At 68.3% G+C, this 111188-nt stretch carries 117 protein-coding genes and 1 tRNA gene (1 of these 118 running past the window's edge); 89 read left to right on the top strand and 29 right to left on the bottom strand.

From position 1 onward, the window contains the following. A protein-coding gene (locus tag RS84_RS02850) for an NtaA/DmoA family FMN-dependent monooxygenase (RefSeq protein ID WP_045256253.1) crosses the window boundary here: on the top strand, positions 1–57 show its final stretch. 1284 nt of this gene lie to the left of the window's left edge; the window shows 57 of its 1341 coding nt (coding positions 1285–1341); the start codon falls outside the window, past its left edge; its stop codon occupies positions 55–57. Between the two features lie 28 nt (positions 58–85). Here the strand turns inward: RS84_RS02850 and RS84_RS02845 are convergent, their stop codons facing one another. Genes RS84_RS02845 through RS84_RS02830 form a run of 4 tightly spaced genes read right to left on the bottom strand, consistent with a single transcriptional unit; the run spans position 86 to position 2495 of the window. Beyond that, positions 86–874 (bottom strand): SRPBCC domain-containing protein, encoded by a 789-nt coding sequence (locus tag RS84_RS02845; RefSeq protein WP_045256252.1) that lies wholly within the window; start codon positions 872–874, stop codon positions 86–88. Then, complete coding sequence (locus RS84_RS02840; RefSeq protein ID WP_045256251.1) at positions 871–1338, bottom strand: SRPBCC family protein; 468 nt, start codon at positions 1336–1338, stop codon at positions 871–873. Before RS84_RS02840 ends, RS84_RS02845 begins: the two co-directional genes overlap by 4 nt. A 57-nt stretch (positions 1339–1395) precedes the next feature. After that, on the bottom strand, positions 1396–2037 hold the full coding sequence (locus RS84_RS02835) for a DsbA family protein (protein ID WP_045256250.1): 642 nt from the start codon (positions 2035–2037) through the stop codon (positions 1396–1398). Positions 2038–2090: 53 nt separating this feature from the next. Next, positions 2091–2495 (bottom strand): hypothetical protein, encoded by a 405-nt coding sequence (locus RS84_RS02830; protein WP_045256249.1) that lies wholly within the window; start codon positions 2493–2495, stop codon positions 2091–2093. Between the two features lie 58 nt (positions 2496–2553). Here RS84_RS02830 and RS84_RS02825 point away from each other — a divergent pair, with 58 nt between their 5' ends. Genes RS84_RS02825 through RS84_RS02815 form a run of 3 tightly spaced genes read left to right on the top strand, consistent with a single transcriptional unit; the run spans position 2554 to position 5412 of the window. Beyond that, entirely contained in the window at positions 2554–2892 is a 339-nt protein-coding gene (locus RS84_RS02825) for a PLDc N-terminal domain-containing protein (protein ID WP_045256248.1), read from the top strand. Then, entirely contained in the window at positions 2889–4553 is a 1665-nt protein-coding gene (gene menD, locus RS84_RS02820) for a 2-succinyl-5-enolpyruvyl-6-hydroxy-3-cyclohexene-1-carboxylic-acid synthase (RefSeq protein WP_045256247.1), read from the top strand. The genes RS84_RS02825 and menD overlap by 4 nt, the downstream gene beginning before the upstream one ends. A 16-nt stretch (positions 4554–4569) precedes the next feature. Further along, positions 4570–5412, top strand: coding sequence for a polyphosphate kinase 2 family protein (locus RS84_RS02815; RefSeq protein ID WP_045256246.1), 843 nt, complete (start codon positions 4570–4572; stop codon positions 5410–5412). Between the two features lie 64 nt (positions 5413–5476). Here the strand turns inward: RS84_RS02815 and RS84_RS02810 are convergent, their stop codons facing one another. Continuing rightward, entirely contained in the window at positions 5477–6727 is a 1251-nt protein-coding gene (locus RS84_RS02810) for an isochorismate synthase MenF (protein WP_045256245.1), read from the bottom strand. A gap of 177 nt (positions 6728–6904) precedes the next feature. Here RS84_RS02810 and RS84_RS02805 point away from each other — a divergent pair, with 177 nt between their 5' ends. Genes RS84_RS02805 through RS84_RS02785 form a run of 5 tightly spaced genes read left to right on the top strand, consistent with a single transcriptional unit; the run spans position 6905 to position 11785 of the window. Continuing rightward, positions 6905–7495: a hypothetical protein gene (locus RS84_RS02805; protein WP_045256244.1), complete on the top strand. Its 591-nt coding sequence runs from the start codon at positions 6905–6907 to the stop codon at positions 7493–7495. Positions 7496–7504: 9 nt separating this feature from the next. Next, a complete protein-coding gene (locus tag RS84_RS02800) occupies positions 7505–8224 on the top strand; it encodes a ubiquinone/menaquinone biosynthesis methyltransferase (RefSeq protein WP_045256243.1) in 720 nt (239 codons plus the stop codon). A 23-nt stretch (positions 8225–8247) separates the two neighbouring features. Continuing rightward, positions 8248–9309: a polyprenyl synthetase family protein gene (locus RS84_RS02795; protein WP_045256242.1), complete on the top strand. Its 1062-nt coding sequence runs from the start codon at positions 8248–8250 to the stop codon at positions 9307–9309. 44 nt (positions 9310–9353) lie between these two features. Further along, a complete protein-coding gene (locus tag RS84_RS02790) occupies positions 9354–10742 on the top strand; it encodes an FAD-dependent oxidoreductase (RefSeq protein WP_045256241.1) in 1389 nt (462 codons plus the stop codon). Between the two features lie 29 nt (positions 10743–10771). Then, positions 10772–11785 (top strand): alpha/beta hydrolase, encoded by a 1014-nt coding sequence (locus RS84_RS02785; RefSeq protein ID WP_045256240.1) that lies wholly within the window; start codon positions 10772–10774, stop codon positions 11783–11785. Here the strand turns inward: RS84_RS02785 and RS84_RS02780 are convergent. Then, the gene (locus RS84_RS02780; RefSeq protein ID WP_235281365.1) at positions 11776–12408 is read right to left on the bottom strand and encodes a GntR family transcriptional regulator; all 633 of its coding nucleotides are present in this window, start codon (positions 12406–12408) and stop codon (positions 11776–11778) included. The two genes, RS84_RS02785 and RS84_RS02780, sit on opposite strands and share 10 nt — an antisense overlap. A 423-nt stretch (positions 12409–12831) precedes the next feature. Next, positions 12832–13320, bottom strand: coding sequence for a YajQ family cyclic di-GMP-binding protein (locus RS84_RS02775; protein WP_045256239.1), 489 nt, complete (start codon positions 13318–13320; stop codon positions 12832–12834). Between the two features lie 188 nt (positions 13321–13508). Between RS84_RS02775 and RS84_RS02770 the strand changes: the two genes are divergently transcribed. The 3 genes from RS84_RS02770 (at position 13509) to RS84_RS02760 (ending at position 17306) form a co-directional block, all read left to right on the top strand. Then, positions 13509–14723 carry a maltose ABC transporter substrate-binding protein gene (locus tag RS84_RS02770; RefSeq protein ID WP_045256238.1) on the top strand — a complete coding sequence of 405 codons (1215 nt, stop codon included), beginning with the start codon at positions 13509–13511 and terminating at the stop codon, positions 14721–14723. A 70-nt stretch (positions 14724–14793) separates the two neighbouring features. Then, the gene (locus RS84_RS02765) at positions 14794–16398 is read left to right on the top strand and encodes an ABC transporter permease subunit (RefSeq protein WP_045256237.1); all 1605 of its coding nucleotides are present in this window, start codon (positions 14794–14796) and stop codon (positions 16396–16398) included. Then, complete coding sequence (locus tag RS84_RS02760) at positions 16398–17306, top strand: sugar ABC transporter permease (protein WP_045256236.1); 909 nt, start codon at positions 16398–16400, stop codon at positions 17304–17306. The genes RS84_RS02765 and RS84_RS02760 overlap by 1 nt, the downstream gene beginning before the upstream one ends. Before the next feature lie 12 nt (positions 17307–17318). On the opposite strand, the gene RS84_RS02755 is transcribed toward RS84_RS02760, so the two are convergent. Further along, on the bottom strand, positions 17319–18530 hold the full coding sequence (locus RS84_RS02755) for an ROK family transcriptional regulator (protein ID WP_052676183.1): 1212 nt from the start codon (positions 18528–18530) through the stop codon (positions 17319–17321). Positions 18531–18704: 174 nt separating this feature from the next. Here RS84_RS02755 and RS84_RS18850 point away from each other — a divergent pair, with 174 nt between their 5' ends. The 9 genes from RS84_RS18850 to RS84_RS02710 all read left to right on the top strand — a co-directional run bounded on the left by RS84_RS18850 (position 18705) and on the right by RS84_RS02710 (position 28067). Beyond that, on the top strand, positions 18705–21305 hold the full coding sequence (locus RS84_RS18850) for a chitosanase (RefSeq protein WP_082062002.1): 2601 nt from the start codon (positions 18705–18707) through the stop codon (positions 21303–21305). A gap of 4 nt (positions 21306–21309) precedes the next feature. Next, positions 21310–22593, top strand: a complete 1284-nt coding sequence (locus RS84_RS02740; RefSeq protein ID WP_045256235.1) for an MFS transporter — start codon at positions 21310–21312, stop codon at positions 22591–22593. Beyond that, positions 22590–23558 carry a TolB family protein gene (locus RS84_RS02735; protein ID WP_045256234.1) on the top strand — a complete coding sequence of 323 codons (969 nt, stop codon included), beginning with the start codon at positions 22590–22592 and terminating at the stop codon, positions 23556–23558. Before RS84_RS02740 ends, RS84_RS02735 begins: the two co-directional genes overlap by 4 nt. A gap of 56 nt (positions 23559–23614) precedes the next feature. Continuing rightward, positions 23615–23767, top strand: coding sequence for a hypothetical protein (locus RS84_RS19405; protein WP_192627761.1), 153 nt, complete (start codon positions 23615–23617; stop codon positions 23765–23767). A gap of 158 nt (positions 23768–23925) precedes the next feature. After that, complete coding sequence (locus tag RS84_RS02730; protein ID WP_045256233.1) at positions 23926–24936, top strand: ABC transporter; 1011 nt, start codon at positions 23926–23928, stop codon at positions 24934–24936. 8 nt (positions 24937–24944) lie between these two features. Continuing rightward, positions 24945–25436 carry a hypothetical protein gene (locus RS84_RS02725; protein WP_045256232.1) on the top strand — a complete coding sequence of 164 codons (492 nt, stop codon included), beginning with the start codon at positions 24945–24947 and terminating at the stop codon, positions 25434–25436. 47 nt (positions 25437–25483) lie between these two features. Further along, positions 25484–26131 carry a hypothetical protein gene (locus RS84_RS02720; RefSeq protein ID WP_045256231.1) on the top strand — a complete coding sequence of 216 codons (648 nt, stop codon included), beginning with the start codon at positions 25484–25486 and terminating at the stop codon, positions 26129–26131. Positions 26132–26238: 107 nt separating this feature from the next. Further along, positions 26239–27234 (top strand): daunorubicin resistance protein DrrA family ABC transporter ATP-binding protein, encoded by a 996-nt coding sequence (locus tag RS84_RS02715; protein WP_045256230.1) that lies wholly within the window; start codon positions 26239–26241, stop codon positions 27232–27234. Further along, positions 27231–28067: an ABC transporter permease gene (locus RS84_RS02710; protein WP_045256229.1), complete on the top strand. Its 837-nt coding sequence runs from the start codon at positions 27231–27233 to the stop codon at positions 28065–28067. Before RS84_RS02715 ends, RS84_RS02710 begins: the two co-directional genes overlap by 4 nt. 94 nt (positions 28068–28161) lie before the next feature. On the opposite strand, the gene RS84_RS02705 is transcribed toward RS84_RS02710, so the two are convergent. Then, a complete protein-coding gene (locus RS84_RS02705) occupies positions 28162–31350 on the bottom strand; it encodes an ATP-binding protein (protein WP_052676182.1) in 3189 nt (1062 codons plus the stop codon). A gap of 234 nt (positions 31351–31584) precedes the next feature. Here RS84_RS02705 and RS84_RS02700 point away from each other — a divergent pair, with 234 nt between their 5' ends. The 38 genes from RS84_RS02700 (at position 31585) to rplQ (ending at position 58749) form a co-directional block, all read left to right on the top strand. Next, positions 31585–32061, top strand: coding sequence for a DUF2975 domain-containing protein (locus tag RS84_RS02700; RefSeq protein WP_045256228.1), 477 nt, complete (start codon positions 31585–31587; stop codon positions 32059–32061). After that, the gene (locus tag RS84_RS02695; protein ID WP_045256227.1) at positions 32061–32279 is read left to right on the top strand and encodes a helix-turn-helix domain-containing protein; all 219 of its coding nucleotides are present in this window, start codon (positions 32061–32063) and stop codon (positions 32277–32279) included. The genes RS84_RS02700 and RS84_RS02695 overlap by 1 nt, the downstream gene beginning before the upstream one ends. Then, positions 32279–35995 (top strand): SCO7613 C-terminal domain-containing membrane protein, encoded by a 3717-nt coding sequence (locus RS84_RS02690; protein ID WP_045256226.1) that lies wholly within the window; start codon positions 32279–32281, stop codon positions 35993–35995. The genes RS84_RS02695 and RS84_RS02690 overlap by 1 nt, the downstream gene beginning before the upstream one ends. 199 nt (positions 35996–36194) lie before the next feature. Beyond that, the gene (gene rpsL, locus RS84_RS02685) at positions 36195–36563 is read left to right on the top strand and encodes a 30S ribosomal protein S12 (RefSeq protein ID WP_013584051.1); all 369 of its coding nucleotides are present in this window, start codon (positions 36195–36197) and stop codon (positions 36561–36563) included. 5 nt (positions 36564–36568) lie between these two features. After that, complete coding sequence (rpsG, locus tag RS84_RS02680; RefSeq protein WP_045256225.1) at positions 36569–37042, top strand: 30S ribosomal protein S7; 474 nt, start codon at positions 36569–36571, stop codon at positions 37040–37042. 84 nt (positions 37043–37126) lie between these two features. Beyond that, positions 37127–39241, top strand: coding sequence for an elongation factor G (gene fusA / locus RS84_RS02675; RefSeq protein WP_045256224.1), 2115 nt, complete (start codon positions 37127–37129; stop codon positions 39239–39241). A 147-nt stretch (positions 39242–39388) separates the two neighbouring features. Next, positions 39389–40582, top strand: a complete 1194-nt coding sequence (tuf, locus tag RS84_RS02670) for an elongation factor Tu (protein ID WP_045256223.1) — start codon at positions 39389–39391, stop codon at positions 40580–40582. A 154-nt stretch (positions 40583–40736) separates the two neighbouring features. Further along, complete coding sequence (locus RS84_RS02665; protein WP_045256222.1) at positions 40737–40949, top strand: hypothetical protein; 213 nt, start codon at positions 40737–40739, stop codon at positions 40947–40949. A gap of 861 nt (positions 40950–41810) precedes the next feature. Further along, complete coding sequence (gene rpsJ / locus RS84_RS02660) at positions 41811–42119, top strand: 30S ribosomal protein S10 (protein WP_017201594.1); 309 nt, start codon at positions 41811–41813, stop codon at positions 42117–42119. Between the two features lie 8 nt (positions 42120–42127). Next, on the top strand, positions 42128–42787 hold the full coding sequence (gene rplC, locus RS84_RS02655) for a 50S ribosomal protein L3 (RefSeq protein ID WP_045256221.1): 660 nt from the start codon (positions 42128–42130) through the stop codon (positions 42785–42787). A 2-nt stretch (positions 42788–42789) separates the two neighbouring features. Next, positions 42790–43452, top strand: a complete 663-nt coding sequence (rplD, locus tag RS84_RS02650) for a 50S ribosomal protein L4 (RefSeq protein ID WP_045256220.1) — start codon at positions 42790–42792, stop codon at positions 43450–43452. Then, positions 43449–43772: a 50S ribosomal protein L23 gene (rplW, locus tag RS84_RS02645; protein ID WP_045256219.1), complete on the top strand. Its 324-nt coding sequence runs from the start codon at positions 43449–43451 to the stop codon at positions 43770–43772. The genes rplD and rplW overlap by 4 nt, the downstream gene beginning before the upstream one ends. 20 nt (positions 43773–43792) lie before the next feature. After that, positions 43793–44632: a 50S ribosomal protein L2 gene (gene rplB / locus RS84_RS02640; protein ID WP_045256218.1), complete on the top strand. Its 840-nt coding sequence runs from the start codon at positions 43793–43795 to the stop codon at positions 44630–44632. A 12-nt stretch (positions 44633–44644) separates the two neighbouring features. Next, complete coding sequence (gene rpsS, locus RS84_RS02635) at positions 44645–44926, top strand: 30S ribosomal protein S19 (protein ID WP_045249922.1); 282 nt, start codon at positions 44645–44647, stop codon at positions 44924–44926. Further along, on the top strand, positions 44926–45324 hold the full coding sequence (gene rplV, locus RS84_RS02630) for a 50S ribosomal protein L22 (RefSeq protein WP_045256217.1): 399 nt from the start codon (positions 44926–44928) through the stop codon (positions 45322–45324). Before rpsS ends, rplV begins: the two co-directional genes overlap by 1 nt. After that, entirely contained in the window at positions 45324–46079 is a 756-nt protein-coding gene (rpsC, locus tag RS84_RS02625; RefSeq protein WP_045256216.1) for a 30S ribosomal protein S3, read from the top strand. The genes rplV and rpsC overlap by 1 nt, the downstream gene beginning before the upstream one ends. Then, positions 46079–46498 (top strand): 50S ribosomal protein L16, encoded by a 420-nt coding sequence (rplP, locus tag RS84_RS02620; RefSeq protein WP_045256215.1) that lies wholly within the window; start codon positions 46079–46081, stop codon positions 46496–46498. The genes rpsC and rplP overlap by 1 nt, the downstream gene beginning before the upstream one ends. Continuing rightward, on the top strand, positions 46498–46815 hold the full coding sequence (rpmC, locus tag RS84_RS19540; protein WP_045256214.1) for a 50S ribosomal protein L29: 318 nt from the start codon (positions 46498–46500) through the stop codon (positions 46813–46815). Before rplP ends, rpmC begins: the two co-directional genes overlap by 1 nt. Then, positions 46815–47132 carry a 30S ribosomal protein S17 gene (rpsQ, locus tag RS84_RS02610; protein ID WP_045256213.1) on the top strand — a complete coding sequence of 106 codons (318 nt, stop codon included), beginning with the start codon at positions 46815–46817 and terminating at the stop codon, positions 47130–47132. The genes rpmC and rpsQ overlap by 1 nt, the downstream gene beginning before the upstream one ends. Beyond that, positions 47129–47497 carry a 50S ribosomal protein L14 gene (gene rplN, locus RS84_RS02605; protein ID WP_025102399.1) on the top strand — a complete coding sequence of 123 codons (369 nt, stop codon included), beginning with the start codon at positions 47129–47131 and terminating at the stop codon, positions 47495–47497. The genes rpsQ and rplN overlap by 4 nt, the downstream gene beginning before the upstream one ends. 2 nt (positions 47498–47499) lie before the next feature. Next, positions 47500–47859 carry a 50S ribosomal protein L24 gene (rplX, locus tag RS84_RS02600; protein WP_045256212.1) on the top strand — a complete coding sequence of 120 codons (360 nt, stop codon included), beginning with the start codon at positions 47500–47502 and terminating at the stop codon, positions 47857–47859. Next, a complete protein-coding gene (gene rplE, locus RS84_RS02595) occupies positions 47859–48449 on the top strand; it encodes a 50S ribosomal protein L5 (RefSeq protein WP_045256211.1) in 591 nt (196 codons plus the stop codon). Before rplX ends, rplE begins: the two co-directional genes overlap by 1 nt. 141 nt (positions 48450–48590) lie before the next feature. Next, positions 48591–48989 (top strand): 30S ribosomal protein S8, encoded by a 399-nt coding sequence (rpsH, locus tag RS84_RS02590; protein WP_045256210.1) that lies wholly within the window; start codon positions 48591–48593, stop codon positions 48987–48989. Between the two features lie 6 nt (positions 48990–48995). After that, positions 48996–49532: a 50S ribosomal protein L6 gene (rplF, locus tag RS84_RS02585; RefSeq protein ID WP_045256209.1), complete on the top strand. Its 537-nt coding sequence runs from the start codon at positions 48996–48998 to the stop codon at positions 49530–49532. A 2-nt stretch (positions 49533–49534) separates the two neighbouring features. Beyond that, entirely contained in the window at positions 49535–49894 is a 360-nt protein-coding gene (rplR, locus tag RS84_RS02580; RefSeq protein ID WP_045256208.1) for a 50S ribosomal protein L18, read from the top strand. Positions 49895–49914: 20 nt separating this feature from the next. Beyond that, positions 49915–50589 carry a 30S ribosomal protein S5 gene (rpsE, locus tag RS84_RS02575; RefSeq protein ID WP_268748601.1) on the top strand — a complete coding sequence of 225 codons (675 nt, stop codon included), beginning with the start codon at positions 49915–49917 and terminating at the stop codon, positions 50587–50589. Further along, a complete protein-coding gene (gene rpmD / locus RS84_RS02570; protein ID WP_045256206.1) occupies positions 50589–50774 on the top strand; it encodes a 50S ribosomal protein L30 in 186 nt (61 codons plus the stop codon). The genes rpsE and rpmD overlap by 1 nt, the downstream gene beginning before the upstream one ends. Next, the gene (gene rplO / locus RS84_RS02565) at positions 50774–51391 is read left to right on the top strand and encodes a 50S ribosomal protein L15 (protein WP_082062001.1); all 618 of its coding nucleotides are present in this window, start codon (positions 50774–50776) and stop codon (positions 51389–51391) included. The genes rpmD and rplO overlap by 1 nt, the downstream gene beginning before the upstream one ends. Before the next feature lie 102 nt (positions 51392–51493). Further along, positions 51494–52816: a preprotein translocase subunit SecY gene (gene secY / locus RS84_RS02560; protein WP_045256205.1), complete on the top strand. Its 1323-nt coding sequence runs from the start codon at positions 51494–51496 to the stop codon at positions 52814–52816. After that, positions 52813–53409 carry an adenylate kinase gene (locus RS84_RS02555; protein WP_045256204.1) on the top strand — a complete coding sequence of 199 codons (597 nt, stop codon included), beginning with the start codon at positions 52813–52815 and terminating at the stop codon, positions 53407–53409. Before secY ends, RS84_RS02555 begins: the two co-directional genes overlap by 4 nt. Position 53410: 1 nt before the next feature. After that, positions 53411–54259, top strand: a complete 849-nt coding sequence (gene map, locus RS84_RS02550) for a type I methionyl aminopeptidase (RefSeq protein WP_045256203.1) — start codon at positions 53411–53413, stop codon at positions 54257–54259. A gap of 502 nt (positions 54260–54761) precedes the next feature. Further along, complete coding sequence (locus RS84_RS02545) at positions 54762–55472, top strand: DsbA family protein (protein ID WP_045256202.1); 711 nt, start codon at positions 54762–54764, stop codon at positions 55470–55472. Between the two features lie 163 nt (positions 55473–55635). Further along, the gene (infA, locus tag RS84_RS02540) at positions 55636–55857 is read left to right on the top strand and encodes a translation initiation factor IF-1 (protein ID WP_005050493.1); all 222 of its coding nucleotides are present in this window, start codon (positions 55636–55638) and stop codon (positions 55855–55857) included. Positions 55858–55923: 66 nt separating this feature from the next. After that, the gene (rpmJ, locus tag RS84_RS02535) at positions 55924–56040 is read left to right on the top strand and encodes a 50S ribosomal protein L36 (RefSeq protein WP_005050492.1); all 117 of its coding nucleotides are present in this window, start codon (positions 55924–55926) and stop codon (positions 56038–56040) included. A gap of 161 nt (positions 56041–56201) precedes the next feature. Further along, positions 56202–56576: a 30S ribosomal protein S13 gene (rpsM, locus tag RS84_RS02530; protein ID WP_045256201.1), complete on the top strand. Its 375-nt coding sequence runs from the start codon at positions 56202–56204 to the stop codon at positions 56574–56576. 32 nt (positions 56577–56608) lie between these two features. Then, positions 56609–57007, top strand: a complete 399-nt coding sequence (gene rpsK, locus RS84_RS02525) for a 30S ribosomal protein S11 (RefSeq protein ID WP_017829189.1) — start codon at positions 56609–56611, stop codon at positions 57005–57007. A 157-nt stretch (positions 57008–57164) separates the two neighbouring features. Then, positions 57165–58154 carry a DNA-directed RNA polymerase subunit alpha gene (locus tag RS84_RS02520; RefSeq protein ID WP_045256200.1) on the top strand — a complete coding sequence of 330 codons (990 nt, stop codon included), beginning with the start codon at positions 57165–57167 and terminating at the stop codon, positions 58152–58154. A gap of 34 nt (positions 58155–58188) precedes the next feature. Beyond that, positions 58189–58749: a 50S ribosomal protein L17 gene (gene rplQ, locus RS84_RS02515; protein WP_045256199.1), complete on the top strand. Its 561-nt coding sequence runs from the start codon at positions 58189–58191 to the stop codon at positions 58747–58749. Between the two features lie 69 nt (positions 58750–58818). Here rplQ and RS84_RS02510 read toward each other — a convergent pair whose 3' ends face one another. Next, the gene (locus tag RS84_RS02510) at positions 58819–60393 is read right to left on the bottom strand and encodes an AMP-binding protein (RefSeq protein ID WP_045256198.1); all 1575 of its coding nucleotides are present in this window, start codon (positions 60391–60393) and stop codon (positions 58819–58821) included. 165 nt (positions 60394–60558) lie between these two features. Here RS84_RS02510 and RS84_RS02505 point away from each other — a divergent pair, with 165 nt between their 5' ends. The 5 genes from RS84_RS02505 (at position 60559) to RS84_RS02485 (ending at position 63918) form a co-directional block, all read left to right on the top strand. Beyond that, entirely contained in the window at positions 60559–61377 is an 819-nt protein-coding gene (locus RS84_RS02505) for a sulfite exporter TauE/SafE family protein (RefSeq protein WP_045256197.1), read from the top strand. A 9-nt stretch (positions 61378–61386) separates the two neighbouring features. Next, a complete protein-coding gene (locus RS84_RS02500; RefSeq protein ID WP_045256196.1) occupies positions 61387–61842 on the top strand; it encodes an FAS1-like dehydratase domain-containing protein in 456 nt (151 codons plus the stop codon). After that, positions 61842–62240 (top strand): MaoC/PaaZ C-terminal domain-containing protein, encoded by a 399-nt coding sequence (locus tag RS84_RS02495; RefSeq protein ID WP_045256195.1) that lies wholly within the window; start codon positions 61842–61844, stop codon positions 62238–62240. The genes RS84_RS02500 and RS84_RS02495 overlap by 1 nt, the downstream gene beginning before the upstream one ends. Further along, on the top strand, positions 62240–63379 hold the full coding sequence (locus RS84_RS02490; RefSeq protein WP_045256194.1) for a UDP-N-acetylmuramate dehydrogenase: 1140 nt from the start codon (positions 62240–62242) through the stop codon (positions 63377–63379). Before RS84_RS02495 ends, RS84_RS02490 begins: the two co-directional genes overlap by 1 nt. Positions 63380–63516: 137 nt before the next feature. After that, entirely contained in the window at positions 63517–63918 is a 402-nt protein-coding gene (locus RS84_RS02485; RefSeq protein WP_045256193.1) for a VOC family protein, read from the top strand. Positions 63919–64042: 124 nt separating this feature from the next. Here the strand turns inward: RS84_RS02485 and RS84_RS02480 are convergent, their stop codons facing one another. From RS84_RS02480 to ald, 5 genes are all read right to left on the bottom strand, one after another. Then, positions 64043–65245, bottom strand: coding sequence for a pyridoxal phosphate-dependent aminotransferase (locus RS84_RS02480; protein WP_045256192.1), 1203 nt, complete (start codon positions 65243–65245; stop codon positions 64043–64045). A 10-nt stretch (positions 65246–65255) separates the two neighbouring features. After that, complete coding sequence (locus RS84_RS02475; RefSeq protein WP_045256191.1) at positions 65256–67340, bottom strand: molybdopterin oxidoreductase family protein; 2085 nt, start codon at positions 67338–67340, stop codon at positions 65256–65258. Next, on the bottom strand, positions 67337–68884 hold the full coding sequence (locus tag RS84_RS02470) for an FAD-dependent oxidoreductase (RefSeq protein ID WP_235281364.1): 1548 nt from the start codon (positions 68882–68884) through the stop codon (positions 67337–67339). Before RS84_RS02470 ends, RS84_RS02475 begins: the two co-directional genes overlap by 4 nt. A gap of 9 nt (positions 68885–68893) precedes the next feature. Then, positions 68894–70288, bottom strand: coding sequence for an MFS transporter (locus RS84_RS02465; protein WP_045256190.1), 1395 nt, complete (start codon positions 70286–70288; stop codon positions 68894–68896). Positions 70289–70450: 162 nt separating this feature from the next. Beyond that, positions 70451–71542: an alanine dehydrogenase gene (gene ald, locus RS84_RS02460; protein WP_045256189.1), complete on the bottom strand. Its 1092-nt coding sequence runs from the start codon at positions 71540–71542 to the stop codon at positions 70451–70453. A gap of 111 nt (positions 71543–71653) precedes the next feature. On the opposite strand from ald, the gene RS84_RS02455 reads away from it, so the two are divergent. Continuing rightward, positions 71654–72163, top strand: coding sequence for an Lrp/AsnC family transcriptional regulator (locus RS84_RS02455; RefSeq protein ID WP_045256188.1), 510 nt, complete (start codon positions 71654–71656; stop codon positions 72161–72163). A gap of 118 nt (positions 72164–72281) precedes the next feature. Here the strand turns inward: RS84_RS02455 and RS84_RS02450 are convergent, their stop codons facing one another. From RS84_RS02450 to aceB, 3 genes are all read right to left on the bottom strand, one after another. After that, on the bottom strand, positions 72282–72713 hold the full coding sequence (locus tag RS84_RS02450; protein ID WP_045256187.1) for a hypothetical protein: 432 nt from the start codon (positions 72711–72713) through the stop codon (positions 72282–72284). 129 nt (positions 72714–72842) lie between these two features. Continuing rightward, positions 72843–74438, bottom strand: coding sequence for an isocitrate lyase (locus RS84_RS02445; protein ID WP_045256186.1), 1596 nt, complete (start codon positions 74436–74438; stop codon positions 72843–72845). A 28-nt stretch (positions 74439–74466) separates the two neighbouring features. Beyond that, positions 74467–76113 (bottom strand): malate synthase A, encoded by a 1647-nt coding sequence (aceB, locus tag RS84_RS02440; RefSeq protein WP_045256185.1) that lies wholly within the window; start codon positions 76111–76113, stop codon positions 74467–74469. A 140-nt stretch (positions 76114–76253) separates the two neighbouring features. Here aceB and RS84_RS02435 point away from each other — a divergent pair, with 140 nt between their 5' ends. Continuing rightward, positions 76254–77705 (top strand): helix-turn-helix domain-containing protein, encoded by a 1452-nt coding sequence (locus tag RS84_RS02435; RefSeq protein ID WP_045256184.1) that lies wholly within the window; start codon positions 76254–76256, stop codon positions 77703–77705. Between the two features lie 6 nt (positions 77706–77711). On the opposite strand, the gene RS84_RS02430 is transcribed toward RS84_RS02435, so the two are convergent. After that, positions 77712–78269 (bottom strand): TetR/AcrR family transcriptional regulator, encoded by a 558-nt coding sequence (locus tag RS84_RS02430; protein ID WP_045256183.1) that lies wholly within the window; start codon positions 78267–78269, stop codon positions 77712–77714. Between the two features lie 55 nt (positions 78270–78324). Between RS84_RS02430 and RS84_RS02425 the strand changes: the two genes are divergently transcribed. After that, positions 78325–79029 carry an MBL fold metallo-hydrolase gene (locus RS84_RS02425; RefSeq protein ID WP_045256182.1) on the top strand — a complete coding sequence of 235 codons (705 nt, stop codon included), beginning with the start codon at positions 78325–78327 and terminating at the stop codon, positions 79027–79029. A 29-nt stretch (positions 79030–79058) separates the two neighbouring features. Here RS84_RS02425 and RS84_RS02420 read toward each other — a convergent pair whose 3' ends face one another. Then, positions 79059–80570, bottom strand: a complete 1512-nt coding sequence (locus RS84_RS02420) for a PucR family transcriptional regulator (protein WP_045256397.1) — start codon at positions 80568–80570, stop codon at positions 79059–79061. A gap of 141 nt (positions 80571–80711) precedes the next feature. On the opposite strand from RS84_RS02420, the gene gabT reads away from it, so the two are divergent. The 6 genes from gabT to RS84_RS02390 all read left to right on the top strand — a co-directional run bounded on the left by gabT (position 80712) and on the right by RS84_RS02390 (position 88860). Beyond that, positions 80712–82073: a 4-aminobutyrate--2-oxoglutarate transaminase gene (gene gabT / locus RS84_RS02415; protein ID WP_045256181.1), complete on the top strand. Its 1362-nt coding sequence runs from the start codon at positions 80712–80714 to the stop codon at positions 82071–82073. 89 nt (positions 82074–82162) lie between these two features. Beyond that, positions 82163–83527: a flavin monoamine oxidase family protein gene (locus RS84_RS02410; RefSeq protein WP_045256180.1), complete on the top strand. Its 1365-nt coding sequence runs from the start codon at positions 82163–82165 to the stop codon at positions 83525–83527. Beyond that, positions 83527–84411 carry a universal stress protein gene (locus tag RS84_RS02405; RefSeq protein ID WP_045256179.1) on the top strand — a complete coding sequence of 295 codons (885 nt, stop codon included), beginning with the start codon at positions 83527–83529 and terminating at the stop codon, positions 84409–84411. Before RS84_RS02410 ends, RS84_RS02405 begins: the two co-directional genes overlap by 1 nt. Next, positions 84411–85937 carry an APC family permease gene (locus tag RS84_RS02400; protein ID WP_045256178.1) on the top strand — a complete coding sequence of 509 codons (1527 nt, stop codon included), beginning with the start codon at positions 84411–84413 and terminating at the stop codon, positions 85935–85937. The genes RS84_RS02405 and RS84_RS02400 overlap by 1 nt, the downstream gene beginning before the upstream one ends. 30 nt (positions 85938–85967) lie before the next feature. Beyond that, the gene (locus RS84_RS02395) at positions 85968–87434 is read left to right on the top strand and encodes an NAD-dependent succinate-semialdehyde dehydrogenase (RefSeq protein WP_045256177.1); all 1467 of its coding nucleotides are present in this window, start codon (positions 85968–85970) and stop codon (positions 87432–87434) included. 64 nt (positions 87435–87498) lie between these two features. Beyond that, a complete protein-coding gene (locus tag RS84_RS02390) occupies positions 87499–88860 on the top strand; it encodes an NAD-dependent succinate-semialdehyde dehydrogenase (RefSeq protein ID WP_045256176.1) in 1362 nt (453 codons plus the stop codon). Between the two features lie 68 nt (positions 88861–88928). Here the strand turns inward: RS84_RS02390 and RS84_RS02385 are convergent, their stop codons facing one another. Both RS84_RS02385 and RS84_RS02380 read right to left on the bottom strand, forming a co-directional pair. Continuing rightward, entirely contained in the window at positions 88929–91727 is a 2799-nt protein-coding gene (locus RS84_RS02385; protein WP_045256175.1) for a hypothetical protein, read from the bottom strand. A gap of 9 nt (positions 91728–91736) precedes the next feature. Further along, a complete protein-coding gene (locus RS84_RS02380; RefSeq protein ID WP_045256174.1) occupies positions 91737–93551 on the bottom strand; it encodes an HSP90 family protein in 1815 nt (604 codons plus the stop codon). Positions 93552–93745: 194 nt separating this feature from the next. Here RS84_RS02380 and RS84_RS02375 point away from each other — a divergent pair. The 3 genes from RS84_RS02375 (at position 93746) to nusG (ending at position 95209) form a co-directional block, all read left to right on the top strand. Further along, positions 93746–93818 (top strand) — tRNA-Trp (locus tag RS84_RS02375). Positions 93819–93858: 40 nt separating this feature from the next. Continuing rightward, entirely contained in the window at positions 93859–94134 is a 276-nt protein-coding gene (gene secE, locus RS84_RS02370) for a preprotein translocase subunit SecE (RefSeq protein ID WP_045256173.1), read from the top strand. Positions 94135–94174: 40 nt separating this feature from the next. Continuing rightward, positions 94175–95209, top strand: coding sequence for a transcription termination/antitermination protein NusG (nusG, locus tag RS84_RS02365; RefSeq protein ID WP_045256172.1), 1035 nt, complete (start codon positions 94175–94177; stop codon positions 95207–95209). 65 nt (positions 95210–95274) lie between these two features. Here nusG and RS84_RS02360 read toward each other — a convergent pair whose 3' ends face one another. Further along, positions 95275–95673: a VOC family protein gene (locus tag RS84_RS02360; protein WP_045256171.1), complete on the bottom strand. Its 399-nt coding sequence runs from the start codon at positions 95671–95673 to the stop codon at positions 95275–95277. A gap of 81 nt (positions 95674–95754) precedes the next feature. Between RS84_RS02360 and RS84_RS02355 the strand changes: the two genes are divergently transcribed. The 6 genes from RS84_RS02355 to RS84_RS02330 all read left to right on the top strand — a co-directional run bounded on the left by RS84_RS02355 (position 95755) and on the right by RS84_RS02330 (position 100488). Next, positions 95755–96750: a helix-turn-helix transcriptional regulator gene (locus RS84_RS02355; RefSeq protein ID WP_200891954.1), complete on the top strand. Its 996-nt coding sequence runs from the start codon at positions 95755–95757 to the stop codon at positions 96748–96750. Positions 96751–96920: 170 nt separating this feature from the next. Then, the gene (gene rplK / locus RS84_RS02350; RefSeq protein ID WP_045256170.1) at positions 96921–97352 is read left to right on the top strand and encodes a 50S ribosomal protein L11; all 432 of its coding nucleotides are present in this window, start codon (positions 96921–96923) and stop codon (positions 97350–97352) included. Between the two features lie 11 nt (positions 97353–97363). Next, the gene (gene rplA / locus RS84_RS02345) at positions 97364–98053 is read left to right on the top strand and encodes a 50S ribosomal protein L1 (RefSeq protein ID WP_045256169.1); all 690 of its coding nucleotides are present in this window, start codon (positions 97364–97366) and stop codon (positions 98051–98053) included. Positions 98054–98219: 166 nt separating this feature from the next. After that, positions 98220–99047: an amino acid ABC transporter substrate-binding protein gene (locus tag RS84_RS02340; RefSeq protein WP_045256168.1), complete on the top strand. Its 828-nt coding sequence runs from the start codon at positions 98220–98222 to the stop codon at positions 99045–99047. Between the two features lie 9 nt (positions 99048–99056). After that, a complete protein-coding gene (locus RS84_RS02335) occupies positions 99057–99719 on the top strand; it encodes an amino acid ABC transporter permease (RefSeq protein ID WP_045256167.1) in 663 nt (220 codons plus the stop codon). Further along, positions 99706–100488: an amino acid ABC transporter ATP-binding protein gene (locus RS84_RS02330; RefSeq protein WP_045256166.1), complete on the top strand. Its 783-nt coding sequence runs from the start codon at positions 99706–99708 to the stop codon at positions 100486–100488. Before RS84_RS02335 ends, RS84_RS02330 begins: the two co-directional genes overlap by 14 nt. A gap of 6 nt (positions 100489–100494) precedes the next feature. Here the strand turns inward: RS84_RS02330 and RS84_RS02325 are convergent, their stop codons facing one another. After that, on the bottom strand, positions 100495–101148 hold the full coding sequence (locus RS84_RS02325) for a LysE/ArgO family amino acid transporter (RefSeq protein WP_045256165.1): 654 nt from the start codon (positions 101146–101148) through the stop codon (positions 100495–100497). A gap of 70 nt (positions 101149–101218) precedes the next feature. Here RS84_RS02325 and RS84_RS02320 point away from each other — a divergent pair, with 70 nt between their 5' ends. Then, positions 101219–102088 carry a LysR family transcriptional regulator ArgP gene (locus tag RS84_RS02320; protein WP_045256164.1) on the top strand — a complete coding sequence of 290 codons (870 nt, stop codon included), beginning with the start codon at positions 101219–101221 and terminating at the stop codon, positions 102086–102088. Between the two features lie 12 nt (positions 102089–102100). Here the strand turns inward: RS84_RS02320 and RS84_RS02315 are convergent, their stop codons facing one another. The 4 genes from RS84_RS02315 to RS84_RS02300 are packed head-to-tail and all read right to left on the bottom strand — an operon-like array spanning position 102101 to position 105898. Continuing rightward, positions 102101–103837 (bottom strand): choice-of-anchor G family protein, encoded by a 1737-nt coding sequence (locus RS84_RS02315; protein WP_045256163.1) that lies wholly within the window; start codon positions 103835–103837, stop codon positions 102101–102103. Further along, positions 103834–104589, bottom strand: a complete 756-nt coding sequence (locus tag RS84_RS02310) for a hypothetical protein (RefSeq protein WP_152641735.1) — start codon at positions 104587–104589, stop codon at positions 103834–103836. The genes RS84_RS02315 and RS84_RS02310 overlap by 4 nt, the downstream gene beginning before the upstream one ends. Before the next feature lie 2 nt (positions 104590–104591). After that, entirely contained in the window at positions 104592–105167 is a 576-nt protein-coding gene (locus RS84_RS02305; protein ID WP_052676181.1) for a S26 family signal peptidase, read from the bottom strand. Positions 105168–105178: 11 nt separating this feature from the next. Continuing rightward, positions 105179–105898, bottom strand: a complete 720-nt coding sequence (locus RS84_RS02300; RefSeq protein ID WP_045256161.1) for a hypothetical protein — start codon at positions 105896–105898, stop codon at positions 105179–105181. 267 nt (positions 105899–106165) lie between these two features. Between RS84_RS02300 and RS84_RS02295 the strand changes: the two genes are divergently transcribed. From RS84_RS02295 to RS84_RS02275, 5 genes are read left to right on the top strand one after another with little or no spacing between them, the layout of a single operon-like run. Continuing rightward, positions 106166–106768 carry a SipW-dependent-type signal peptide-containing protein gene (locus RS84_RS02295; RefSeq protein WP_045256160.1) on the top strand — a complete coding sequence of 201 codons (603 nt, stop codon included), beginning with the start codon at positions 106166–106168 and terminating at the stop codon, positions 106766–106768. A gap of 7 nt (positions 106769–106775) precedes the next feature. After that, complete coding sequence (locus tag RS84_RS02290; RefSeq protein ID WP_045256159.1) at positions 106776–107408, top strand: SipW-dependent-type signal peptide-containing protein; 633 nt, start codon at positions 106776–106778, stop codon at positions 107406–107408. A 13-nt stretch (positions 107409–107421) separates the two neighbouring features. Then, on the top strand, positions 107422–108000 hold the full coding sequence (locus RS84_RS02285; protein WP_045256158.1) for a signal peptidase I: 579 nt from the start codon (positions 107422–107424) through the stop codon (positions 107998–108000). After that, positions 107997–108623: a hypothetical protein gene (locus tag RS84_RS02280; RefSeq protein WP_152641734.1), complete on the top strand. Its 627-nt coding sequence runs from the start codon at positions 107997–107999 to the stop codon at positions 108621–108623. Before RS84_RS02285 ends, RS84_RS02280 begins: the two co-directional genes overlap by 4 nt. Next, a complete protein-coding gene (locus RS84_RS02275) occupies positions 108620–109117 on the top strand; it encodes a hypothetical protein (protein ID WP_045256156.1) in 498 nt (165 codons plus the stop codon). The genes RS84_RS02280 and RS84_RS02275 overlap by 4 nt, the downstream gene beginning before the upstream one ends. Positions 109118–109122: 5 nt before the next feature. Here RS84_RS02275 and RS84_RS02270 read toward each other — a convergent pair whose 3' ends face one another. After that, positions 109123–109803 carry a YqaJ viral recombinase family protein gene (locus RS84_RS02270; RefSeq protein ID WP_045256155.1) on the bottom strand — a complete coding sequence of 227 codons (681 nt, stop codon included), beginning with the start codon at positions 109801–109803 and terminating at the stop codon, positions 109123–109125. 293 nt (positions 109804–110096) lie between these two features. On the opposite strand from RS84_RS02270, the gene RS84_RS02265 reads away from it, so the two are divergent. Next, positions 110097–111080 carry a hypothetical protein gene (locus RS84_RS02265; protein ID WP_052676179.1) on the top strand — a complete coding sequence of 328 codons (984 nt, stop codon included), beginning with the start codon at positions 110097–110099 and terminating at the stop codon, positions 111078–111080. The last annotated feature ends 108 nt before the right edge of the window (positions 111081–111188 follow it).

Here is a 111188-nt window from a genome sequence, read left to right as displayed (position 1 = left end):
GAAGGTGCGACACTGCGCGAGACGCTCGGCGTCGCCGGCGAGCCTGTCGCCGTCTGACGGGCGACAGGCGCACGCGGGGCCGGGATCAGGATGCCGTGATCTCGGCCTCGAGCGCGTCGAGCAGCTGCGTCCACCCGGGCTCCAACCCCGCGACCGCGGGTGCGGCTGCGTCCTGCACCTCGGAGACCTCGATCTCCAGGACGAGGACGGTGGCCGGCCCTTCTTGGCGGAGGGTGACGGTGTGCCGGGCATGGAAGAGCGGGGCGCCGTCCTCGCCGAGCGGAGCGAGCTCGAAGACCAGCCGCTCGGGGGCGTCGGCCACCAGCATCCGTCCGGCCGAGCTGTAGCGTGTCTCGCCCTCGCGAAGGACAAGCCTGATGTCCGAGCAGGCCTCGGGGGAGAGCTCGAAGGCGTCGACCGTGAAGTGGCGGGGCGCCCACCATCCCGCGGCGAGGACGGGGTCGGTCCAGGCCTTCCAGACCTCATCGGCGGATGCGGCGATCGTGCGCGAGAACACCATCGGCGGCCGCTCGTCGTGCGCGGTGCGCGCTTCTTCCTCGCGGATCGCGGCGGCGTAGCTGTCGAGCACCGCATCATCGGCCGAGGGAGCGGCGAGGCCTGCGAAGTGCGCGGCGAGACGCGTCATCATGTCTCGGTCGATGCCGGCGATGCGTCGTCGGCCGAGCTTGTGCACGCGGATCACGCCCGCGGTCTCCAGCGCCTGGATGTGCTTCGTCGTCTGCGGCTGCAGGGCGCCGATCGCGGCCTGCACCTCGGAGACGGTGCAGGCGCGATCGGCGAGGAGCTCGAGAATCCGGAATCGCGTGGGCTCGGCGATCACGGCGAGAGCTCGCTGGATGCCGGGCTCGGTCATTCTGCCGCGACCAGTGCCGCGAGGTTGTCGAGTTCGTTGGTGCGCCCCTGCGTCAGGCGCTCCGTCCAGACCTCGTCGTGCAGCGGCTCGATGTGCATCACGATGCGCGTTCCCTCGCCTTCGGGGCTGAGCTCGACCACAGTGAGGTGCTCGTACGTCTCGTGGTCCGGAACGAAGTCGATCACCGAACGGTAGGAGAGCCGGGAAGGCTCCTCCACATCGACGAAGAACTTGCGGGACTCAGTGGCGAGCGGCATGCCGTACTGCTCCATGAAGGCGATCTGCTCGGGGGCGACGGCGGTCATGGTGTACACGAGCTCGCCGCCCGGGCGCAGGTCGAGGCGGGTGACGTCGGTGCGGAATCCCTCGGGAGCCCACCAGGCGGAGATCCCCTGCGGGGTGGTCCACAGCTCCCAGACGCGCGAGGGAGATGCGGCAACGGTGCGTTCGATGATGTTGTCCATGCGGATCACGATACATTCGTCTAAACGAATGTGTCAAGGGTTCTTCCGTACGCCTGATCAGCGCCGAAGGGCCTTGTCGATCGCGCTCTCCAGGTCGCCCCATGCGGTGAGCTCGAGCAGCTCGCCGTCGATGAAGAACGAGGGCGTGCTCCGCACGCCGAGGGCCTCTCCATCCGCCTTGTCCGAGAGGATGCGATCGAGCGTCGCGGGATCGGCGATCGCCTCGTCGTAGGCCGCCATGTCGAGGCCGAGGCCGACGGCGAGCTCGCGGAACACCGCGGGCGTCTCCGTCTGCTGGCCCGCCCACTGCTGCTGGGTCTCGAAGAGCGTGCGGTACATGTCTTCGAAGCGGTCCTGCTGCGCGGCCGCCTCCGCGGCCAGCGCCGCCTGCGTGGAGTTGATGTGCCCTGGTAGCGGGAAGTAGCGCACGACATAGGTGATGTCGCCGGCGTGCTTCTCGCGCAGGTCCTCGACGATCGGGAAGAACCGCACGCACGACGGGCACTCGAAGTCGAGGAACTCGACGACGGTGACGCCATCCGCTCCCGCGTCATCGAGGACGTGCGAGTCGGGGCGGACCGTCTCGCCGCCTCCCGCGGGCTTCTGGGCCTGTTGATTCATCGCGTAGGCGATGGCGGCGATGGCGAGCAGGACGACGACGGCGATGCTGATGATGACAGCTTTGAACGAGGTCTTCATGGGGTCTCCAGACACAGGGGTGATCGATTCGGGGCAGCGCGGAGCGCCCGGAATCAGGTCCGTGAGACGGAGAGCTGCGTGAGAGTGAGGGGCTGCAGGAGCGTCGCGGGCCCGGCACGGGGAGGAGCGGATGCCGTGGCGACGCGTCCGAGACGGAACATCGTCAGGGAGCGGAGCATCCGCCGCGCGGTCAGCACCAGGAGGAAGACGAGGAGAGCGCAGGCGCCGACGATTCCGAGGTCGGCGGCCGCGACGTCGTCGACCGCGGTGACCTCCTGATGACCGGAGACCGAGCTCGCCGAGACGCCCGACGCCACGCAGAGAGCAGGGCCCGTGCGGCTCTCGCCGTGCGAGTCCGACCATGCGCCGACGAGAAGCAGCATCGCGAGGCCGAGCGCGATGGCGATCCTGACGATCAGCATCCGCTCGCTCCGGTGCGCGATCTGCGGGCGAGGCATGGTCCGCGCAGTCTAACAACGCAGGCCCTCGTCGTCACGACGCGCTTACACTGAAAGGGTGGCGAGACTGTTGATCGTCGGCGGTTTCCTGGCCGCCGTCTTCTGGGTGTACAGCATCGTCGACTGCGCCGTGCAGCCGGCGACGCGGCACCGTGGCGTGCCCAAGGGCGTGTGGATCGCGATCGTCATCATCGTCCCGGTGGTCGGCGGGATCCTCTGGTTCACGATCGGGCGCCGGCGCGCCGATGACCAGGACGCGCGGCCCTACGCGCCCGACGACGACCCCGCGTTCCTGCGGAGCATCAACAAGAAGGAGCAGGACGCCCGCATCGCCGAGCTCGAGGCCGAACTCGCCCGTCTCGAAGACGAGGGCGACGCCCCGGACACGCGTCCGTGACGGCCTCTCCGGCATCGGATGCCGCGGCATCCCTGATCGCAGACCTCATCGCGCACGGCGTGCGCGATCTGGTGCTCTCTCCCGGTTCTCGCTCTCAGGCCCTCGCGCTCGCAGCTGTGCACTTCCACGGACGCGGCCTGCTCCGCGTGCACGTGCGCATCGACGAGCGCGTCGCCGGATTCACCGCGCTCGGGCTCTCGCGCGAGACGGGAGTGCCGACCGCGATCGTCTGCACCTCGGGAACCGCCGTGGCCAATCTGCTCCCCGCCGTCATGGAGGCCTTCCACGCCGGTGTCCCGCTCCTGCTCCTCACAGCCGACCGTCCTCCCGAGCTTCGCGGCATCGCGGCCAACCAGGCCACGATCCAGCCCGGAGTGTTCGGCCCGTTCGCGCGGCTCTCGCTCGACGCACCCGTGCCTGGTGACGGGGGATGGTCGGATCTCGCGGCCCGCGCCGTCGCGGTGGCGTGCGGAGCGGATGCCGAGCACGGCCTCCCGGGCATCGCCGGCCCCGTGCACCTGAACCTGCCGTCGCGTGAGCCGCTGTCGGGAGAGGTGCCGGTCGTCGAGGTCACGCCGGGCGCCTCGCCTGCCCCGCTCGCGGCGCCCGCCACGGTGCTCGAGCAGGGGCCGCGCACGGTCGTGATCGCCGGAGCCGACGCCGGCCCCGGCGCCGAGGAGATCGCGCACCAGGGTTCCTGGCCGCTGATCGCGGAGATCGTGAGCGGCGCGCGGTTCGGGCGCCGGCTCGTGCACGGCTACCGGTCCCTGCTGAACGACCCCGGCTTCGGCGGGCGCATCGAACGAGCCGTGGTGCTCGGGCACCCGACCCTCAGCCGCGAGGTCGCCCGCCTGCTCTCCCGCCGCGACGTCGAGGTGATCGCCGTGCGGAGGGGGGGAGAAGAGCTGAACCTGAACGGGCGCACCGCGCCCGCGGCATCCGTCTCCGTCGCACAGGGAGAGGCGGATCGCGAGTGGCTCGGCGAGTGGATGACGGCATCCGCGTCGCTCGCGATCGATCTCAGCGAGCAGGCGCCGGATGCCGATGGCCTCGCCTCGACGGACTTCGCCGCTCGTCGCGACGCCGTGCAGGTCGAGCTCGAGGCGGTGCGCCGACCGCTGGATCGCGAACTCCTCGTCGACGCCGTATGGCGGGCGACCTGGCCGCACGACCGTCTCGTGTTCGGGTCGTCGCGGCTCGTTCGCGTCGCCGACTCCGTGCTCGGCGGCAAGAAGGTGCCGGTGCATGCGAACCGCGGCCTCGCGGGCATCGACGGGACGATCGCGACCGCGACCGGGATCGCGGCGGCCTCGCAGGCCGATGGCGCGCAGGGGGTCACGCGGGTGCTGCTCGGAGACCTGGCCTTCCTGCACGACGTCGGCGCGCTGCTCCTGCCGCCCGACGAAGCCGAGCCGCGGCTGCAGGTGATCGTGGGCAACGACGGCGGCGGCACGATATTCGACGGGCTGGAGGTTGCGGCATCCGCCCCCGCCGCCGACCTGGATCGAGCCTTCTACACCCCGCACGGTATGCGCTTCGAGCAGCTCGCGCTCGCCTACGGCTGGACGTACCAGCGCGTGACGACCAGAGCCGCGCTCGATCAGGTGCTCACCACGCCCGTTACCGGACGACAGCTGATCGAGGTGCCGTTGCCGCGCTGACTGGCATGATGTGTGCATGAACGCACACGCCTGGACACGCGAGCTGCAGGTCGGAGACGGATTCCGCCTCGCCGACGTCGACCCCGGAAGCAAGCCCGGGTTCTCCGGGGGCAAGGCCGAGGGCGCCCGCGCGCTCGCGGCGGGGCTCGACGATCTCAACGAGCTGCAGGAGCGGCTGTTCGCCGAGAGCCGCGCGGGCGTCGCGAAGGACGCGGTGCTGCTCGTGCTGCAGGCGATGGACTCGGCCGGCAAGGGCGGCATCGTGCGGCACGTCGTCGGCGGCGTCGACCCGCAGGGCGTCTCGCTCACGGCGTTCAAGGCTCCGACCGACGAGGAGCGCGCGCACGACTTCCTGTGGCGGGTCGAGAAGCGGCTGCCGGAGCCGGGATTCATCGGAGTGTTCGACCGCTCGCACTACGAGGACGTGCTGATCGGTCGCGTGCGGGGGCTCGCGACGCCCGAGGAGATCGAGCGCCGATACGCGGCGATCAACGAGTTCGAGGCGGATGCCGCCGCATCCGGCATCCGGATCGTCAAGGTCATGCTGCACATCTCGCGCGAGGAGCAGAAGGAGCGGCTCATGGAGCGGCTCGATCGGCCCGACAAGCACTGGAAGTACAACCCCGGCGACGTGGACGAGCGGATGCTGTGGGACGAGTACATGGCCGCATACCAGACGGTGTTCGAGCGCACGTCGACCGAGGTGGCGCCGTGGCACGTGGTTCCCGCGAACGCGAAGTGGTACGCCCGGCTCGCCGTGCAGGAGCTGCTCCTCGCCGCTCTCGAGGACATCGATCCGCAGTGGCCGAAGGCCGACTTCGACGTGGAGGCTGAGAAGAAGCGCCTCGCCGCGAGCTGAGCCGCGCCTCGGGATCGCCTCCGGTCGCCCCGCGAGGGAGCACAGTGCCCGAGACTCGGCGGCTTCAGGCGAGAGCGTCGACGAGCGGGCGGAACTTCACCCGTGTCTCCAGCAGCTCCGACTCGGGATCGGACCCCGCGACGATTCCTGCTCCGGCATACGCCGTCACCGCGATCTCGCCTGCGCCCCCCGTGAACTGCGCGCAGCGCAGCGCGATCGCCCATTCGCCGTTGCCCGCGGCGTCGACCCAGCCGACCGGCCCGGCATAGCGGCCGCGGTCGAAGGGCTCGAGCTGCCGGATCGCCGCGATCGCCGCGACGGTCGGCGTGCCTGCGACGGCCGCGGTGGGGTGCAGCGCCCCCACGAGATCGAGCGACGACTCGCCCTCTGCCAGTTCGCCCTCGACGTCGGTCGCGAGATGGAACAGGTTCGGCAGCTTCAGCAGGAACGGCTGCTCGCTCGCGGCGAGCACCCGCGTGTGCGGACGCAGCGAGGCGAGCACGCTCTGCACGGCGTACTCGTGCTCGTCGAGATCCTTCGTGCTCGACGCCAGATGCGCCGACGCGGCGGTGTCCGCGTCGGCATCCGCCCCTCGCCCTATCGTGCCTGCGAGCACGCGGGCGGTCACCGTGCGGTTCTGCACCGTCACCAGCGTCTCGGGGCTCGCCCCGATGAGCCCGTCGACTGCGAACGCCCAGGTGTCGGGGTAGCCGGTCGAGAGCGCGCGAACCAGCCGGCGCAGGTCCGACCCCGCAGGGATGCTGCCGGTGAGGTCGCGCGCGAGCACGACCTTGCTGAGCTCGCCGTCCGCGATGCGGGCGAGGGCGCCGCGCACCGAGTCCTGATAGCCCTGCGGGCTCTGCGCGCCCGGGCCTACGGTGCCCGCCCAGTGCGGGCCGTACGTCTTGGCGGCCGGGGCGGTCGAAGGCGCGGAATCGGCAGTGCGGATGCGGGTCAGCCAGCTGCGTCCGCGGTGGCGCCCGATGACCGCGGAGGGGACGAGGAGCACGCTGTCGGCGATCGAGTGCTCATCGAAGGCGAGCGCGCCGAATCCGACCAGGCCGGTGCCGGGAAGCCCCAGCGGATCATCGATGTCGGCATCCTGAGCGAGCTGCCGCCAGGCGGAGGCGATGATGGCCGAGCGTGCTGCGTCCGTGCCGGCCGGAACACGGATGGCGGTCACGATCCGGTCGCCTGCCGCGACGATCCCGTCGCCGCGGCGCAGCCAGGCGAGGGGCTGATCGGGGTCGGCGTACGCCAGAAGATCTTCGACCGGGTCGATCTCGCGGGTCTCCACGACCAGCTTCGTGCTCACCCCTCCAGCCTACCTTCGGCGTGAGTTCGGGATTCCGTTGCGACCTCCGGATTCGCTCGCGAAACCCCCGCCCCTGCACGCGGATGTCATGCGGTACTCCCGACCTCACGCGAGATTCCCGATCTCGCCCAGGGCGACGGCGGATGGCGGTTGCGGGCGCAGGCATACGCTGAGGGCATGAGCGATGCACGTCCTGCGCCCGGCACCGAGATGATCACGCAGTGGAGCAAGTGGGACGGCTCTGCGCACTGGCGGCACGAGTGCGTGTACCTGGGCGCCGACGAATGGGGCGACTGGATCGGCCAGCCCGTCGGCTGGCACAGCGCGCGTCCCGGTCGGGAGTACACGACCTGGAGCCCGAACGTGACCCTGATCCCCGCGGACCGGCAGGACTACGCGCTCACGGTGAACCGCGACCACCCCAAGGGCATGCGCATCTACATCGACCTGGGGTGGGAGGTGCGCTGGTCCGACGATCCGCTGCTCGCGGTCGGGATCGATATGGACCTCGACGTGGTCCGGGTCGTGGGGGAGCGCGGCACCTGGGTCGACGACCGCGACGAGTGGGCCGAGCACAGCGCAGAATTCGGCTATCCGTCCGAGATCATGACGCACCTCGAAGCGCTGGCGCTCGAGCTCGAGCAGCAGGTGCGTGCGCAGCATCCGCCCTTCGATGACGCCACCGCCGACGTCTGGCTCGACCGGCTCGCGGCGCTCGGCCTCGATCGGCCCGCCGAGCCCGGCGGAGTCCACAGCGAGCCCGCCTAGACTTCACTCATGACCCCGAACGAGCCCAATCGCGCAGATCTCGGCAAGGACCCCGCCCGCGTCAGCGGCATGTTCGATCAGGTCGCCGCAGGCTACGACCGCACGAACACGGCGATGACCGTCGGCAACGACGCGCTCTGGCGCGCCGCCACCACCCGAGCGGTCGCCCCTAAGCCGGGGGAGCGCATCCTCGATCTCGGCGCGGGCACCGCCTCGTCGTCGGCGTCCCTCGCTCGCAGCGGCGCCGAGGTCGTCGCCGCCGACTTCTCGCCCGGCATGCTCGCAGAGGGCAAGCGCCGCCACGGGGGCATGCGCAACCTGTCATTCGTCGAAGCGGATGCCACGAGCCTCCCCTTCGGCGACGCGGAGTTCGACGCCGTCACGATGTCGTACGCGCTGCGCAACGTGAACGATCCGAAGAAGGCGCTGCGGGAGCTCTTCCGCGTCACCAAGCCCGGCGGCCGCCTTGTGATCAACGAGTTCTCCACGCCCCCGGGGAAGCTGTTCCGCGGCGCCTACCGGTTCTACAACGCGCAGGTGCTGCCGCGGGTCGCCCGGGTGGCCGGCACGAACGGCGACGCCTACGACTACCTGAACGAGTCGATCAGAGACTGGCCCGACCAGCGCGCCCTGTCGTCGTGGATCCGCGAGGCGGGCTGGACGGACGTCGCGTACCGCAATCTGTCCTTCGGAATCGTCGCCCTGCACCGGGCCCGCAAGCCCCAGTGATCGCACCCAGGTAGGCTGGATCCGTGACTTCGAGCCCCATCGCCCCGGGTTCGCGACTGGCGAGCCGTCTCGGCTTCAGCGACCGCATCTTCATCGGTCCTGCCGCCCGTCGTGTCGCCCGCTCCATCGAAGACGGTCTCGAGCTCGTGGAGACGGGTCTCGCCGAAGATGTGCGCGTCGCCGATCCGCTCGCCGACGTGACCAGCCGGTACCTCTACGAGGCCGGTGGCAAGCGCATCCGCCCCGTGCTCACTCTGCTCGCCGCCCAGCTCGGCGAGGGCAACACCGATGCCGTGATCGACATCGCCAAGGCGCTGGAGATCACCCACCTCGGCTCGCTGTACCACGACGACGTCATGGACGGCGCCGACCGCCGCCGCGGTGTTCCCGCGGCGCAGACGGTGTGGGGCAACAACATCGCGATCCTCACGGGCGACATCCTGTTCTCCCGGGCCAGCCAGCTCATGGCCCGCCACGGCGACCGTGCCATCCGCCTGCAGGCCGACACCTTCGAGCGGCTCGTGCTCGGCCAGATGCACGAGACGCTGGGTGCGCAGCCCGGCGACGATGCGATCGAGTTCTACATCCAGGTGCTCGCCGACAAGACCGGCTCCCTCATCGCCGCCGCGACGCAGGCCGGCGTGATCTTCTCGCACGCGCCCAGCGAGTACGAGGAGCCGATGCGGGTCTACGGCGAGAAGATCGGCGTCGCGTTCCAGCTGCTCGACGACGTGATCGACCTCTCCGCCAAGCCGGAGGACACCGGCAAGGTGCCTGGCACCGATCTCCGCGCCGGTGTTCCGACCATGCCGTACCTGCTGCTGAAGGCCGAGAGCGACACGGCATCCGCCGATCTGGCCGCGCGCATCGACGAGGGCGTCTCCCGCATCGCCGAGGGCGCCGACCCCTCGATCCTCGACGGGCCGCTCACGGAGCTGCGCGACCACGCCTCCACGCAGAAGACCCTCGAGCTCGCGCTCACCTGGACCCGCGACGCGATCGACGCGCTCGCGCCGCTGCCCAAGGGCACCGTGCGCGAGGCTCTCACCCGCTTCGCCGAGTCGCTCGCCGAGCGCTCCCGCTGACCCCATGCCGCCGCGCACACGCGCAGCGTGAGGAAAGGACCCTCATGACCAAGCTCAGACTCGCCATCGTCGGTGCAGGCCCCGCCGGCATCTACGCCGCCGACATCCTGCTCAAGGCCGAGCGCAAGTTCGACGTCTCGATCGATCTGTTCGAGCAGCTGCCCGCTCCCTACGGTCTGGTCCGCTACGGCGTCGCCCCCGATCACCCCCGCATCAAGGGCATCATCACGGCGCTTCGCGACGTGCTCGACCGCGGCGACATCCGCCTGTTCGGCAACGTCCGCTTCGGCGAGGACATCACGCTCGAGGATCTCAAGAAGCACTACAACGCGGTGATCTTCGCCACCGGCGCGATCCGCGACACCGCCCTCGACATCCCCGGCGTCGACGCCGTGGCCTCCTACGGGGCGGCGGACTACGTCAGCTGGTTCGACGGTCATCCCGACGTGCCGCGCGAGTGGCCGCTCGACGCGGAGTCGGTCGGAGTGCTGGGCAACGGAAACGTCGCGCTCGACGTGGCTCGCATGCTCGCGAAGCACGCCGAGGACCTGCTCGTCACCGAGGTGCCGGAGAACGTGTACGAGGGTCTCAAGGCGAGCCGGGTGACCGATGTGCACGTGTTCGGCCGCCGCGGGCCCGCGCAGGTGAAGTTCACCCCGCTCGAGCTGCGCGAGCTCGGAGAGCTGCGCGATGTCGACATGGTCGTCTACGACGAGGACTTCGACTACGACGAGGCGTCGAAGGATGCCGTGGCCAGCAACAAGCAGGTCATGGTCATCGACCGCGTGCTGCAGTCGTGGCGCAAGCGCGATTCCGTCAACAACGCGGGCGGCACCGCATCCCGTCGCCTGCACCTGCACTTCTGGGCGCGTCCGGTCGAGGTCCGCAAGGATGAGGACGGCCGCGTCGCGGCTCTCGTGTACGAGCGCACCCAGCCCGACGGGCAGGGCGGAGCGATCGGCACCGGCGAGCTGCGCGAGGTGCCGATGCAGGCCCTGTACCGCGCGATCGGGTACTTCGGCTCGCCGCTTCCCGGCGTGCCCTTCGACAAGAAGCACGGCGTCATCCCGAACCGCGAGGGCCAGGTGCTCGCGAAGGACTCGAACCAGCGCGTGCCCGGCATCTATGCGACCGGCTGGATCAAGCGCGGACCGGTCGGCCTGATCGGCCACACCAAGTCCGACGCGATGGAGACCGTGCGTCACATCATCAACGACCAGGGCTCCTGGTGGCAGCCCGAGGATCCCTCAGAGGACTCGATCCCCGCTCTGCTCGAGGAGCGCGGCGTGAAGTGGACCGACCTCGAGGGCTGGCACCGGCTCGACGAGCACGAGATCGCGCTCGGCGCGCCGCAGGAGCGCGCCCGCGTCAAGGTCGTGCCGCGCGAGGAGATGGTGCGGGTCTCCCGCGGCGAACGAACTCTGGGTTCCTGAGCCCGTCGAAGGACGGCTAGCCTGGCCGCATGCCTGAGTGGATCCCCGACGTCCTCGGCGACGAGTTCTCGCAGCTGACGCTCGAACTGGCAGAGGACCACGAGGGGCCGGTCGTGGCGACCCTGGTGAGAGCGCTGCCGGCCAAAACGGGGTGGTGGGAGCGGCTTCGGAGCCAGCGCCGCCTGCTCGATGACGTCGACGTCCTCTACGTGCACGGCTGGTCGGACTACTTCTTCCAGAAGCGCCTGGCCCGGTTCTGGACGGCGCGCGGCGCGCGGTTCTTCGCTCTCGATCTGCGCAAGTACGGGCGCAGCCTGAGAGAGGGCCAGACACCTGGATACATCACCGACCTCACCGCCTACGATGAGGACATCGAGGCCGCGCTCGAGGCCATGGGGCGCGGTGCGGAAGGCACGGCATCCGCTCGTCGCCTGGTGCTGCTCGGACACTCGACCGGAGGACTCACGCTGAGCCTGTGGGCGTCGCGTCATCCGGGCGCGGCGGATGCCGTCATCCTGAACAGCCCGTGGCTGGAATTCCAGGTGGCGTCGGTGAGGCCACTGATCACGCCGGTCGCCGGGCTGCAGGCGCGGCTGCGTCCGCTCGAGGCCGCCCCGCAGGTCGATCTGGGCTACTACACGCGTGCGCAGCAGGAGGTCGCTGATCCCTCCGATCCGATGGAGGTGAATCCGCTCTGGCGACCGGCGCAGACGATGGCCGTGTACGCCGGCTGGTTCCACGCGATCCTCGCCGGGCACGCCAAGGTCGCCGCCGGCCTATCGATCCCGGCGCCCGTGTGCGTGCTGCTGTCGGCCCGCTCAGCGACGCCCACCCGCTGGTCCGCCGATCTCACCTCCGCCGACACCGTGCTCGTCGTCGACGACATCGCGAAGGCCGCGTTGAAGCTCGGCCCGAGCGTCACGGTCGAGCGGATCGATGGAGCGCTGCACGACGTGTTCCTCTCGCGACATGACGCCCGCGAGGAGGCCTACGCGCGGATGGACCGCTGGGTGCGCGGCTGGGCTGTGACCGCTCAGACGTAGTGCATCGCCCTGGCGAGCTGTTCCGCGCGATCGCCGTCGCCGTCGAGAACGGCGTCGCGGAAGTCGCGATAGATCTGGTGCATCCGCTCGCGGTCGTCTTCCGGGATCACCCAGTCCCGCAGGTTGCGGAACAGGCTGACGCCGGCATCTTGTATCAGCGCCCGCTGCTGCGTGTTGTCGCAGTGCTCGCTGAGATATGAGAACACCGCCCACCGCGTGCGGGAGATCTCCGGCCCTTCCTGCGCCGTGAGCATCTGCTCGGCGAGCTCCGCCAGACGAGCGCGCTCGGCGTCGCCGATGCGGGCCAGGCCCATGCGCGTCGTGACGCCGGCCTGATATCCGGCGAACTCCAGCGTCTGCGCGATGATCGCCGGCGTGACGGCGGTGACCTCGGTGTACCTGCTCGGGTACATCGTCACCATGCCCAGCCGCTCAAGTCGCTGCAGAGCCTCGCGGACCGGCGTCCTCGACACGTGCAGCTCATCGGCGACCTCGACGTCGCGGATGCGCTGCCCCGGCGCGAGAGTGCCGTCGATGATCCGCGACGCGATGTGCGTGAAGACCTCCTCGGCGAGCAGCTGCTTCGTCTCGCCCTGCCCGGATCCCAGTCCTTTTCTCATCATGGATCGCCCCCAGTTGCATGTCCATATCCGGGCTCCCCAAAAAATGCCCGGATGGCAACTACATCACGAAGTGCGCTGTATTGCCAAACACGGTGCGGGACGGAGATTTCCCAGATCGTTCGTAATAAATGTTTCCGTGGCCGGCGAGCGTAGGGGGCGCCCACCGGCCACGGTCGATGCATTGCACGGAGCTGTCGGGCCGGCCCGGTCCCCACAGGGCATGTGCCGCGATCGCGATCGCGGCGCTGGGCCGACAGCGCATCATGCACGGATTACATCGCCGTCGCTCCGGATGCGACACCTCCAGTCTCGACGAAGAAAGCCCGTATATCGATATGTGATTTCCGGGTAAACGACAGCGGCCGGGTGCCGGGGCTCTCCCGTGGCATCCGGCCGCTCGTGTCCAACGAGGGGGGGGTGGCTCTACCGGTAATTGATGAACTGCAGGTCGATGTCGAGATCGCTGCCCTTGAGCAGCGCGATCACTGCCTGCAGGTCGTCGCGGCTCTTGGACTGCACGCGCAGTTCGTCGCCTTGGATCTGGCTCTTCACGCCCTTGGGGCCCTCGTCGCGGATGATCTTGCCGATCTTCTTCGCATTCTCCGAGGAGATGCCGTCCTTGAGGGTCGAGACGATGCGGTACTCCTTGCCGCTGGCGAAGGGCTCGCCCGACTCGAGGCTCTTGAGGGAGATGCCGCGCTTGATCAGCTTGGTCTGGAAGACGTCGAGCACGGCCTTGGCGCGCTCCTCCGAGTTCGCCTTGATGAGGATCTGCTCGCCGCTCCACTCGATGGAAGCGTCGGTGCCCTTGAAGTCGTAGCGCTGCTCGACCTCCTTGCGGGCCTGGTTGAGGGCGTTCTCGGCCTCCTGGTGATCCACTTTCGAGACGATGTCAAAGGAACTGTCAGCCATGCGGAAAAGTCTACCGACCCGCGCATTTCCCTGCAGTCATGGAAGCGTTTTCACCTTGTTGCACGGCTGCTGACACGGTCACGGTCTGATATCAACCCAGATTTTCATTGCGCATCACTGCGATCTCGATGCATACTGTAAGCGCTTGCAGTCCTGCAGGCCATCAGCACTGAGAGAGGCTCACACCAATGAAGGTGAACAAGAGGGGCATCGCCGCCTTCAGCGCGATCGCCGTGATTTCGACCCTGTCGCTCGCGGGTTGCGCGACCGGGGGCAGCGGCGACGACTCGAAGGGCGACGACGCCGCCAGCAAGCTGACCGTCTGGGTCGACTCGGAGCGCGTGGACGCGCTGCAGGGCGCAGCGGACTCCTACGAGAAGAAGACCGGCGTCAAGGTCGACCTCGTCGGCAAGTCGGTCGACGACATGAAGGATGACTTCATCCAGCAGGTTCCCACCGGCAAGGGCCCCGACATCGTCATGGGCGCGCACGACTGGCTGGGCGAGCTGTCCACCAACGGCGTGGTCGCTCCGCTCGAACTCGGCGACTCGGCATCCGACTACCTCCCGGTGGCCCTCCAGGCCGCGACCTACGAGGGCACCGTCTACATGCTGCCGTACGCGGTCGAGAACATCGCTGTGCTCCGCAACGCAGACCTGGTGCCGGCGGCTCCGACGAGCTTCGACGACATGATCTCCAAGGGCAAGTTCGTCGTCGAGCAGGGCGCAGAGGGCAACCCGTACCACCTGTACCCCTTCCAGACCGCATTCGGCGCCCCCGTCTTCGGCACCGACGACTCGGGCAGCTACGACCCGACCGACCTGCAGCTCGGCAGCGAGGGCGGCTTCGCCTTCGCCGACTGGCTCGGTGCCCAGGGCAAGAACGGCACCGGCAACCTGAACACGGATGTCGACGGCGAGATCGCCAAGCAGCAGTTCCTCGACGGCACGGCGGCCTTCTGGCTGACGGGCCCCTGGAACGTGGGCGCCGCAGTCGACGCGGGCATCAACGTCGCCATCGACCCGGTTCCCAGCCCCACGGGCGAGACCGCATCGCCGTTCGCCGGCGTCAAGGGCTTCTTCGTCAGCGCGGAGTCCAAGAACAAGGTCGCGGCGAACGACTTCCTGGTGAACTACATCGGCACGAAGGACGTCCAGCTCGAGCTGTTCAAGGCCGGCAACGTCCTGCCCGCACTCACGGCTGCGGCTGACGAGGCGGCATCCGACCCGATCATCGCCGGCTTCCAGGCCGTGGGCGCCGACGCCGTCCCGATGCCGGCCATCCCGGCCATGGGTTCGGTCTGGCAGTTCTGGGGCGTGGCTGAGGCCGCCATCATCAACGGCGCGGACCCGAAGACGACGTGGCAGAAGCTCGTCGACGACGTGACCGCGGCCATCAAGTAAGACACACCCAGCACCATCCTGCCGGGGCGGACACACCCGTCCGCCCCGGCAGCTCCACGACGGGGACGAGATGACACACACTGCCGAGCCCACGGCTCCTCCGACCAAGCGCCAGCGTCAGGCCGCGAAGATCGCCGATGCAGCATCCACGCCGATCGGCTGGGCGCTGCTGAAGATCCTGCTCCTGGCCGTCGTCGACGCGATCGCGCTCTACGCCGCCTACGTGCTCTTCACGCATCAGGAGTGGCTGATCCTCGGCGTCGTCGTCGTGGTCGCGGTCCTCGTCAACTGGATCTACTTCTCCCGCAAGCTGATCCCCGCCAAGTACCTGACCCCCGGCATCATCTTCCTGGTGATCTTCCAGGTGTTCACGCTGCTCTACACGGGGTACATCGGCTTCACCAACTACGGCACCGGACACAACGGCACCAAGGACCAGGCGATCTCCTCGCTGCTCGCCTCCGCGCAGGAGCGCGTCGAGGACTCGCCGACCTACCCCGTGACCGTGGTCGAGCAGTTCGGCACATACGGTCTGCTCGTCACCGATCCCGACTCGGGAGACGCCCTGCTCGGAACCGCCGAGCAGCCGCTGCAGGAGGTCGACGCCGACTTCGAAGGCGGCCAGGCCGTCGCGACCGACGGGTGGACGACGCTCCCGCTCGCCAAGGTCTTCACTCTCTCGGCCGAGCTCGAGAAGCTCTCGGTGCCGTTCAGCGACGACCCCAACGACGGCAGCCTCCGCGCCCCCGACGGCCAGAAGGGCTACCTGTACATCTCGACGCTCGAGTACGACGCGGATGCAGACACGATCACCGACACCGACACGGGCACCGTCTACGCCGACAACGGCTCCGGCGCCTTCACTGCGGAGAACGGCAAGCAGCTGCTGCCGGGATGGCAGACGACGGTCGGCTTCGACAACTTCGTGCGAGCCGTGAGCGACGAGTCCATCCGCGGTCCGCTCATCTCGGTGACCATCTGGACGTTCGTGTTCGCCCTCGTCTCGGTGGCCTCGACGTTCTTCCTCGGCCTGCTGCTCGCGCTGGTCTTCAACAACACGAAGATGCGGTTCCGCAACGGGTACCGGATCATCCTGATCCTCCCGTACGCCTTCCCCGCCTTCCTCTCGGCCCTGGTCTGGGCCGGCATGATGAACGAGAGCTTCGGCTTCATCAACCAGGTGATCTTCGGCGGCGCCGAGATCCCCTGGCTCACCGACCCGGTGCTCGCGAAGGTCTCGGTGCTGATCGTGAACCTGTGGCTCGGCTTCCCCTACATGTTCCTGGTCTGCATGGGCGCCCTGCAGGGCATCCCCTCGGAAGTCAACGAGGCGGCCGTCATGGACGGCGCGAACCCGTGGCAGATCTTCCGCCGCATCAAGCTGCCGCTCCTGCTGGTGACGGTCGCGCCGCTGCTGATCTCGTCGTTCGCGTTCAATTTCAACAACTTCAACCTGATCTACATGCTCACCAACGGCGGCCCGCGGTTCGACGACGTGAGCATCCCGGTCGGGCACACCGACATCCTCATCTCGATGGTCTACAAGGTGGCCTTCACGGGACAGAACCGCGACTACGGCCTGGCCTCCGCCTTCACCATCCTGATCTTCATCGTGGTGGCGACGATCTCGATCATCAGCTTCCGCAAGACCAAGGCACTCGAGGAGCTGAACTGATGAGCACCGCACGCACCGTCACGAACGAGCAGCTCCTCGCGCCCCGCCGGCGCTCCTTCGGCAAGTGGTTCGCCGACACCGGATGGCGCCATGTCATCGCGATCGTGGTGAGCGCCTTCGCGCTCTTCCCGCTGCTGTACGTGCTGTCGGCCTCGCTGAATCCGAAGGGCACGCTGACCGGCTCGAATCGCCTGTTCTCGGCCATCGGCATCGACAGCTACGTCCGCATTCTCAGCGACCCCCAGAACCCCTACGGCCTGTGGTTCCTGAACACGCTCCTCATCGCAGTGATCACGGGAGCCTCGACCGTGTTCATCGGAGCGCTGGCCGCATACGCGTTCTCCCGCATGCGGTTCACCGGCCGCCGCGTGGGCCTCGTCACGATCGTGGTCGTGCAGATGTTCCCGCAGCTGCTCGCGGTCGTCGCGATCTTCCTGCTCATGACCACGCTGGGCGACTGGTTCCCCGCCATCGGCCTCAACACGCACACCGGACTGATCCTGGTCTACCTCGGCGGCGCGCTGGGCGTGAACACCTACCTCATGTACGGCTTCTTCAACACGCTGCCGATCGAGCTCGACGAGGCCGCGCGCATCGACGGCGCGGGCCACGCCCGCATCTTCTTCACGATGATCCTGCCGCTGGTCGCCCCGATCCTCGCGGTGGTGGCGCTGCTGTCGTTCATCGGAACCGTGAACGAGTACGTGATCGCGAGCATCATGCTCGTGGACGTCGACAAGCAGACCCTGGTCGTCGGTCTCACCAAGCTCGTCGCGAACCCCCGTTACGCCGACTGGTCGGCGTTCTCGGCGGGTGCGGTGATGGCGGCTGTGCCCGTGATGGTGCTGTTCCTGTTCCTGCAGAAGTACATCGTCGGCGGACTGACCGCCGGCGCGACGAAGGGCTGACGCGGAGCCTGCTCAGACGCCGTCGGATGCCGGCTTCGACTGACCGCCGCTGACCGTGTCGAGCACCTCGCCCTGCACTCGTTCGACGGCGAGCTGCAGGGCCCCGTCGAGCACCGGGTTGCCGTCGAGTCCGGACAGGAGCACGGGCGGCCGGGCGACCACTGACGTGTGCAGGTGGTGCTGGACCAGGCTGCGCAGGCGCTCTCCGCCGGCGAGTGCCAGGTCGCCGGCGAGCACGATCAGGTCGGGGTCGACGATCGCCACGACGGACGACAGGCCGAGGGCCAGCCGGGCGGCGATCTCGTCGAGAGCGGATGCTGCGCCGTCGCCGCTGGCGGCAACGGCATCCGTCATGGCCTGCACGGCGGACTCGGCGGTGAATCCGTGCTCGGCGAGCACGCGGCGCAGCGCCGGCCCTCCGGCCATGGCCTGCATGCCGCTCGCGCCGAACTCGTTCGCCTCCTGCGGCACCGGCGCACCGGGCACGGGCAGCTCCGCGATCTCGCCCGCGCCGCCTGTGAGGCCGCGGTGCACGCGGCCGCCGAACATGAGGCCCATGCCGATGCCGTCCGACACCCACAGCACGGCGAAGCTGTCCTCCTGGGTGGCGACGCCGTGCGCTCGCTCGGCGATCGCGACGAGGTTCACGTCGTTCTCGATGTCGACCGGTGCACCCACGGCGTCCTGCAGCGCGGCGGTGAGTCCCGGACGCTGCCACCCCGGCAGGTGCGCGGCGAAGCGCAGGCGATCGGAGGTGGGATCGATCGCTCCCTGGATGCCGATCACCACTCTGCGGATGGCGGATGCCGGGATGCCGGCCTCTGCGCAGGCGCCGGTCAGCGCACGCTGCACCTGAGCGGCCGGATCGAGGTCCGTGTCGTCGTCCGCATGAAGGGAGAAGCTCCCCACCACGGAGCCGGTGAGGTCTGTGACGACCGCCGCCGTGCGCTCGGGGGTGATGTCCATCGCGGCGGCGTAGGCCGCCGCCTCGTTCGCGCGGAACAGCTCGGCCGCGCGTCCGACAGCTCCGTCGCGGTTTCCGTCGCTCTTGACCAGGCCGCTCTCGCCGAGCTGTGCCAGCAGGTGCGAGGCCGTGGGCTTCGACACCGCCAGAAGGGCCGCGATCTCGGGGCGGCTCAGCGGACCTCGGTCGAGCAGCATACGGAGTGCGGCTCGGGCGTTGATGGCTCGGACGACGCTGGTTCCGGTCGGGGGAGTGGGCACGATGTCCTCGTTGTCTCGTTTCGGGTACTCCGCATGCTACAGACCCGTCAGCCGGATGAACGTCAGGAGAACCGCGCTGCCGGGCCATTGCGCAGGCGCGGATGCTGGGGTATAACTCTTCGTAAAGAATGTTTCCTAAACATTCTTTACCCCCCAACCCCCACCGGAGGAATCATGCGTCAACGTCGACCATTGCTGGCTCTGCTGGCTGCCGCCATCGTGATACCGCTCAGCGGCCTGATCGCCACCTCGGCACAGGCTGCTACGCCCGTCAGCCTGCGCGACCCGGTCAAGCGCGAGATCGCACAGGAGATCATCACCTCGGCCGAGAACTCGGTGCTGGACTGGTACAACCGCTACGACTACATCGAAGACATCGGCGACGGCCGAGGTTACACCGGCGGCATCATCGGGTTCACCTCCGGGACGAGCGACATGCTCGAACTCGTCGAGCGGTACACGCAGAAGTATCCGAGCAACGGCCTCGCGAAGTACCTTCCCGCCCTGCGCAGCGTCGACGGCACGGATTCGCACACCGGCCTGGGCTCGGCCTTCGAGACCGCCTGGAAGGCCGAGGGGCAGAAGGCCGCGTTCCAGCGCGCGCAGCGCGACCTCACGAGGGAGTGGTACTTCGATCCCTCGGTCGACCTCGCCATCGGCGACAAGCTCGGCGCGCTCGGGCAGTTCGCGTATTACGACGCGGCGGTCGTTCATGGCTTCGACGGCCTGCAGAGCATCCGCACCGAGGCGAAGAAAAAGGCGCAGACTCCTGCTCAGGGAGGCAACGAGACGACGTATCTCAACGCGTTCCTCGACGCGCGCGTGGTCGAGATGCAGAAGGAGGCGGCCCACGAGGACGTGAGCCGCATCGAGACGGCCCAGCGCGTGTGGCTCGACGCGGGAAACCTGAACCTCGACACCCCGCTGGTCTGGGACATGTACGGATCCGACCACTTCAACCTGGCAACCGATCCGACGCCGCGCTGGCCGCTGGACGAGATCGGCGGAGCCACGCCCACGCCCACGCCTACCCCGACGACGCCGGGCACCGCGACGCTGATCTCGCAGGGCAAGCCGGTCACGGCGTCCTCGGTCGAGGGCGCCGGCTTCGAGGCGGCGAAGGCGGTCGACGGCAGCGCGACGAGTCGTTGGTCCAGCAAGGAGGGCATCGACCCGCAGTGGATCCGCATCGACCTCGGTGCAGGGGCTGCGGTCTCCAAGGTCGTCTTGAAGTGGGAGGCCGCGTACGCGAGCAAGTACCGCATCGAGATGTCGGCCGATGGCACGACCTGGACGACGCTCGCCACGGAAGCCGCAGGCAACGGCGGCACGGATGAGTTCACGAGCCTCAACGGCTCCGGTCGCTACCTGCGCATCTACGGCACGGCCCGCGGCACCGCCTACGGCTACTCGCTGTTCGAGGTCGAGGCGTACGGCACCGCGAGCACCGGGGGCGGCACCACGCCCACTCCCACCCCCACGCCCACGCAGACCGCGACGCCGACCCCCACGCCGACCTCCACCCCGGGGACGGCGACGCTCATCTCGAAGAGCAAGCCGACGACGACCTCCTCGGTGGAAAGCGCGGAGTTCGACGGCTCGAAGGCGGTCGACGGCAGCGCGACGAGTCGTTGGTCCAGCAAGGAGGGCATCGACCCGCAGTGGATCCGCATCGACCTCGGTGCCGGATCGACCGTGAACAAGGTCGTCTTGAAGTGGGAAGCCGCGTACGCGAGCAAGTACCGCATCGAAATGTCGGCCGACGGCACGACCTGGACGACGCTCGCCACGGAAGCCGCGGGCAACGGCGGCACGGATGAGTTCACGAGCCTCAACGGCTCCGGTCGCTACCTGCGCATCTACGGCACTGCTCGTGGCACCGCCTACGGCTACTCGCTGTTCGAGGTCGAGGCGTACGGCACCGCGAGCACCGACGGAGGCACCCCCGGCGGCACGACCTTCCGCGTCGTCGGCGCGGGCGACATCGCAGGCACCGGCTGCTCGGCACCCAGCTCGAGCTGCCAGCACTTCGCCACTGCGACGCTCGCGCAGTCCCTCAACCCGGCGTTCTACATCACGATGGGTGACATGGCCTACGACGACGGGCACATCGAGGACTTCATGAACAACTACGACAAGTCCTGGGGCAAGTTCAAGAGCAGCACCTGGCCGGTGCCCGGAAACCACGAGTCGTACGACACCGACTACAACGAGGAGACGGAGAAGGGCGATGAGCAGGCCTACCGCGACTACTTCGGCGCCCGCGCGACCCCGCAGGGCAAGATGTGGTACAGCTACGACTACGGCAACTGGCACTTCATCGCGCTGAACTCCAACCGCTTCGACGAGCAGGAGCAGATCGACTGGATCAAGGCCGATCTCGCGGCGAACACCAAACAGTGCACTGTCGTGTACTACCACCACCCGGCCTTCACCTCCGGCACCCACGGCAACGAGGGCGTCTCGGACGAGGTCTGGGCTCTGATGGCGAACGCCGGCGTCGAGCTCGTGATCAACGGGCACGACCATGACTACGAGCGCTTCGCGCCGCAGTCGGCGACGGGTGCGGCAGCGGCGAACGGCACGGTCGAGATCGTCGCCGGAATGGGCGGAGTCAACCTGACGGGCTATGAGAACGTCAAGCCGAACAGCGTCAAGCGCGTCGGCGACAAGTACGGCGTGCTGCAGCTCGACTTCACCGACGACTCGGTGACGTCCAAGCTCATCGCTGTCGGCGGCGCAGTGGCCGACACCAGCACGATCACCTGCCACTGACGTCATGTACCTCGCCGGCAGCAAAGCGCGGCAGGACGACGGCGACACGGCGGTCCACCCTCCATCGGATTCCGGTGGGGTGGGCCGCCGTGCGGCCGGAGTCGGCAGCACCGCGATCGCACTCGGAGCCGTGAGCCTGCTCACGGATCTCTCCTCGGAGATGGTCACGGCGGTCCTGCCGCTGTACCTCGTCATCGGACTGGGCATGACCCCGCTCGCCTTCGGATTCCTCGACGGTCTGTACAACGGCGTCACGGCGTTCGTTCGGCTGCTCGGCGGGCACATCGCCGATCGGTGGTCGCAGCACAAGCTCGTCGCGGGCATCGGCTACGGGCTGTCGGCGATCTGCAAGCCGTTCCTCCTGCTCTCGGGTGCGTCGACCGTCGCGCTCTCGGCGACGCTCGCGGTCGACAGGATCGGCAAGGGCATCCGCACAGCTCCGCGCGACGCTCTGATATCCCTCTCGGTCGACGATGCGCACCAGGGGCGCGCCTTCGGGGTGCACCGGGCCATGGACACCGCGGGCGCGCTGCTGGGTCCGCTTGCGGCATTCGGCCTGCTGTGGATGATGGCGGATGCCTTCGACGCGGTGTTCATCGTGAGCTTCAGCGTCGCGAGCCTGGGCGTGCTGGTGCTGATCGCGTTCGTACCCGGGCGCCGCTCGATGCCCGTCGGTGCGCCGCGGCCCACTCTGCGTGAAACGGTGCGGATCCTGGGAGATGCGGGCTTTCGCCGGCTGCTGATCGCCGCGTCGATCCTCGGCCTCGTCACGGTCGGCGACGGCTTCCTGTATCTCGGCCTTCAGGAGCGGATGCAGCTGGACGCCGCCTTCTTCCCGCTGCTGCCCCTGGGCAGCGCGCTGGTCTATCTCCTGCTCGCGGTGCCCATGGGGCGCCTGGCCGATCGCATCGGACGGAGACTCCCGTTCCTGCTCGGCAATCTCGCTCTGGTCGGCGCATATTCGACCGTCCTGCTGCCGGTGGATGGCCCGCTCCTGCTCGTACTGCTGCTCGCGCTGCTCGGCACCTTCTACGCGGCGACCGACGGGGTGCTCATGGCTCTCGCAGGACCCCGCATCCCGCGTGATCGCCGTGCCGGGGGCATGGCGCTGCTGCAGACCGGCCAGGCGACCGGGCGGCTGTTCGCCGCAGTCATGTTCGGCGCCGCGTGGACGTTCTGGGGCATGTCGGCCGCGTTCGCGGCCGCCGCGCTCACCATGCTCGCCGTGCTGATCGGGGCCGCGGTGCTGATCCGCCCCGAGTCCCGCAGAGATGAGGGGAATGCATGACCTCCCTGCGAAGCCGGGTAGCTCTGGTGAGCGCCGCCGCGCTCGTCCTCGCGGGGGTCGGCATCGGCTACTCCCTGTATGCCGCCGCCCGCAGCGGAGGCGATTCGCACGCGGCAGGCCACGCCGTTCCTGCGTCCGACGACGGGCTCTACATCCGCGACTCCGAGGGGTCCGTCGTGCTCCAGCAGGGGAGCGGGACGTCGACGCGCCGCACGAGCACGGGGCTCGACTGCAACCGCTTCTACGCGGCCGGCGACACCGCGGTGTGCCTCGGCGTCGAGGGGAGCCTGAAGCCCACCACCAAGGTGGAGGTGCTCGACGCCGATCTGACCCCGGCCGAGTCGTTCACGTACAGCGGTGTTCCCACGCGCGCGAGGGTCTCGCCGTCAGGGCGCATGGTCGCATGGACGGTCTTCGTCACGGGCGACAACTACGCCGGGACGAACTTCTCCACCAGGACCGGCATCTTCGATCGCGAGACCGGTCGCATCATCGACTCGCTCGAGGGTATTCCGCTCCACATCGACGGCGAACGGGTACGGCGCGTGGACGTCAATTACTGGGGCGTGACCTTCGCGGCCAACGACAACACGTTCTACGCGACGGTCTCCACGGCCGGAAAGACCTACTTGATCGAGGGCGACATCGCGAACTGGTCGGCGACCGCCTTGCGGGAGAATCTCGAGTGCCCGTCGCTGTCCCCGGACGGCACGAAGCTCGCCTTCAAGAAGCGGGTGAATGACAGTGTCGACGACCGGTGGCGGCTGTACGTGCTCGATCTCGAGAGCATGCAGGAGACTGCTCTCGCCGAGGACCGCAACGTCGACGATCAGGCCGCATGGCTCGATGACGACACCGTCGCGTACGCGGTCGACGGCGGTGTGTGGTCGGTGCCGGCCGACGGCTCGGGAGAGCCGCGGCTGATCGCCGATGACGCCTCCTCGCCGTCCATGGTGAAGGACTGATACATCGCCCGGCGTTGCGCGCCTGCGCAGGTCGCTCGCGGACGTACCGTGAAGACATGGCACGAGTGGGGGGACGCAATCTGGCGATCAGCTGGATCGCCGGTCTGCTGTGCACCGGAGTCGTCGCCGGGCTGGTGTGGTTCGCGCTGCCCATCGTGCCGACCATGGCGCAGTTCGTCGGAGAGGGCATGCGCAGCGTCCTGCCCTGATGCATCGAGCCCTGGTGCGTCGGCAGGCTCAGCACTCCGGGGGAGCAGCTCAGCAGCGATGGAGCGGCCGGGTCGACGACACGTCGGCACGCCTCCGACGGCGCATGAACGCGCGGCGGTACCCTCACACTGATCACATCCGATGAGAGGCGCACCCCATGAGTGACCCCGAGGTCCCGAAGCACGAGCAGCCGGCCGACGTGAGCGACGTCGTCGACAGCGCGAACGCCGGTCTCGACGCGGCCGCAGCGGCGAGCGCGGCGGTTCCCGGCCAGACCCCTGAAGCCGCAGAGCAGAGCGCAGCAGGCGACGCGGACAAGACGGAAGCGGATGCTGTCGACCCCGATCTCGCCGCATTCGACGAAGCCGAGCGCGACCACCCCGGAACGTTCTCGACCCCCGAGCTGAACCGGATCGCCGAGGACTCCGACGACACCACGGTGCTCGATACTCCGGTCTCGCACAGCGAATCCGCAATGGCGGACGCGGCGTACTCGACCGCCGACGACACCGAGACGCGCATCGTGCCGTCCGAGCCTGTGCCCTCTGACCGCGTGTCGTCCGAGCCCGCCTTCGCCGAGGCTCCCGTCATCGCCCCGCTCCAGCAGCCGATCTTCGTGCAGGCGCCCGAGCCGCCGCGCGAGCGCGGAAACCGCGGCACCGCCGGGGCGATCGGCCTGCTCGCCGCGCTCTCCTTCGCGATCCTGTACCTCGGCACGATCCTCGGACTCGGGGCGCTCGCGGGCGACGTGACCACCGAGAACATCGGCGAGGCCGCTCTGGCGCCCCTCACGACATTCGGGTTCTGGGTGCCGGTCGTCGTCTTCTACCTCGGCTTCTGGCTGCTGGGCGCGTTCATCAACCGCGGCAGGTGGGGCAGCTGGGTGATCTTCGGCATCATCGTGGGAGTCATCGCCTACGGCGGTCACATCCTCGGGCAGCTCATCGAGGCCCCGTTCTGGCGGCTCACCCCGTCGGAGGGCTCCGAGTTCGTGAACGGGCAGCTGCTCGCTCCGCTCGCCATCGCCGCCTTCGTGTTCGGCCGTGAGCTCACGATCTGGTTCGGCGCCTGGGTCGCCCGCAGCGGCGCGCGCAAGACCGAGCTGAACGCCGAGGCGCAGCGCGAGTACGAGCGCACGCTCGAGGCGGGCCCGACACTCGCGCGCTGAGATTCGACATGTCCTCCGACGACCCCCGCAGACCACCGTCCGCGGGGGTCTCGGCGTTGCTGGCGCTGGTTCTCGCGACGATCGGATTCTTCGCCCTCGCGGTCTTCGGGCTGGGCGCGATGAGCTTCGCAACCGATACCGACATCATCTCAGTGCCCGGCCTCGGGCAGGGGCCGGGGATCACCGGGATGGCGGCGGCCGTCGCGGCGTTCGGTGCGTCCACGTGGTTCTCGGTGCGGCCGGCGCATCCGTCGTTCTTCTCCGCGCTGACGGTCGCGATCGTCACGGCGCTCGTGCATCTGGCCGCCGTGTGGATCGCCGCGCTGCTCGGCACGAGCGACCTGATCATCGCCACGGCCGTCGCGGGCGATCTGGTGCGCGGGGGCGCGAGCGCGGTGCTGCTGATCGCTGCCGCGATCGCGTCGTGGAGCGGCGTCGCCCTCCGGCGCACCCGGGCGCAGCATCCGCGCTGGCCCTGGGAGGAACACGACGAGGCGTGACGCGCCGAATCGCGCACGACACGCCCGGCGCGCCGTACGCTTGAGGGGTGGAGCGCTCACTGGAGACGCAGGTCGACCAGGCCGTCGAGGCCTGGCTGCGCTGGGTGCCGCGCTGGGAGCCGGCCACCCATCGCGGTCGCGTCGCGCCGTGCCGCCGCTGTCTCGGATCCCCCGTGCTCTCAGCCGCGGGTATCGCATCGAACACCCCGCACGGAGTGCAGCACGGTCTGTCGACCCGCATCAAGGCGATCGTCGACAGCGCGGTCGCCGAGTACACGGCGCGCAACCTGCCGATGCTCCAGCGCGAGCTCGACCAGCAGGCGGCTCGCAACAGGGCACGCAGCTACCGTCCGGCGGAGAACCTCGACCCGGAGTTCGACGGACTCCCGCTCGACCCGGAGCCGGTGCCGGGCGCGCCGTTCCTGTTCACGATCGCCGGTATGGCCGACGACGGCGCGGAAGAGCTGCCGCCGCTGCCGCCGCTGAGCGACGAGGCGAAGGCGGCCCTCCGGCAGGAGGTCGCGCTCGCCGACGAGTACGCGAACATGGTCGGCCGGGAGATCTGCGGCCTCATGCTCCGGCATCGTCTGCACATCCAGGCCGCGATCTCGCAGCACGTCGAGCCGCAGATCGAAGCGATGCTGGCGGAGCTCACCGAATCTCTCGATTCGCCCTTCGGCCCCGATTCGCTCTGACACCTCCGTCGGGTGAAGCTGCCGGACGTGAGGTGCGCGGCAGTCGCTGACAGCGCGTGACAGCGGCACGACAGCGCCGTGCAAGCGGGCGAGCGGATGCTGTCACCATGACAAACCACAACGCAGACTGGGCCGTCGAGGCCGATGGACTCGTGAAGGTGTTCGGGCAGAACCGTGCGGTCGACGGCGTCGACCTCCGCGTGAAGACCGGCACCGTCTATGGAGTCCTGGGCCCGAACGGCGCCGGCAAGACGACGACCATCAACATGCTTGCGACCCTCATGCGCCCTGACGGCGGAACCGGCCGCGTGTTCGGCTACGACGTCGTGCGCGATCCGCAGATCGTCCGCCAGCTCATCGGCGTCACCGGGCAGTTCGCCTCGGTCGACGAAACGCTCTCGGCCACCGAGAACCTCATGATCTTCGCGCGCCTCCTCGGCCTCGGCCGCGCCGAAGCCAGGGCCAAGCAAGAGGAGCTGCTCGAGCGCTTCGGCCTCGCCGAGGCCGCCCGCCGCCCGCTCAAGGACTTCTCGGGCGGCATGCGCCGACGGCTCGACCTCGCGGCATCCCTCATCGCGCAGCCGCCGCTGATCTTCCTCGACGAGCCCACCACGGGCCTCGACCCGCGCACGCGGGGGCAGATGTGGGACACGATCCGCGAGCTGGTGGCGACGGGATCGACCGTGCTCCTCACGACGCAGTACCTCGACGAGGCCGACCAGCTGGCCGACCGCATCGCCGTGATCGACCGCGGCAAGGTGGTCGCCGAGGGCACCAGCGACGAGCTCAAGGCGTCGGTGGGGGCGTCGAGCCTGCAGCTGCGCCTGGAGCACGCTGCCGACACCGCAGACGCCCTCACCGCGATCGAGCGGATGCTGGGCGTGCGCGGCACCCTGTCGCCCGAGGCCGCCCGCATCACGGCGCCCATGGCCGACCCGGGCCGCGTCGCCGACCTGCTGATCAGTCTGCGGGAGAGCGGCATCGGGGTCGCCGAGCTGAGCGTGCAGAAACCGACGCTCGACGAGGTGTTCCTCACCATCACCGGAAAGCCGGCCACAGCCGACGAGAACGCAGAATCGCAGAAGGAAGAGGTGCACGCATGACCGCCATCGCCACGGCGCCCGCGACCAGGAGGATCGTCCCGGCATCCGAGCGCCACCTGAAGAACCGCACGAGCCTCACCCAGAGCCTGCAGAACACTCTGACCATGGCCTATCGCGGCCTCGTGAAGATCCGCCGCACGCCCGAGCAGCTGTTCGACGTGACCCTGCAGCCCATCATCTTCACGCTGATGTTCACCTACATCTTCGGCGGGGCGATCTCGGGAGACGTCGCGTCGTACCTGCCCGTCATCATCCCCGGCATCCTGGTGCAGACCGTGATCACCACCTCGGTGGTCACCGGCACCCAGCTGCGCGAGGACATGGACAAGGGCGTGTTCGACCGTTTCCGCTCCCTGCCGATCGCGCGCATCGCGCCGCTCTCCGGGGCGCTGCTCGCCGACACGCTGCGCTACGCGATCGCGACCACGCTCACGTTCGTCATGGGCTTCATCATGGGCATGCGTCCTGAGGGCGGCATCGGCGCGGTCGTCGCGGCGGGCCTGCTCGTGATCGGCTGCTCCTGGGCGATCAGCTGGATCTTCGCGTTCTTCGGAGTGATCGCTCGCACGGCGTCGAGCGTGCAGGGCATCTCGATGCTCGTGCTGTTCCCGCTGACGTTCCTCTCGAACGCCTTCGTGCCGGTGGACACCATGCCGGACTGGCTGCAGGGATTCGTGAACATCAACCCCGTGTCGCACCTGGTCACCGCCGTGCGCGACCTCGTCAACAACGGAGTGTTCGGAGCGGACGCCTGGATCTCGATCCTCGGCGCCGCCGTGATCGTGGCGATCTTCGCCCCGCTCACGGTCCGGGCGTACATGCGCCGGGCCTGACCGCCGTCTCAGCAGCGCCGAGACCCCGCTCGGTCGCAGAGACCCCCGGTTGCGCACGCCGCCGGCCGGGGGTGTCGGCGTGAAGCAGGGGATGTCAGCGGCGGGGAAGGCGCTGCGTCAGCACGCGCAGCGCCTCCTCCACCAGATGCTCGGAGGGCAGGGCGGATGCCGCCGCTCGCGCTTCGGCGACGGCATCCGCTCCGACCGCCTCCTCCGCCTGCGCGAACAGCGAAGCGAGCGACAGGCTGGGCATGTCCTGCCTGGCGCCGAGCGCCTCCGCCACCGCGAGGCTGCGGAGTCCCCGCTCACGCTCGGCCGGAACTGTGAGCGCCCACGCCGCCCACCCTGACATGGCGGTGCCGATCACGGGCCGGTCGACGTACGTCGGATTCATGCGGTACAGCGCCAGAGTGCGGGTGCGCAGCCGCCTGGCCCAGTGCGCGAGGTCTTCGGAGGGCAGCAGATCATCCGCGACCGATGAGGCGATCAGGGTCGCGATCAGCACGAGGTACCACGGGGTCGAGCGCTGATCTCCCGACGGGAAGCCGGCGAGCGATCGCCGGTACGCCTCGATCGCCCGGTCTGCGTCGTGGCGGGACCTGGCGACCTCGGCGAGCCCGAACCAGCCCAGCGCCGCGTACTCGACACCCTGCTGCGTGAGCTCCGAGGTGCCGGACACCTCGTCGAAGATCCGCTCCGCCTCGTCGAGGCGCCCGAGACCGAGAAGCGCGATGCCGCGCGTCCAGTCCTGCTGGGCGCGCTCCTCGGCGGCGTCGAAGCCCTCCGCGCGGCGGGCAGCCCTGTCCAGCCAGACCAATGCGTCGGCGTGGCGGCCCAGCTGCCCGGCCACCTGCGCCGCCGCGCTGGCCGAGAGCATCCCGATCCACGGATCGTCGACCTCCGCGGCCAGTTCCCATGCGCGCTGCGCGGATGCCGCTGCAGTCGCCGCATCGCCCAGATTCTCGGCGGTCTGGGAACGGAGGAACTCTCCGATCAGACGGGCCCGGCGCTCCGGCGCATGGCTCAGCGCGAGCATGGCCGCCATCATTCGCTCCGGTCGCGCCATGTGCACGGCGACCGCGGCCAGGGCTGCGAGATCGGGGCTCGGTGAGATCGCCCCCGTGCGCGCAAGCCTGCGCAAGCGGCTGAATGCGCGCAGGCCCCTGGGGTCTTCGCCGATCAGGGACATCAGCCCGCAGGGCATGAGCACTCCCACGAGCACGTCTGCCGGCAGCGCGTCGTCGTCGAGAGTGTCGAGGGCCGCGAGGACAGGGCCCGCGAACCCGAAGAACTCCGTGAAGGCGCCGCGCACGATCCATCCGGACGTCAGCGCCCAGAAGATGCGCACGGCGTCCTCCGCGCGCCCATGGTCGAGTGCATGTCGCAGCGCGGCGATGAGGTTGTCGTTCTCGGAGTTGAGCTCGCGCACGACCTCGGGGCGCACAGGCGCATGCGTCCCGAGAAGAGCGCCGCCCGGAGCATCCGCGAACCCGCGCGCCCAGGCGAGGACCGAGTCCCAGGCGTTCCCTTCGGCGGCTCCGAGACGGGCGAGGCCGAACTCGCGCACCGTCTCGAGCATGCGGAAGCGCAGACCGTCCCTGCCCTCCGACACGACGAGCAGGGACTGGGCGACGAGGTCGTCGAGCAGGTCGTCGACGGACGGCTCCCCGAGCACGGCAGATGCCGTCGCCGCCGAGAAGCCGGCAGGCAGCACCGAGAGGCGCATGAGCGCGGCCCGGCCGTCGTCGCGGAGCAGATCCCAGCTCCACTCGATCACGGCCTGCAGGGTGCGGTGGCGTTCGGGGGCGGTGCGGTCGCCGCTCCTCAGCAGCGCGAACCGGTTCTCGAGGCGCGATTCGATCTGCTCCGCCGTCATGGTGCGCATGCGCGCCGCGGCGAGTTCGATCGCCAGCGGCAGGCCGTCGAGGCGATCGCAGAGCCGCGTGACGGTGGCGGCATCGAGTCTGGCGTCGGGTCGTACGGCGCGAGCGCGCTCGAGGAACAGACGCGCTGCAGGGCCGTCGCCGTCATCGGCGCTGAGCGCGGTCAGGGGATAGACGGTCTCCGCAGCGATCGCGACGGGCGTCCGGCTGGTCGTGACGATGCGCAGGGCCGGCACGGCTGCCAGCATGTCTGCGGCCCAGGCCGCGGCGGCGTCGATGATCTGCTCGAGGTTGTCGAGCACGAGCAGTGTGGGGCGCTCGCCGAGCAGGGCGACGATGCGAGTGCGCAGATCGGGCTGTGCGCGGGCATCCGACAGCCTGGTGCTCGCCGAGCTCTCGCTGATGCCGAGCGCCGCGCCGATCGCGGGCTCCAGGTCGGCATCGGCGCGGATGCTGGCGAGTGCGACGACCGCGACGACCGGCGCGTCGGATGCCGAGGCCACCGCGTGCGCGAGCCGCGTCTTGCCGAGGCCGCCGGCCCCGAGGATCGTCACGAGTCGCGACGACCCGAGCAGCGCTGTGATGCGGTCGACGTCGTCGTCGCGGCCGATGAGGCGGTTCGGGGCGGCGCGCAGGCCGATGCGCACGCGCGCGGGGCCCGCCGTCTGCTCACCGCGGAGGATTCGCGCGTTCAGGGTGCTCGGCCCGTCTCCGGGGGATGCGCCCAGATCGTCTCGCAGGCGGGCGCGCAGCCGGGCGAAGACGGCGAGCGCCTCCTGGGGGCGTCCGGTCTCGACCAGCGCCGTCATCAGCTGCGTGTGCACCTCGTCGTCGTACGGCTTCGACTCGGCGAGATCCGCAAGAGCCGGAACCGCTTCTGCGGCTCGGCCCGCTGCGAGCAGCGACCGCGAGTGCGCCGCGCACAGGCTGTCGTGCAGAGCGTTCGCCACCGAGGAGAGGTCGAGCGCGACGGGGGAGCGGGCGAGATCGGCACCGGCCTCTCCGCGCCAGAGCGACAGGGCGTGGTCCAGCAGGGCCAGCCGTGCGGGGTCGCCCTCGGCAAGGCGCGCGGCTGCGGCATCCGCCTCCCTTGCGATCGCGAGGTCGCTCGTCGCGGTGGCGCCGAGGGCATAGCCGATCGCGTCGCTGCGCACGATGTCTGCGCCGGCGAGCGAGCGCAGCCGCGAGACGAGGGTCTGCACGGCTCCGCGCGGGTTGGCCGGCAGATCGTCGCCCCACACATCGGCGGCGATCGCGTCGACGCTGCGCGATGAGTCGCCGCCGAGCGCGAGCGAGGCGAGCAGAGCACGCGAGGTCCCGCCGGGAACCGCGAGAGGGTTGCCGTCGGCTGCGGCGACCGTGACCGGGCCGAGCACGGCGACCCGGGGAGTGCGCTGCATCACCTGGACAGCATAGAACGCGGGCGGCGGCCGAAGATTCTGGCGGAGAGCTCGACTTTCTGCGTCTTTGGGGGCGGATGCTGGCCGCGGACGTTCCGATCGGTCGCTGAGGCGGTGCCGCCCGCCGGGTGCGACCTGCGCATCCGCTGTGAGAAGTGCCGCGTCGGATGACGGAGGCGTCGCTCCTGACTATCGTTTTTCGATAGATATCCATTGCTGATCGATAGGGTCGCCATGCAGCCTCGTGTCACCGTCATCCTCCAGGTGCTCATCGTCGTCCTCCTCGGGCTCCTCGTCGCAAGTCAGGTCCTCGTGATCCCCGAAGTCGCTCGGATCACCGCGATCCGCAACCCCGATGTCGCTCAGCTCGAGATCCCGGGCATCATCGGAGCTGTCGTGTTCCTCGGCCTCGTCGAGGTCACTCTCGTCTGCATCTGGTTCCTGCTCTCGCTCGTGCAGGCCGGCCGCATCTTCCGCGTGGAGGCCTTCCGCTACGTCGACGTGATCCTCGCCGCCCTCATCTCGGCGGGCGTGCTGATCCTGGCCGCGTACATCGTGATCGTCGCGAGCCGGGCCGTGTCGCTCTCTCTCACGCTGCTCGCGGTCCTCGGCGTGGTGGTGAGCGCCGCACTCGCGCTGCTGGTCGTCGTGCTGCGAGGACTCCTGCGCAAGGCGCTCGAGCTCGAGCAGGATCTCTCCGAGGTCGTCTGATGCCCATCGTGATCGATCTCGACGTGCAGCTGGCCCGCAAGAAGATGAGCGTTCAGGAGTTCGCGGACGCGATCGGCATCACTCCGGCGAATGTCGCGGTCCTGAAGAACGGCCGTGCGAAGGCCGTGCGCTTCACCACACTCGACGCGATCTGCCGCGTGCTCGACTGCCAGCCGGGCGACATCCTGCGCTGGATCCCCGACGGACAGGAGTCCTGATGACGACGACGACACCGGTGTCGACCTGGGGAGAATCGGTCGCCAGACATCTGCTCGACGACGCCAGCTGCCCGGTGTGCCAGTGGACGCTGTCCGCGGGACGCTGCGGTCGCTGCGGGGCGGATCTCCGCGGCCCCGTCGCTGTCGAGCTGTGGAACGCCTCCGTCGTCGCGGCGAAGGCCATGCGTGCCCGCGATGAGCTGCTGCAGCGTATTCCCGTGCTCCCGATCGCGCCGGTCGGAGCGGCTCCGCGCCCGCAACCTGAACCGGCACCCACCCCACCGCAGGCTCCTGCGCACGAGTCTCGTCCGTCGGCCGCCCGCGCGACCGACCCGCAGAGCAGCGCAACGCTGCAGTCCGTGCTGGCCACGGCCGGCGCCGGCCTCTTCGCGGTCGCGGCCGTCGTCTTCACGTACTTCAACCCCGACCTGGCGGACAAGGCGCTGCGCGGCGTCATCGTCGGACTCATCACGCTGCTGTTCCTCGCCGGAGCCTGGCTGCTGTCGCGCCGCGGCCTGCGCTTCTCGGCCGAGGCGGTGGGCGGGCTCGGGCTCGTGTTCGGCGGCCTCGACGTGCACGCGGTCGCCCAGCTCGCCGCTCCCGGGATCGACCCGTGGCTCACGTCGGCCGGTGCCACGGCCGTCGCCGGCGCGGTGATGCTGATCGCGAGCTTCGCCCGCGGCATCCGGATCTGGCAGTGGACCTCGCTGGTCGCGCTGTCTCTCGTGCCCGCGATGGCCGGCGCGGGAATCGGCACGCCGCTGGCCGCGGCCCTCGGCGCGATCGGTGTCGCATTCGCTGCGGCGGGTCTCATCGAATGTCTGCGCCCGCCGCGGGTCGAGCAGATCACCCTCACGGCGCTGCAGCTGATCACCGCGCTGGTCGCGCTCGTGCTCGTGGCGCGGGTGGGCGGCGACCCTACGCCCTTCCTGCTCACGGTCGCCGGCCTCCTGCTCCTGATGGCCCTGCACGCGACGATCGCCTCGAGGCGGATGCTCGGCCCGCTCTGGGCGCTCGGGGCGGGCGGTGCGGCATCGGCTGCGATCGTGCTCGGCGTGTGCGCATTCACGACGGAGTCGGCAACCGTCTCATCCTGGCTTCTCGCGATCGTTCCCGCGGCCGCCGCGGCAGCTCTCGTGATCATCGGCGCCCTCGTGCCCCTGCCGCGCACGGTGCCGCGCGGGTTCGTCGTCGGCGGCTCGTTCGTCGTGCTGGCCCTGCCCACGCTCGCCCTTCTCGGCTTCGCCGGGCTCACCGGCGTGCGCACGATCACCGAGGTGATCGAGCGCAGCCCCGGTATCGAGGTGAGGGGTGCCGTCTGGGAGTGGAGCCTGATCCTCGGCCTCACCGCGGTCAGCGCGGGGCTCGGCGCGTTCAGCGCCCTGGCACGACGCCACGACAGCCTCCGCCTGCTCGCAACAGTGCCCGCCCGCTTCGCGCTGATCGTCGGAGCCGTGGCCGTGCTGGTTCTCGGGTGCGCGAAGGTGCTGCCGCTGGCCGCCTCGGTCGTCGTGCTCGCGGTCGCCGTCGTGATCATCGGTGCGGTCTTCCGCTACCTCACGGTCACAGCACCGGGCGTCAGGGCCGTGCTGTCCATCGCCGCGCACGTGGCGCTCATCGCCTCGGCCGTGATCGCCTGGCGCGATCCGTCGATCGTGCCGCTCGCCGGCATCGGCACGCTCATCGCGCTCGCCGCCCTGGCCGGAGCGCTTCCGGCGGGGAGGCGGTTCCTCTATGCGGGTGCCGGATTCGCGTACGCGCTGACGCTCGTCTCCACGGCGCTCGGCGAGGGGGGAGTGGGCGGCATCGCGCAACTCTGCCTGACGGCATCCGCCGGCCTCGCCGTTGCGATCGCGGCGACGTATCTGCCGCGCATCGGCGCGCGGTCGTGGCAGGCGGTGCTGGTGGTCTCCGCAGTGCCGTTCGGCATCGGCGTCCTTCAGGTCGTCGTGGAGCGCAGCGGCTGGACGGCCCTGTCCACCGGGCTGATGTTCGTGCTGGCGGCGTCACTGCTGCTCACCCGCCGTCCAGGCCTCACGGTCGCGGTGCGCACGGTCGCCGCGGGGATGCTGGTTCCCGCTCTCGCCGTCGTGATCGTCTGCCTGGGCGCACAGCTGCTGCCCTCGAGCGGATCCCCGGTGACCCTGCCGATCATCGCGACGGTCGTGGCTCTCGCGATGCCCGCGACGCCGCTGATCCATGGTGCGCTGCTCGCACGAGGGCATGCGGTCGGCACCGCGGAAGCCGCGCGCATCGCGATCGAGGCGTCGTCGCTGCTGACCGGAGCGATCGCGGTCGGGCTCGCTCTGTGGCGTGAGGCGGCAGGGCTCGGAACAGCCTTCATCGTGCTGCTGATCCTCGCCCTGGGTGCCGCCGCCACCGCTCTCTTCGCGGGTCGCCGCTACGCCTGGGCGGTGTCGGCGGCGGCGTTCACAGGCGCGCTGTGGTGCGTGTGGGGCCTGATCGGGGTCGACCTGCTCGAGGCGTATCTGCTGCCGCCGACCCTCGGCGCAGCCATCGTCGCCGTCGTGCTGACCCTCAGAGGCGCGCGCGCCGTCGGGCTGTACGCTGCCGGACTCATCGTCGCCATCGGACCGCTGCTCGCCATCGTTGCCGTCGTCGAACCCGACCCGGAGGGGCAGACCTCGGTTCTCTGGCGGGTCGCCGGTCTCCTCGCAGCGAGCTGGGGCCTCCTCGCCCTCGCCCGCTTCTTCGGCCGGGCGGGGGCTGCCGGACGGGCGCGCCGACTGCGGATGCTGCGCATCCCCACCCTGATCGCTGCGGGGCTCGCGGCCAGCGTCGGCGCGATCCAGGGGATCAGGATCGGTCTCGGGTGGGACTTCCCGTCGCTGCACGGCGCGGAGCTCTTCCTCAGCTGCCTCGGAGTGAGCGCCGTGGCTTCCCTCGCGCTCATGCTCGCGGGCCGCGGCATCCGCGCAGCGGCCGAGGAGCAGCCGGCGCTGCGTGCGAGCCGCTGGCTCGGTGCTCCGGCGGCGCTCGCGCTCGCCGCGGGCACCTGGTTCGCGATCGAGCGCGACTGGTTCTCTATCTGGGCGATGTGGGCTCTGATGCTCGGCTACCTGCTGGCGGTCGTGGCGACGGCATCCGTCCTGCGCCGCCGGGAGATCGCCCTGCCGCCGGTGTGGTTCCTGTTCGCGATCGCGTTCGTGACGGCCGTGGTGGCATGGAGCCCGCGCGACCTGCGCGTGGAGTGGTTCTCGCTCCCGCTCGGAGCGTTCCTGCTGATGGCGGGAGCCGTGACCCTCTCCGCAGACTCTGCCGGGTCGCCGAGCCTGTCCGCTCCCGGGGCGCCGAGTCCGTCGACGCGCCCCACGCTCAACAGCTGGCCTGGTCGCTGGAGCGGCTCCTGGGCGCTGTTGGCCCCCGGGATCATCACGATGATGAGCGCGTCGATCGTCTCGACCTTCACCGACCCCCTCACCTGGCGGGCGATCCTGGTGATGGTGCTGGCCCTCGCCGCCATCCTGGTGGGATCGAGGGGGCGTCTCGCCGCTCCCTTCCTCATCGGGCTCATCGTGCTGCCGATCGAGAACGTGTTCGTGTTCTCGGTGCAGATCGGGCGGGGCATCGAGTCGATGCCGTGGTGGATCACACTCGCCGTGATGGGGGCCGTGCTGCTGATCATCGCGGTCACCGCGGAACGGCGGACGGGGGAGGGCGGCTCGGTCGCAGCGCGGATCCGCGATCTGCGCTGACCATTTGACCGCCACGTTACGCGCCATTACACTTGAGCAGGTGTGTGCACGTCTCGACGTGCTCGCTGGGCGTCGGCACCTTGCCGGTCCGCCCCCACGGCATACCCACCACCACAAAAGCACGTCGGTTCCGGCGTGCCGGTGGGTCATGATGTGAAATCCATCACGCTGTCACCGTGCAGCACTATGAGGAGAGAACGTGCCAACCATTCAGCAGTTGGTTCGCAAGGGTCGCTCGCCGAAGGTCTCCAAGACCAAGGCTCCCGCCCTGAAGTCGAACCCGCAGCAGGCCGGGGTCTGCACCCGCGTCTACACCACCACCCCGAAGAAGCCGAACTCGGCGATGCGCAAGGTCGCTCGTGTGAAGCTCCGCAACGGGACCGAGGTCACCGCCTACATCCCCGGCGAGGGCCACAACCTGCAGGAGCACTCGCTGGTGCTCGTCCGCGGCGGTCGTGTCAAGGACCTCCCCGGTGTGCGTTACAAGATCGTCCGTGGCGCCCTGGACACCCAGGCCGTCAAGAACCGTAAGCAGGCTCGCAGCCGCTACGGCGCGAAGAAGGGTTGAGTTAGATGCCTCGTAAGGGTCCCGCACCTAAGCGTCCCGTCGTCAACGACCCGGTATACGGCGCTCCGATCGTCAGCCAGCTGGTCAACAAGATCCTCGTCGACGGCAAGAAGTCGCTCGCCGAGTCGATCGTCTACAACGCCCTCAAGGGCGTCGAGGCGAAGAACGGCGGACAGGATGCCGTCGCCACGCTGAAGAAGGCGCTCGACAACGTCCGTCCCACCCTCGAGGTCAAGAGCCGCCGCGTCGGCGGTTCGACCTACCAGGTGCCGGTCGAGGTCAAGCCGCACCGCGCGAACACCCTCGCGCTGCGCTGGCTCGTCAGCTACGCCAAGGGCCGTCGTGAGAAGACGATGACCGAGCGTCTGCAGAACGAGATCCTCGACGCGTCGAACGGCCTCGGCGCCGCGGTCAAGCGCCGCGAGGACACGCACAAGATGGCCGAGTCGAACCGCGCGTTCGCTCACTACCGCTGGTAACAGCTTCGCCCGCCCCCGGCCACTCGCCGGGGGCGGGCACCCCACTCTTCGCAGTACGACTGCCAAAAAGATAAGGACACTCCTGTGGCACAAGACGTGCTCACCGACCTGAGCAAGGTTCGGAACATCGGCATCATGGCTCACATCGATGCTGGCAAGACCACCACCACCGAGCGCATCCTGTTCTACACGGGCGTCAACCACAAGCTCGGCGAGACGCACGACGGCGCGTCGACCACCGACTGGATGGAGCAGGAGAAGGAGCGCGGCATCACGATCACGTCTGCCGCCGTGACCTGCTTCTGGAACAAGAACCAGATCAACATCATCGACACCCCCGGTCACGTGGACTTCACGGTCGAGGTGGAGCGCTCGCTCCGCGTCCTCGACGGCGCTGTCGCCGTGTTCGACGGCAAGGAGGGCGTCGAGCCCCAGTCCGAGACCGTGTGGCGTCAGGCCGACAAGTACAACGTCCCGCGCATCTGCTTCGTCAACAAGATGGACAAGCTCGGCGCTGACTTCTACTTCACCGTCGACACCATCGTCAACCGCCTCGGCGCGAAGCCGCTCGTGATCCAGCTGCCCATCGGCGCGGAGAACGACTTCATCGGCGTCATCGACCTCGTCGAGATGCGCGCGCTGGTGTGGCCCGGCGATGCCAAGGGTGACGTGACCATGGGCGCGTCGTACGAGATCCAGGAGATCCCTGCCGAGCTCAAGGACAAGGCAGACGAGTACCGTCAGACCCTGCTCGAGACCGTCGCCGAGACCGACGACGCGCTGCTCGAGAAGTTCTTCGGCGGTGAGGAGCTCACGGTCGCCGAGATCAAGGGCGCCATCCGCAAGCTGGTCGTCGCCAGCGAGATCTACCCCGTGCTCTGCGGCTCGGCGTTCAAGAACCGCGGCGTGCAGCCGATGCTCGACGCGGTCGTCGACTACCTGCCCAACCCCCTCGACGTCGGCGCCATCGAGGCGCACGACCCGAAGGACGAGGAGAAGGTCATCGAGCGTCACCCCGACGCGAAGGACCCGTTCTCGGCGCTGGCCTTCAAGGTCGCCGTGCACCCCTTCTTCGGTCGTCTGACCTACGTGCGCGTGTACTCGGGCGAGCTCGAGTCGGGTGCTCAGGTCATCAACTCGACCAAGGGCAAGAAGGAGCGCATCGGAAAGATCTTCCAGATGCACGCCAACAAGGAGAACCCGGTCGACAAGCTGACCGCCGGCAACATCTACGCCGTGATCGGCCTGAAGGACACCACCACCGGTGACACCCTCGCCGACATCAGCGCGCCGGTCGTCCTCGAGTCGATGACGTTCCCCGAGCCGGTCATCGAGGTCGCGATCGAGCCGAAGACCAAGGCCGACCAGGAGAAGCTGGGTCTCGCGATCCAGAAGCTCGCCGAAGAGGACCCGACCTTCCGCACGGAGCTCAACCCCGAGACCGGTCAGACGACCATCAAGGGCATGGGCGAGCTGCACCTCGACATCCTCGTCGACCGCATGAAGCGCGAGTTCCGCGTCGAGGCGAACGTCGGCAAGCCTCAGGTCGCGTACCGCGAGACGATCCGCAAGGCCGTCGAGAAGCACGACTACACGCACAAGAAGCAGACCGGTGGTTCGGGTCAGTTCGCGAAGATCCAGTTCAACATCGAGCCGCTCGAGCTCGACAACGACAAGACCTACGAGTTCGTGAACGCCGTGACCGGTGGTCGCATCCCGCGCGAGTACATCGGCTCGATCGACGCCGGCTTCCAGGACGCGATGAACGTCGGCGTGCTCGCCGGCTACCCGATGGTGGGCGTCAAGGCGACCATCGTCGACGGTGCCGCGCACGACGTCGACTCCTCGGAGATGGCGTTCAAGATCGCAGGCTCCATGGGCTTCAAGGAGGCTGCGCGTCGCGCAAACCCCGTGCTGCTCGAGCCGCTGATGGCCGTCGAGGTCCGTACTCCCGAGGAGTACATGGGCGACGTCATCGGCGACCTGAACTCGCGTCGTGGCCAGATCCAGTCGATGGAGGACGCCGCAGGCGTCAAGGTCGTCCGCGCCCAGGTTCCGCTGTCCGAGATGTTCGGCTACATCGGCGACCTGCGCTCGAAGACCTCGGGTCGCGCTGTCTACTCCATGGAGTTCCACAGCTACGCTGAGGTTCCCCGTGCCGTGGCCGATGAGATCGTCCAGAAGGCCAAGGGCGAGTAACCCTTTCTGGGAGCCGGGCTCAGGCTCGGCTCCCAGGTCCCCTACAACTTCACATTCCCTCTCTACTAAACTGAGAACCTAACCCGTAGAGAACCGGTCGCAATCCAGTGCCCGGTCACCTCTACACGACGTCCTGAGGAGGACCAAGTGGCTAAGGCCAAGTTCGAGCGGACCAAGCCGCACGTCAACATCGGAACCATCGGTCACGTTGACCACGGCAAGACCACGCTCTCCGCAGCGATCTCGAAGGTGCTTGCTGACAAGTTCCCGTCCGCGACCAACGTGCAGCGCGACTTCGCTTCCATCGACTCGGCGCCGGAAGAGCGCCAGCGTGGTATCACCATCAACATCTCGCACATCGAGTACGAGACCCCGAAGCGCCACTACGCGCACGTTGACGCTCCCGGCCACGCCGACTACGTCAAGAACATGATCACCGGTGCTGCTCAGATGGACGGCGCGATCCTCGTGGTCGCCGCCACCGACGGCCCGATGGCTCAGACGCGTGAGCACGTGCTGCTCGCCAAGCAGGTCGGCGTTCCCTACCTGCTCGTCGCGCTGAACAAGAGCGACATGGTCGACGACGAGGAGATCCTGGAGCTCGTCGAGCTCGAGGTCCGCGAGCTGCTCTCCAGCCAGGGCTTCGACGGCGACAACGCTCCCGTCGTGCAGGTCTCGGCGCTCAAGGCGCTCGAGGGCGACGAGAAGTGGACCGAGAAGATCCTCGAGCTCATGCAGGCCGTCGACGACAGCGTTCCGGACCCGGAGCGCGACCGTGACAAGCCGTTCCTCATGCCCGTCGAGGACGTCTTCACGATCACCGGTCGTGGCACCGTCGTCACCGGCCGCGCCGAGCGTGGCACGCTGGCGATCAACTCCGAGGTCGAGATCGTCGGACTCCGTCCGACCGTCAAGACCACGGTCACCGGTATCGAGATGTTCCACAAGCAGCTCGACGAGGCATGGGCCGGCGAGAACTGTGGTCTGCTCCTCCGCGGCACCAAGCGCGAGGACGTCGAGCGCGGCCAGGTCATCGTGAAGCCGGGCTCGGTCACCCCTCACACGAACTTCGAGGGCACCGCGTACATCCTGTCCAAGGACGAGGGTGGCCGTCACAACCCGTTCTACACGAACTACCGCCCGCAGTTCTACTTCCGCACCACCGACGTCACCGGCGTCATCTCGCTGCCCGAGGGCACCGAGATGGTCATGCCCGGCGACACCACCGACATGACGGTCGAGCTGATCCAGCCGATCGCCATGGAGGAGGGCCTCGGCTTCGCCATCCGTGAGGGTGGACGCACCGTCGGCGCCGGTACGGTCACGAAGATCATCAAGTAAGCATCCGCTTCCTTCGCAAAGGGGTCGAGCCTCCGGGCTCGGCCCCTTTGTGTTTCCCGGTTGCGCGTCTCTTCCGTATATCGCGACGGCCATGCAGAATGAGTGCTGTCGGCCCGTCGGCCGGCAGCACACACCTCAGAAGGGGGAATCACACATGGGTATCGAGGACGCTGTCAACAAGGGCAAGGATCTCTTCGAGCAGAACAAGGACAAGATCGAAGAGGCGGTCAAGAGCGAGCAGGCTGAGGACATCAGCGACAAGGTGCTCGACGGTGTCGCCGACTTCGCCAAGAAGATCGCCCCCGGTGCGGCCGACAAGATCGACGAGATCCGTGAGGGTGCAGACAAGGCCGTCGGCAACGAGTAGTCCTTCGCACGTATTCGAGCGGCGGTCCTCCCCAGGGAGGGCCGCCGCTTCTTCGTGCGCCCGCCCAGTGCGGGACCCGGTATTCCGCCGGCCGGTATCGCGTTCCACCGTGGTCATCCCGTAGAATAGCCAGCGGCCGTCTGGGGATCTTGCGGCCGGGAATGCCGAAGGGGTTCGGCATTCCGACGATGCGCGGGTCTTTTCCGCGTTCGACACTGGGGAACGATCTTGGGGATCATCGTGCGACGCGTGCGCTCTGCGCACCTCGGCTCCTCCCTGCCTGCGCGGCGGGTCTCTCGCCGCGCCCTCGAACGAGGAGAGCGGCGTCCCTTCGCGCTGCCTTCCTCGCGTCCGGTGCGCCCCCTCGCGCTGGACGCCCTCCCCAAGCGGGGCGAGGCATGGGGATGCCTCGCCCCGCTCTCCTGAGACTGTGTGCGACGCGATCGACGGGGCATGATCCGAGGCGCGACACGCCCGGGTTTGCACAAGTGAAATCGGGCATGGCAGAATAGACAGGTTCGACATTTCGGCGCGCTCCGCGTGCCGGATCACCATCACGAAAGTGCATAGGCGGCGTCGTCTCGCAAGGGATGCAGCGCAGGGACCTAGGCCGCGGGTGGCAGGACATCCCCGACACCTCTTCGCAGAGGCTCCGTCATGCGTGGCGGAGGTCGGCATCCGTCCGTTGCAAGACGTGCGGGATGACAGAAGAACAGTGGTGCAGCCCTTCGAAGGGCTCAGGGCTCAGGCCCTCGAGTCCGAGAAGCGAAGTGCCTGGCGCGAACCAGCGCCGTCGTGCGTCCAATGCCCCAGGGTCACCCGGCCCCGGACGGTAAGACGCCTAAAGAGAGAGAGCAGACAATGGCGGGACAGAAGATCCGCATTCGCCTGAAGTCGTATGACCACGAGGTCATCGACACGTCCGCACGCAAGATCGTCGACACCGTGACCCGTGCGGGTGCGACTGTCGTCGGCCCCGTGCCCCTTCCGACCGAGAAGAACGTCGTGTGCGTCATCCGGTCGCCCCACAAGTACAAGGACAGCCGCGAGCACTTCGAGATGCGCACCCACAAGCGTCTGATCGACATCGTCGACCCGACGCCCAAGGCTGTCGACTCGCTGATGCGTCTCGACCTGCCCGCTGACGTCAACATCGAGATCAAGCTCTGAGGTCCGCCATGGTTGACATCAACGCAAAGATTTCCAAGGGCATGCTCGGCACCAAGCTCGGCATGACCCAGGTCTGGACCGAGGACGGCAAGATCGTCCCGGTCACCGTGATCGAGCTCGCGCCGAACGTGGTCACCCAGATCCGCACCCCCGAGAAGGACGGCTACAACGCCGTCCAGATCGCGTACGGTCAGATCGACCCCCGCAAGGTGAACAAGCCCCTCACCGCCCACTTCGAGGCCGCAGGCGTCACGCCGCGTCGTCACGTCACCGAGATCCGCACCGCGGATGCCGCTGACTACTCGCTGGGCCAGGAGCTCACCGTCGACGCCACGTTCGAGGCCGGCCAGCTGGTCGACGTCGTCGGCACCAGCAAGGGCAAGGGCACCGCCGGTGTCATGAAGCGTCACAACTTCAAGGGCGTCTCGGCTTCGCACGGTTCGCACCGCAACCACCGCAAGCCCGGTTCGATCGGCGCATCGTCGACCCCGAGCCGCGTCTTCAAGGGCATGCGCATGGCCGGCCGTATGGGTGGCGAGCGCGTGACCGTTCTCAACCTCACGGTGCACGCCGTCGACATCGAGAAGGGCCTGCTGCTCGTCAAGGGCGCTGTCCCCGGTGCTCGTGGCCGCATCGTCTACGTCCGCAACGCAGTGAAGGGTGCCTGATCATGGCTGACTCGACTCTCGCGCTCGACGTCCTCAAGGCAGACGGCAAGAAGGCTGGCTCGATCGAGCTTCCCGCCGAACTGTTCGACGTCAAGACGAACATCCCGCTGATCCACCAGGTCGTCGTCGCGCAGCTCGCCGCCGCGCGCCAGGGCACCCACTCGACCAAGCGTCGCGGTGAGGTCTCCGGTGCAGGCCGCAAGCCCTTCAAGCAGAAGGGCACGGGTAACGCCCGTCAGGGCTCCATCCGCGCGCCGCACATGACCGGCGGTGGCATCGTGCACGGCCCGAAGCCGCGCGACTACTCGCAGCGCACCCCCAAGAAGATGATCGCCGCCGCCCTCCTGGGCGCGCTCAGCGACCGCTTCCGCGGTGAGCGCATCCACGCCATCGAGTCCTTCGGCATCGACGGAACGCCTTCGACCAAGACCGCGGTGAACTTCCTCACCAACGTCGTCTCGTCGAAGAACGTCCTCGTCGTGATCGAGCGGGGCGACGACGTGACGCTGAAGAGCATCCGCAACCTGTCGAACCTGCACGTGCTGACGTTCGACCAGCTCAACGCCTACGACGTGCTCGTCTCCGACGACATCGTCTTCACCCAGGCCGCTCTCGAAGGCTTCATCGCCTCCAAGACCGGCGCCAACCAGGAGGTCTCCGCATGAGCGAGCAGGCAGCTGTTCTCCAGACGGCCCTGAACAAGGACCCGCGCGACATCATCCTGAAGCCGGTCGTGTCCGAGAAGAGCTACGGGCTCATCGACGAGGGCAAGTACACCTTCCTCGTCGACCCGCGCGCTTCGAAGACCGAGATCAAGCTCGCCATCGAGAAGATCTTCGGCGTCAAGGTCGCCGGCGTCAACACGATCAACCGCGTCGGCAAGGCTCGTCGCACCCGCTTCGGCACGGGCAAGCGCAAGGACACCAAGCGCGCGATCGTGACCCTGAAGTCGGGCACCATCGACATCTTCACGGCAGTCGGCTGACCGGGGGATAAGGACAAATCATGGCTATTCGCAAGTACAAGCCCACGACCCCGGGCCGTCGCGGCTCGTCGGTGGCTGACTTCGCCGAGATCACTCGATCGACGCCCGAGAAGTCGCTGCTGCGCCCGCTCTCCAAGACCGGTGGTCGCAACAACCAGGGCCGCATCACGACCCGTCACATCGGTGGTGGCCACAAGCGCCAGTACCGTGTCATCGACTTCCGTCGCAATGACAAGGACGGCGTCAACGCCAAGGTCGCTCACATCGAGTACGACCCCAACCGCACCGCGCGCATCGCGCTGCTGCACTACTTCGACGGCGAGAAGCGCTACATCCTCGCGCCGGCGAAGCTGAAGCAGGGCGACATCATCGAGTCGGGTCCCGCGGCTGACATCAAGCCGGGTAACAACCTGCCGCTGAAGAACATCCCGACGGGTACCGTCATCCACGCGATCGAGCTCCGCCCCGGTGGCGGCGCGAAGATGGCGCGTTCGGCCGGTGCATCCGTCCGTCTCGTCGCCAAGGACGGCCCCTACGCCCAGCTGCGTCTGCCCTCGGGCGAGATCCGCAACGTCGATGCGCGCTGCCGCGCGACCATCGGCGAGGTCGGCAACGCCGAGCAGTCGAACATCAACTGGGGCAAGGCCGGCCGCATGCGCTGGAAGGGCGTCCGCCCGACCGTGCGTGGTGTCGCGATGAACCCGGTCGACCACCCCCACGGTGGTGGTGAGGGCAAGACCTCCGGTGGACGTCACCCCGTCACTCCTTGGGGCCAGGCTGAGGGTCGCACCCGCCACGCCAACAAGGAAAGCGACAAGTACATCGTGCGTCGTCGTAACGCCGGCAAGAAGCGCAAGTAGGAGTAAGAGAAGATGCCTCGCAGTCTTAAGAAGGGCCCCTTCGTCGACGAGCACCTGCTTCGCAAGGTGATCGGCCAGAACGAAGCCGGCACGAAGAACGTCATCAAGACCTGGTCTCGCCGGTCCATGATCATCCCGGCCATGCTGGGTCACACGATCGCGGTCCACGACGGACGCAAGCACATCCCCGTGTTCGTGTCCGAGACCATGGTCGGTCACAAGCTGGGCGAGTTCGCGCCCACCCGCACCTTCCGCGGCCACGAGAAGGACGACAAGAAGGGGCGGCGCCGCTAATGGTCGAATCGATCGCACGCGTGAAGCACATCCGCGTGACCCCGCAGAAGGCTCGTCGTGTCGTCGCGCTCATCAAGGGCAAGCAGGCCCAGGAGGCTCTGGCGATCCTGAAGTTCGCACAGCAGAGCGCCAGCGAGCCGATCTACAAGCTTGTCGCGTCGGCCATGGCCAACGCGCAGGTCAAGGCGGATCGTGACGGCGAGTTCCTCGACGAGCAGGACCTGTACGTGAAGAACGCGTACGTCGACGAGGGCACCACGCTCAAGCGCTTCCAGCCCCGTGCACAGGGTCGCGCTTTCCAGATCAAGAAGCGCACGAGCCACATCACGGTCGTGCTCTCGACGCCCGAGGCCGCTCCGGCTGCCGCTGGCGACAGCAACAAGAAGGCGAGCAAGTAATGGGACAGAAGGTAAACCCGTACGGCTTCCGCCTCGGCATCACCACTGATCACGTCTCTCGTTGGTTCTCGGACTCGACGAAGAAGGGTCAGCGCTACGCCGACTACGTGGCCGAGGACATCAAGATCCGTCGTCTGCTGCAGACGCAGCTCGACCGCGCCGGCGTCTCGAACATCGAGATCGAGCGCACCCGTGACCGCGTCCGCGTCGACATCCACACCGCCCGTCCGGGCATCGTGATCGGTCGCCGCGGCGCCGAGGCCGAGCGCATCCGCGGCGACCTCGAGAAGCTCACGGGCAAGCAGATCCAGCTGAACATCCTCGAGGTCAAGAACCCCGAGGCCGATGCTCAGCTCGTCGCCCAGGGCATCGCCGAGCAGCTCTCTGCTCGCGTGGCGTTCCGTCGCGCGATGCGCAAGGGTCTCCAGGGCGCGCAGCGCGCTGGCGCCAAGGGCATCCGCATCCAGGTCTCCGGCCGCCTCGGCGGCGCCGAGATGAGCCGTTCGGAGTTCTACCGCGAGGGTCGTGTGCCGCTGCACACGCTGCGCGCGAACATCGACTACGGCTTCTACGAGGCGAAGACCACCTTCGGCCGCATCGGCGTGAAGGTCTGGATCTACAAGGGCGACCTCACCGCCAAGGAGCTTGCTCGCGAGCAGGCCAACGCACCGAAGGCCCGTCGTGACGACCGTGGTGGCGACCGCCGCCGCGCGCCGCGCAACGAGGCCCCCGTCGCAGAAGGAGCGTCTGCCTGATGCTTATTCCCCGCAAGGTCAAGTACCGCAAGCAGCATCACCCGAAGCGTGATGGCCAGGCCACCGGCGGCACCCAGGTGTCGTTCGGCGAGTACGGCATCCAGGCGCTCACCTCGGCGTACGTGACCAACCGTCAGATCGAGTCCGCTCGTATCGCGATGACCCGTCACATCAAGCGTGGTGGAAAGGTGTGGATCAACATCTACCCCGACCGTCCGCTCACCAAGAAGCCGGCTGAGACCCGAATGGGTTCCGGTAAGGGATCCCCCGAGTGGTGGGTCGCCAACGTCAAGCCGGGCCGCGTCCTCTTCGAGGTCGCGGGTGTCAACGAGCAGCTCGCTCGTGAAGCACTGACCCGAGCAATTCACAAGCTGCCGCTCAAGGCACGCATCATCAAGCGCGAGGAGGGCGACGCGTAATGGCGATCGGCACCAAGGAGCTCGCCCCGGCGGAGCTCGACACGTTCGAAGACCAGCGCCTCGTTGAGGAGCTGCGCAAGGCCAAGGAGGAGCTGTTCAACCTCCGTTTCCAGTCGGCCACCGGCCAGCTGGAGAGCCACGGCCGCATCCGCGCCGTCAAGCGCGACATCGCGCGCCTGTACACCGTGATCCGCGAACGTGAGCTGGGCATCCGTGCGACGCCTGCTCCCGTCGAGGCTCCGGCCAAGAAGGCGACCAAGTCGAAGGCGAAGAAGGCGGATGCCGCTGACGACGCCACGAAGGAAGAGGCTGAGTGATGGCCACCAAGAAGGAAGCCGCTGTCGAGGCTGAGCACGCCGCGCACGACGTGCGCGATGCGGAGGCTCGTGGCTACCGCAAGTCGCGTCGTGGCTACGTCGTCAGCGACAAGATGGACAAGACCATCGTGGTCGAGGTCGAGGACCGCGTGAAGCACCCGCTTTACGGCAAGGTCATCCGCCGCACCTCGAAGGTCAAGGCGCACGATGAGACCAACTCCGCCGGCATCGGCGACCTGGTCCTCATCAACGAGACCCGCCCGCTGAGCGCCACCAAGCGCTGGCGTCTGGTGGAGATTCTGGAGAAGGCCAAGTGATTCAGCAGGAGTCCCGCCTCAAGGTCGCCGACAACACCGGCGCGAAGGAACTGCTCACCATCCGTGTTCTCGGTGGCTCGCGCCGCCGCTACGCGGGTCTGGGCGACACCATCGTCGCGACCGTCAAGGACGCGATCCCGGGCGGCAACGTCAAGAAGGGCGACGTCGTCAAGGCGGTCATCGTCCGCACCAAGAAGGAGACGCGCCGTCCCGACGGCTCGTACATCAAGTTCGACGAGAACGCCGCCGTGATCCTGAAGAACGACGGGGAGCCCCGCGGCACCCGCATCTTCGGTCCGGTCGGCCGTGAGCTTCGTGACAAGAAGTTCATGAAGATCGTCTCCCTGGCACCGGAGGTCATCTGATCATGGCGAAGATCAAGAAGGGCGACCTGGTTCAGGTCATCACCGGCCGCACCCAGGCCAAGGGCGGCGACCGCGGCAAGCAGGGCAAGGTCCTTGAGATCCTTGTCGAGCAGAACCGCGTCATCGTCGAGGGTGTGAACTACGTCACCAAGCACTCGCGCGTCGGCCAGACGCAGCGCGGCACCAAGACGGGTGGCCTCGAGACGATCGAGGCTCCCATCCACATCTCGAACGTCGCAGTCGTCGACCCCTCGACCAAGAAGCCGACCAAGGTCGGCCACCGGGTCGAGGAGCAGACCAAGGACGGCGTCAAGCGCACCGTCCGCGTGCGTTACGCGAAGAAGAGCGGTAAGGACCTCTGATGGCAACGACTGACGCTGCGGAGGCTGTCAAGGTGCAGCCCCGCCTGAAGGCGAAGTACAACGCTGAGATCAAGAAGGCTCTGCAGGAGCAGTTCGGCTACGCGAACGTCATGCAGATCCCTGGCCTGGTCAAGGTCGTCGTGAACACGGGTGTCGGCGAGGCAGCTCGCGACAGCAAGGTGATCGATGGTGCGGTCGACGACCTCACCAAGATCACCGGTCAGAAGCCGATCGTCACCAAGGCGCGCAAGTCCATCGCACAGTTCAAGCTGCGCGAGGGTCAGCCCATCGGCGCTCACGTCACCCTCCGCGGTGACCGCGCCTGGGAGTTCGTGGACCGCCTGGTCTCGCTCGCTCTGCCCCGCATCCGCGACTTCCGCGGTCTGTCGGACAAGCAGTTCGACGGCAACGGCAACTACACCTTCGGTCTCCAGGAGCAGAGTGTGTTCCACGAGATCGATCAGGACAAGATCGACCGGGTTCGCGGTTTCGACATCACCGTCGTGACCTCCGCGAAGACGGATGACGAGGGTCGCGCCCTGCTGCGCGCACTCGGCTTCCCGTTCCGCTCGGACGACGCGCAGGCGTAAGCCTCGACATGTGAGAGCCGGATGCTGCGTTCACGCGCAGCATCCGGCTCCCGTCATGCCGTACAATTGAAGATTGCGTGTCATCGCAGGCCGTCTGTCGTGTAACGGCAGCCGGAACCGTATGAACAAAGGAAACCAACAATGACAATGACAGACCCGGTCGCAGACATGCTGACCCGTCTGCGCAACGCGAACTCGGCGCACCACGACTCCGTGACGCTGCCGTCGAGCAAGCTGAAGACGCACATCGCCGAGATCCTCCAGCAGGAGGGCTACATCGCCGGCTGGGAGACCTCCGACGCTCGCGTGGGCCAGAACCTGACCCTGCAGCTGAAGTACGGCCCCAACCGTGAGCGTTCGATCGCGGGCATCAAGCGCGTGTCGAAGCCCGGCCTCCGCGTCTACGCGAAGTCGACGGAGCTCCCCAAGGTCCTCGGCGGCCTCGGCGTGGCCATCCTGTCCACCTCCTCCGGTCTTCTCACCGACCGTCAGGCTGAGCAGAAGGGCGTGGGCGGAGAAGTTCTCGCCTACGTGTGGTAATTCGAAATGTCGCGTATTGGACGACTTCCCATCGACGTTCCCGCGGGCGTGACCGTTTCGGTCGACGGCCGTGAGGTCGCGGTGAAGGGCCCCAAGGGTGAGCTCACCCTGACGGTGGCCAGCCCCATCGAGGTCGCGGTCGAGGAGAACCAGGTTCTCGTCACCCGTCCCGACGACGAGCGCGCGTCGCGGTCGCTTCACGGCCTGACCCGCACGCTCATCAACAACAACATCATCGGCGTGACCCAGGGCTACACCAAGGGTCTCGAGGTCGTCGGCACCGGTTACCGCGTGGCTCAGAAGGGCAGCTCGGTCGAGTTCGCCCTCGGCTTCTCGCACCCGGTTCTGGTCGACCCGCCCGCCGGCATCACCTTCACGGTCGAGGGCACCAACAAGCTCACCGTGAGCGGTATCTCCAAGCAGGCTGTCGGCGAGGCAGCTGCGAACATCCGCAAGATCCGCAAGCCCGAGCCGTACAAGGGCAAGGGTGTGCGCTACGCCGGCGAGGTCGTGCGTCGCAAGGCCGGAAAGAGTGGTAAGTAACCATGGCTCTCAAGTCAAAGTCTGACGCCCGCGCGCGTCGTCACGCCCGCCTTCGCAAGAAGGTCGTGGGCACCGAGTCGCGTCCGCGTCTCGTCGTCAACCGCTCGGCCCGCCACGTCTTCGTGCAGCTGGTCGACGACAGCAAGGGTCACACCGTCGCGTCGGCTTCGACGCTCGAGACCGACCTGCGCGCGTTCGAGGGTGACAAGACCGCCAAGGCCCGCAAGGTCGGCGAGCTCGTCGCCGAGCGCGCGAAGGCTGCAGGCGTTTCCGAGGCAGTGTTCGACCGTGGTGGCAACCGCTACGCCGGTCGCGTCGCCGCCATCGCCGACGGCGCTCGTGAAGGGGGCCTGGCACTGTGAGTGACAACAAGGAGAACGAAGTGACCGAAGCGGCTGCTGCCACTTCCGAGACGGCCGCCGGCACCACGCAGGCCGAGCCGACTCGCGATCAGCGTGATGGCCGCCGCGGTGGCCGTGACCGCAACCAGGGCGGTCGTGACCGCAACTCGCGCGACCGCGGTGACAACCAGTTCCTCGAGCGCGTCGTCACCATCAACCGCGTGTCGAAGGTCGTGAAGGGTGGACGCCGGTTCAGCTTCACCGCTCTCGTGGTCGTCGGCGACGGCAACGGTCTGGTCGGCGTCGGCTACGGCAAGGCCCGTGAGGTTCCTCTCGCGATCGCGAAGGGTGTCGAAGAGGCCAAGCGCAACTTCTTCCGCGTTCCGCGCGTCGGCAGCACCATCCCGCACCCCGTGCAGGGTGAGGCGGCCGCTGGTGTGGTCCTGCTCCGTCCGGCCGCTGCCGGTACCGGTGTCATCGCGGGTGGTCCCGTGCGCGCCGTGCTCGAGTGCGCCGGCATCCACGACGTGCTGTCGAAGTCGCTCGGCTCGTCGAACACGATCAACATCGTGCACGCGACGGTGACGGCTCTGAAGCAGCTCGAGGAGCCCCGTGCGGTTGCCGCGCGTCGTGGCCTCGAGTTCGACCAGGTCGCACCTGCGCGTCTCGTCCGTGCCGAGGCTGAGGCTCTCGCTGCACAGAAGGTAGGTGCCTGATGGCCGCCCGGCTCAAGGTCACGCAGATCAAGTCCAAGGTGAGCGAGAAGCAGAACCAGCGCGACACGCTGCGTTCGCTCGGTCTGAAGCGCATCGGTGACACCACCGTCCGCCCTGACGACGCCCAGACTCGCGGCTATGTCCGTGCGGTCGCACACCTCGTCAAGGTTGAGGAGATCGACTAATGGCTGAGAAGAACGAAGCCGTCGAGGCCGAGAAGGCCCCGAAGAAGGCCGCAGCCCCCAAGGCTGCCGCCGAGAAGAAGCCTGCTGCGAAGAAGGCTCCGGCGAAGGCTGCTGCCTCTGCCAAGGCCGACACCGCAGCCAAGAAGGCCGCTCCGAAGAAGGATGCTCCGGCATCCCGTCCCGGCGTCCTGAAGGTGCACCACCTGCGTCCGGTCCCCGGATCCAACACCGCGAAGACCCGTGTCGGTCGCGGTGAGGGCTCCAAGGGCAAGACCGCCGGCCGCGGAACCAAGGGCACCAAGGCTCGCAACACCGTTCGCGTCGGCTTCGAGGGTGGGCAGATGCCTCTGCACATGCGCACCCCGAAGCTGCGCGGGTTCAAGAACCCGTTCCGCGTCGAGTACCAGGTCGTGAACCTGGAGAAGCTCGCGGAGCTGTACCCCGCAGGTGGCGATGTCACCGTCAGCGACCTGGTCGCCAAGGGTGCCGTTCGCAAGAACGAGAAGGTCAAGGTTCTGGGCAACGGCGACATCGCCGTGAAGCTCACCGTCTCGGTCGACAAGGTCTCGGGTTCTGCCGAGCAGAAGATCGTGGCAGCGGGCGGAACCGTCAAGTAACCACTGCGAAAGAGGGGTCGGAGAAATCCGGCCCCTCTTTTGAGTTACCCTGGTCTTTCAGCCATCCCTCAGGGATTGGCAACCTTTTCAGGAGGAACGCCCTTGTTTAGCGCCATCGCGCGGATCTTCCGCACGCCCGACCTGCGTCGGAAGATCGGTTTCACCCTGGCGATCGTCGCCATCTACCGTCTCGGATCCAATGTCCCGGCTCCGTTCGTGAACTTCCCGAACGTCGAGGCGTGTCTCGCCGAGAACAACGGGACCGACGGCCTGCTCGGACTCGTCAACCTCTTCTCGGGTGGCGCACTGCTGCAGCTGTCGATCTTCGCGCTGGGCGTCATGCCGTACATCACGGCGACGATCATCACGCAGCTCCTCCGCGTCGTCATCCCGCACTTCGAGGCCCTGCACAAGGAGGGCCAGGCCGGGCAGTCCAAGCTGACCCAGTACACGCGCTACCTCACGATTGCGCTCGCGCTGCTGCAGTCGACCACGCTGGTCACCGTGGCCCGCAGCGGTCAGCTCTTCGGCAACACCGACGTCGCCGCCTGCCAGACCCTGCTCACGAACGAGGCGTGGTGGGCCCAGCTGCTCATCATCATCGCCATGACCGCAGGCACGGGCCTCATCATGTGGTTCGCAGAGCTCGTCACCGAGCGCGGCATCGGCAACGGCATGTCCCTGCTGATCTTCACCTCGATCGCCGCCACGTTCCCCGGCGCGATGGCGCTGATCTGGCAGACCAAGAGCCCTGAGATCTTCTTCATGGTCATCGCGGTCGGCATCATCGTGATGGGGCTCGTCGTGTTCGTCGAGCAGTCGCAGCGACGCATCCCGGTGCAGTACGCCAAGCGCATGGTCGGGCGCCGCACCTATGGCGGCACGAACACGTACATCCCGATCAAGGTCAACATGGCGGGTGTCATCCCGGTCATCTTCGCCTCATCGCTGCTGTACATCCCGGCGCTGATCGCGCAGTTCAACACCCCGCAGGACGGCTCGACCCCTGCTGCATGGGTGACGTGGATCACGTCGAACTTCACCAAGGGCGACCACCCGGTCTACATGCTGGCGTACTTCCTGTTGATCATCGGCTTCACCTACTTCTACGTGGCGATCACGTTCAACCCCGTCGAGGTCGCCGACAACATGAAGAAGTACGGCGGGTTCATCCCCGGCATCCGCGCCGGTCGCCCGACCGCCGAGTACCTCGACTACGTGCTGACCCGCATCACGCTCCCTGGTTCCATCTACCTGGGCCTGATCGCCCTCATCCCGCTCATCGCCCTTGCGACTGTCGGCGCCAATCAGAACTTCCCGTTCGGCGGTGCGTCGATCCTGATCATCGTCGGTGTCGGTCTGGAGACGGTCAAGCAGATCGATGCACAGCTGCAGCAGCGTCACTACGAAGGGCTCCTCCGATGACCGCATCCGCTCGTCTTCTCATCGTCGGCCCGCAGGGTTCCGGCAAGGGCACGCAGGGCGTGCGCATCGCGGAGTCGTTCGGCATCCCCGTCGTCTCCACCGGAGACATCTTCCGGGCCAACATCAAAGAGGGCACCGAACTCGGCCAGCAGGTCACGGCGATCCTCGATGCCGGCGACCTCGTCCCCGATGAGCTCACCAGCGCGATCGTGCGTGATCGCCTGTCGCAGGACGACGCGGCAGCGGGCTTCCTGCTCGACGGCTACCCGCGCAACACGCATCAGGTCGAGCACCTCGATGAGTTCCTCGCCGGTCGCGGTGAGTCTCTCGACGCGGTGATCCTGCTTGACGTGCCGCGCGAGGAGAGCATCTCGCGTCTTGCGCTGCGCGCCACGGAGCAGGGCCGCACGGACGACACGCCTGAGGCGATCGCACACCGTCTGGACATCTACGAGCACGAGACGGCCCCGATCCTGTCGGTCTACGGCCCGCGCGGCATCGTCGACACGATCGACGGCGTCGGCACCCTCGACGAGATCACCGAGCGCATCTTCGCCGCTCTCGACGCACGCGGACTCCGCGTCGCGGTCTGAGATGTTCCGTCGTTCGATCTACAAGACGCCGGCTCAGCTGCGATCGATGCTCGAGCCTGGCCTGATCACGGCCGCGGCGCTCGACGCCGTCGCTCCGCTCGTTCGGCCCGGAGTCTCGACGATCGAACTCGACGCTGAGGCGAACCGCGTGATCGTGGAACGCGGAGCCGAGTCGAACTTCCAGCTCGTGCGCGGATACCACCACACGATCTGCGTGTCCGTGAACGAAGAGGTGGTGCACGGCATCCCCGGTTCGCGCGTTCTCGAGGCAGGCGACATCGTCTCGGTCGACGGGGGAGCGCAGTTCGAAGGCTGGAACGGCGACAGCGCTCGCACGTTCATCGTGCCCGGTGGTGCGGATGCTGCGCTCGTCGCCCGGCGCCAGGAGCTGTCGCGTGTGACCGAGGGCTCGATGTGGGCGGGAATCGCCGCGATGGCTTCGGCTTCGCACATCGGCGAGATCGGCGCCGCGATCCAGGACTACATCGAGGCGCAGGGAGTGTCTGAGGTCTCCGGCCGCCCGTACGGGATCCTGCGCGAGTACGTGGGTCATGGCATCGGCCGCAAGATGCACGAGCCGCCGAGTGTGTTCAACTACCGCACGCCCGACCCCGGAGCCGAGATCAAGCCCGGTCTCGTGCTCGCGATCGAGCCCATGGTCACCGCCGGCGGCGAGGAGACCTTCGTCGAGGACGATGACTGGACGGTCTCGACGATCGACGGCTCCGACGGATCGCACTGGGAGCACAGCGTCGCGGTGCACGCCGACGGCATCTGGGTGTTGACCGCGGCCGACGGGGGTGCCGCAGGCCTCGCCGCCTTCGGCGTCGTTCCGACGCCCCTCGCGTAGGGGCGGTTCGAGTAGAGGAACGTTTGCCGGTGACCGCTCTCGTTCGCGGTGAGTTCCTGCTTACGATGTGACTTCCGTCGTTATGCGTGAGTTCCGGTTTCCGGCGTGACTTCTCTTGTCTCGGGTGAGTTCCGGCTCACGGGGTGACTTCCCATGCCTGGGGTGTGGAGTTCGTGCAGGGATCCGGGTGTCATCGTGGCGCGGCTACCTCTGTGCAGAAGAGGAAGCTCGCGCGTGGTCTCTGCTGCGTCGCGTGTGACGTCGTGCACCGCGCGCGGCCTCCTGCGCCGGGCGTGACGTCCTCACCACGCGTGACCTCCCGCTTCGCGCGTGACCTCCGGCGCGAGGCGGCGTAGGTCACGCAGAGACCAGGAGGTGACCGATGACGCGCGAACACAACCGCTGCATAGGAAAGACCAGGCACAATGGATGCATGGGTGTGCATACACCCGAAGACTTCAAGCCGGACTCACGCGGGTGAGCCTCGACAGATCGGAAAGCAATGGCAGTCGCCAAGAAGAGCACGAACTGGTTCGTCGTCGGCGTGTCCACGGCCGTGGTGATCGTCCTTGTGGCGATCGGCGCAGCCGTCTGGTGGGCGAACTCGCTGGCGACGGGCCCTGGCACGGCGCCCCAGAGCGCGCTCGTGGACAAGGACACGGGAGCGATCACCTTCGGCACCGGCGACGACGTGGTCGACACCTACGTCGACTTCATGTGCCCGATCTGCGGCGACTTCGAGGATCAGTACGGCGAGCAGCTGCAGACCGCGGCGGCCGACAACGCGATCACGCTGAACATCCACCCGATCTCGATCCTCGACCGGTACTCGCAGAACACCAAGTACTCGACCCGTGCCGCGAGCGCGATGTACTGCGTGGCGGACAAGGCGCCGGATGCCGCTCTCGGCTACTTCAACTCGCTCTTCACGAACCAGCCCGAGGAGAACTCGGTCGGCCTCAGTGACGACGAGCTGGCCTCGCTGGCGAACGAGGCGGGTGCAGGCGCTGCGGCAGACTGCATCGCCGACGGCACGTACAAGACGTTCGTCGCGTCGCAGACGACGAAGCACGACATCCAGGGCACGCCGACCGTAGAGGTCAACGGCAAGCGTCTCGACCTGCAGGCGGGCGAGATCACCAAGCTCGAGGACGTGCTGGCCAAGGCCGGCACGGCGGGCTCCGGAGCAGACGGCGACAGCTCCGACAAGTGAGCCACGCCGACGGCCCCGGTCTCAGCTTGCTGGAACCGGGGCCGTCGGATATCATAGATCTTTGGTGCCTTGTGCCTTGATTCGGCGTGTCCGAGTCGGTGCGGCATCGCAATCCCAATCACCCACCGCAGATCGACCGGTCTGCAGAAGCGTCAGCGAGGCTATGGCTAAGAAAGACGGTGTCATCGAGATCGAGGGCGTCGTGTCCGAGGCGCTGCCCAACGCGATGTTCCGCGTTGAGCTCACCAACGGACACAAGGTTCTGGCAACGATCTCAGGAAAGATGCGGCAGAACTACATCCGCATCATCCCCGAGGACCGCGTGGTCGTGGAGCTCAGCCCCTACGACCTGACCCGCGGTCGCATCGTCTACCGCTACCGCTGATCGGTCGAGAAGTAACACCCCAGGCAACCCTGCCTGCCCGGTGAAGACAGCGAACAGGAACACATCATGAAGGTCAACCCCAGCGTCAAGCCGATCTGCGATCACTGCAAGGTGATCCGTCGTCACGGCCGCGTCATGGTCATCTGCAAGAGCAACCCGCGCCACAAGCAGCGCCAGGGCTGATCTTTCCGATCTGACTTACAACTCAATACACACGGCAGGATCAGACGCTTCGACACATTCGGCGCCCCAGAGGGGAGCTGAGGGGATCGGAGCCGACACCTCGGGGCGGAGGCCCGAGCACCGATCCTGCTCCACACCTCCACAACATCCAGGAGAACCGCATGGCACGTCTTGCCGGCGTTGACATCCCGCGCGACAAGCGCGTGGTGATCGCCCTTACCTACATCTACGGCGTCGGCCGTACCCGCTCGGTCGAGATCCTCAAGGCCACCGAGATCGACGAGTCGATCCGCGTGAAGGACCTCACCGACGACCAGCTCATCGCTCTTCGCGACTACATCGAAGGCAACTACAAGGTGGAGGGTGACCTGCGCCGCGAGGTCGCAGCAGACATCCGCCGCAAGGTCGAGATCGGCTCCTACGAGGGCATCCGCCACCGTCGTGGTCTCCCGGTCCGCGGTCAGCGCACCAAGACCAACGCCCGTACCCGCAAGGGCCCGAAGCGCACCGTCGCCGGCAAGAAGAAGGCCCGCTAAGCAGCGGCCCCAGGGACTAGGAGAACATTTTCATGGCTGCACCCAAGGCCGCCGCGCGCAAGCCGCGCCGCAAGGAAAAGAAGAACATCGCGCTGGGCCAGGCCCACATCAAGTCGACGTTCAACAACACGATCGTCTCGATCACGGACCCGTCCGGCGCCGTCATCGCCTGGGCTTCGTCGGGTGGCGTGGGCTTCAAGGGCTCCCGCAAGTCGACCCCGTACGCCGCCGGCATGGCTGCCGAGTCCGCTGCTCGTCAGGCTGCGGAGCACGGCGTCAAGAAGGTCGACGTCCTCGTGAAGGGTCCGGGCTCCGGCCGCGAGACCGCGATCCGCTCGCTGCAGGCCGCCGGCCTCGAGGTCGGCTCGATCCAGGACGTCACGCCGCAGGCGCACAACGGATGCCGTCCGCCGAAGCGTCGCCGCGTCTGATCCGGCTCCGTGAGTCGCTCGCCCTGTAAGGGGCGAGCGACTCACTGCCCGCCCCCGGCGCAGTGCGCCCGGCCGCGGGCCCGACGGCAACGTCACAACTAAAGACCTCACCCCACCACATGTCATATAGCGGGCATGTGATCGAAAGGAACACAGAGTGCTTATTGCACAGCGTCCCACACTCACCGAGGAAAAGATCGTCGAGAACCGGAGCCGGTTCATCATCGAGCCTCTGGAGCCCGGCTTCGGATACACGATCGGCAACGCGCTTCGTCGCAGCCTGCTGTCGTCGATTCCCGGCGCCGCTGTCACCAGCGTCCGCATCGACGGTGTGCTGCACGAGTTCAGCACCATCCCCGGCGTGAAGGAGGATGTCACCGAGATCATCCTCAACATCAAGCAGCTCGTCGTCTCGAGTGAGCGCGATGAGCCCATCACGGCGTACCTGCGCAAGACCGGTGCGGGCGAAGTCACCGCCGCCGACATCTCGGCTCCCGCCGGTGTCGAGGTGCACAACCCCGAGCTCGTCATCGCGACCCTCAACGACACCGCGAAGTTCGAGCTCGAGCTCACGATCGAGCGTGGCCGCGGCTACGTCTCGGCGACGCAGAACCGCAACGAGTACGCCGAGGCCGGTCAGATCCCGATCGACTCGATCTACTCGCCCGTTCTCAAGGTCAGCTACCGCGTCGAGGCGACTCGTGCCGGTGAGCGCACCGACTTCGACAAGCTCGTCCTCGACGTCGAGACCAAGAACTCGATCAGCCCGCGCGACGCCGTCGCCTCGGCTGCGAAGACGCTCACCGAGCTGTTCGGCCTCGCACGCGAGCTGAACGTCGAGGCTGAGGGCATCGAGATCGGCCCGGCGCCGGTGGAGGCTGTGAACTCCAGCGAGCTGTCGATGCCGATCGAGGACCTCGACCTGTCTGTGCGCTCGTACAACTGCCTGAAGCGTGAAGGCATCAACACCGTTTCGGAGCTCGTCGCCCTGTCGGAGACGCAGCTCATGAACATCCGCAATTTCGGCCAGAAGTCGGTCGACGAGGTGCGCGACAAGCTCATCTCGCTCGGTCTGTCGCTCAAGGATTCGGTGCCCGGTTTCGACGGCGCCCACTTCTACGGCGGCAGCGAAGACGAGTCCTTCTGATACCCGACCTTTCCTGACCAGGAGTTAGACGATTATGCCCAAGCCCACCAAGGGTCCCCGCCTCGGAGGCGGCCCCGCCCACGAGCGCCTGCTGCTTGCCAACCTCGCCGCGCAGCTGTTCACGCACAAGTCGATCACCACGACCGAGACCAAGGCGAAGCGCCTGCGTCCGCTCGCAGAGCGTCTCGTGACGCTCGGCAAGCGCGGCGACCTGCACGCGCGTCGTCGCGCGCTCACGGTGCTGCGTTCCAACAAGGACGCCGCTCACGTGCTGTTCAACGAGATCGCTCCGCTGGTCGCCGACCGTGAGGGCGGGTACACCCGCATCACGAAGATCGGCAACCGCAAGGGCGACAACGCTCCCATGGCCGTGATCGAGCTCGTTCTCGAGCCCGTCACCCCGAAGGCGAAGTCGACCAAGAAGGCCGCAGCTCCCAAGGCCGAGAAGGCTGAGAAGCCGGCTGAGGTCGTCGAGGAGGCTCCCGTCGAGGAGGCTCCCGTGGACGAGGCCGCGGACGCCGGCGCCGAGTCGCAGGCCGAGGGCGAAGCAGCCGAGGCTGCCGCCGCGGACGCTGTCGAGGAGAAGTCCGAGTAAGCATCTCGCTCGCATCGAAGAAGCCCGCCACCCGTTCGGGGTGACGGGCTTCTTCGCGTCTGCGATGGCTCAGGCGCGTGCGCGGAGGTCTTTGCGCAGGATCTTTCCGGAGGCCGACTTCGGGATGGCGTCGATGAACACCACCTGCCGCACCTTCTCGTGCGGCGCGACGTGTGCGGCGACGTGGGCCATCACGGCATCCGCGTCCAGCTCCGCGCCCGGCTGCACGACGACGTAGGCCCGCGGCACCTCCTGGCCGTCCTCGTCGGGCGCGCCGATCACGGCGGCGTCGGCGATCGACGGATGCTCGAGCAGCACCGCCTCGAGCACGGCCGGCGCGACCTGGTAGCCCTTGTACTTGATGAGCTCTTTGAGGCGATCGACGATGCGGAAGACGCCCTCGTGCGTCGCCGTCGCCACATCGCCGGTGTGCAACCAGCCCTCGGCGTCGAGCATCTCCGCCGTGGCATCGGGGCGGTTGAGATAGCCCTTCATCACCTGCGGGCCGCGGATGAGGAGCTCGCCTGGATCGCTGACGCCCTCGGGCGGGATCTCGACGTCGGTGCCGTCCTCTGCGAGGAGACGGGCCTCGGTGTTGGCGAGCAGCATCCCCACCGAGGAGCGGTCGATCTCCGGGCGGTCGTAGGGGATGGCGTGCGTGACGGGACTGGTCTCGGTCATGCCGTAGCCCTGGCAGACCACGCAGCCGAGGCGGTTGGCGACGGCAGAGGCGAGCGACCCGTCGAGCGGAGCGGCGCCCGAGAAGATCACCTTGATCGCGGACAGGTCGTACTGATCGATGAGCGGATGCTTCGCCAGGGCCACCGCGATCGGCGGCGCGATGAAGACCCAGCTGGTGCGGTGCTCCTGCACCACGCGAAGGAACTCGACGAGGTCGAACTTCGGCATCGTCACAAGCGCCGCCCGCTGCCGAAGCGCGAAGTTGAGCAGGACCGTCATGCCGTAGATGTGGAAGAACGGGAGCACGGCGAGCACACGGTCGTCGTCGGCGAGCGAGATCGTGGACCGGCACTGCGACACGTTGGCGATCAGGTTCCGGTGAGTGAGCATGACTCCCTTCGGACGCCCGGTCGTGCCGGAGGAGTAGGGCAGCACCGCGATGTGAGTGGCCGGATCGAAGGACACGTCCGGCGCGCCGTGACCCTCGCCCAGAAGCTGCGGAAGCGAGGGGTGACCCTCAGCGCCGTCGAGCACGATCACATGATCGGCGTCGATGCCGAGGCGTTCGGCCGCGGCCTGTGCTCCGGCCAGCAGCGGAGAGACCGTGACGAGCCATGTCGCCCCGGCATCCGACAGCTGGTTCGCGATCTCCTCAGCCGTGTACAGCGAGTTGATCGTGGTGGCGGTGGCGCCTGCGCGCAGGATGCCGTGGAACACGGTCGCGAAAGCGGGGACGTTCGGGCACAGCACGGCGACCGTGGTGCCGACTCCGACTCCGCGTGCGGCGAGAGCGCCGGCGAAGAGGTCGATCTGCCCGAGCAGCTGCCGGTAGGTCGTGGTGGCGCCGCTCATGCCGTCGACCAGCGCGATGGCATCGAGGCGTGACTCGTCGAGATCTCCGAACAGGAACTCGTGGATGGAGACGTCGGGGATCTCCACGTCGGGGTAGGGGCTGCGAACCATGAGATCTCCTTCGATCCGGGTCTGCGGACGCCACTGTCCGCTGCGATCCAGTGTCGCACAAGGAGGCATCCGGTCTCACGGATTCTTCGCGGCGGTCGCGGGCGCAGACGGCGCGGTGACCGGAGGAGGGCCTGGGGTGACCATGCGCGCGAGTAGGGTGGAATCGTGAGCGATGTCCAGAGCCTGAGCCGCGGGCCCCGCGCCTACGCATCGTTCGTCGGCATCGGCCTGGTCGCCGGGCTCCTCTCCGGACTCTTCGGCGTCGGCGGTGGCACGGTGATCGTTCCCCTGCTCGTGCTGCTTCTGCACTTCAACCAGCGACTCGGCGCAGGTACCTCGCTCGCCGCGATCATCCCCACCGCCACGGTCGGAGTCATCTCCTACGCCGTGCACGATTCCGTCGCCTGGGTGCCGGCACTGATCCTGGCCGCGGGATCGGTGGTCGGTGCGCAGATCGGCACGCGGCTGCTGCCGAAGATCTCGCAGACGGCTCTGCGCTGGGCGTTCGTGGTCTTCCTCCTCATCGTGATCGTGACGCTCTTCCTCGTGATCCCATCCCGTGACGCGGACTTCGACCTCAACTGGCTGAGCGGCATCTCCCTCGTCGCCCTCGGCGTCGCGACCGGAGTGATCGCCGGACTGATCGGCGTGGGCGGCGGAGTGATCGTCGTGCCGGCGATGATGATCGCGTTCGGCACCAGCGACCTCGTCGCCAAGGGCACCTCGCTGCTGATGATGATCCCGACCGCGGTGTCCGGAACCATCGGCAACCTCCGCAATCACAACGTCGACCTCGTGGCAGCCGCGCTGATCGGCGTCTCTGCGTGCACCACCACCGCGCTCGGCGCATGGCTCGCGACGCTGATCGATCCGCTCACCGGAAACGTGCTCTTCGCCGCGTACCTCGTCGTCATCGCCGCGCAGATGGCGATGAAGGCGATCAAGGGGCGGCCATCGGCGGGCCCGGGTACGCGGGGAAAGTAGGATCGAGGGGTGGCAGTGAACCAAGATCTCATCGGCCGGGAGTTCCCGCCGACCGCCCCCTACCTCGTCGGACGTGAGAAGGTGCGCGAGTTCGCTCGCGCGGTCTTCGCCGACGCGCCGCAGCACACCGACGTCGAAGCCGCGAGGGCGGCGGGCTTCGCGGACGTCGTCGCACCGCCGACCTTCGCGATGGTCATCCAGGATCAGACTCTGCAGCAGCTGCTCGCCGAGCCGGATTCCGGCATCGTGCTGGCCCGTACGATTCACGCGGAGCAGCGTTTCGCCTACACGCGTCCGATCGTCGCAGGAGACGAGCTCACCGGCCGCCTCACGGTCACCGGCATCCGCATGATGGGCGGGAACGCGATGATCACGAGTGAGGCCGAGATCACGGATGCCGCGGGCAGTCACGTCGTGACGGCCACCAGCGTCCTGCTGGTCGGCTCGGAAGAGGGAGCAGCCTGATGCCGTTCACCGTCGGAGACGTCATCGCCGAGCGCACCGTGCACCTGACCCGCGAGTCGCTCGTGCGCTACGCAGGTGCCTCGGGAGACTTCAACCCCATCCACTACCGCGACGACGTCGCCGCCGAAGTCGGCCTGCCGGGGGTGCTCGCGCACGGCATGCTGACGATGGGCATCGCCTCGTCTGTCGTCGTGGCGGCCCTCGAGCCGACCGCCCGCATCGTCGATTACGGCGTGCGGTTCACCAAGCCCGTCGTCGTCGACCCTGAGACCGGCGCCGACGTGCACGTGCTCGCGACCGTCGGAGCGGTCGAGGAGACGGCCGCTCGCATCGACCTCAAGGTCACGTTCGGCGACGCGACCGTGCTCGTCAAGGCGCAGCTGCGCGTCGCGATCTGATGCGCGAGGTCGAGCCGATCCGCCTGTCCGCGCTCACCACACTGCGGACAGGCGCCGCCCCTGAGCGCATGCTCGAGGCGACGACGACCGCCGGACTCGTCGACGCGCTGCAGGACGTCTGGTCGCGGGGAGACGACTGGTTCGTGCTGGGCGGCGGGTCGAACCTGTTCGTCGGGGACGAGCCGTTCGAAGGCACCGTCATCCGCGTCCTCACACGCGGCATCGAGGAGCTGCCCTCTCCGCATCCCGGCCGCATCCGTCTGCGTGCGCAGGCCGGTCATGGCTGGGACGACCTGGTCGCCTACGCCGTGGAGCACGGATATGCGGGTCTCGAGGCGATGAGCGGCATCCCCGGCACGGTCGGGGCGGCCCCTGTCCAGAACATCGGCGCCTACGGCCAGGAGGTCCAGGAGACCCTGGTCGAGGTCGAGCTGATCGACGAGCACGCCTCCGAGATGATCGTCACGGTGCCGGCATCCGATCTCGGTCTCGGATTCCGCACCTCGGTGTTCAAGCATCACTATGGCAGCGTGCCCGCGCGGCGAGCCGTCATCCTCTCGATCACGGTCGACCTGCTCGTCGCGGAACAGCGCATCGTGCGGGGCGAGCAGCTGCGTCGCGCCCTCGGCCTCGACAGCGACGAGCCTGTGCCGCTGAGCTGGGTGCGCGAGCGCATCCTCGCCACACGCGCGTCGAAGGGCATGCTTCTCGATGAGAACGACCCCGACACGCACGGCGTCGGCTCGTTCTTCCAGAACGCGATCGTCCCGGAGAGCGTCGCGCGGGCGCTCCCGCCCGAGTGCCCGCAGTGGCCGGTGACCCCCGACCTCGATGCCGTGACGGTGATCCCGCTCGCGTCGTTCGACGGCCTGGTTCCGCAGCCGGCAGTCGCGCCCGCACCGGCCGAGGTCAAGGTCAGCGCGGCGTGGCTGATCGAGCAGGCCGGCATCCGCAAGGGATTCAAGCTGCCGCGCTCCCGCGCCTCTGTGTCGACCAAGCACGCTCTCGCTCTCACCAACCGCGGGGGAGCGAGCGCGGCCGAGGTCTCCGAGCTGGCGCGCTTCATCCAGAGCCGCGTGCACTCCGAGTTCGGCCTCGTGCTGCAGCCTGAACCCGTGCTCGTCGGCGTCGAGCTGTAGGCAGCACGCGCTGCTCGGCGCGCCCATCGAACTGCGTCGGATGCGGCGCCTGATCGATCTCGGCGAGGGAAAGCCACGACGGTACCGCAGCGCCGTGCCCGACTGACGGGAACCGCGTCGGGGCGTACACTCGCGGCATGAGCGGACTCATTCCCTACCTGCTGTTCCCCGGCAACGCGGCGGAGGCTCTGAACTTCTATCAGGGCGTCTTCGGCGGCGAGCTGCAGATGCTCGACTACGCCGCAGCGGGCCGTCGTGACGGTCCGGGAGACGCGATCGCGCACGGTCAGCTCTCGGGGCTCGTCGAGATCGCCGGAGCCGATGCCGGCGCCGACGACGACGCGGTGCAGATGGGCGGGATGTTCCTGTCGCTGCTGGGAACCGCGGATGCCACGATCCTCACCAGCTGGTTCGATCAGCTCGCCGCCGGCGGACGGGTCATCGACATGCTGCAGGCGAGGCCCTGGGGCGACTTCGACGGGACCCTGGTGGATCGCTACGGCATCCGCTGGCTGATCGGATTCCACCCCGAGGACTGACTCGCTCGTCCGAACCCGACGCGTCGAAACCCCGTCCTTTCGCCGAAACCCCGCCGTGCCGACGTCGGCAGGGCGGGGTCTGGACAGAAAGCCGGGGTCTCGGCGGATGCGAGCGAGCCCGGAGTCAGGCGGAGAACAGGCGCTGCAGGCGCTGCACTCCCTCGAGGAGCTGGTCGTCGCCGAGGGCGTACGACATGCGGATGTATCCCGACGGGCCGAAGGCCTCTCCGGGAACGACCGCGACCTCGGCCTGGTCGAGGATCAGATCGGCAAGCTCGAGCGAGGTGGTCGGCGTCACGCCGCCCCAGGTGCGACCGAGCAGGCCCTGCACGTCGGGGTAGACGTAGAACGCGCCGAGCGGGTTCGGTACGACGAGGCCGTCGATCTTCGACAGCTCGGAGACGATCAGACGGCGGCGGCGGTCGAACGCCTCGCGGAACTGCTCGGCCTCGGTCTGCGGTCCGTTGAGCGCGGCGAGCGCGGCCTTCTGGGCGACGTTGTTGACGTTGCTGGTCAGGTGCGACTGCAGGTTGCCCGCGACCTTGATGGCGTCGGCAGGCCCCACCATCCAACCCACGCGCCAGCCGGTCATCGCGTAGGTCTTCGCGACGCCGTTGACGAGGATGGTCTGGTTCGCGGCCTCGGGAACCGCCTCGACGATCGACGTCGCCTTGACTCCCTCGTAGGTGAGGTTCTGGTAGATCTCGTCGGAGATGATCCAGATGCCGTGCTCGACGGCCCACTCGCCGATCGCCTTCGTCTCCTCGGCCGTGTACACCGAACCGGTCGGGTTCGACGGAGAGACGAACACGAGCACCGTCGTGCGCTCGGTGCGCGCGGCCTCGAGCTGCTCGACGGTGACCTTGTACTCCTGGTCGGCGCCGGCGAACACCTCGACGGGGGTGCCGTCGGCGAGACGGATGGCCTCGGGGTAGGTGGTCCAGTACGGAGCCGGCAGCAGGACCTCGTCGCCCGGGTTCACGACGGCCTGGAAGGCCTGGTAGACGGACTGCTTGCCGCCGTTGGTGACGATGACCTGACCGGGGGAGACCTCGAGACCCGAATCGCGCAGCGTCTTCGCGGCGATCGCCTCGCGGAGCGCCGGAAGGCCGGGAGCCGGTGTGTACCGGTAGCTCGCCGGGTCGGCCAGGGCCTCGGCCGCGGCGTCGACGATGAACTGCGGCGTCGCGAAGTCGGGCTCGCCGGCGGCGTACGAGATGACGGGCTTGCCCTCGGCCTTGAGGGCCTTGGCCTTGGCGTCGACCTTCAGAGTCGCGGACTCGGCGATGGCGGACAGTTTGCGGGAGAGGGGTGCGCGTTCGGTCACACTGAGAATGCTACTCGGCGCCCGCGATCGCCTCGACCGTCACGACGGCGTTCTTGAACTCCGGCATCGAGCTGTGGGGGTCGGTCTTCGCGCTCGTGAGCAGGTTGGCGCTCTCGGCGCCCGCATAGTGGAAGGGCAGGAAGACCGTGTCGGGGCGGATGTCCTCGGTGACGGCCACTTCGGCGTCGACGACGCCGCGGACGTTGCGAAGACGGATGCGGGAGCCCGCGGCGATGCCTCGGTCGCGCGCTGTCACCGGATGCAGCTGCGCGACGATCCGCGGAGTCGGGTCGTTGAGCTCCGCCACGCGCCGGGTCTGCGTGCCCGACTGGTAGTGCGTGAGCAGTCGTCCCGTGATGAGGCTGAGTTCCGAGCCCCGCGGCGTCTCCTGCCGCCGGGAGCGCACCGCGACGAGGCGGGCGCGACCATCGTCGTGCGCGAAGCGGTCGCGGAAGAGATGAGGCGTCCCCGACGATCCCGCCGGGTAGGGCCAATGCGCTTCGGCACCGGAGTCGAGCAGAGCGTGCGAGAGGCCGGAGTAGTCGGCGAGACCGCCGGCGGATGCTCGGGCGAGCTCGTCGAACACCTCCGAAGGATCGAGCGACCAGGTGCCGGGGGCGCCGAGGCGCGCGGCGAGCTCTCGCATGATCCACAGCTCGCTGCGCGCGCCAGGAGGAGGGGTGGCGGCACGGCGACGGCGGATGACGCGGCCCTCGAGGTTCGTCATGGTGCCCTCTTCCTCGGCCCACTGCAGCACCGGTAGGACGATGTCGGCGAGCTGCGCCGTCTCGGACAGGAAGAAGTCGCTCACCACGAGCAGGTCGAGCCGCCCGAGCGCCGCGCGCACCTGCGACACATCGGGCGCCGAGACCACCACGTTCGCGCCGTGCACCATCAGCATCCGCACTCCGCCGTCGATCCCGCACCGTGCCAGCAGCTGCACCGCGGGCACGCCGGCGCTCGGGATGTCGGCCGGATCGACGCCCCACACCCTCGCGACGTGCGCACGACCGGCCGGGTCGGTGATCTTGCGATAGCCGGGGAGCTGGTCGGACTTCTGCCCGTGCTCGCGGCCGCCCTGCCCGTTGCCCTGTCCCGTGAGCGTGCCGTAGCCCGAGCCGGGCCGCCCGACGAGACCGAGCAGCAGGGCCAGGTTGATCGCCGCGGTGGCGGTGTCGGTGCCGTCGACGTGCTGCTCCACGCCGCGTCCGGTCAGGATGTAGGCCGACGACGACCCTGCCAGGCGCTGCGCGAGCGCGCGGATCGTCTCGGCGGGGACGCCGGTGACCGACTCCGTGCGGGCGGGCCACCAGGACGCCACCGACCGTCGCACGGCCGCGAAGCCGACGGTGCGCTCGTCGACGTAGTCGCGGTCGTACAGCTCTTCAGCGATCACGACGTGCGCGATCCCGAGCAGCAGAGCGAGGTCCGTGCCAGGCACGGGCTGCACATGCATCCCCGCTCCGTCGTCGGCGAGCCTCGCCGTCGTCGAGCGACGAGGATCGACCACGATGAGCCCGCCCTGCGCCCGAGCCCCCTGCAGATGCTGTACGAACGGCGGCATGGTGTCGCCCATGTTCGAGCCGAGCACCAGTACGGTGTCGGCGGTGTCCAGATCGGCCAGCGGGAACGGCAGACCGCGGTCGAGCCCGAACGCGCGGTTCGCCGCGGCTGCCGCCGACGACATGCAGAAGCGGCCGTTGTAGTCGATCAGCCGCGTGCGCAGCGCGATGCGGGCGAACTTGCCGAGCTGATACGCCTTCTCGTTCGTGAGCCCGCCGCCTCCGAACACGCCGATCGCGTCGGGGCCGTGCTTCTCGCGCAGCGTGAGGACGGAATCCGCGATCCGGTCGAGAACCTCGTCCCACGAGGCCTCGGCGAAGGAGCCGTCCGGCTGCTTCATGAGGGGAGCGGTGAGCCGGTCGCCGCGTGCGAGCAACTCGGCCGACGTCCAGCCCTTCTTGCACAGACCCCCGCGGTTGGTCGGGAAGTCGCGTCCGGAGACCTCCACCGGCAGCCGTCCGTCTGGCGTGGCGGTGAGAGTCATCGCGCACTGCAGCGCGCAGTACGGGCAGTGCGTGTCGGCGGCGGTCATGCGGGGGCGACCTCGAGCTGGGTCAGCATGTCGGAGATCCGCGCCCGGCATCCGCCGCACCCGGTTCCTGCGCGCGTGCACCGGCCGACGTCCTCGACCGTGGTGCACGAATGCTCGGCCACGGCATCCTCGATCTGACCCGCGGTGACCGCATTGCACATGCAGATCGTCGCATCGCGACCCTGTGCAGTCGGCACCGCGGCCTCTGCGGAGTCCAGTCGCAGCAGCAGCGAACGGTCGCTCGGAAGCTCGCCCCTGCGCTGGTAGAGCACCGCGAGCTCGGCGGCGGCGCGCGGCATCCCGACAGCGACGAAGCCGTCGAGCACGCCGTCGGTCGTCGTCATCTTCACGTAGGTGCCGTGCTGCGGGTCGGCCCACAGTGCGACCTCGCGGGGCTGTTCTCCTGCCGGGGTGGGCGCGAACGGGTCGGCGTGCACGTCGCCCGCCGACACGAGATCGACCTGGCTCGCCTTGACGAGCACGACCCCTGGCACCTCCTCGGAGAAGGCCGGATGCTGTTCGCCGTCGAGCTCGGCGATGATCGATGCCGCGAGCCAGTCGGCCTGGCGCCAGCCGGGACCGACCAGCCCGGACGGCCCACCCGGCACATCGCGCTCGTGCGCATAGGCCTCGGCGTCGGCGATGTGCGCGACATCTCCGATCGCGTGAATACGCGGATCGCTCCACGACCGCAGGCGGTCATCGACCAGGATGCCGCGTCCTACGCGCAGTCCGGCATCCGCCGCCAGCTCGGCACGCGGCTGCACGCCGCAGGAGAGCACGAGCAGGTCGCCCTCGACGCGCTTGCCGTCGCTGGAGACCAGGGCGCGGAACGACCGGACGCCGTCGACGTCCTTGGCGATGATGCCCTCGGCGCGCATATGGGGAACGACTGCGACTCCGGCCGCGTCGAGCGCGCGCGAGAGCACGTGGGCTGCGCCGCGATCGAGCTGCCGTGGCATCGGCATCGGCCCGAAGTGCGCGAGCTGGGGGATCGCCCCTGCGGCCGCCATCAGCAGGGCGAACTCGATCCCGAGCACGCCCGCTCCCAGCACGACCACTCGGCCGCCCGCGTCGACCACGCGCTTGACCCGCTCGGCGTCTTCGAGGCTCCGAACGACGCAGACGCCCTCGGTCAGGCTCTCGTCCAGGCCGGCCGCGTCTCGGCCCAGACGATCGAGGCCGTCGAGCGACGGTACGTTCGAGCGGGCGCCGGTCGCGATCACGAGCCGGTCGTAATGGATGCGCTCGCCGCCGTCGATCTCGACCTCGTCGTGCTCGCGGTCGATGCGAGCGACCCGGTGTCCGGTGCGCACGGCCGCCCCTGCGGCGGTGAAGTCGGCGGCGAGGGCCGTGGTCAGCGCCTCCCTCGTGGTCTCGCCCGCGGCATACTCCGCGATCATGATGCGGTTGTAGGGGTCGTGGGTCTCCGCGCCGATGATCGTGAGGTGAACGCGACCGTCTTCCACCGCAGGCAGGAGCTCCTCGGCGAACCGTGCGCCGACGGGCCCGAAGCCGACCAGCACGACTCTCAGAGGCGACACGCGCGGCCCTCAGACGATCCGGCGGTCGAGCGAGGCCCGCGGGATCAGATAGATCACCGCGGTGACCGTCGCCATCACGGCGTATGCGACCACGAAGCCCCAGAACGCCGCGTCGTAGTGGCCGGTGGTCGCCTGAGACGCGTTGAGCACCTGCGGGATGAGGAAGCCGCCGTAGGCGCCGACCGCCGAGATGATGCCGACGGCCGCGGCGCCCTGCCGCTGGGTCGAGACGGCGTGCTCGGAACCGGCCATCGCGGCTCCGCGGGCCGCGAAGATCGACGGGATCATGCGGTACGTCGCGCCGTTGCCGATGCCTGTCGCTGCGAACAGCACGAGGAACAGGCCGAGGAACAGCCAGAAGCTGCGCAACGGCAGGGTGAGGATCACGGCGACCGTCGCGGCGATCATGAGTGTGAAGGCGGCGATCGTCATGCGGGCGCCGCCGATGCGGTCGGCCAGCTTGCCGCCGTACGGGCGGGCGAGCGAGCCGGTCAGAGCGCCGAGGAACGCCAGGCCCACGCTCGCCGTGCCGATCGAGAGCGTCGAGAACTCCGGGAACTGGTCGGCGATCAGCTTCGGGAAGACGCCCGCGAACCCGATGAACGAGCCGAAGGTGCCGATGTAGAGGAATGCCATGATCCACAGATGCTTCTCGCGGAGTGCCGCCGCGACTCCGGCGAAGTCGGTCTTGGCGGTCGAGAGGTTGTTCATGAACCTCCACGCGCCCCACATCGCCAGCAGGATCAGCGGCACCCACAGCCAGCCGGCGAGGCTGAGGTTGAGAGTGCCGGCGGCTCCCAGAGTGACCACGATCGGCACGGTGAACTGAGCGACGGCCGCGCCGAGGTTGCCGCCCGCCGCGTTGAGGCCGAGCGCCCAGCCCTTCTCCTTCTGCGGGAAGAAGTAGGTGATGTTGGCCATGGAGCTTGCGAAGTTGCCTCCGCCGACGCCGCCGAGCGCCGCGACCAGCAGCAGGACGCCGAAGGGGAGGTCGGGATGCTGGACGACGATGCCGAGCAGGATGGCGGGGATCAGCAGCAGGCCTGCGGAGACCATCGTCCAGTTGCGGCCGCCGAAGCGGGCGACGGCGAAGGTGTACGGGATGCGCAGGGTCGCGCCCACGAGCGTGGGGAGGGAGATGAGCCAGAACTGCTCGCCGCTGGTGAGGGCGAATCCGGCGGCGGGGAGCATGACGACGACGACGCTCCACAGCTGCCAGATCACGAAGCCGAGGAACTCGGCGAAGATCGACCAGCCCAGGTTCCGCTTCGCGATCGCGCGTCCTCGCGCTTCCCACTGCTCGGTGTTCTCGGCGTTCCAGCCGTCGAGCCAGCGTCCGGGGCGCTCGGCGAGGGCTCCGGATGCCGCATCGATCGTGCGCAGGGTGTCGGTGGATGTTGCCATGGCAGACCTCCGTAGGGTGGCGCTCACGCGGGATCGCGTATCGGCCACGCTATGGGGGAGGTGTTCCGGGCGTGCGGCAGAGACTTTACGGGGGCGTCACATCTCCATCACCGTGGGGGCGTCTCGCACAGGAGAAAGACGAAACACGCCTGTAACGAAGCGTCAGGCCGCGAGACCGTGCGCGTGAGCGACGGCGTCGAGCGTGATGCGCCCGCCCTGCACGTTCAGTCCCTTCGCGAGGGCGGAGTCGTCGGATGCCGCGCGCGCCCATCCCTTGCCGGCGATCGCCGAGACGTAGGGGATCGTCGCGTTCGTGAGCGCCCGCGTGGCTGTCTCCGGCACCGCGCCGGGCATGTTCGCGACGCAGTAGTAGATGGAGTCGTGCACGGCGAAGGTGGGGTCGTCGTGAGTGGTCGGACGCGAGCCCTCGAAGCATCCGCCCTGGTCGATCGCGATGTCGACCAGCACTGAGCCGGGCTTCATCGCGGCGACCATCGAGTCGGTCACGAGCTTGGGTGCCGCAGCCCCGGGGATCAGCACCGATCCGATCACGAGATCGGCGGTGGAGAGCTCCTCGGCGATGTCGTAGCGGCTGGAGACCCTGGTCTGCAGCGCGCCGCCGTAGCGGTGCTCGAGCTCGCGCAGGCGCGGCAGCGAGATGTCGATCACGGTGACCTGCGAGCCGAGGCCCAGGGCGTTCGCTGCGGCGTGCTCGCCGGCGACGCCGCCCCCGATCACGACGGTCTTCGCCCGAGGGGCGCCCGCAATGCCGCCCAGCAGCATGCCGCGTCCGCCGTTCGAGCGCAGCAGCGAGTACGAGCCCATCGTGACCGAGAGTCGGCCCGCGATCTCGCTCATCGGCACCAGCAGCGGCAGGCTGCGATCGGGCAGCTGCACCGTCTCGTAGGCGACGGCGGTCGTGCCGGCGTCGACGAGCGCGGTCGTGAGGGCGCGATCGGCGGCCAGGTGCAGGTAGGTGAAGAGCGTGAGATCGTCTCGCAGGAAGCCGTACTCCGCAGGCGTCGGCTCCTTGACCTTGATGAGGAGTTCGGCGTCGCCCCACACCTCCTCGGCCGTGTCGAGGATCTCCGCACCGACGGCGCGGTAGTCGTCGTCGGAGATGCGCGAGCCGAGTCCGGCACCGGACTGCACGAGCACCCTGTGTCCCTCGTGGACGAGGCGATCGGCGCCGGCGGGGGTGAGCGCGACGCGGTTCTCGTTGTTCTTGACCTCGGTGGGCACGGCGATCTTCATCGATCCTCCTGACAGTGGCGGCGGTGCAGCCAGGATCGCAGAAACGTCGGCGTGAGAAAAGATTCACTGAAGACTATTCGTCGAGCGTGCGAATCCTGAATAATCGTTCGGATGGAGGCACCTTCCGAGCGGCCTGAACCGAAGACTCTGCGCGCACCTGCGCTCGATGCGATCGACGCCCGCATCGTGAGCCTGCTCGCCGCCGACGGGCGCATGACGAACGCCGAGCTCGCGGGCACGCTGGGGGTCGCGCCGTCGACCGCGCACGCCAGACTGCGCTCGCTGCTCGAGCGGGGCGTGATCACGGGGTTCCATGCGAGCGTGGACGAGCGGATGCTGGGCGCCGGACTCCAGGCGGTCATCGGCGTCACGCTGCGTCCGAGCGGACGCCGCGAGAGCATCGTCGAGTTCGCAGACCGGGTGCGCGTGCTGCCGCAGGTGATCCAGGTCTTCTTCCTCGGCGGAGACGACGACTTCCTGCTGCACATCGCGGTGTCGGACTCCTCGGAGATGCGCGAGTTCGTGCTGGAGCACCTGTCGGCGCAGTCGAGCGTCGCCTCGACGCGCACGAGCATCGTCTTCGACTACCACCGAAACTCGGTCGCGGCGTCGTTCCGGTGAGTCATTCGCCAACTCGCGATCTCGCCGACGCCCCACCTGCGTGCCCGCGCCCCATCTGAGAGACGCCCCGCAGGTGGGGCGTCGACGGTCAGGTGGGGCGCCAGGGCGAAAGAACGGGTCAGGCTCCCCAGGACGCGGGGGCCGCGCAGTAGTCGGCGAAGCGGCGGGTCGGCGCATCGGGGTCGGTCACGTCGACGATCGCGTTCGCGACCGTGTGCGGCGGCTCGTCGCCGGCGAGCTGCCACACCGCGAAGTTCCACATGCCGCGTGCCGTCGTCGCGAGCAGGATGCCGGGACCCGAGACGACGAGCACCTCGGGCTCCTGCGCCGTGCGGAACGGAGAGACCACGTCGTCACGGAGCGTCTGCTCATCGCCGTCCGCGCTGTGCGCCCGCCGCACCTGCTGACCGGCATCACGGAGTGCTGCGGCGAGATCATCGGCCGCACGGCTCGAGCGATCGGCATCCGCTCCCGCCACGGCGAGAAGACGGCATCCGCGGGGGTACAGGTGCAGGAACTCGCCGGCGATCCCGGCCCAGACGTCGCTCATGCCCTCAGGCTATGCCTGTTGCGCGCACAGCGGACCGGGCGTGACGAGGAACACGATGGCGATGCCCCTCATCCACAGGCGGAGGCCCCTCGTCCGCGGTGTGGACGAGGGGCCTCCGAGTGATCGGGCTCAGCCGAACTGGTTCATGGTGTTGTGCTGTCCGCCGGCCTTGAGCGCGGCCTCACCGGCGAAGTACTCCTTGTGGTTGTCGCCGATGTCGGAGCCCGCCATGTTCTGGTGCTTGACGGTGGCGATCCCGCCGCGGATCTCGCGACGCTGGACGCCCTTGACGTAGGCGAGCATGCCCTCGTCGCCGAAGTAGCCTTGGGCAAGGTCATCCGTCGACAGCGCCGCCGTGTGGTAGGTCGGAAGAGTGATGAGGTGGTGGAAGATCCCGGCGCGCGCCGATCCGTCGCGCTGGAACGTGCGGATCTTCTCATCGGCCAGCTGGGCGAGCTCGGTGTCGTCGTACTCGATGCCCATCAGCCTGTCGCGGTCGTAGGCCGAGACGTCCTCGCCTCGCGCCGCGAGCTCGTCGTACGCCTGCTGACGGAAGTTCAGCGTCCAGTTGAACGAGGGGCTGTTGTTGTAGACCAGCTTGGCGTTCGGGATCTCCTCGCGGATCGCGTCGACCATGCCCGCGATCTGCTCGACGTGGGGCTTCTCCGTCTCGATCCAGAGCAGGTCGGCGCCGTTTCGCAACGACGTGATGCAGTCGAGCACGACTCGCTCCTCGCCGGTGCCAGGGCGGAACTGGTAGAGGTTGCTGGGCAGCCGCTTCGGGCGCAGCAGCCTGCCCTCGCGGCGGATCACCACATCGCCGTCGCCCAGGTCGCCCTCAGCGATCTCCTCGACATCGAGGAAGGAGTTGTACTGGTCGCCGAGATCGCCCGGCTCGCGGGACACCGCGAGCTTCTGGGTGAGACCCGCGCCGAGAGAGTCTGTGCGGGCGACGATGATGCCGTTCTCGATGCCGAGCTCGAGGAACGCGTACCGGACCGCGTTGATCTTCGCGAGGAAGTCCTCATGCGGAACCGTGACCTTGCCGTCCTGGTGTCCGCACTGCTTCTCGTCGGAGACCTGGTTCTCGATCTGGATGGCGCACGCGCCCGCCTCGATCATCTTCTTGGCCAGCAGGTACGTCGCCTCGGGATTGCCGAAGCCCGCGTCGATGTCGGCGATGATCGGGACGACGTGGGTCTCATAGCCGTCGATCTGCGACTGGATGAACTCCGCCGCGGTGTCATCACCTGCCGCGCGGGCGGCGTCGAGCTGGGTGAACAGCAGATCGAGCTCGCGGGCGTCGGCCTGACGGAGGAACGTGTACAGCTCCTCGATCAGCGCGGGGACGGCCGTCTTCTCGTGCATCGACTGATCGGGCAGCGGACCGAACTCGGAGCGCAGCGCCGCCACCATCCAGCCGGAGAGGTACAGGTAGCGCTTGTTCGTCGACTTCAGGTGCTTCTTGATCGAGATGAGCTTCTGCTGCCCGATGAAGCCGTGCCAGACGCCGAGCGACTGCGTGTACACGGAGGAGTCGGCGTCGTACTCGGCCATGTCGCGACGCATGATGTCGGCCGTGTACTGCGCGATCTCGAGTCCGGTGCGGAAGCGGTTCTGCGCTCGCATCCGCGCGGCCGCCTCGGGGTCGATGGCGTTCCAGGGGGAGCCGTGCTCCTCCTTCAGCGCCCGGATGGCGTCGATGTCGTCCTGGTACTGAGTCATGTCAGATCCTTCGTCGGTGGGTGAGCGGTCAGTTGTTCTCGATGAGGTAGCGCGAGTACGCGCCCAGGGTGAGGAAGGCGGGGAACTCCTCGTGCAGCGCCACCTCGCGGAAGATCTCGGCGGCGTCGTCGAAGCGGTCATCCGCCGAACGGGTGGCCCTGGCCAGCACGTCGCGGATCAGGCCCTCGACGTACTCCGCCGTGATGGGGGTGCCATCCTCGGTGGTGCGGTCCTGGTGGATCCACTGCCACACCTGCGAGCGGCTGATCTCGGCGGTCGCGGCATCCTCCATGAGGTTGTCGATCGCCACGGCGCCGAGACCCCGCAGCCACGCCTCGAGATAGCGGATCGCCACGGACACGTTGTCGCGCACGCCCTGCGCGGTGATCGGGCGTCCGATGTGCAGATCGAGCAGATCCGACGCCGTCACGTGGACGTCGTCTCGCTGGCGGTCGATCTGGTTGGGGCGGTCTCCGAGCACGGCGTCGAATTCGGCCTGCGCGGTCGTGATCAGGTCGGGGTGCGCGACCCAGGTGCCGTCGAAGCCGTCTCCCGCCTCGCGCTTCTTGTCGGCGGAGACCTTCGAGGTCGCCAGGGCGGTCACCTCGGGGTCACGGCGGTTCGGGATGAATGCGCTCATGCCGCCGATCGCGAAGGCGCCCCGCTTGTGGCAGGTCTGCACCAGCAGCTCGGTGTAGGCGCGCATGAACGGAACCGTCATCGTGACCTCGCTGCGGTCGGGCAGTACGAACCGGGCGCCGCGACCGCGGTAGTTCTTGATGATCGAGAAGATGTAGTCCCAGCGGCCCGCGTTCAATCCCGCGCAGTGCTCTCGCAGCTCGTACAGGATCTCGTCCATCTCGAAGGCCGCGGGCAGGGTCTCGATGAGAACCGTGGCGCGGATCGTGCCGTGGGCGATGCCGATGTACTCCTCGGCGAAGCTGAACACGTCGTCCCACAGCTTCGCCTCCTCACTGGATTCGAGCTTGGCGATGTAGAAGTAGGGGCCGCGGCCCGCATCGATCAGAGCCTGCGCGTTGTGCAGGAAGTAGAGGCCGAAGTCGACGAGCGAGCCGGATGCCGACATCCGCCGACCTGCGCGGTCGGTGAACTCGATGTGCTTCTCGGGCAGGTGCCAGCCGCGCGGGCGCATCACGATGGTCGGCGTCCGCTCCGCCGTGACGCGGTACTCCCTGCCCTCGGGGGATGTGAAGGACAGCTCGCCGCGGATCGCGTCTCGCAGAGACAGCTGGCCCTCGATCACGTTCTTCCACGTGGGGCTGGTGGCGTCCTCCTGATCGGCCAGCCAGACCTTGGCGCCGGAGTTCAGGGCGTTGATCGTCATCTTGGGGTCGGTGGGCCCGGTGATCTCGACGCGTCGGTCTTCGAGACCGGGGCCCGCGCCGGCCACGCGCCAGTCGCGGTCCTCGCGGATGTGAGCCGTGTCGTCCCGGAAGCGCGGGTCGTGGCCGTTGCCGATCTCGAAGCGGCGACGCATCCGGTCGGCCAGGCGGTCGTGGCGGCGTCCGCCGAAGCGGTGGTGCAGCTCGGTGAGGAACGCGAGTGCCTCGGGGGTGAGGATCTCGTCGTAGCGCTCGCGGATCGGACCGCTGACGACGATCGCCGGCCCCTGCTGCGCCGTCTGGATCGGGGCGGTGATGGTGGGAGTGCTCATGATCAGAAGTCCTTTCTTCGGTCGATCCGGCGAGGATGCCGGGTGGCTTGTGTCCACTCTGAGTGAAGTTCAACGCCCCAACCGACCAAAAGCGATGTGAAGATCAAGAGAAATTCTGTTTTTGTGACAGAATCAACGCCATGGTCCCTTCACTCGTCGAAGAAGACGCCGATGCCCTCACGATCGGCCGCCGCATCCGCCAGCTCCGCACCGCGCGCGGCATGACCCTCGACGACCTCGCCGCGGCGGTCGACCGCGCTCCCAGCCAGATGTCGATGATCGAGACGGGCAAGCGTGAGCCCAAGCTCACCCAGCTGCAGGCGATCGCCCGCGCGCTCGGCGTCTCGATCGACGCCTTGCTCGAGGGGGAGCCGCTCGACGAGCGCAGCGCGATCGAGATCGCGCTCGAGCGCGCGATGAAGGGGCAGACGTTCCGGTCTCTCGGCATCGAGCCCTTCCGCATCGCGAAGAGCCTCCCGACCGAGGCGCTCAAGGCGCTGCTGGCACTGCATGGCGAGATCGACCGGCTCAAAGACGAACGCGCAGCGACGCCCGAGGAAGCACGGCGGGCGAACGTCGAGCTGCGCCACCTCATGCGCCGGCAGGACAACCATTTCGCGGATCTCGAGGCGAAGGCATCCGAGATCCTCACCGCGGTCGGGCACTCGGGCGGTCCGCTGACGCAGCGCGCGGCATCCGAGGTCGCCGCCTATCTCGGCTTCACGCTGCACTATGCCCCCGATCTGCCCCAGACCACGCGCAGCGTGGCCGACCTCGCCCACGGCAGGCTCTATCTGTCCAGCCGCACGCAGTCGAAGGGCGACTCGCGCACCTCGGTGCTCCAGGCGCTGTCGAGCCGGATCCTGGGGCACTCCGAGCCGCGCAGCTATGCCGAGTTCCTGCGCCAGCGCGTGGAGACGAACTACCTGACCGGCGCGCTGCTCATCCCCGAGGACCACGTCGTCCCGATGCTGAAAGAGGCGAAGAACCGCCGGGCGATCTCGATCGAAGATCTCCGCGACGCCTACTCGGTGTCGTACGAGACGGCGGCGCACCGCTTCACCAATCTCGCGACCAGGCATCTCGACATCCCGGTGCACTTCCTGAAGGTGCATGAATCGGGAACGATCACGAAGGCCTACGAGAACGACGACGTGAACTTCCCGACCGACCGGCTGGGCGCGATCGAGGGGCAGATGTGCTGCCGCAAGTGGACGAGCCGTGTCGTGTTCGACGAGGACGACCGCTTCAACCCGTACTACCAGTACACCGACACGGGCAACGGCACGTACTGGTGCACGGCCCGAGTCGAGGCCTCGAGCGAGGGCCTGCATTCGGTCAGCGTGGGCGTGCGCTTCGATGACACGAAGTGGTTCGTGGGTCGCGACACCCCGCACCGCGGAGTGTCGAAGCACTCGGTCGAGGTGTGCTGCCGAAGGGCTCCCGCCGAGCTGGAAGACCGGTGGCGAGAGAACTCCTGGCCGAACGTGAAGACGCCGCGGACCCTCCTGGCGACCCTTCCGACCGGCGCGTTCCCCGGTGTCGACACGACCGATGTCTACGAGTTCCTGGAGGCGCACGCCCCGGAGTGAGCCCGGTCAGCCGGCGATTCCGCGGAGCACGATCTCGAGGCCCCTCTCGAAAGCAGCGTCGACATCGCCGCCCTGACGGAAGCCGCCGTTCTGCTCCATCGTGCAGAACCCGTACGCCCACGCCGTCAGCGTGCGTGCGGCCGAGAGCGGGTCGTCCGGCGTGATCGCCCTCACGGCGTCGAGCAGCTCGGCCATGATCGGCGCCAGCATCTCGGGAGAGTGGTCGGCGGCCGGATGCGGCGCGCAGAAGAGCAGGGTGGTGACGCGGGGCGACCGGGTCGCCAGCGCACGGAGGGCCCGCGCGGTGCCGGCCAGCACCGCGCGCGGATCGTCGGATGCCGCGGCGATGTCGGCGATCTCGGACCCGAGCTCTCGGGCCGCATCGTCGGCGGCGAGGCGGAGGAGCTCATGCCGGTTCGCGGCGCGCTTGTAGAGGCTGGGGGCGCGCACGCCCACCGCGGCTGCGACGGAGCTCATCGTGACGGCATCCACGCCCTCCTTCTCCGCGATCTCGCGGATCGTGGCGATGAGCGACTCGGTGCTGACTCTCTGCGGGGCGGGCATGACTCCAGCATATGGCTATTGACTGTAGCCATCAAGGCTATGTAACGTAGCCGTCATGACAGCTCAGCTTCTCCGCATCGGCGACGACATCGTCGCGATCCACGCCATCGTGACGGACGAGGGCGTGACGCTCATCGACGCCGGCCTTCCCGGCGACCTCGGCATCCTCCGCGCGGCGCTCGCGTCGGCCGGCCACGGTCTTGACGACATCCGCGGCGTGATCCTGACCCACGGCGACAGCGACCATGTCGGCGTGGCCGAGGTGCTGCGGTCGCAGCACGGCGTGCCGATCCATGTTCTGGATGACGACGCTCACAACGCGACCGGCGTCGAGAAGAAGACGGCGCCGGCGGGTGCCTGGCGGCTGGGGCCGGCGCTGCAGTTCCTGTGGGCGGCCCTGCGCCGTGGAGGCTTGAGGACCAGGTATCCGCGCGAAGTGCGTGCGATCGCGGATGGCGACGTGATCGACCTCCCCGGACGCCCCGAGATCATCGCGATTCCCGGCCACACCGGCGGATCAGCGGCGATTCGCGTCCCGGCCGTCGATGCGCTGTTCCTGGGCGACGCGATCACGACCCGCCACGTGCTCACCGGAGCGACCGGCGCGCAGCTCGCGCCCTTCAGCGAAGACGTCGCACTGACCAGGAAGAGTCTGGAGAAGCTCCGCGAGCTGCCCGAGACGCGCATCTTCCCCGGCCACGGACCGGAGTTCCGCGGCACGGTCGCCGCCCTGCTCGACGAGCTCGACTCCCGCGGCTGACGCCGGACACGCTCATCCGCGGCACGCCCTCAATCCCTGGCGGTCTGCAGAAGCGTCCACACCTCGGCGCGGGCGGGGAACGAGGCCATGTCGACGCCGAGCAGCGCGCCGGCCTGCGCGATCCGCGACCGCAGCGTGTGGCGGTGCACACCGAGCGCGGCGGCGGCGGACTCGGCCTTCGCGTCGTGCTCCAGCCATGTGCGCAGGGTTCTCTCCAGCTCGCCGCCGGTCGCCGCGTCGTGCGCGCGCAGGGGAGCGAGTCTCGACTCCGCCACCAGGCGCGCCTCATCGGTCGCGAGGGCGCTGAGGATGCTCGATCCGACCGTGTCGGCATAGCGGACCGCGCCTGCGTCGCCCTGCTGGCGCAGAACAGTGAGCGCCTGCGCGTGAGCGCGTGAGAAGGCATCGTAGGGCTCGGGCTCGGAGACGCCGATGCGGATGCCGAAGCGCGACGCGACGTCGTCGAGGAGCGCTTCGTCGCCTGCGGACAGGCAGATCACCACGCCGTCGTCGGATTCGGCGACGAAGGACGCGGTGCCGTGCTCGGAGCGCCGCCGCTCCCACCAGTCGGCGAGGGGGCCGGCCGGAGCATCCGCCGCCACGGCCACCACCATGGGCGCCGGCGGAATGCTGCCGAGCACTCGGCGAGCGAGCGAGGGGTCGTCGCTGCGCAGCGACCCGAGCAGCTGCGTGTGCAGGCGCCGGCGACTGCGCGCCAGCTGATCGCTCTGCTCGAGGGCGAGACCGGCCATCGCGATGACCGAGGTGACGACGGTGCGGGCCTCGGGGTCGAGGGTGTCGATGCCGAGTGCGATCACTCCGCGCAGGTGTCCGCCGCGCCCCACCGTGAACAGCATGAAGGTCTGCTCGTCGATCGACAGCGCCTGTCCTGCCTCGAGCCCCCGGGTGAGCACCTCCATCACGCGCTCGCCGAGGCTGGCGAGTGTCTCCGGCGGCAATCCGTCGCGAGGCTGCGCGAACTGCAGCGCGCCGGTCGCGTCGTACATGCCCGTCCAGGCGTCCAGTCGGCGCCCGAGCTCTGTGAGCGTGGCGTCGAGGCCGCGCGGCCGGAGGGCGGCGAGGGCGAGCGCCCTCTGCGCGTCCAGCGCCCATGATCGGCGGGCGTAGGCCTGGGCGGCGATCGCCTCGGAATGCGCGCGGGCGACGGCGATGAACGGGGTGCGGTACGGCACCTCGAACAGGGGCATGCCGTGAGCGGCGCAGGCGACGAGGAGCTCGTCCGGGATGCCGGAGCGGTGCACATCGGTGCCGAAACCGAGGCCGAGCACACCGCGATCCGACAGCCTCTGGACGTACATGTCGATGTCGGAGTCGTCGCGATCGAACTGCGTGCCCGTCGTCAGAAGTGCGAGGTCCTCGGAGAGGAAGGGGGTCGGATCGGCCAGATCGGAGCTGTGCACCCAGCGCAGCGAGCGGTCGAGAGCACCCTCGGGCAGATCCTCCTCTGTGGAGACGAGGGTCAGGCCGAGGTCGCGTCGTCGCAGCAGGGCGCGCAGCGTGGGCTGTTCGGATGTCGGCACGCGGCCCCGTCTCTGGTCGGATGTGTCTCGGCTCGAGTCGTCGGCTCGCCGCCAGGTTTTGTACAGCTCGGCGATTCCTATCTGCAGATTATACAGTCCGGCGAATGCGCGAGGGAAGGGCGGCGGCATACGCTCGCCGACATGGCACTCCTCGACACCGCAGCTGTTGCAGTTCCTCTCGGCGGACCCGACCTCCCTCAGGAGCGTCGGATCGTGACCGAGCTCCCCGGGCCTCGCTCGGCGGAGATCCTCGCCCGCAAGGCGGATGCCGTCGCCGCCGGCGTCGGCCACACGGTTCCCGTCGCGACTGTCGCGGCCGGCGGCGGAGTCGTCGTCGACGCCGACGGAAACTCCCTCATCGACCTGGGCTCCGGCATCGCGGTCACCACGGTCGGCAACGCGCACCCGAAGGTCGCCGCCGCCGTCGCCGCTCAGGCCGCCCAGTTCACGCACACCTGCTTCATGATCTCGCCGTACGAGTCGTACATCGAGGTCGCGGAGGCGCTCAATCGCGTCACCCCGGGCGACTTCGCGAAGAAGAGCGCCCTGTTCAACTCCGGCGCAGAGGCCGTCGAGAACGCGATCAAGATCGCCCGCAAGCACACGGGCCGCCAAGCCGTCGTGGCCTTCGACCACGGCTACCACGGCCGCACCAACCTGACCATGGCGCTGACCGCCAAGTCGATGCCCTACAAGAGCGGCTTCGGCCCGTTCGCGCCCGAGGTGTACCGCGCCACCGCGTCGTACCCCTTCCGTGACGGACTCAGCGGCGCGGACGCTGCGGCCCGCGCGATCCTCCAGCTCGAGAAGCAGATCGGCGCCGACAACCTCGCCGCCGTCATCATCGAGCCGATCCAGGGCGAGGGCGGCTTCATCGTCCCCGCCGACGGGTTCCTCCCCGCGATCGTCGACTGGTGCCGCGCGAACGGCGTCGTCTTCATCGCCGACGAGGTGCAGACCGGATTCGCCCGCACCGGAGCGATGTTCGCCAGCGAGATCTTCGGCATCGAGCCCGACCTGATCACGACGGCCAAGGGCATCGCCGGCGGTCTTCCGCTCGCCGCGGTCACCGGCCGCGCCGAGATCATGGATGCCTCGCACTCGGGTGGCCTTGGCGGCACCTACGGCGGCAACCCGATCGCCTGCGCCGCGGCGCTCGCCGCGATCGACGTCTTCGAGAACGACGGGATGATCGAGCGCGCGCGCGAGATCGGCGAGCTCCTGAAGGGCCGCCTCGCCGGAATTCAGCAGTCCGACGCCCGGATCGGCGACATCCGCGGTCACGGCGCGATGATCGCCGCCGAGTTCGTCGACCCGGAGACCAAGGCTCCGGATGCCGCGCTCACCGCAGCCGTCGCCAAGGCGTGCATCGCCCAGGGAGTGATCGTCCTCACCTGCGGAACCTACGGCAACGTCATCCGCTTCCTGCCCCCGCTCTCGATCGGCGACGACCTTCTGAACGAGGGCCTTGACGTCGTCGCGGCGGCACTCTCGGCCGTCTGAGCCGACACCACAAACGTCCGGCCGCGACTCGTGTCGGGGGATTTCGAGTCGCGGCCGGCACATTCTCTTCATGACAAAGGAGTTGCACGATGACTGAGATCACCCGTGACGTACTGATCATCGGCGCCGGGGCCGCGGGCACCACCGCCGCCAACGACCTGCGCAAGGCCGGCCTCTCGGTGGCGGTGCTGGAGGCGCGCGACCGCGTGGGCGGACGCCTGTGGACCGACGTCATCGAGGGCGCCATGCTCGAGATCGGCGGACAGTGGGTGTCGCCCGATCAGGACGCGCTCAAGGACACGATCGCGGAGCTGGGGCTCGAGACCTACAGCCGCTACCGCGAGGGCGACAGCGTGTACGTCGGCCCCGACGGCCAGGTGCACCGCTTCACGGGCGAGATGTTCCCGGTGTCGGAGGCGACCGAGAAGGTCATCGCCGACATCACCGAGCGCCTCGACGCCATGGTCGCCGAGATCGATCCCGACCAGCCCTGGGCGCATCCGAAGGCCGAGGAGTGGGACACGATCACCTGGGACGCCTGGCTGCGCGAGCAGACCGACGACGACGAGGCCGTCCGCAACCTCGCCTTCGCCACCGGCTCCGCCATGCTCACCAAGCCGACGCATGCGTTCTCGCTCCTGCAGTCGCTGCTGATGGCGGCATCCGCCGGCTCCTACTCGAACCTCGTCGACGCCGACTTCATCCTCGACAAGCGCGTCGTCGGCGGCCTGCAGCAGGTTCCGCAGCTGCTGGCTGAGCGTCTCGGCGACGACGTCTTCCTGAACCAGCCGGTGCGCACGCTCGAGTGGTCCGACGCGGGCGTGATCGCCACCACCGACCAGATGACGGTCAAGGCGCGCTACGCGATCCTCGCGTTCGCCCCTGTGCTCTACAACCGCATCTCCTTCGTGCCCGCCCTTCCTCGTCGGCAGCACCAGATGCACCAGCACCTGTCCATGGGCTTCGTGATCAAGGTGCACGCGGTCTACGACCGCCCGTTCTGGCGCGAGAGCGGACTGAGCGCGACCGCGTTCAGCCCGTACGAGCTGTGCCACGAGGCCTACGACAACACCAACCACGGCGACGAGCGCGGCACGCTCGTCGGCTTCGTCAGCGACCAGAACGCCGACGACCTGTTCACGCTGACCGCGGAGGAGCGCAAGGAGCGCATCCTCGAGTCTCTCTCGCACTACTACGGCCCGGAGGCGAAGAACCCGGTCGTGTACTACGAGAGCGACTGGGGCACCGAGGAGTGGACCCGCGGCGCGTACGCCGCGAGCTTCGACATGGGCGGTCTGCACCGCTACGGCGCCGACCTGCGCACACCCGTGGGCCCGATCCACTTCGCCTGCAGCGACCTCGCCGGAGCCGGCTACCAGCACGTCGACGGAGCGATCCGCATGGGTCACCTGGCGGCCTCGAACATCGTGGCCTCGAGCCGCGACGCCGGCTGATGAGCGGCGCCATCGTCGTCGGCTACACGGCGACGGATGCCGGAGCCGACGCGGCAGCGCTCGGCGCGCGCCTCGCGCGCAGCCTCGACGCCACCCTGCACCTCGTGATCGTCCTTCCTTCCGAGGGGACGCGCAGCGCCATGGTCCCGCCTGAACGGGCCTACGAGGAGCACATCCGCGCCCAGGGCAAGAAGTGGCTGACGGATGCCGTCGCCGCTCTGCCCCCGGGCATCACGAGTTCCGGTCACGTGCGCTTCGGCGAGTCGTTCGCCGAAGGCCTCGTGGCCGCCGGCGAGGAGTTCGGCGCCCGCCTGATCGTGGTCGGCGCAGCCGGGGGAGGCCTCTTCGGGCGCCACCGTCTCGGCAGCGTCGCCTCCGAGCTGCTGCACTCCTCGACCATCCCCGTCGCCCTGGCGCCGGCAGGCATCGCCCAGCAGGACGATCACGTCGTGCCGCGCGTCACGGTCGCCGTCGGCACCCGCCCGGGCTCTGAGGCGCTGCTCGACGAGGCCGCCGCGATCGCCGCAGACGCGGGAACCGACCTCCGTCTGGTGTCCCTCGTGCCGTTCGACGTGCCTCCCGGCCTCGACACGGGCATGATCCGCCTCGTCACCGGCGCACACGGGCACGACGTGCTCGCTGTCGCAGCGGAGCTGCTGCCCGATGGCATCCGCGCCTCGATCGAAGAGGCCACCGGCGACAGCGTCGAAGACGCCGTCGCGCACCTCTCCTGGCTGCCCGGCGAGGTCATCCTCGTCGGGTCGTCACGGCTCGCACAGCCCCGCAGGCTGTTCCTGGGCTCGACCGCAGCGAAGATGCTGCACGAACTGCCCGTCCCCATGATCGTCGTCCCGCGCACCCGCGCCGAAGCAGGAGCCCGCTGATGAGCAGCACCGATTCCGCCGTCACCACCGGCGTCTCCCAGAAGGGGCTGAGCGTCGGAGCGGTCGGCGTGGTGGGCGCCGTCGTCATCGGCATCTCGACCATCGCCCCCGCCTACACGCTGACCGCATCCCTCGGCCCGACCGTCGCGGTCGTCGGCACCCAGGTGCCCGCGATCATCCTGGTCGGCTTCATCCCCATGCTCCTCACGGCCTTCGGCTACCGCGAGCTGAACCGGGCGATCCCCGACTCGGGAACCTCCTTCACATGGGGCGTGCGTGCATTCGGCCCGTGGATCGGCTGGATGACGGGCTGGGGACTGATCGCCGCGACCGTGATCGTGCTCTCGAACCTCGCCGGCATCGCGGTGGAGTTCCTGTTCCTGCTGATCTCGCAGCTCACCGGCAACGCCGCCATCGCCGATCTCGCCTTCAACCCGTTCATCAACGTCGGCGTGTGCCTGCTGTTCATGCTGGGTGCGACCCTGGTGTCGTACCGCGACATGCAGACCACCCAGAAGTTCCAGTACATCCTGGTCGGGTTCCAGATGATCGTCCTCGTGATCTTCGCCACCGTCGCGATCGTCAAGGCCGTGCAGGGCGACGCACCGGATCCCACCGCGTTCTCGTGGTCGTGGTTCAACCCGTTCGAGGTGTCGTCGTTCAGCGCCTTCGCGGCCGGACTCTCGCTGTCGATCTTCATCTTCTGGGGCTGGGACGTCGTGCTCACGATGAACGAGGAGACCAAGGACCCGACCAAGACCCCGGGTCGGGCCGCCATGGTCACGGTCGTCGTGGTCGTGAGCCTGTACCTGCTGCTCTCGATCGGCCTCATCATGTTCGCCGGGGTCGGAGACGGCCCGCTGGGGCTCGCCAACGAGGACATCTCGGCCAACGTCTTCTTCGCGCTGTCCGATCCGATCCTCGGTCCGCTCGCCTTCCTCGTGTCGCTCGCCGTTCTCTCCAGCTCCGCGGCCTCGCTGCAGTCCACCGCGGTGGGCCCCGCGCGCACGCTCCTCGCGATGGGCTACTACGACGCGCTGCCGAAGAAGTTCGCGAAGGTCAGCCCCCGGTTCTTCACGCCCGGCTACGCGACCATCGTGTCCGCCGTCGTCGCGAGCGTGTTCTACGCCGTCATGCGACTGGTGAGCGAGAACGTCCTCACCGACACCATCCTGTCGCTGGGCATGATGATCTGCTTCTACTACGGCCTCACCGCGTTCGCGTGCGTGTGGTATTTCCGCCGGCAGTGGTTCGATTCGGCGCGCAGCTTCTTCTTCACGTTCCTGTTCCCGCTCGTCGGCGGCGCGATCCTCGCGGTGCTGTTCGTCACGACCCTGATCGACTCGATGGACCCGGCTTACGGCAGCGGTTCGAGCGTCGGCGGCGTCGGCCTCGTGTTCGTGCTCGGCGTCGGCATCATCGGCGTCGGCATCGTGATCATGGTGTGGCAGGCCATCCGCCGGCCCGCCTTCTTCCGCGGCGAGACGCTGGGGGCGGATGCTCCGCCCAGCCTTCGTCGTCGCTGACCCTCGCACGCACTCACAGAAAGAGAACCCATGAGCACTCAGACAGAGCAGGCTCTGCTCGACAGCATCCCCACCGGCCTCTTCATCGGCGGCGAGTGGGTAGACGGCGAGACCGGTGCCACGTTCGACGTGCACGACCCCGCGACGGGAGACGTGATCCGCACGATCGCCGACGCGACCCCGGCCGACGGCATCCGCGCCCTCGACGCCGCCGTGGCGGCGCAGGAGTCCTGGGCGGCCACCGCCCCGCGAACCCGCAGCGACATCCTCCGCCGCGCCTTCGACCTCGTGCAGGAGCACAAGGAGGACCTGGCGCTGCTGATGACGCTCGAGATGGGCAAGCCGCTCGCCGAGGCCCGCGGCGAGGTCGTCTACGGCGGTGAGTTCCTGCGGTGGTTCAGCGAGGAGGCCGTGCGCATCGCCGGCCGCTACGGCCTGAACCCCGAGGGCACTGGCAACATGGTCGTGTCGCAGCGTCCCGTGGGCCCGTCGTTCTTCGTGACGCCGTGGAACTTCCCGTTCGCCATGGCGACCCGCAAGATCGCCCCTGCGCTCGCCGCGGGATGCACCGTCGTGATCAAGCCCCCGGCACTCACCCCGCTCACCACGATGTTCTTCACCACGCTGCTGGAGAAGGCGGGCCTGCCCAAGGGCGTCGTGAACGTCGTGCAGACCTCGCGTTCGAGTGCGCTGTCGGCCCCGATCATCGCCGACCCGCGTCTGCGCAAGCTGTCGTTCACCGGATCGACAGAGGTCGGCCGCAAGCTCATCGCTCAGGCCGCCGAGGGCGTGCTGCGCGTGTCGATGGAGCTCGGCGGCAACGCCCCGTTCGTCGTGTTCGAGGATGCAGACCTCGACAAGGCCGTGGAGGGCGCACTGGCTGCGAAGTTCCGCAACATCGGTCAGGCCTGCACGGCCGCGAACCGCTTCATCGTGCACAAGGACGTCGCCGCGGAGTTCGGCCGCCGCGTGACCGAGCGGGTCAACGCCATGAAGATCGGCCGCGGCACCGAGGAGGGCGTCGCGATCGGACCGCTCATCGACCAGGATGCCGTCGCCAAGGCCGCCGAGCTCGTGGGCGACGCCGTGGACAAGGGCGCCAGGCTGCTCGCCGGCGGCAAGGCTCTCGAGGGCACCGGCACGTTCTACGAGCCCACCGTGCTCACCGACGTCGTTCCCGGCTCGGCGATCCTCCGCGAGGAGATCTTCGGCCCGGTGCTCGCGATCGCGACCTTCGAGAGCGAGGATGAGGCTGTGCGCCTCGCCAACGACACCGAGTACGGCCTCGTGTCGTACGTGTTCACCGAGAACCTGCAGCGCGGGCAGCGGATGATCGACAAGCTCGAGACCGGCATGATGGGTCTGAACGTGGGCGTCGTGTCGAATGCGGCGGCTCCCTTCGGCGGCGTCAAGCAGTCCGGCGTCGGCCGCGAGGGCGGTTTCGAGGGCATCCACGAATACCTGTCCACCAAGTACACGCTGATCCCGGTCGCCTGACCTCTGCCGGTTTCTGGGTCCCTGAGCCTGTCGAAGGGTCCCGATGAACGAAAGGACCACCCACATGAGCGACTACGCCGTCGTCAACCCGGCAACGGGCGAGACCGTTGCCACCTACGAGACCTTCACCGACGCGCAGATCGAGGATGCCGTCGCCCGCGCCGCGTCTGCGGCCCGCACATGGGCGGCGACCTCGCCGGCCGATCGCGCCGCCGTCATCCGCCGCATCGCCGAGCTGCACCGCGAGCGCAAAGACGAACTGGGCGCGATCATCGTGCGCGAGATGGGCAAGCCGATCGCCGCCGCGGTCGGCGAGGTCGAGTTCGCCGCGGACATCGTCGAGTTCTACGCAGACAACATCGACAGGATCACGTCCGATCAGCCGCTGGACATCCTCGGCGACGGCACTGCTGTCGTGCGCCGTTCGCCGCTGGGCGCACTGCTGGGCATCATGCCGTGGAACTTCCCGGCGTACCAGGTCGCCCGCTTCGCGGCGCCCAACCTCGCGGTCGGCAACACGATCATCCTCAAGCACGCTCCGCAGTGCCCGGAGTCGGCTGCGGCGATCGAGGCGATCTACCGAGATGCCGGCCTGCCCGACGGCGGCTACGTCAACGTGTACGCGACCAACGAGCAGGCGGCGACCATCATCGCCGACCCGCGCGTGCAAGGGGTCTCGGTGACCGGTTCGGAGCGCGCAGGCGCCGCCGTCGCCGAGGTCGCCGGCCGCAACCTCAAGAAGGTCGCGCTCGAGCTGGGCGGATCCGACCCGTTCATCGTGCTGTCCACCGACGACCTCGACGCCACGGTGCAGGCCGGGGTCGACGCCCGCCTGGACAACAACGGCCAGGCCTGCAACGGCGCGAAGCGCTTCATCGTGGTCGACGGGCTCTACGACGCCTTCGTCGAGAAGTTCACCGCGGCCATGGCCGCCGTCAAGCCCAGCGACCCGACCCTCGAGGACACCGTGCTCGGCCCCGTCTCGTCGGAGACCGCGGCGGCGAACCTGCAGAAGCAGATCGACCAGGCTGTGGAGCAGGGGGCGACTGTGCTCACCGGCGGCAGCCGCGAGGGGGCCTTCTTCGAGCCGACCGTGCTCGCCGACGTGACGCCGGAGATGAACGTCTACCGCGAGGAGCTCTTCGGCCCGGCAGCGGTCGTGTACCGCGTCGCCGACGAGGATGCGGCGGTCGAGCTCGCGAACGACACCTCGTTCGGCCTCGGCTCGTACGTCTTCACGACCGACGCCGAGCAGGCGCAGCGCGTCGCCGACCGGATCGAGGCCGGCATGGTCTACGTCAACCTCGTGCTGGCGGACAGCCCCGAGCTGCCTTTCGGCGGTATCAAGCGCAGCGGCACGGCCCGCGAGCTGGGCTACCTGGCCGCGGACGAGTTCGTCAACAAGAAGCTCATCCGGGTCGCCTGAGCGCGTCTAACGAAGGCGGGGTCGGATGCCGTGGCATCCGACCCCGCCTTCGTCGCGAGCGGGTGTGATCAGCTCTCGATCAGGGCACGGACCTCTGCGGCCTCGCCGTCCCGGCCGAGCTGCTCGAGCACGTCGCCGAGCTCGAGCGCCGAGACCTGGCGCAGCGGTGGGATCTGAGTGCCGCGCTCGAGCGCCGCGCGGTACAGCGGCACCGCGTCGGCCGCACGCTCGCTCCCGCTGAGCAGGCGCGCGGCGAACAGCTCCGATCCACCCGCGGATCCTTCGTCTCCGAGCGCCGAGAACGCGTCGGCTGCGGTGAGTGCGGCGGCGACGGCCTCGTCGATGCGCCCGAATGCGCCCAGAGCCCTGCCGCGCGAGTCGGTGACATCGGCGAGGAGCCAGCCCGCGTCGTGCTGCTGAGCGAGAGAGGCCACCTCGTCGAACAGTGCGAAGGCGCGGTCGTCCTGCTGGCCGCCGTACGCCTGTCCGAGGTTGTGCAGGACGTCTGCGAGGGTGCCGACGGCCTCCGGGTCCTTCCGCACGATCTCCGCCGCCGACTCCAGCTGCTCGATCGCGTCCTCGTGCTCGTCGAAGCGGGCCAGGATCTTCGCTCGTTCAAGCATCGCCATGGCCTGATCCGCGAGCTGCTCGGCCTCGCCGAACAGCTCGGCCGCATAGCCATAGGCCCCCACCGACTGCCCGTACTCGCCCGAGGCGGCCAGTGCGCGAGCGAGCATCGACGCCGTCATGGCGCGCGATCCCGCTGGCACGTCCGACTGCTCCTCGCGCTCGAGCACGGTGCCGAACAGCTCGGCCGCCTCCTCGGCATCCCCGGCGGAGAGCATGCCGCGCGCCAGCCGGAAGTTCACCGCCGTGGCGTCGCCGCCGTCCTGTTCTGCGAAGCGCGCGGCGACCCGGTAGCGCGCCACGGCCTGCTCGGGTTCTCCGGCATCCTCCCAGAGGGCTCCTGCGAGCAGATGGGCCGATCCCAGCGCCGTCGTCGCCCCGAGACCGGCGAGCAGCCGGCACGCCTCGTCGGCATCCGCGGCACCCTCGGCGAACTGCTCGGATCCGCCGCGCATGCGCGCCCTGGTCTGCAGAGCACGCGCGCGATGCCCGATGCCGAGGTCGTCCTGTGCGAGGAACCTCTCGAGCAGCACGGAGGCGGCGTCCATGTCGCCCGTGTTCAGCACGGCAGACAGCGCGAGCAGCGTGGTCGTGTTCGACAGGCGGGGATCCGCGGCCTCTGCGAAGTGCCGCGCGGCCTGCTCCGCGAGATCCAGGGCCGCGGCCGGCTCGTCTTCCCTCAGGTGGAGCGAGGCCCGGCTGAGCGCCAGGTCGCCCCGCGACCAGGCGGGCAGAGAATCGGATGCCGCGAGCTCGTGTTCGAGCATCTCCGTCGCGTCCGGCGTGTTCAGGCCGAAGGTAGCCAGGCCCAGTCGCGACTCCAGATCGGCCTGGGCGTCCAGCCCCGCCTCGCGGAGAGCCTCGATGCGAGCGGACAGCAGAGCGGCAGCCTCGTCGGCGCGATCCAGCGCGACCAGGATGCCGATGCGCATCGACTGCAGCTGTGCGCGCTTCGCCGCGTCCTCGACCTCGAGGGCTCGGGGGAGCGCGGCGAGAGTCTCGTGCTCGGCGCCGTACTGCGCCAGCTCGCTGGCCCGCTCGAACCACCCTTCGGCATCCTGCGGCGTGTTCGCCGCGGGCGCCGCCACGAAGGCGTCCGAGCGGATCGGCACGTCGTACTGCTCTGCAGCCAGCGCCCGCATGCGCTCGAGTGAACGGGCGTGGCCGGAGGTCTCGTCGCGCTGGTCGAAGGCAGCGCCGATGCGCTCGGCGGCGGCCCATGACGCAGCCGCGAGATCCTGGGCGCTCCAGGGCCCCGAGTGCGCGCCGAACAGCGGCACGAGGGCCGCTGCATCCGCTCCCCGCACCGGGGTTCCCCCGTGCCCTGCAGCGGTCACGCGGTCGAGAGCGACCGCGAAGGCCGACAGCGCGGCGAAATGCGCGTCGACGTTGAGGCCGTCGTGCGCGAGCCACGCGATGTGCCGCTCGATGAGTGCGAGGGCTCGCGCTTCGTTGCCGGTCACCGCGGCGAAGACGATGTTGTTCGCCACGATGCGCAGGTTGTCGGGGTTGTCCTTGGCGAGACGGTAGCTTCGCAGGTGCGCGCTCTTCGCCTCGTCGAAGCGCCCTGCGCGCAGATAGGGGAGCAGGACGCGCGAGAGCGCGTGCTCGGGCTCCTCGCCGCAGGAGAACCCGCCCTCGATCATCTCCTCGACGAGACGGATGGCGTCGTCATCGCGGTCGGTGTCGGCGAAGAAGCCCGCGAACTGGCTGCGTCCGCAGGCGTCGCAATGACTGTGGTCGTCGCGCGGCGTCGCCTCCAGCTGCACCCGCAGAGCCTCTGCGTCGTCGATGCGACCGGCGTCCCAGGCATCCTCGAAGCGTGCAGTGAGCACCCCGCTGAGTCCGAGTCCCGCGGTCCGATAGTGCGATTCCATGTCGTCGAGCACGGCCGTGATCTGCTCGGTCGAGAACGCGGGAGAGGAGCGCAGCGCCGAGGCCATCCACTTGAACTGCCACATCAGGTCGGCGCCGCCGTTGTCGAGATCGGCCGGGAAGCGCTGAGGATCGGCGTCATGGTGCGCGAGGCACCACGCGAAGGAGTTCAGCATCACATCGGTCGCGCCGCCCATGTTGGCCGAGGCCGTCTGCCGCATACGCGCCTGGTACTCCAGCTGCTCATCGCCGATCTCGATCGCGAGAGCGACAGCCTCGGAGACGAGCGCCTGCTCTGCAGGCCCCCACGGTGTGCGATCGATCTCCTCGATCAGCTGCTGGAAGCGCTTCTTCGGACGTGTCATCGGGGCCTTTCAGAGTGAATCGAAGGAGATGGCGTCGCCCTCGATGCCGGCGGAGAGGGAGACGAGATCGCTGAGGGCGCTCGTCATGAGGGCGCGGTCGGCGTCGCTCAGCGGGTGATGCCCTGCGAGCAGCGCCTGGATGTACAAGAGCTGCACCGTGCGGTCGAACACGGCGTCGTCCTGCACGCGCACGAGCGCTCGCACCACGCGGTTCGACCAGTTCAGGCACAGCCGCGCGCTCAGGTCGTCGTCGCGCGCCGCAGCGGCCGAGCTGTCGATGCGGTCGAGGACGCCGCTCCACAGCGAGCCGGTGACGCCCCTGGTGCGGCGACGGTCGATCGAGCGCAGCACCTCGGGGTCGGCGACGTACAGACCGGCCAGGTCGGGGCGATCGATCGAGCGGACCACCACGGAGCAGCCGGATGCCGTGAGCACTCCGCCCGCCCGCGACTCGAGCGCCACCGCGGCCTCGCGGTCATCGAGCGGCGGCGGGTCGAGCCGGTCGAGCTCCCCAGCGACGTCGACCTTCTCGACGGTGACCTCGGGGTACAGCTCCGGCAGCAGACGGACGAGGTCGGCGTCATACAGGTAGCCGCCGTTGACCAGGACCTCGGATGCCGGCGAGATGCCCGCGACCTGGCGGAACTCGTCGACGGTCGCGGCGAAGCGCACGTGCGGGAACCGATCGACGAGGTCGCCGATGCGCATCGTGCCGTGCGTGGTCTCGAGCGTGAGCCACCGGGTGATGAACGCGGCGAGCTCCTCGTCGTGGCGGACCAGAGACTTCAAGCCGACCTCGTGCACCGCGACGAACTGAGCGAGGCGATGCGGCTCGGTGAGCCCGAGCTCGAGCACCCAGCGCCGGATGCCGGCACCCAGCTGCTCGCGGACGCGCTCGAGCGCGGCATCCTCCACCAGCGATTCGCGGCTCGCGGTGGGCGCGAGCCCCGTCGAATCGATCACGGCTCGCACGAAGAACGCCCACTCCGGGAGAACGTCGTCGACGCGCTCCGAGAGCAGCATGCGTCCCAGGTACATGCGCGTGGCCTGACGGGCGCCCGGCGGGGGAGCGAAGGGCAGGACGTACGCGAGACCGCGCGTGCCCGTCGCCGGCTCCGACAGCTCGATCACGTCGAGCGGACTCGCGCCCAGGAGCTCGCGGCCGTACCGCACGGCCTGCTCGGGGTCTGAAGAGAGGAACGGGGCCGGATGCGTGATGTCGATCTCGCCCGCAGGCGTATCGATGGTCACCCGAACGGGCAGGAACTCGCCGAAGGTCGTGGCGAGCTCGCGCACAGCGGCCGGCCGCAGCAGCTCGTCTGCGTCGAACCGCGGTACCAGGTGCACGCTCGTTCCGATCGGAAGCTCTTCATCGAGCTCGACCACCTGGAACGTCCCGTCAGAGCTTCCTGTCCACTCCACGGAGGCGCCGCCGCGCGCGCTGCGCGAGCGGATGATGATCGTGTCGGCGACCATGAAGCAGCTGAGCAGGCCGATGCCGAACTGGCCGAGGTAGTCGCTTCGCGGCATGTCGAAGATGTCGCGCTTGGATGAGCGGCCGACCGTGGCGAGCAGGTCGGCGACCTCGGTCGCCGTGAGCCCGATCCCGTCGTCGCGGAGCACGAACTCACCTGAGTCGTCGGTGAACGGCGTGATCGTGATGCGGCCGCCTGCGCCGTCGACCTCGCGCCTCGCCGTGATGGCGTCGCGGGCGTTCTGGAGCAGCTCGCGCAGGTAGACCCGGGGGCTCGAGTAGATGTGCCTGCTGAGCAGATCGACCACGCCGCGCAGATCGACCTGGAACTGCTTGACCTCCGCGCTCACATGCGCTCCCTCCCGGCTCTCGCCCGCCTGTCGAGCCTAACAACTGCGCTTTTGCGCCCGCGGTTCGAGAGCATCCCGCGGATGCCGTATGCTGGTGGAGCAGTTGTTGTCTGCAATCTTTCGCTGTGCCCGGGTCTACCGATCACAGGTCAAGCGAAGAGAGCGGATGACGAACCCGAGGCCATCCGGCCTCTAGGGCGGTAGCTCAATTGGCAGAGCAGCGGTCTCCAAAACCGCAGGTTGCAGGTTCGATTCCTGTCCGCCCTGCGCGTCAGCGCATCGCTGGCACACGAAAGGTACATTCAGGATGGATCAGGAAGAACCGCGTGGCGAGGTCGTCGCGACCGGTGCCACCCGAGAGAAGAAGCGCAACTTCTTCGCCCGGTTCTTCGGAGGCATCGCACTGTTCCTCCGCCAGGTCATCGCTGAGCTTCGCAAGGTCGTCACGCCGACCCGCAAGGAGCTGATCAAGTTCACCGCGGTGGTCCTCGTCTTCGTCCTGATCGTGATGGGCATCGTCTACGGACTTGACACCCTGTTCGCGTGGCTGACGCACGTGGTGTTCGGGGTTCCGGGCACCTGATGCCACCGCGGCTACGGCCGCACACATGGAGAAGAAAAACGTGTCTGAACGCTATTCCGACGACGCCGACTGGGCGACCGCTGCAGAGCAGTCCAGCGAAGAGGACGAAGCCCAGGAGGGCAACGTCCTCGCCGCAGAGGAGTTCTCGGTCACCTCGGCGGAGCACGTCGCGATCCACATCGAAGATGAGGACGACGACGACAGCGGGGCAGACGAAGACATCGACATCGACATCGACGACCCGGAGGCGGACGCGATCGTGAACGACGCTCTCAACCTGGACGAAGCGGCTGAATCTGAGGCTGCCGCTGAGGTCCTGAACGATTCTGTGGCCGAAGAGGCGGCTGACCTCGAGGCCGCTGCGGCCGAGGAGGTCACCCCCTACGACGGCCCCGACCTCGGTGCTGACGACGAGCAGGGCGACGAGGACGAGCAGGGGGACGACTCCGAGGAAGACCCCTATGAGGCCTTCCGTGCCGATCTGCGCATGCTCCCCGGCAAGTGGTACGTCATCCACTCCTACGCGGGCTTCGAGCGCAAGGTCAAGGCGAACATCGAGCAGCGCAAGTCGACGCTCGAGGTCGAGGACGAGATCTACCAGATCGAGGTCCCGATGGAGGACGTCGTCGAGATCAAGAACGGCCAGCGCAAGATGGTCAACCGCGTGCGCATCCCCGGCTACGTGCTGGTGCGCATGGAGCTCAACGAGGACACCTGGTCGGTCGTCCGCCACACGCCCGGTGTGACCGGATTCGTGGGCAACGCGCACAACCCGACTCCGCTGCGCTTCGAGGAGGCCTTCAACATGCTGAAGGCTCTCGTCGAGGTCAAGGACGTCCCGACCGCCAAGAACATCGCGGCCAAGGGCGGCGTCGCCGTCGCCCGTCCGCTGCCCGCCGAGGTCGACTTCGAGATCGGCGAGACCATCACGATCAAGGAGGGCTCGTTCGCCGGCCTTCCCGGTTCGATCAGCGAGATCAAGCCCGAGAGCGGCAAGCTCACGGTTCTCGTCTCTCTCTTCGAGCGCGAGACCCCGGTCGAGCTGTCGTTCGACCAGGTCACCAAGATGATCTGACATCTCTCTTACGAGAACGGCCGTCCCTTTCGGGGCGGCCGTTCTCGCGTTTCCGGCGGATGCCCTCAGTCGGCGTGCTGCGCGGCCCAGTGCGGGCTCTGGATCAGACCGATCAGGTTGCCGAACGGGTCGCTGACCGATGCCGACCACCAGCCCTCGCCGCGCTGCGTGACCGGGTCGAAGACGCTGGCCCCCAGGGCGAGCAGGCGGTCGAACGACGACTGGATGTCGTCGACGTGCATGCTGACCAGCGCGCCTCCGGGCTGAGTGAGGGCGGGACGGAAGCGTGCGTCCATCAGGGCGAACTCGTCCTCGTCGTCACCGAAACGCCATTCGGCGTACTGCGCGGGCCCCTGCTCTGGGCGCACGAAGTACGGTGCCGTCTCGAAGACGGCGGTGTACCACTCGACGGCGGCGTCCATGTCGACGGCGACGAGGTTGAGGTTGGCGAGTCCACGGAACATGGTGTTTCTCCTTCTGAAGGGGTGCGTGTTCTTCTATGCTCGACGTCGAAGTGATCATCTTCTGATCACTTTCAAAATCTTGTGAAAAGGAGCTCCGAGATCCGTGCCGATCGTCTGATCCAGGCGCTCCTGCTCCTGCAGGGACGTCCGCAGATCACCGCCGCCGAGCTGGCGGCGGAACTCGAGGTGTCGGTGCCCACGGCTCGCCGAGATCTCGAGGCGCTGGCCATGGCAGGTGTTCCGATCTATCCCACACGCGGACGCGGAGGAGGGTGGCGGCTGATCGGCGGCGCACGCACCGATCTGACCGGACTGACCGAAGGCGAGGTCACCTCGCTGCTGATCGGACTCGCACAGAACGGCCAGGCCGATCCGCAGCATGTCGCCGCCACGCGCAAGCTCCTGCGCGCGGTTCCTGCCCCTTTCCGCGAAGGCGCGCAGCGCATCGCGGAGGCGACCGTGCGCGACGTCGCCTGGGGAGAGACTGCCGACGTGGACGATCCCGCCAAGGTCGCGCTGCTGCAGCGCGCGATCGGGCGCCGCCTGCGCGTGCGCTTCGAGTATGCGGGCTCGCGCGGGCCGTCATCCGCCGAACTCGTCCCGCTCATGGTGGGCAGCCGGGGCGCGCGCTGGTATCTGCTCGGTGCGGCCGTGTCGGAAGGAGCCGACGTCGCCGACGAGGCCAGGCTGCGGACGTATCGGGTCGACCGCATCGCATCGCTCGAGATCCTGGGTGCGCCGGGTCATCCGCCTGCGGAGTTCGACGCCGCCGCGGTCTGGGCGCGGATGGTGGAGCGGGTCGAGGATCTGCGCGGGGCCGTCAGCGCGATCGTCCGCGTGGAGCCCTGGGCGGTGCGCGCGCTGTGCGATCGCTTCGGCCCTCAGGCCCGGCTGCTCGACGACGGGGAGAGCCTCGAGGAGAACGGTCGCGTGCGCGTCGAGGTCAGCGCTCACCGCGCAGACGCACTCGCCGAGCAGCTGGCCGGATGGGCGAGCGTCGCGGAAGTCGTCGAGCCCGTTGAGATCCGCGAGGAGCTGCGCCTGCTGGGAGAGCGCATCGCTGCGACCTACCGGTGAGAACGGCACCCGTCCGCATCGGGTAGACTTGTGTGGTTTGTGCGTCACCCGACCGGGTCCCTGGGAATCTTCGGGCGTGTCGAGGGGCGTGCAGACGACCGCGATCCGGAGAAGCCGGAATCGCGGGAGAGCGGATGCAACCGGCATCCGTTCGATGAAAGGAAGAGGAAATGGCACCCAAGAAGAAGGTGACCGGCCTGATCAAGCTTCAGATCAACGCCGGTGCAGCCAACCCGGCGCCCCCGATCGGCCCTGCGCTCGGTCAGCACGGCGTCAACATCATGGAGTTCTGCAAGGCGTACAACGCCGCGACCGAGTCGCAGCGCGGCAACGTCATCCCCGTCGAGATCACCGTCTACGAGGACCGCAGCTTCACGTTCATCCTGAAGACCCCGCCGGCGGCGGAGCTCATCAAGAAGGCAGCGGGAGTCCCCAAGGGCTCCGCAACCCCGCACACGGTCAAGGTCGCGAAGATCACCAAGGACCAGGTCCGTCAGATCGCCGAGCAGAAGCAGGCCGACCTGAACGCGAACGACATCGAGGCTGCCTCGAAGATCATCGCCGGCACCGCCCGTTCCATGGGCATCACGGTCGAGGGCTGAGGAGAATAATCATGGCTACCAAGTCCAAGGCTTACAAGGCTGCCGCCGAGAAGATCGAGGCAGACCGTTTCTACACTCCCGCTGAGGCCGTCGCCCTGGCGAAGGAGACCGGCTCGACGAAGTTCGACTCGACCGTCGAGGTCGCGCTGAAGCTCGCTGTCGACCCCCGCAAGGCGGACCAGATGGTGCGCGGCACCGTCATCCTGCCTCACGGCACCGGCAAGACCGCCCGCGTCATCGTGTTCGCCACCGGCCCCGCGGCCGAAGCTGCGATCGCCGCCGGCGCCGATGAGGTCGGCGGCGCCGAGCTCATCGAGAAGGTCGCCGGCGGCTGGACCGCGTTCGACGCGGCCGTCTCCACCCCGGAGCTCATGGGCCAGGTCGGTCGCCTCGGAAAGGTCCTGGGTCCGCGTGGACTCATGCCGAACCCGAAGACCGGCACCGTGACCCCCAACACGGCGAAGGCCGTCGAGGAGATCAAGGGCGGCAAGATCGAGTTCCGCGTCGACAAGCACGCCAACGTGCACTTCGTCGTCGGCAAGGCCTCGTTCACGGCCGAGCAGCTGAACGAGAACATCGACGCCGCGCTCGAGGAGATCGTCCGCCTCAAGCCGTCGAGCTCGAAGGGCCGCTACATCCAGAAGGGCGCCGTGTCGACCACGTTCGGCCCCGGCATCCCGCTGGACGTCAACGCCATCTGAGTCTGACTCACAGAGAGGTCCCCGCTCCGGCGGGGACCTTTCGCGTTCCCGGGCCCGTGTGAAATCCGGCGTCATGGGAAAGAGAACACGCGCCGGAACGGCGTACTGTGAATGAGTTCCGCGCGCCACAGCATCCGCGCACACCGCACACCCCAGGAGGGTCCCCATGTCCCGTCGTCTCATCGCCGTCACGGCACTCGTCGTCGCCGCATCCGCGCTCACCGCCTGCAGCGGCTCCAGCGCGCCCGCCCAGAGCGGCTCCTCGAGCGAATCCGGATCCGAGTCCGGCGCCGACTTCGGACTCGTGAAGGACGGCACTCTCACGGTCGCCACCGAGGGCACGTACCGCCCGTTCAGCTTCCACGGCGACAACGGCACGGGGGATCTCACCGGTTACGACGTCGAGATCATCCAGGCCGTCGGCGACAAGCTGGGCCTCAAGGTCGAGTTCCAGGAGACGCAGTGGGATGCGATCTTCGCAGGCCTCGACGCCGGTCGCTTCGACGTGATCGCGAATCAGGTGACCATCAACGACGAGCGCGAGAAGAGCTACCTCTTCAGCACGCCGTACACGGTCTCGCCCGGCGTGATCGTGGTCAACGAGGACGACGACTCGATCAGCTCGTTCGCCGATCTCAAGGGCAAGACCTCGGCGCAGTCGCTGACCAGCAACTGGAACGACCTCGCCGTCGAGTCCGGCGCCACGGTCGAGGCCGTCGAGGGCTGGTCGCAGGCCGTCGCGCTGCTGCGCCAGGGTCGCGTCGACGCGACCATCAATGACAAGCTCACGTACCTCGACTACGAGACGACCGACGGCCCCACGGGACTGAAGGTCGCCGCCGAGACCGACGACGCGGGAAAGCAGGCCTTCGCGTTCACGAAGGACAAGAAGGCTCTGGTCGACGCGGTCGACGGGGCACTCGATGAGCTCCGGGCCGATGGCACCCTCGCCGAGATCAGCAAGAAGTACTTCGGCGAAGACGTCTCCGAGTAGATTCGTCGGATGGAAGCCTGGCAGCTGTTCCTGAACTCCCTCGGGCCGATCGCCCTAGGGGCGCTGCTGGGCACCATCCCTCTAGCGCTGGCCTCGTTCGCACTGGGACTGGTGATCGCGATCGGGATCGCGCTGATGCGCATCTCGGTGAACCCGGTGCTGTCGGCGATCGCGAGGTTCTACATCTCCGTCATCCGCGGCACGCCGCTGCTCGTGCAGCTGTTCGTGATCTTCTACGGCATGCCCGCAGTCGGCATCACGATCGATCCCTGGCCGAGCGCGATCATCGCCCTCTCCCTCAACGTCGGAGGCTATGGCGCCGAGATCGTGCGCGCGTCGATCCTCTCGGTCCCGAAGGGGCAGTGGGAGGCCGCGTACACCGTGGGTATGAACCGGACGCGCACGCTCACCCGGATCATCCTGCCGCAGGCGGCCAGGGTGTCGGTTCCGCCGCTGTCGAACACGTTCATCTCGCTCGTCAAGGACACATCTCTCGCCTCGACGATCCTCGTGACCGAGCTGTTCCGCGTGACGCAGCAGATCGCGGCCGCCTCGTATCAGGTCATGGTCGTGTACCTGACCGCCGCGCTGGTCTACTGGGTGATCTGCCTGGTGCTCTCCTCCGGGCAGGGTGCCATCGAGAGAAGGCTGGACAGTCGTGTCGCGCACTGATGGATCGGCGGCGCTGCTCGCGGCGACCGCCCTGCACAAGAGCTTCGGCAGCAACGAGGTGCTGCGCGGGATCGACCTGACGCTGCACCGCGGCGAGGTGGTGGTGCTGATCGGGCCCAGCGGTTCCGGCAAGACCACCGTCCTCCGCTCTCTGAACGGCCTGGAGACTCCCGACAGCGGCGTGATCGCCGTCGACGGCGGCCCGGAGATCGACTTCGCGGCGAAAGTGGCGCAGAAACAGCGCTTCGCGCTCCGCGACAGCTCGGCGATGGTGTTCCAGCATCACAACCTCTTCCCGCACCTCACGGTTCTCGAGAACGTGATCGAGGGGCCGTGGCGCGTGCAGCGCCGCCCCAAGGACGAGGTCGTCGCTGAGGCGCTCGTGCTCCTCGAACGGGTCGGCCTGGCTGACAAGGCGGATGCCAGGCCCCATCAGCTCTCCGGCGGGCAGCAGCAGCGCGTCGGCATCGTCAGGGCGCTCGCGCTCAAGCCGGATCTGCTGCTGTTCGACGAGCCGACCAGCGCCCTGGATCCCGAGCTCGTGGGCGAGGTGCTGCTCGTGATCAAGGAGCTCGCCGATGAGGGCTGGAGCATGGTCGTCGTCACGCACGAGCTGAGCTTCGCGCGTGAGGCCGCGGATCATGTGCTCTTCATGGACGGCGGAGTGGTTGTCGAAGAAGGAGCGCCGGAGCAGATCTTCGAGGCTCCGCGCGAAGAGAGGACGCAGAGGTTCCTGAAGCGGATCCTGCGCCCCCTCGACGGCGCCTGACCGGCATCAGCCGCCGAGCACCGGCACGACCAGCGAGATCGCCAGCGCGATCATGACCACCGCGATGATGGCATCGAGGATGCGCCATGACCGGGGAGTGCGCAGCCAGCGGCCGAGATGACGCGCACCGAAGCCGAGGGCCGTGAACCACAGGATGCTGGCGGCGATCGCCCCGGCCGCGAACAGCCAGCGTTCTGCGCCGTGGGTCGCCGCGATCGAGCCGAGCATCAGGACGGTGTCGAGGTACACGTGCGGGTTGAGCCAGGTCAGTGCGAGCGTCGTGAGGACCACGGGCGCGAGACGGGTGCGGGTGAGCGTCGCGGAGGACCCTCGCGGAGCGGATGCCGCGGCATCCGCCGAACCGACCTCGAGCTCCTCGCCGCCTCGCCATGCCCGCCGTGCGGCGAGCACGCCGTAGCTGAGCAGGAACAGCGCGCCGGCCCAGCGCGCCACGACGACCAGCCAGGGTGCGGCGGCGATGACGAAGCCGAGGCCGGCGACGCCCGCGATGATGAGCGCAGCGTCGGAGAGCGCGCAGATGGCCACGACCGCGAGCACGTGCTCGCGGCGGATGCCCTGGCGCAGCACGAACACGTTCTGTGCGCCGATCGCGACGATGAGGGAGAGGCCGAGCCCGAGGCCGGCGAGAACGGTGAGCATGAGTCCACGCTAGGAAGTCGTGTGCATAAGCACCAGCGAGGGTTTCTTATCAGGCGTTAGCATGGCTTAAGTGAGGATCGACCCGGAACTGGCTGCTACTATCGCTGCGGTCGTCGACGAGGGCAGCCTCGACGCGGCATCCCGCAGGCTGCGCATCACGCCCTCGGCCGTGAGTCAGCGACTGAAGGCACTGGAGCAGCAGCTCGGCCGCGTGCTGCTCGTGCGCTCCAAGCCGGTGCGGCTGACGGAATCGGGTGAGGCCGTGGTGCGGCTCGCCCGCCAGATCGCGCTGCTCGAGCACGACGCGCTGTCACGTCTCGGTCTCGAGGCCGTCGGTGCACGCATCAGCATCCCGCTGGCGGTGAACGCCGACTCGATGGCGACCTGGTTCCTGCCTCCTCTTGCGCGGCTCTCGGCCGCACACGACATCGACTTCGATCTGCACCGCGACGATCAGAACTTCACCGCACGTCTGCTCGAGTCCGGCACGGTGATGGCAGCGGTCACGAGCGAGGCAGCCCCGGTCGCCGGATGCTCGGTGTCGCCTCTGGGCGTACTCGAGTACCGGGCGATGGCCGAGCGTGGCTACGCAGACCGCTGGTTCGCGGACGGCGCGAGCCGCGAGGCGCTGCGACGAGCGCCGTTCGTCGACTTCGACCGGCGGGACGCTCTGCAGCACGAGTGGCTAGAGGCGATGGGAGTGCCGCACCACGGCGTGCCCCGCCACTACGTGCCGGCGTCGCACGACTACGCACTGGCTGTGCAGATCGGGCTCGGGTGGGGGATGGTGCCGGTGCTGCAGGAGTCCGCCGGCCTCGTCCCGCTCGGCGGGCCGACGCTGCAGGTGGCGCTGCACTGGCAGCAGTGGAACCTGCGATCGTCTCTGCTCGATGCGATCGCCGCAGAGATTGCCGCAGAGGCGAGGCGCGTGCTGCGGTAGCTGCCGTCGTGCTCAGGGGAGCGAGACGGGGCCGGCGGATGCGGTGCCGAGGTTCACGCTGATGGGACGGGCGCCGTCGAGGATGCCGATCCGCAGGGCGGTGACCTTGTACTCCGCGGTCGAGGTGCTCGTCGCGGGGATGAACGACGTCGCGGGAGGTGACCCGGGTTCATCGGGCTGCACGTTCACGTACAACGAGAAGATCGGCTGGAGGGTGCTGAACACGAGCGCCACCGCGTTGGCGACCACCGGAACGCCGACGGCGAGGGTGGTGTCGAGCGTGGTGATCGTCGCGTAGATGTCGTCGACCAGGCTTTTGATGACGGAGACAAGCGCCGCCTGCAGGGGAGTCAGCACGGCAAGGATGCTGGATATTACCGCGGCAAGCAGGGCGTTGTTCTGGTTGAGCAGGGTCACGGAGACACCTGCCGCGATCAACGCCCCGTTGTTGGCATGTAGCGCGCCGAGATCGGCATTGATGGCGATGCTGATGTTCGCGACTGTGATGCCCAACGCCTTGACTGACGCGGCGACCGATATCGATACGTGGGTGGAATTCGCCGCGGCGGTCAAAGCGCTGATGACCTGGGCGCGCCAGGAGGAGACAAGGTTCGTGACCCGTGCGCCGATGTCGCTCAGAACTGCAGGAGTAAGAAGAAACTGACTGTTCGGGCTGAGATTGTTGAGCTGGCCAGCACCGTTGAGCAGCTTGGCGAGGTTGACCTGGATGAGCCCTGTTCTCGGACTCAGAGTGACGATGCCGTCCGCATCGGAAAAGTCGTTCAGCAAGCTCGACACTGAGGCGGCCACGTTCGGGATATTCGTGACGGATACGTTTGTGCCGGCAGTGGTCACGCTCAAGATCGCGAGATCCGCGCTGATGCCTCCCAGCACGCCGTTGATGCCATCGAGAAGCGCTTTCTGTAGTCCGTTGAGCTTGGTCTGCAGCTGGCCCACGGAGGTGTCGACCTGCGTCACAAGACCTGCCAGTGCCGGCGACGTCAGCGTCAGATCGAGGTTCGCGATGTCATAGTCGCGTGTGACCGCGTTCGGCGCCGCGGGAATGTCCCACGTCGCCTGCCGCAGGACGTCGCATCCGTCGACGCGTGACAGCGCCGACACCGCGCCGATGTCGAGCGAGACATCCGCCATGTTGGAGCCGATGGCGCTGCCGAGCACGCTCTTGAGGCTGATCGACCCGTTGCTCGGCGGCGTCGACGCGCCGTAGTCCCCGATCGTGGCGATGCCCGATTGATTCGTCACCGCTCCCGTCGCACCCGTGGCGATGCCGGTCGGCCGCACCTGGGAGTACTGCGCGAGCGTGCCGACGGCCAGGCTCGGCGGGGTCGGTACATCGACTGTGGGAAGGAAGACTCCGACCAGCGGAGACAGCACGCCCACGTTCAGCGATGTCGCCCTCGTGAAGGTCGTCGTGGATGTCGGATCGAGGTCGTGCGCTCCCGGCGTCGGGGCGTACGTCTCGTTCAGCGCGGCGTCGATCTTGTTGTTCACGCCGCGCACGGCGGCGAGCGTGTCGAGGTCCGTGCCGAGCAGCGTGCCGCTGACCTGGCGTCCGGCAGCCTGGGTCGTGAAACCGGTGGTGGTGCCGCAGTCGAGTGAGGTCGTGCCGAGCGGTTCGGTGTGAGCCCACTCCTGATCCGTCCAGCTCGCGAGAGAGGAAGACGTCATGAACGGCACCGCGAGGATCGCGATGGCCCCGGCGGCGAGCCACGTGCGGGTGCGTCTCACGACATGGCCTCCTTCGATGCCTCTGCCGGGCGGCGCAGCATCCGCAGTCCTGCCCCGACGCCGGCGGCAGCGAGTGCGGCGATGAGCAGCTGCAGCATGGCGGTGCCGTCGGCTCCGGTCGTCGCAAGCGCGGAGCCCGGGCCCGGTACCGGAGCGGCATCCGTCCTGACGGCCGTCAGCCCGACCCCGACCGTGGAGCCCAGCCCCTGCAGGGTCGCGTCATCGCCGTCGAGACGCGCGGTGACGAGCATGTACTGCGCCGAGCCTGCGGCGAGGTCGACCAGGTAGGTGGTGGCCGATGCCACGGTCGGTGCCAGCGTGACGGCACCGCCCGGCGCCGAGCACGACGGAGCGCCGGCGGCGAGGCCCGACCATTCGGCCAGGCACTGCCGGAAGGTGAGGCGGAGACCGTCCGGATGCTGCGCGAGAGAACCCGAGGAGGTGATCTCGACGGACAGCGTCGCGGGGCCTGACGGATCGTCGTGTGCGGCTCTGATCTCCCAGAAGCCGTTGTCGCCAGGGGAGAGCGCGAGAGGCTGGTCCAGGGCCAGCTGCTGCACGCCATGCGCATCGCTCGAGACCCAGGGCGAGGTCTCGAGTGTCAAGCGGCCGGCGGTCGACTGCTGCGGATCGGCGAAGAAGGGAGCCGCCTGTGCGGCAGCCGCACCGATGGACACGGCGCCCGTGCACGCGGACACGACGATGAGAGCGGCGCCGGTTAAGCGGCGCATGTGCGTGCGGAGAACCGGCACGGTCATCTCCTCCCTGGCCACAGCACCCACAGGACCGCGCCGGCGAGGACGACGCCGAGAATCGCGAGTCCCGCAGGAGAGGTCATCGCCGAGAGCGCGATGCCGAGCCCCGGGATCGCGAAGAGCATGATCCCCGCTCGCGAGACGACGTAGGAGTCCGCGTCATCCGTATCGTTCGCGTCGCCGCGCAGGGTCAGAGCGCGCTCCGCCGCGCTCGCCGCGTCGTCGATGCCGACGATGCGATGCGTCACCAGCTGACCGTCGTGAGCACGCGGGACGCTGACGACATCACCGACGGCGAGGTCTGCGGCATCCGTGGTCCTCTCGATCACGGCCGTCCCCGGCGGCATCGCCGGGGACATCGAGCCCGTGGTCAGGATCACCAGGTGAAGCCCGAAGATCCACGACGCGAGCAGCCAGGCGATGGCGATGGCGCCGATGATGCCGAGCAGCCACACCAGGGCGTTCTGGATCGCGGGGAGGACGGAGCCGCGCCGGCGCGGGCGTGATGAGCGATCACGCCCGCGCGGCTCCTGGTCGACCTCGCGATCGCGCAGCGATTCTGCGGTCGAGGTCATGATGGTTCTGATCAGTCGGAGACGGCGTCGAACTTCCACGCGGGCGCGATGCTGCGGCCCATGTAGTCGTCGACCGTGATGCCGGTGGGCAGAGTGCCGGGAACGGTGAACGTCAGCTCGAAGCAGTAGAAGTTCACATCTCCCGCATCCGCCGCATAGGTCTGCGCCGCGTTGCCTGAGGCCGTGCCCAGGTCGCCGCTGGCGATCGTGGTGTTGCCGGTGCCGCCGAACGTGGCTGCGTTGCAGGCCTTGGTCGCCGTGACGTCGGCGCCGTTCCAGGTCGCGACCCGGAGATCGGTGGCGTTCCACAGATGTCCGCCGGCGTCGGCGACGGTCACCCCGTTCGCCGCGACCGCGGACGCCAGCGTCGCCTCGCCGCCCAGCGAGCCGACCTTGGACCGCAGTGCGACCAGCGCATACGTCGCGTCTCCGGGGGTCAGATCTGTCAGCGTGAACGTGACACCGTTGCCCGGGTTGGCCTCGAAATCGGCCCAGGTGACTGTGGCGGGAGCTGTCCCGGCCGCGGGGAGTGCGACCTGCTCGAGCTCGAACGTCGAGGTCGTGATGCCGGGTCCTCCGGTGCCGTCGCTGGCGAACAGCCACTCGGTGTCGTTCCAGGCTGCGAGGCTCAGGGTGGCTCCCACCCCTGCCACGGCGGCCGCCGCGACGATCGCGATGACCTTCCGTGCCTTGTTGTTCTTCATGGCGCGGCGCGCTCGTCTCGGTTCCATACCGTCCCCCTCAGGACATGTGGTGAAGAGGCCGTGGGTAGGGGCCTCGTGTCATTCGTAATGCATCGCGGCCCGGGTGTCTAGGAACATCGGAATATTGGTCATATCGGAATATTTATCGTCGCCCAATCGTGACCAGGGCTTCTTGTGAACAGGCTCCGAGAGGGTGATGATGGCGAACGAGGCGGATGCCGGTCGCTTGAGGGGGTGGCCGTTCCCCAGACGCACTCCGTCTCGCTCACCGGAATTCCTGAGGGGGAATCTCACATGACGACAACGGCAAACCAGCGCAAGGTGCTCGCGATCCTCGCGGGCGGACTCGTGCTCGGCATCGGCACGGCGGTCACGCTCGCTGCGTGGAACGACTCCGAATTCGCGAACGGCACGTTCACGGCCGGAGCGTTCAACCTCGAGGGCTCGGCGACCTCGGCCGCAGCAGGCTGGGGCGAGCACGCCGCGGCTCCGGGTGCCGCGCTCACATTCACGCTTCCCCTGGCAGGCAACCTGTCGCCCACCGACACGGTCTACGCCCCGTTCTGGGTGCGCCTGGACTCCACCACGACCAGCGACGCGACCGTGACGACATCGCTCGAGTCCGGTACGGGAGCCAACGCGACGAACATCTCGTACGCGGTGTATGCGCTCGACGAGGCCGACGCGTGCGACGGTTCCGCGACGACCAACGGCACGCTTCTTCTGTCTGGCAGCACGCTGTCGGCATCGACCGCCGGTGCGACGTTCGACCTCGCCCACGGCACGGGTGTCGCGGGCGCTGCGCAGAAGGTGTGCTTCATCGCCACCGCGGGTGCAGGCCTGACCGAAGGCGGCGCGGCGACCGGCGTCTGGGAGTTCGCGGCCGAATCGAACTGAGCGTGAGATGAACACCCGCAGGCAGCTGCGGGACGCCAGGCGATTGCGTTCCCGTCGGATACGAGCCCTCCTCGCGGGCGGGCTCGTGCTCGGCGTGGGCGCCGCCGCGACGTTGGCCGCGTGGAACGACTCCGAGTTCGGATCGGGCAGCTTCACAGCCGGCACGTTCAACATCGTCGGCGCCACGGATGGCGCGACGTTCAGCCAGCATCCGACTTCTCCAGGCGCAACGCTCTCGTTCGCCCTCCCGACGACGGCCGGAGCCATGACGCCGGGCGACAAGGTCTATGCGCTCTTCAGCGTCAAGACCGTGACCCCGTCGATGGCGGGCACTGTCCAGCTCAAGGCGGCCTCGGGCAACGCCTCGGGTCTCGGCGCGCAACTCACCTACACGGTGAAGACCGTGTCGACGACGAACGGGTGCACCGCCGCGAACTGGGCGAGCATCCCCGTGACGACCGGACTTCCATCCGGCGCCGCGCTGACGGTCGGGGCGACGAGCACGCAGGTGCTGAACAAGGACGGCGGAAACCAGATCAACTACTGCTTCGAGTTCGTGATGAACGTCGGTGCTCCCACGACGGTCCAGGGAACCTCCCAGACGGCGACCTGGGAGCTCGCGGCGACCTCGACTCCGTGAGACGGAGCCTGCGATGAGCGAGACCCTGACCAGGAGGGCGCTGCGGGAACAGCACAGTCCCGACGATGCAGCGGCAACCGTATCCGCTTCTTCGCGGCGCGGCCCCGCCAAGGTGCTCGCCGACCTGCTGCTGTGGATCGCCGCGATCAGCGGCGTCATCTGCATCGTGCTCGTGATCCTCGCCTACACCGCGGGGATCACGCTGATCATGTTCAAGACGGGGTCGATGTCGCCGACGATTCCGGCGGGCTCCGTGGCGGTGGTGCAGCGGATCCCGGCATCCGAGATCGAGGTCGGCGATGTCGTCACGGTCGACCGGGAAGGAGAGCTGCCGATCACGCACCGCGTCACCTCGATCACCGACGGGGCGACCCCGGCACAGCGCGTCATCACCATGAAAGGCGATGCGAACGCGCTCGAGGATCCGGCTCCGTACACGGTGACGTCGGGGCGTATCGTGCTGTTCTCGGTGCCCGGCATCGCGACGATCATCGTGGGGATGGGCAACCCCTTCGTACTGGGAGGCATCACCGTCGCCGCGGCAGTGCTGGTCGTGTGGGCGTTCTGGCCGAGGGAGAGGGGGCGCAGATGAGGCGCGCTCTCATGGCTGCGGGGCTCGTGGTGCTCGCCCTGCTGCCGACTCAGCCCGCATGGGCTGCGCCGACGACGCAGGTCGTGCAGGGGCGCGTCCTGCGCCTGGTGTCGGTGGCCGACTGGGATGCTGCGGGATCTCTTCTCCCGGGTGAGCCCGTGCAGTGGGACGTCGTCGTCAGCGCAGACGCGCCAGACCCCGGCATCGTGACGATCGGCGTGAGTGCGACAGGGAGCGCGGATCTCGTCGTGGACGCGAGGCTCTGCATGCAGGAGTGGACGGCGAGCGGATGCCCCGGCGGAGCGACCGTGCTGCGCTCGGGGTGGCGCATCCCGCGCGATGGATCCGAGTTCGAGCTCACGCGGATGGCTGACACCGAGACGGCCCACGTGCGCTTTTCGATGGCGCTCGCCGCAGGTGGCGAGGATGGGCGGACCGACGTGCGCGTGCACGCGTCGGGGGCGGGGGAATCTGCGGTGGTCGGGCCGGAAGGAGGACTCGCGACGACGGGAATGTCGCCAGTCGTGTTCTGGGTTCTCGGCGCCGGCGCCGTACTGCTGGTCTTGGGTGGAGCGCTTGTCGTCGTGCGGCGGCACTCCCGGAGCGACGGAGACGACTCGTGAACCGGCGTCAGTGGATCGGGGGACTGGCGGGGCTCGCGCTGCTGGTCGGGCTGGGCGTCGCTCCGCCCGTGCAGCAGACGCAAGCCGCGTGGGTCGACTCCGAGTACGGATCGGGGGCGTTCACGGCGGGGACCCTGGTCACACCCGTGATCTCGAGCTGCACCGTGCAGAACAATGGCCTGGGCATCTTTCAGAGCGTCACGCTCGTGTGGACGGCTCCCTACCCGCTGACCGGACAGAAGCTGACTGCGACGTCCGGCACGAACACCGGGACGGTGACGTCCGGGATCACGGTGACAGGACCTTCGAGCGGAACCTATACATACACCGCCGTCCTCAGCCAGGCCCTTCTCACGAGTCTGGTGACGAACCTCCTCGGCAGCACGACGACGTTGACAGTCACCAGCATCGCGGGCACGGCGTGGACATCACCGACCGCGACTCGAAAACTGACGATCGGTCTTGCCGGGCTGGGCGCGACCTGCGTGGCGTAGGCCCGTCAGTCCGCGAGCGCCAGTGCCCGGAACGCGTCGCGCTCGCGCAGCTGCTCCCGGCGGCTGGCGACGGCATCCATCGTCCTGCTCGGCACCTGCTGGCCGGTGGTCCGGCGGTAGAGCTCGTCGATCAGTGCGGTCGCGAGACTGACGAGTTTGCCGATCTCGCGGTCGTCACGGTCGATCCACACGCACTTCGGCTCGTCGTGCACGGGCGAGAAGTCGACGTGCTCCTCCCACACGAACAGGGTGCGCTCGGCGCCCAGCACGTGCTGCTGCCACCACACCTGTCGCAAGTAGGTGCGGGGGATGCCGCGGAACGGCTTGTTGGTGGTCTTGATCTCGGCAAGCCTGATGCGTCCATCTGCGTCGACCGCGATCCCGTCGGGAGTAGCGAGGTGGCGGTGCTCGACCTCGGCCCGGAACAGCGCGGATGACGGCATGATCCCGTGTGTGGCGGCCACCCAGGCGGCGATCTCGGGTTCACGGCGGCGGCCGTGGTCGGTGTAGGCGTTGCCGCCGAAGCGCGGCCCGCCGCCGAGCTTGGAGTCGGCAGCGCGCGCGATCGACTTCTCACTCGTGAGCCCCGCGACGTCGGTCGCCGTGATCCCGCGCGAGCGCGCCCGCATCCACGCGACGCGGTCGCGGGAGTCCGCCACGATGCGCGCCTGGAGTTCGGGATTCACCCTTCGACCCTAACCCCGGCATCCGACCCCGCAGTCCCGCACACGCCGCCGTCCGGCATCCGCAGCCCGGCTCAGGCTGGTCCCGCGGTGTTCCCGTCCGCTCCGTCCGATCCGGCCGACGCCCCACATGCCCGTCCACGCCCTACCTGCGAGTCGTCTCCCAGCTGGGGCGTCGCAGCGCAGGTGGGGCGTCGTGTCGAGAGTTCTCCTGCACATCTTCGGCTTCGAGCTAAGTCGGCCCGGAGCCTGGGGAGAGCCCGGAATCCGGGATCTCCATGCAGGAGGATCGGCGCATGCCGAAGACGATCGACATCGCGGGCGCCCGGGCGTTGCTGCACACCCGTGGCGAGCTGATGGAGCGCGGCCTGACCGAGCGCCAAGTGCGTGGACTCGTCGAGACGAAGACACTTCGCAAGGTGCGCCGGGGCCGATACATCTTCGCGGACGACTGGAACAGCCTGTGGAATGAGGGGCGCCACCTTGTCGAAGTCGTGGCGGCACATCTCAACTCCGAGGGGTCCGGGCTCGTGTTCTGGGGTCCGTCGGCCGCCGTCATCCACGCGCTTCCCCTCTATCGACACGCACCCGACGTGGTGCATGTTGCGACAACCGACGCCCGGCATGGCCGCGCACGCGCGAAGATCAGGTGGCACAACGTGGCGGTCAGTGAGATCGACATCATCGAGATCGACGGCATCATGTGCACCACGATCGATCGGACGGTACTCGACCTTGCTCGTTCGCTGAAACCGGAGGCTGCGATCTCCGCCGCGGATGCTGCTTTGCACGCCTACGCGACAACCGGCAGCGTGCACAACGAAGATCTGGCGCGGCAGTGGCGCGAGCGGATGCAGGATCGAGCAGAGCGCCTTCATGGACGTGGCATTCGTCAGGCGCGACGGGTGATCGCGTTCGCCGACGGCCGGGCGCAATCGCCGGGAGAAAGCGTCAGTCGGCTGCACCTCAGTCGGTTGGGTTTTACCAACTACGACATTCAGATACACGTCGTCGGTGCGGCGGGCAACGACTACTGGTTGGACTTCGGGTTCCTCGGTGCGCGGTGCTTCGGCGAGTTCGACGGCAAGGACAAGTACGTCGACGAGGTGATGACGCGTGGCCGCACGACGCAGGAGGTCATCCTTGCCGAGAAACGCCGTGAGGACGACATTCGCGGAGTGACCGGGTGGCGGACCGCCAGGTGGGGCTCCTCTGACATCGCCACGGTCGATGTCTTCGGTGACAGGCTTGCGGCTTTCGGCATCCGCCCGCCCGGTTGATCGACGCCCCATCTGCCCGTCCGCGCCCCATCTGGGAGACGTCTGTCAGATGGGGCATCGACGGCCAGGTGGGGCGTCGATGCCCCATCTGGGAGACGTCTGTCAGAT

Source organism: Microbacterium hydrocarbonoxydans (assembly GCF_000956475.1).
Lineage (GTDB): Bacteria > Actinomycetota > Actinomycetes > Actinomycetales > Microbacteriaceae > Microbacterium > Microbacterium hydrocarbonoxydans_A.
The sequence above is the reverse complement of the archived record's forward strand: the minus strand, read 5'-3'. Positions and strand labels throughout refer to the sequence as shown.

What these genes read in the sequence shown, in the direction of transcription:
- RS84_RS02510 (WP_045256198.1), bottom strand. Translation starts at nt 60,393, where the DNA reads ATGGTTCGCAGCCCCTACCCCGACGTGGAGATCCCCGACGTCTCCATC.
- rplD (WP_045256220.1), top strand. Translation starts at nt 42,790, where the DNA reads ATGGCTGACTCGACTCTCGCGCTCGACGTCCTCAAGGCAGACGGCAAG.
- RS84_RS02485 (WP_045256193.1), top strand. Translation starts at nt 63,517, where the DNA reads ATGAGCGGACTCATTCCCTACCTGCTGTTCCCCGGCAACGCGGCGGAG.
- RS84_RS19405 (WP_192627761.1), top strand. Translation starts at nt 23,615, where the DNA reads ATGGCACGAGTGGGGGGACGCAATCTGGCGATCAGCTGGATCGCCGGT.
- rplV (WP_045256217.1), top strand. Translation starts at nt 44,926, where the DNA reads ATGGTCGAATCGATCGCACGCGTGAAGCACATCCGCGTGACCCCGCAG.
- RS84_RS02300 (WP_045256161.1), bottom strand. Translation starts at nt 105,898, where the DNA reads ATGGAACCGAGACGAGCGCGCCGCGCCATGAAGAACAACAAGGCACGG.
- rpmJ (WP_005050492.1), top strand. Translation starts at nt 55,924, where the DNA reads ATGAAGGTCAACCCCAGCGTCAAGCCGATCTGCGATCACTGCAAGGTG.
- RS84_RS02800 (WP_045256243.1), top strand. Translation starts at nt 7,505, where the DNA reads ATGACCCCGAACGAGCCCAATCGCGCAGATCTCGGCAAGGACCCCGCC.
- RS84_RS18850 (WP_082062002.1), top strand. Translation starts at nt 18,705, where the DNA reads ATGCGTCAACGTCGACCATTGCTGGCTCTGCTGGCTGCCGCCATCGTG.
- RS84_RS02475 (WP_045256191.1), bottom strand. Translation starts at nt 67,340, where the DNA reads ATGACCGCCGCCGACACGCACTGCCCGTACTGCGCGCTGCAGTGCGCG.
- RS84_RS02340 (WP_045256168.1), top strand. Translation starts at nt 98,220, where the DNA reads ATGTCCCGTCGTCTCATCGCCGTCACGGCACTCGTCGTCGCCGCATCC.
- rplP (WP_045256215.1), top strand. Translation starts at nt 46,079, where the DNA reads ATGCTTATTCCCCGCAAGGTCAAGTACCGCAAGCAGCATCACCCGAAG.
- RS84_RS02555 (WP_045256204.1), top strand. Translation starts at nt 52,813, where the DNA reads ATGACCGCATCCGCTCGTCTTCTCATCGTCGGCCCGCAGGGTTCCGGC.
- rplX (WP_045256212.1), top strand. Translation starts at nt 47,500, where the DNA reads ATGGCGAAGATCAAGAAGGGCGACCTGGTTCAGGTCATCACCGGCCGC.
- RS84_RS02830 (WP_045256249.1), bottom strand. Translation starts at nt 2,495, where the DNA reads ATGCCTCGCCCGCAGATCGCGCACCGGAGCGAGCGGATGCTGATCGTC.
- RS84_RS02805 (WP_045256244.1), top strand. Translation starts at nt 6,905, where the DNA reads ATGAGCGATGCACGTCCTGCGCCCGGCACCGAGATGATCACGCAGTGG.
- RS84_RS02400 (WP_045256178.1), top strand. Translation starts at nt 84,411, where the DNA reads ATGAGCAGCACCGATTCCGCCGTCACCACCGGCGTCTCCCAGAAGGGG.
- RS84_RS02265 (WP_052676179.1), top strand. Translation starts at nt 110,097, where the DNA reads ATGCCGAAGACGATCGACATCGCGGGCGCCCGGGCGTTGCTGCACACC.
- RS84_RS02455 (WP_045256188.1), top strand. Translation starts at nt 71,654, where the DNA reads ATGGAGGCACCTTCCGAGCGGCCTGAACCGAAGACTCTGCGCGCACCT.
- RS84_RS02410 (WP_045256180.1), top strand. Translation starts at nt 82,163, where the DNA reads ATGACTGAGATCACCCGTGACGTACTGATCATCGGCGCCGGGGCCGCG.
- RS84_RS02765 (WP_045256237.1), top strand. Translation starts at nt 14,794, where the DNA reads ATGACACACACTGCCGAGCCCACGGCTCCTCCGACCAAGCGCCAGCGT.
- RS84_RS02760 (WP_045256236.1), top strand. Translation starts at nt 16,398, where the DNA reads ATGAGCACCGCACGCACCGTCACGAACGAGCAGCTCCTCGCGCCCCGC.
- secE (WP_045256173.1), top strand. Translation starts at nt 93,859, where the DNA reads ATGGATCAGGAAGAACCGCGTGGCGAGGTCGTCGCGACCGGTGCCACC.
- RS84_RS02290 (WP_045256159.1), top strand. Translation starts at nt 106,776, where the DNA reads ATGAACACCCGCAGGCAGCTGCGGGACGCCAGGCGATTGCGTTCCCGT.
- rpsM (WP_045256201.1), top strand. Translation starts at nt 56,202, where the DNA reads ATGGCACGTCTTGCCGGCGTTGACATCCCGCGCGACAAGCGCGTGGTG.
- ald (WP_045256189.1), bottom strand. Translation starts at nt 71,542, where the DNA reads ATGAAGATCGCCGTGCCCACCGAGGTCAAGAACAACGAGAACCGCGTC.
- rplW (WP_045256219.1), top strand. Translation starts at nt 43,449, where the DNA reads ATGAGCGAGCAGGCAGCTGTTCTCCAGACGGCCCTGAACAAGGACCCG.
- rpsH (WP_045256210.1), top strand. Translation starts at nt 48,591, where the DNA reads ATGACAATGACAGACCCGGTCGCAGACATGCTGACCCGTCTGCGCAAC.
- RS84_RS02690 (WP_045256226.1), top strand. Translation starts at nt 32,279, where the DNA reads ATGACGACGACGACACCGGTGTCGACCTGGGGAGAATCGGTCGCCAGA.
- rpsK (WP_017829189.1), top strand. Translation starts at nt 56,609, where the DNA reads ATGGCTGCACCCAAGGCCGCCGCGCGCAAGCCGCGCCGCAAGGAAAAG.
- RS84_RS02295 (WP_045256160.1), top strand. Translation starts at nt 106,166, where the DNA reads ATGACGACAACGGCAAACCAGCGCAAGGTGCTCGCGATCCTCGCGGGC.
- RS84_RS02790 (WP_045256241.1), top strand. Translation starts at nt 9,354, where the DNA reads ATGACCAAGCTCAGACTCGCCATCGTCGGTGCAGGCCCCGCCGGCATC.
- RS84_RS02835 (WP_045256250.1), bottom strand. Translation starts at nt 2,037, where the DNA reads ATGAAGACCTCGTTCAAAGCTGTCATCATCAGCATCGCCGTCGTCGTC.
- gabT (WP_045256181.1), top strand. Translation starts at nt 80,712, where the DNA reads ATGGCACTCCTCGACACCGCAGCTGTTGCAGTTCCTCTCGGCGGACCC.
- RS84_RS02695 (WP_045256227.1), top strand. Translation starts at nt 32,061, where the DNA reads ATGCCCATCGTGATCGATCTCGACGTGCAGCTGGCCCGCAAGAAGATG.
- RS84_RS02450 (WP_045256187.1), bottom strand. Translation starts at nt 72,713, where the DNA reads ATGAGCGACGTCTGGGCCGGGATCGCCGGCGAGTTCCTGCACCTGTAC.
- RS84_RS02285 (WP_045256158.1), top strand. Translation starts at nt 107,422, where the DNA reads ATGAGCGAGACCCTGACCAGGAGGGCGCTGCGGGAACAGCACAGTCCC.
- RS84_RS02785 (WP_045256240.1), top strand. Translation starts at nt 10,772, where the DNA reads ATGCCTGAGTGGATCCCCGACGTCCTCGGCGACGAGTTCTCGCAGCTG.
- RS84_RS02545 (WP_045256202.1), top strand. Translation starts at nt 54,762, where the DNA reads ATGGCAGTCGCCAAGAAGAGCACGAACTGGTTCGTCGTCGGCGTGTCC.
- rpsJ (WP_017201594.1), top strand. Translation starts at nt 41,811, where the DNA reads ATGGCGGGACAGAAGATCCGCATTCGCCTGAAGTCGTATGACCACGAG.
- infA (WP_005050493.1), top strand. Translation starts at nt 55,636, where the DNA reads ATGGCTAAGAAAGACGGTGTCATCGAGATCGAGGGCGTCGTGTCCGAG.
- RS84_RS02770 (WP_045256238.1), top strand. Translation starts at nt 13,509, where the DNA reads ATGAAGGTGAACAAGAGGGGCATCGCCGCCTTCAGCGCGATCGCCGTG.
- RS84_RS02325 (WP_045256165.1), bottom strand. Translation starts at nt 101,148, where the DNA reads ATGCTCACCGTTCTCGCCGGCCTCGGGCTCGGCCTCTCCCTCATCGTC.
- RS84_RS02425 (WP_045256182.1), top strand. Translation starts at nt 78,325, where the DNA reads ATGACAGCTCAGCTTCTCCGCATCGGCGACGACATCGTCGCGATCCAC.
- RS84_RS02405 (WP_045256179.1), top strand. Translation starts at nt 83,527, where the DNA reads ATGAGCGGCGCCATCGTCGTCGGCTACACGGCGACGGATGCCGGAGCC.
- rpmD (WP_045256206.1), top strand. Translation starts at nt 50,589, where the DNA reads ATGGCCGCCCGGCTCAAGGTCACGCAGATCAAGTCCAAGGTGAGCGAG.
- RS84_RS02725 (WP_045256232.1), top strand. Translation starts at nt 24,945, where the DNA reads ATGTCCTCCGACGACCCCCGCAGACCACCGTCCGCGGGGGTCTCGGCG.
- rplQ (WP_045256199.1), top strand. Translation starts at nt 58,189, where the DNA reads ATGCCCAAGCCCACCAAGGGTCCCCGCCTCGGAGGCGGCCCCGCCCAC.
- rplC (WP_045256221.1), top strand. Translation starts at nt 42,128, where the DNA reads ATGGTTGACATCAACGCAAAGATTTCCAAGGGCATGCTCGGCACCAAG.
- RS84_RS02815 (WP_045256246.1), top strand. Translation starts at nt 4,570, where the DNA reads ATGAACGCACACGCCTGGACACGCGAGCTGCAGGTCGGAGACGGATTC.
- RS84_RS02735 (WP_045256234.1), top strand. Translation starts at nt 22,590, where the DNA reads ATGACCTCCCTGCGAAGCCGGGTAGCTCTGGTGAGCGCCGCCGCGCTC.
- RS84_RS02665 (WP_045256222.1), top strand. Translation starts at nt 40,737, where the DNA reads ATGGGTATCGAGGACGCTGTCAACAAGGGCAAGGATCTCTTCGAGCAG.
- rpsS (WP_045249922.1), top strand. Translation starts at nt 44,645, where the DNA reads ATGCCTCGCAGTCTTAAGAAGGGCCCCTTCGTCGACGAGCACCTGCTT.
- RS84_RS02385 (WP_045256175.1), bottom strand. Translation starts at nt 91,727, where the DNA reads ATGACACGTCCGAAGAAGCGCTTCCAGCAGCTGATCGAGGAGATCGAT.
- RS84_RS02740 (WP_045256235.1), top strand. Translation starts at nt 21,310, where the DNA reads ATGTACCTCGCCGGCAGCAAAGCGCGGCAGGACGACGGCGACACGGCG.
- RS84_RS02335 (WP_045256167.1), top strand. Translation starts at nt 99,057, where the DNA reads ATGGAAGCCTGGCAGCTGTTCCTGAACTCCCTCGGGCCGATCGCCCTA.
- RS84_RS02730 (WP_045256233.1), top strand. Translation starts at nt 23,926, where the DNA reads ATGAGTGACCCCGAGGTCCCGAAGCACGAGCAGCCGGCCGACGTGAGC.
- RS84_RS02395 (WP_045256177.1), top strand. Translation starts at nt 85,968, where the DNA reads ATGAGCACTCAGACAGAGCAGGCTCTGCTCGACAGCATCCCCACCGGC.
- RS84_RS02705 (WP_052676182.1), bottom strand. Translation starts at nt 31,350, where the DNA reads ATGCAGCGCACTCCCCGGGTCGCCGTGCTCGGCCCGGTCACGGTCGCC.
- RS84_RS02715 (WP_045256230.1), top strand. Translation starts at nt 26,239, where the DNA reads ATGACAAACCACAACGCAGACTGGGCCGTCGAGGCCGATGGACTCGTG.
- rplO (WP_082062001.1), top strand. Translation starts at nt 50,774, where the DNA reads ATGGCTGAGAAGAACGAAGCCGTCGAGGCCGAGAAGGCCCCGAAGAAG.
- aceB (WP_045256185.1), bottom strand. Translation starts at nt 76,113, where the DNA reads ATGAGCACTCCCACCATCACCGCCCCGATCCAGACGGCGCAGCAGGGG.
- RS84_RS02430 (WP_045256183.1), bottom strand. Translation starts at nt 78,269, where the DNA reads ATGCCCGCCCCGCAGAGAGTCAGCACCGAGTCGCTCATCGCCACGATC.
- rpmC (WP_045256214.1), top strand. Translation starts at nt 46,498, where the DNA reads ATGGCGATCGGCACCAAGGAGCTCGCCCCGGCGGAGCTCGACACGTTC.
- RS84_RS02840 (WP_045256251.1), bottom strand. Translation starts at nt 1,338, where the DNA reads ATGGACAACATCATCGAACGCACCGTTGCCGCATCTCCCTCGCGCGTC.
- rpsC (WP_045256216.1), top strand. Translation starts at nt 45,324, where the DNA reads ATGGGACAGAAGGTAAACCCGTACGGCTTCCGCCTCGGCATCACCACT.
- RS84_RS02495 (WP_045256195.1), top strand. Translation starts at nt 61,842, where the DNA reads ATGCCGTTCACCGTCGGAGACGTCATCGCCGAGCGCACCGTGCACCTG.
- RS84_RS02465 (WP_045256190.1), bottom strand. Translation starts at nt 70,288, where the DNA reads ATGGCAACATCCACCGACACCCTGCGCACGATCGATGCGGCATCCGGA.
- RS84_RS02845 (WP_045256252.1), bottom strand. Translation starts at nt 874, where the DNA reads ATGACCGAGCCCGGCATCCAGCGAGCTCTCGCCGTGATCGCCGAGCCC.
- RS84_RS02360 (WP_045256171.1), bottom strand. Translation starts at nt 95,673, where the DNA reads ATGTTCCGTGGACTCGCCAACCTCAACCTCGTCGCCGTCGACATGGAC.
- rplB (WP_045256218.1), top strand. Translation starts at nt 43,793, where the DNA reads ATGGCTATTCGCAAGTACAAGCCCACGACCCCGGGCCGTCGCGGCTCG.
- RS84_RS02280 (WP_152641734.1), top strand. Translation starts at nt 107,997, where the DNA reads ATGAGGCGCGCTCTCATGGCTGCGGGGCTCGTGGTGCTCGCCCTGCTG.
- rplA (WP_045256169.1), top strand. Translation starts at nt 97,364, where the DNA reads ATGGCTACCAAGTCCAAGGCTTACAAGGCTGCCGCCGAGAAGATCGAG.
- rpsQ (WP_045256213.1), top strand. Translation starts at nt 46,815, where the DNA reads ATGGCCACCAAGAAGGAAGCCGCTGTCGAGGCTGAGCACGCCGCGCAC.
- RS84_RS02700 (WP_045256228.1), top strand. Translation starts at nt 31,585, where the DNA reads ATGCAGCCTCGTGTCACCGTCATCCTCCAGGTGCTCATCGTCGTCCTC.
- RS84_RS02775 (WP_045256239.1), bottom strand. Translation starts at nt 13,320, where the DNA reads ATGGCTGACAGTTCCTTTGACATCGTCTCGAAAGTGGATCACCAGGAG.
- rplF (WP_045256209.1), top strand. Translation starts at nt 48,996, where the DNA reads ATGTCGCGTATTGGACGACTTCCCATCGACGTTCCCGCGGGCGTGACC.
- RS84_RS02435 (WP_045256184.1), top strand. Translation starts at nt 76,254, where the DNA reads ATGGTCCCTTCACTCGTCGAAGAAGACGCCGATGCCCTCACGATCGGC.
- RS84_RS02305 (WP_052676181.1), bottom strand. Translation starts at nt 105,167, where the DNA reads ATGACCTCGACCGCAGAATCGCTGCGCGATCGCGAGGTCGACCAGGAG.
- map (WP_045256203.1), top strand. Translation starts at nt 53,411, where the DNA reads ATGTTCCGTCGTTCGATCTACAAGACGCCGGCTCAGCTGCGATCGATG.
- RS84_RS02445 (WP_045256186.1), bottom strand. Translation starts at nt 74,438, where the DNA reads ATGACTCAGTACCAGGACGACATCGACGCCATCCGGGCGCTGAAGGAG.
- rplR (WP_045256208.1), top strand. Translation starts at nt 49,535, where the DNA reads ATGGCTCTCAAGTCAAAGTCTGACGCCCGCGCGCGTCGTCACGCCCGC.
- rplK (WP_045256170.1), top strand. Translation starts at nt 96,921, where the DNA reads ATGGCACCCAAGAAGAAGGTGACCGGCCTGATCAAGCTTCAGATCAAC.
- RS84_RS02490 (WP_045256194.1), top strand. Translation starts at nt 62,240, where the DNA reads ATGCGCGAGGTCGAGCCGATCCGCCTGTCCGCGCTCACCACACTGCGG.
- RS84_RS02710 (WP_045256229.1), top strand. Translation starts at nt 27,231, where the DNA reads ATGACCGCCATCGCCACGGCGCCCGCGACCAGGAGGATCGTCCCGGCA.
- rplE (WP_045256211.1), top strand. Translation starts at nt 47,859, where the DNA reads ATGGCAACGACTGACGCTGCGGAGGCTGTCAAGGTGCAGCCCCGCCTG.
- RS84_RS02780 (WP_235281365.1), bottom strand. Translation starts at nt 12,408, where the DNA reads ATGATGAGAAAAGGACTGGGATCCGGGCAGGGCGAGACGAAGCAGCTG.
- rpsG (WP_045256225.1), top strand. Translation starts at nt 36,569, where the DNA reads ATGCCTCGTAAGGGTCCCGCACCTAAGCGTCCCGTCGTCAACGACCCG.
- RS84_RS02390 (WP_045256176.1), top strand. Translation starts at nt 87,499, where the DNA reads ATGAGCGACTACGCCGTCGTCAACCCGGCAACGGGCGAGACCGTTGCC.